Source organism: Luteimonas sp. GW821-FHT14E02 (assembly GCF_058803905.1).
The window spans coordinates 170,347-283,035 of the sequence record NZ_JBXAPK010000006.1 but is presented as its reverse complement, the minus strand read 5'-3'; the positions used below and the strand labels follow the sequence as shown (position 1 = coordinate 283,035).

Annotated in this window: 105 protein-coding genes and 5 tRNA genes (2 of these 110 cut by a window edge); 76 read left to right on the top strand and 34 right to left on the bottom strand. The window is 65.5% G+C overall.

Annotation, left to right across the window (positions count from 1 at the left end; translation table 11 throughout):
* From katG to mutS, 5 genes are all read right to left on the bottom strand, one after another.
* Window positions 1-1,001: the beginning of a catalase/peroxidase HPI gene (katG, locus tag AC1RNP_RS12340; RefSeq protein ID WP_493051555.1), read on the bottom strand. It extends 1,177 nt beyond the left edge of the window; 1,001 of the gene's 2,178 nt are visible here — the first part of the coding sequence; the start codon lies at window positions 999-1,001; its stop codon lies off the left edge, out of view.
* Between the two features lie 156 nt (window positions 1,002-1,157).
* The gene (locus AC1RNP_RS12335; protein WP_493051554.1) at window positions 1,158-1,283 is read right to left on the bottom strand and encodes a hypothetical protein; all 126 of its coding nucleotides are present in this window, start codon (window positions 1,281-1,283) and stop codon (window positions 1,158-1,160) included.
* A gap of 479 nt (window positions 1,284-1,762) precedes the next feature.
* On the bottom strand, window positions 1,763-2,383 hold the full coding sequence (locus tag AC1RNP_RS12330; RefSeq protein WP_493051553.1) for a DUF937 domain-containing protein: 621 nt from the start codon (window positions 2,381-2,383) through the stop codon (window positions 1,763-1,765).
* Between the two features lie 141 nt (window positions 2,384-2,524).
* Entirely contained in the window at window positions 2,525-3,223 is a 699-nt protein-coding gene (locus AC1RNP_RS12325; protein ID WP_493051552.1) for a hypothetical protein, read from the bottom strand.
* Between the two features lie 62 nt (window positions 3,224-3,285).
* Window positions 3,286-5,853, bottom strand: coding sequence for a DNA mismatch repair protein MutS (gene mutS, locus AC1RNP_RS12320; protein ID WP_493051585.1), 2,568 nt, complete (start codon window positions 5,851-5,853; stop codon window positions 3,286-3,288).
* 476 nt (window positions 5,854-6,329) lie between these two features.
* Here mutS and AC1RNP_RS12315 point away from each other — a divergent pair, with 476 nt between their 5' ends.
* Window positions 6,330-8,765 carry a TonB-dependent receptor gene (locus tag AC1RNP_RS12315; protein WP_493051584.1) on the top strand — a complete coding sequence of 812 codons (2,436 nt, stop codon included), beginning with the start codon at window positions 6,330-6,332 and terminating at the stop codon, window positions 8,763-8,765.
* A 135-nt stretch (window positions 8,766-8,900) separates the two neighbouring features.
* Entirely contained in the window at window positions 8,901-9,398 is a 498-nt protein-coding gene (locus tag AC1RNP_RS12310; RefSeq protein ID WP_493051551.1) for a CinA family protein, read from the top strand.
* A 97-nt stretch (window positions 9,399-9,495) separates the two neighbouring features.
* On the opposite strand, the gene AC1RNP_RS12305 is transcribed toward AC1RNP_RS12310, so the two are convergent.
* The gene (locus AC1RNP_RS12305; RefSeq protein ID WP_493051550.1) at window positions 9,496-10,431 is read right to left on the bottom strand and encodes a bifunctional helix-turn-helix transcriptional regulator/GNAT family N-acetyltransferase; all 936 of its coding nucleotides are present in this window, start codon (window positions 10,429-10,431) and stop codon (window positions 9,496-9,498) included.
* Window positions 10,432-10,521: 90 nt separating this feature from the next.
* Between AC1RNP_RS12305 and lexA the strand changes: the two genes are divergently transcribed.
* The 8 genes from lexA (at window position 10,522) to AC1RNP_RS12265 (ending at window position 17,006) form a co-directional block, all read left to right on the top strand.
* Window positions 10,522-11,181 (top strand): transcriptional repressor LexA, encoded by a 660-nt coding sequence (gene lexA / locus AC1RNP_RS12300; protein WP_493051549.1) that lies wholly within the window; start codon window positions 10,522-10,524, stop codon window positions 11,179-11,181.
* A 190-nt stretch (window positions 11,182-11,371) separates the two neighbouring features.
* A complete protein-coding gene (gene recA / locus AC1RNP_RS12295) occupies window positions 11,372-12,406 on the top strand; it encodes a recombinase RecA (RefSeq protein ID WP_493051583.1) in 1,035 nt (344 codons plus the stop codon).
* Between the two features lie 79 nt (window positions 12,407-12,485).
* A complete protein-coding gene (locus AC1RNP_RS12290) occupies window positions 12,486-12,827 on the top strand; it encodes a hypothetical protein (RefSeq protein ID WP_493051548.1) in 342 nt (113 codons plus the stop codon).
* Window positions 12,828-12,885: 58 nt separating this feature from the next.
* Window positions 12,886-13,380, top strand: a complete 495-nt coding sequence (locus AC1RNP_RS12285; RefSeq protein WP_493051582.1) for a regulatory protein RecX — start codon at window positions 12,886-12,888, stop codon at window positions 13,378-13,380.
* A 233-nt stretch (window positions 13,381-13,613) separates the two neighbouring features.
* Entirely contained in the window at window positions 13,614-16,244 is a 2,631-nt protein-coding gene (gene alaS, locus AC1RNP_RS12280; protein ID WP_493051547.1) for an alanine--tRNA ligase, read from the top strand.
* A gap of 147 nt (window positions 16,245-16,391) precedes the next feature.
* Window positions 16,392-16,595: a carbon storage regulator CsrA gene (gene csrA / locus AC1RNP_RS12275; protein WP_242106847.1), complete on the top strand. Its 204-nt coding sequence runs from the start codon at window positions 16,392-16,394 to the stop codon at window positions 16,593-16,595.
* A gap of 60 nt (window positions 16,596-16,655) precedes the next feature.
* Window positions 16,656-16,748 (top strand) — tRNA-Ser (locus AC1RNP_RS12270).
* A 181-nt stretch (window positions 16,749-16,929) separates the two neighbouring features.
* Window positions 16,930-17,006, top strand: a tRNA-Arg gene (locus AC1RNP_RS12265).
* Between the two features lie 103 nt (window positions 17,007-17,109).
* Here AC1RNP_RS12265 and AC1RNP_RS12260 read toward each other — a convergent pair.
* The 5 genes from AC1RNP_RS12260 to AC1RNP_RS12240 all read right to left on the bottom strand — a co-directional run bounded on the left by AC1RNP_RS12260 (window position 17,110) and on the right by AC1RNP_RS12240 (window position 22,296).
* Window positions 17,110-18,117: an NAD-dependent epimerase gene (locus AC1RNP_RS12260; RefSeq protein ID WP_493051546.1), complete on the bottom strand. Its 1,008-nt coding sequence runs from the start codon at window positions 18,115-18,117 to the stop codon at window positions 17,110-17,112.
* Between the two features lie 303 nt (window positions 18,118-18,420).
* Window positions 18,421-19,710, bottom strand: coding sequence for a nucleotide sugar dehydrogenase (locus AC1RNP_RS12255; protein ID WP_493051545.1), 1,290 nt, complete (start codon window positions 19,708-19,710; stop codon window positions 18,421-18,423).
* Between the two features lie 68 nt (window positions 19,711-19,778).
* On the bottom strand, window positions 19,779-20,630 hold the full coding sequence (locus AC1RNP_RS12250) for an alpha/beta hydrolase family protein (protein ID WP_493051544.1): 852 nt from the start codon (window positions 20,628-20,630) through the stop codon (window positions 19,779-19,781).
* Window positions 20,631-20,635: 5 nt separating this feature from the next.
* Window positions 20,636-21,436 carry a bifunctional hydroxymethylpyrimidine kinase/phosphomethylpyrimidine kinase gene (gene thiD / locus AC1RNP_RS12245; protein ID WP_493051543.1) on the bottom strand — a complete coding sequence of 267 codons (801 nt, stop codon included), beginning with the start codon at window positions 21,434-21,436 and terminating at the stop codon, window positions 20,636-20,638.
* Window positions 21,433-22,296 (bottom strand): LysR family transcriptional regulator, encoded by an 864-nt coding sequence (locus tag AC1RNP_RS12240; protein ID WP_493051542.1) that lies wholly within the window; start codon window positions 22,294-22,296, stop codon window positions 21,433-21,435. Before AC1RNP_RS12240 ends, thiD begins: the two co-directional genes overlap by 4 nt.
* A 107-nt stretch (window positions 22,297-22,403) precedes the next feature.
* On the opposite strand from AC1RNP_RS12240, the gene AC1RNP_RS12235 reads away from it, so the two are divergent.
* On the top strand, window positions 22,404-23,990 hold the full coding sequence (locus tag AC1RNP_RS12235) for an MFS transporter (RefSeq protein WP_493051541.1): 1,587 nt from the start codon (window positions 22,404-22,406) through the stop codon (window positions 23,988-23,990).
* Between the two features lie 28 nt (window positions 23,991-24,018).
* Here the strand turns inward: AC1RNP_RS12235 and AC1RNP_RS12230 are convergent, their stop codons facing one another.
* From AC1RNP_RS12230 to AC1RNP_RS12210, 5 genes are all read right to left on the bottom strand, one after another.
* A complete protein-coding gene (locus tag AC1RNP_RS12230) occupies window positions 24,019-25,701 on the bottom strand; it encodes a SulP family inorganic anion transporter (protein ID WP_493051540.1) in 1,683 nt (560 codons plus the stop codon).
* Entirely contained in the window at window positions 25,701-25,952 is a 252-nt protein-coding gene (locus AC1RNP_RS12225; protein WP_493051539.1) for a helix-turn-helix domain-containing protein, read from the bottom strand. Before AC1RNP_RS12225 ends, AC1RNP_RS12230 begins: the two co-directional genes overlap by 1 nt.
* Window positions 25,953-26,152: 200 nt before the next feature.
* The gene (locus AC1RNP_RS12220; protein WP_493051538.1) at window positions 26,153-27,550 is read right to left on the bottom strand and encodes a PhoH family protein; all 1,398 of its coding nucleotides are present in this window, start codon (window positions 27,548-27,550) and stop codon (window positions 26,153-26,155) included.
* 100 nt (window positions 27,551-27,650) lie between these two features.
* On the bottom strand, window positions 27,651-28,121 hold the full coding sequence (locus AC1RNP_RS12215; protein WP_493051537.1) for a peroxiredoxin: 471 nt from the start codon (window positions 28,119-28,121) through the stop codon (window positions 27,651-27,653).
* A gap of 1 nt (window position 28,122) precedes the next feature.
* Entirely contained in the window at window positions 28,123-28,755 is a 633-nt protein-coding gene (locus tag AC1RNP_RS12210; RefSeq protein WP_493051536.1) for a glycine cleavage system transcriptional repressor, read from the bottom strand.
* Between the two features lie 158 nt (window positions 28,756-28,913).
* On the opposite strand from AC1RNP_RS12210, the gene dapA reads away from it, so the two are divergent.
* On the top strand, window positions 28,914-29,810 hold the full coding sequence (gene dapA, locus AC1RNP_RS12205) for a 4-hydroxy-tetrahydrodipicolinate synthase (protein WP_493051535.1): 897 nt from the start codon (window positions 28,914-28,916) through the stop codon (window positions 29,808-29,810).
* Between the two features lie 120 nt (window positions 29,811-29,930).
* Complete coding sequence (locus AC1RNP_RS12200; protein ID WP_493051534.1) at window positions 29,931-30,455, top strand: hypothetical protein; 525 nt, start codon at window positions 29,931-29,933, stop codon at window positions 30,453-30,455.
* A gap of 71 nt (window positions 30,456-30,526) precedes the next feature.
* Here the strand turns inward: AC1RNP_RS12200 and fdxA are convergent, their stop codons facing one another.
* Window positions 30,527-30,850 (bottom strand): ferredoxin FdxA, encoded by a 324-nt coding sequence (fdxA, locus tag AC1RNP_RS12195; protein WP_493051533.1) that lies wholly within the window; start codon window positions 30,848-30,850, stop codon window positions 30,527-30,529.
* A 184-nt stretch (window positions 30,851-31,034) separates the two neighbouring features.
* A tRNA-Glu gene (locus AC1RNP_RS12190) sits at window positions 31,035-31,110 on the bottom strand.
* Window positions 31,111-31,283: 173 nt separating this feature from the next.
* On the opposite strand from AC1RNP_RS12190, the gene pcnB reads away from it, so the two are divergent.
* The 6 genes from pcnB to pgi all read left to right on the top strand — a co-directional run bounded on the left by pcnB (window position 31,284) and on the right by pgi (window position 36,869).
* Window positions 31,284-32,663: a polynucleotide adenylyltransferase PcnB gene (gene pcnB, locus AC1RNP_RS12185; protein ID WP_493051532.1), complete on the top strand. Its 1,380-nt coding sequence runs from the start codon at window positions 31,284-31,286 to the stop codon at window positions 32,661-32,663.
* The gene (folK, locus tag AC1RNP_RS12180; protein ID WP_493051531.1) at window positions 32,660-33,169 is read left to right on the top strand and encodes a 2-amino-4-hydroxy-6-hydroxymethyldihydropteridine diphosphokinase; all 510 of its coding nucleotides are present in this window, start codon (window positions 32,660-32,662) and stop codon (window positions 33,167-33,169) included. Before pcnB ends, folK begins: the two co-directional genes overlap by 4 nt.
* A 28-nt stretch (window positions 33,170-33,197) precedes the next feature.
* Window positions 33,198-34,013 (top strand): 3-methyl-2-oxobutanoate hydroxymethyltransferase, encoded by an 816-nt coding sequence (gene panB, locus AC1RNP_RS12175; protein WP_493051530.1) that lies wholly within the window; start codon window positions 33,198-33,200, stop codon window positions 34,011-34,013.
* Between the two features lie 16 nt (window positions 34,014-34,029).
* Window positions 34,030-34,881 (top strand): pantoate--beta-alanine ligase, encoded by an 852-nt coding sequence (gene panC, locus AC1RNP_RS12170; RefSeq protein ID WP_493051581.1) that lies wholly within the window; start codon window positions 34,030-34,032, stop codon window positions 34,879-34,881.
* Between the two features lie 93 nt (window positions 34,882-34,974).
* Window positions 34,975-35,355 carry an aspartate 1-decarboxylase gene (panD, locus tag AC1RNP_RS12165; RefSeq protein ID WP_242106872.1) on the top strand — a complete coding sequence of 127 codons (381 nt, stop codon included), beginning with the start codon at window positions 34,975-34,977 and terminating at the stop codon, window positions 35,353-35,355.
* A 5-nt stretch (window positions 35,356-35,360) separates the two neighbouring features.
* A complete protein-coding gene (gene pgi / locus AC1RNP_RS12160) occupies window positions 35,361-36,869 on the top strand; it encodes a glucose-6-phosphate isomerase (RefSeq protein ID WP_493051529.1) in 1,509 nt (502 codons plus the stop codon).
* An 18-nt stretch (window positions 36,870-36,887) separates the two neighbouring features.
* Here the strand turns inward: pgi and queG are convergent, their stop codons facing one another.
* Complete coding sequence (gene queG / locus AC1RNP_RS12155) at window positions 36,888-37,961, bottom strand: tRNA epoxyqueuosine(34) reductase QueG (RefSeq protein ID WP_493051528.1); 1,074 nt, start codon at window positions 37,959-37,961, stop codon at window positions 36,888-36,890.
* Between the two features lie 23 nt (window positions 37,962-37,984).
* Here queG and AC1RNP_RS12150 point away from each other — a divergent pair, with 23 nt between their 5' ends.
* The 6 genes from AC1RNP_RS12150 (at window position 37,985) to AC1RNP_RS12125 (ending at window position 45,817) form a co-directional block, all read left to right on the top strand.
* On the top strand, window positions 37,985-39,505 hold the full coding sequence (locus AC1RNP_RS12150; protein WP_493051527.1) for an NAD(P)H-hydrate dehydratase: 1,521 nt from the start codon (window positions 37,985-37,987) through the stop codon (window positions 39,503-39,505).
* Between the two features lie 35 nt (window positions 39,506-39,540).
* Complete coding sequence (gene tsaE, locus AC1RNP_RS12145) at window positions 39,541-40,020, top strand: tRNA (adenosine(37)-N6)-threonylcarbamoyltransferase complex ATPase subunit type 1 TsaE (RefSeq protein ID WP_493051526.1); 480 nt, start codon at window positions 39,541-39,543, stop codon at window positions 40,018-40,020.
* Window positions 40,021-40,108: 88 nt separating this feature from the next.
* On the top strand, window positions 40,109-41,767 hold the full coding sequence (locus AC1RNP_RS12140; RefSeq protein WP_493051525.1) for an N-acetylmuramoyl-L-alanine amidase: 1,659 nt from the start codon (window positions 40,109-40,111) through the stop codon (window positions 41,765-41,767).
* 126 nt (window positions 41,768-41,893) lie between these two features.
* Entirely contained in the window at window positions 41,894-43,747 is a 1,854-nt protein-coding gene (gene mutL, locus AC1RNP_RS12135) for a DNA mismatch repair endonuclease MutL (RefSeq protein WP_493051524.1), read from the top strand.
* A gap of 44 nt (window positions 43,748-43,791) precedes the next feature.
* Window positions 43,792-44,739: a DUF1684 domain-containing protein gene (locus AC1RNP_RS12130; RefSeq protein WP_493051523.1), complete on the top strand. Its 948-nt coding sequence runs from the start codon at window positions 43,792-43,794 to the stop codon at window positions 44,737-44,739.
* Between the two features lie 22 nt (window positions 44,740-44,761).
* Window positions 44,762-45,817, top strand: coding sequence for a TraB/GumN family protein (locus AC1RNP_RS12125; RefSeq protein WP_493051580.1), 1,056 nt, complete (start codon window positions 44,762-44,764; stop codon window positions 45,815-45,817).
* 3 nt (window positions 45,818-45,820) lie between these two features.
* Here the strand turns inward: AC1RNP_RS12125 and rnfB are convergent, their stop codons facing one another.
* Window positions 45,821-46,231, bottom strand: coding sequence for an Rnf electron transport complex subunit RnfB (gene rnfB / locus AC1RNP_RS12120; RefSeq protein WP_493051522.1), 411 nt, complete (start codon window positions 46,229-46,231; stop codon window positions 45,821-45,823).
* Between the two features lie 165 nt (window positions 46,232-46,396).
* On the bottom strand, window positions 46,397-48,463 hold the full coding sequence (metG, locus tag AC1RNP_RS12115) for a methionine--tRNA ligase (RefSeq protein WP_493051521.1): 2,067 nt from the start codon (window positions 48,461-48,463) through the stop codon (window positions 46,397-46,399).
* Between the two features lie 237 nt (window positions 48,464-48,700).
* Between metG and AC1RNP_RS12110 the strand changes: the two genes are divergently transcribed.
* Window positions 48,701-49,282 (top strand): chalcone isomerase family protein, encoded by a 582-nt coding sequence (locus AC1RNP_RS12110; RefSeq protein WP_493051519.1) that lies wholly within the window; start codon window positions 48,701-48,703, stop codon window positions 49,280-49,282.
* A 214-nt stretch (window positions 49,283-49,496) separates the two neighbouring features.
* Here AC1RNP_RS12110 and AC1RNP_RS12105 read toward each other — a convergent pair whose 3' ends face one another.
* Both AC1RNP_RS12105 and AC1RNP_RS12100 read right to left on the bottom strand, forming a co-directional pair.
* A complete protein-coding gene (locus tag AC1RNP_RS12105; RefSeq protein WP_493051579.1) occupies window positions 49,497-49,928 on the bottom strand; it encodes a DUF2147 domain-containing protein in 432 nt (143 codons plus the stop codon).
* A gap of 176 nt (window positions 49,929-50,104) precedes the next feature.
* Window positions 50,105-52,924 carry a TonB-dependent receptor plug domain-containing protein gene (locus AC1RNP_RS12100; RefSeq protein WP_493051518.1) on the bottom strand — a complete coding sequence of 940 codons (2,820 nt, stop codon included), beginning with the start codon at window positions 52,922-52,924 and terminating at the stop codon, window positions 50,105-50,107.
* 219 nt (window positions 52,925-53,143) lie between these two features.
* Between AC1RNP_RS12100 and apbC the strand changes: the two genes are divergently transcribed.
* Together apbC and dcd are read left to right on the top strand one after the other, a co-directional pair.
* Window positions 53,144-53,998, top strand: coding sequence for an iron-sulfur cluster carrier protein ApbC (gene apbC / locus AC1RNP_RS12095; protein WP_493051517.1), 855 nt, complete (start codon window positions 53,144-53,146; stop codon window positions 53,996-53,998).
* A 136-nt stretch (window positions 53,999-54,134) separates the two neighbouring features.
* Window positions 54,135-54,704, top strand: a complete 570-nt coding sequence (gene dcd / locus AC1RNP_RS12090; protein ID WP_226470471.1) for a dCTP deaminase — start codon at window positions 54,135-54,137, stop codon at window positions 54,702-54,704.
* 39 nt (window positions 54,705-54,743) lie between these two features.
* On the opposite strand, the gene AC1RNP_RS12085 is transcribed toward dcd, so the two are convergent.
* Genes AC1RNP_RS12085 through AC1RNP_RS12075 form a run of 3 tightly spaced genes read right to left on the bottom strand, consistent with a single transcriptional unit; the run spans window position 54,744 to window position 56,200 of the window.
* On the bottom strand, window positions 54,744-55,031 hold the full coding sequence (locus AC1RNP_RS12085; protein WP_493051516.1) for a hypothetical protein: 288 nt from the start codon (window positions 55,029-55,031) through the stop codon (window positions 54,744-54,746).
* Between the two features lie 27 nt (window positions 55,032-55,058).
* Window positions 55,059-55,490: an HIT domain-containing protein gene (locus AC1RNP_RS12080; RefSeq protein WP_493051515.1), complete on the bottom strand. Its 432-nt coding sequence runs from the start codon at window positions 55,488-55,490 to the stop codon at window positions 55,059-55,061.
* Window positions 55,491-55,507: 17 nt separating this feature from the next.
* Complete coding sequence (locus tag AC1RNP_RS12075) at window positions 55,508-56,200, bottom strand: dienelactone hydrolase family protein (RefSeq protein WP_493051514.1); 693 nt, start codon at window positions 56,198-56,200, stop codon at window positions 55,508-55,510.
* A gap of 142 nt (window positions 56,201-56,342) precedes the next feature.
* On the opposite strand from AC1RNP_RS12075, the gene rimO reads away from it, so the two are divergent.
* A complete protein-coding gene (rimO, locus tag AC1RNP_RS12070; RefSeq protein WP_493051513.1) occupies window positions 56,343-57,695 on the top strand; it encodes a 30S ribosomal protein S12 methylthiotransferase RimO in 1,353 nt (450 codons plus the stop codon).
* Between the two features lie 6 nt (window positions 57,696-57,701).
* Here rimO and greB read toward each other — a convergent pair whose 3' ends face one another.
* The 4 genes from greB to AC1RNP_RS12050 form a co-directional block, all read right to left on the bottom strand.
* On the bottom strand, window positions 57,702-58,208 hold the full coding sequence (gene greB, locus AC1RNP_RS12065) for a transcription elongation factor GreB (protein WP_493051512.1): 507 nt from the start codon (window positions 58,206-58,208) through the stop codon (window positions 57,702-57,704).
* 5 nt (window positions 58,209-58,213) lie between these two features.
* Window positions 58,214-58,711, bottom strand: coding sequence for a lipocalin family protein (locus AC1RNP_RS12060; RefSeq protein ID WP_493051511.1), 498 nt, complete (start codon window positions 58,709-58,711; stop codon window positions 58,214-58,216).
* A gap of 83 nt (window positions 58,712-58,794) precedes the next feature.
* Complete coding sequence (locus AC1RNP_RS12055; RefSeq protein WP_493051510.1) at window positions 58,795-59,277, bottom strand: hypothetical protein; 483 nt, start codon at window positions 59,275-59,277, stop codon at window positions 58,795-58,797.
* A gap of 22 nt (window positions 59,278-59,299) precedes the next feature.
* A complete protein-coding gene (locus AC1RNP_RS12050; protein ID WP_493051509.1) occupies window positions 59,300-60,832 on the bottom strand; it encodes a helicase HerA-like domain-containing protein in 1,533 nt (510 codons plus the stop codon).
* Window positions 60,833-60,980: 148 nt separating this feature from the next.
* Between AC1RNP_RS12050 and AC1RNP_RS12045 the strand changes: the two genes are divergently transcribed.
* Entirely contained in the window at window positions 60,981-62,618 is a 1,638-nt protein-coding gene (locus tag AC1RNP_RS12045; RefSeq protein WP_493051507.1) for a transglycosylase SLT domain-containing protein, read from the top strand.
* 4 nt (window positions 62,619-62,622) lie between these two features.
* On the top strand, window positions 62,623-63,303 hold the full coding sequence (locus AC1RNP_RS12040; RefSeq protein ID WP_493051506.1) for a lysoplasmalogenase: 681 nt from the start codon (window positions 62,623-62,625) through the stop codon (window positions 63,301-63,303).
* Window positions 63,304-63,327: 24 nt separating this feature from the next.
* On the opposite strand, the gene asd is transcribed toward AC1RNP_RS12040, so the two are convergent.
* Together asd and AC1RNP_RS12030 are read right to left on the bottom strand one after the other, a co-directional pair.
* Window positions 63,328-64,173 (bottom strand): archaetidylserine decarboxylase, encoded by an 846-nt coding sequence (gene asd / locus AC1RNP_RS12035; RefSeq protein WP_493051505.1) that lies wholly within the window; start codon window positions 64,171-64,173, stop codon window positions 63,328-63,330.
* A complete protein-coding gene (locus AC1RNP_RS12030) occupies window positions 64,170-64,814 on the bottom strand; it encodes an SCO family protein (protein WP_493051504.1) in 645 nt (214 codons plus the stop codon). Before AC1RNP_RS12030 ends, asd begins: the two co-directional genes overlap by 4 nt.
* A 180-nt stretch (window positions 64,815-64,994) precedes the next feature.
* Here AC1RNP_RS12030 and prmB point away from each other — a divergent pair, with 180 nt between their 5' ends.
* From prmB to AC1RNP_RS11945, 17 genes are all read left to right on the top strand, one after another.
* Window positions 64,995-65,912, top strand: coding sequence for a 50S ribosomal protein L3 N(5)-glutamine methyltransferase (gene prmB, locus AC1RNP_RS12025; protein WP_493051503.1), 918 nt, complete (start codon window positions 64,995-64,997; stop codon window positions 65,910-65,912).
* Window positions 65,913-65,925: 13 nt separating this feature from the next.
* The gene (aroC, locus tag AC1RNP_RS12020) at window positions 65,926-67,008 is read left to right on the top strand and encodes a chorismate synthase (RefSeq protein ID WP_493051502.1); all 1,083 of its coding nucleotides are present in this window, start codon (window positions 65,926-65,928) and stop codon (window positions 67,006-67,008) included.
* An 8-nt stretch (window positions 67,009-67,016) separates the two neighbouring features.
* Window positions 67,017-68,015 (top strand): 2-hydroxyacid dehydrogenase, encoded by a 999-nt coding sequence (locus tag AC1RNP_RS12015; protein WP_493051501.1) that lies wholly within the window; start codon window positions 67,017-67,019, stop codon window positions 68,013-68,015.
* Between the two features lie 180 nt (window positions 68,016-68,195).
* A complete protein-coding gene (locus AC1RNP_RS12010) occupies window positions 68,196-69,218 on the top strand; it encodes an aspartate-semialdehyde dehydrogenase (RefSeq protein ID WP_493051500.1) in 1,023 nt (340 codons plus the stop codon).
* Between the two features lie 184 nt (window positions 69,219-69,402).
* Window positions 69,403-71,376 (top strand): FimV/HubP family polar landmark protein, encoded by a 1,974-nt coding sequence (locus AC1RNP_RS12005; protein WP_493051499.1) that lies wholly within the window; start codon window positions 69,403-69,405, stop codon window positions 71,374-71,376.
* Window positions 71,377-71,524: 148 nt separating this feature from the next.
* Window positions 71,525-73,438 carry a FimV/HubP family polar landmark protein gene (locus AC1RNP_RS12000; RefSeq protein WP_493051498.1) on the top strand — a complete coding sequence of 638 codons (1,914 nt, stop codon included), beginning with the start codon at window positions 71,525-71,527 and terminating at the stop codon, window positions 73,436-73,438.
* A gap of 47 nt (window positions 73,439-73,485) precedes the next feature.
* Window positions 73,486-74,274 carry a tRNA pseudouridine(38-40) synthase TruA gene (gene truA, locus AC1RNP_RS11995; RefSeq protein WP_493051497.1) on the top strand — a complete coding sequence of 263 codons (789 nt, stop codon included), beginning with the start codon at window positions 73,486-73,488 and terminating at the stop codon, window positions 74,272-74,274.
* A 175-nt stretch (window positions 74,275-74,449) separates the two neighbouring features.
* Window positions 74,450-75,130, top strand: coding sequence for a phosphoribosylanthranilate isomerase (locus AC1RNP_RS11990; RefSeq protein ID WP_493051496.1), 681 nt, complete (start codon window positions 74,450-74,452; stop codon window positions 75,128-75,130).
* Between the two features lie 434 nt (window positions 75,131-75,564).
* Complete coding sequence (trpB, locus tag AC1RNP_RS11985) at window positions 75,565-76,806, top strand: tryptophan synthase subunit beta (RefSeq protein WP_493051495.1); 1,242 nt, start codon at window positions 75,565-75,567, stop codon at window positions 76,804-76,806.
* A gap of 87 nt (window positions 76,807-76,893) precedes the next feature.
* The gene (locus tag AC1RNP_RS11980) at window positions 76,894-77,274 is read left to right on the top strand and encodes a hypothetical protein (RefSeq protein WP_493051494.1); all 381 of its coding nucleotides are present in this window, start codon (window positions 76,894-76,896) and stop codon (window positions 77,272-77,274) included.
* A 65-nt stretch (window positions 77,275-77,339) separates the two neighbouring features.
* A complete protein-coding gene (trpA, locus tag AC1RNP_RS11975; protein ID WP_493051493.1) occupies window positions 77,340-78,149 on the top strand; it encodes a tryptophan synthase subunit alpha in 810 nt (269 codons plus the stop codon).
* A 220-nt stretch (window positions 78,150-78,369) separates the two neighbouring features.
* The gene (accD, locus tag AC1RNP_RS11970) at window positions 78,370-79,263 is read left to right on the top strand and encodes an acetyl-CoA carboxylase, carboxyltransferase subunit beta (RefSeq protein WP_493051492.1); all 894 of its coding nucleotides are present in this window, start codon (window positions 78,370-78,372) and stop codon (window positions 79,261-79,263) included.
* 4 nt (window positions 79,264-79,267) lie between these two features.
* Window positions 79,268-80,641 carry a phosphoglucosamine mutase gene (gene glmM, locus AC1RNP_RS11965; protein WP_493051491.1) on the top strand — a complete coding sequence of 458 codons (1,374 nt, stop codon included), beginning with the start codon at window positions 79,268-79,270 and terminating at the stop codon, window positions 80,639-80,641.
* A gap of 55 nt (window positions 80,642-80,696) precedes the next feature.
* Entirely contained in the window at window positions 80,697-81,653 is a 957-nt protein-coding gene (locus tag AC1RNP_RS11960) for an isopenicillin N synthase family dioxygenase (RefSeq protein ID WP_493051490.1), read from the top strand.
* Window positions 81,654-81,669: 16 nt separating this feature from the next.
* Window positions 81,670-81,951, top strand: coding sequence for a hypothetical protein (locus AC1RNP_RS11955; protein WP_493051489.1), 282 nt, complete (start codon window positions 81,670-81,672; stop codon window positions 81,949-81,951).
* A gap of 13 nt (window positions 81,952-81,964) precedes the next feature.
* A complete protein-coding gene (locus tag AC1RNP_RS11950; protein ID WP_493051488.1) occupies window positions 81,965-82,606 on the top strand; it encodes an RNA polymerase sigma factor in 642 nt (213 codons plus the stop codon).
* Window positions 82,607-82,635: 29 nt separating this feature from the next.
* Window positions 82,636-83,013 (top strand): VOC family protein, encoded by a 378-nt coding sequence (locus AC1RNP_RS11945; protein WP_493051487.1) that lies wholly within the window; start codon window positions 82,636-82,638, stop codon window positions 83,011-83,013.
* A 34-nt stretch (window positions 83,014-83,047) separates the two neighbouring features.
* On the opposite strand, the gene AC1RNP_RS11940 is transcribed toward AC1RNP_RS11945, so the two are convergent.
* Together AC1RNP_RS11940 and AC1RNP_RS11935 are read right to left on the bottom strand one after the other, a co-directional pair.
* Window positions 83,048-83,731 (bottom strand): DUF6445 family protein, encoded by a 684-nt coding sequence (locus AC1RNP_RS11940; protein ID WP_493051486.1) that lies wholly within the window; start codon window positions 83,729-83,731, stop codon window positions 83,048-83,050.
* Window positions 83,732-83,806: 75 nt separating this feature from the next.
* The gene (locus AC1RNP_RS11935) at window positions 83,807-84,610 is read right to left on the bottom strand and encodes an SDR family NAD(P)-dependent oxidoreductase (RefSeq protein WP_493051485.1); all 804 of its coding nucleotides are present in this window, start codon (window positions 84,608-84,610) and stop codon (window positions 83,807-83,809) included.
* A gap of 67 nt (window positions 84,611-84,677) precedes the next feature.
* Between AC1RNP_RS11935 and tpiA the strand changes: the two genes are divergently transcribed.
* The 28 genes from tpiA to AC1RNP_RS11795 all read left to right on the top strand — a co-directional run.
* Window positions 84,678-85,430, top strand: coding sequence for a triose-phosphate isomerase (gene tpiA, locus AC1RNP_RS11930; RefSeq protein WP_493051484.1), 753 nt, complete (start codon window positions 84,678-84,680; stop codon window positions 85,428-85,430).
* A gap of 22 nt (window positions 85,431-85,452) precedes the next feature.
* The gene (secG, locus tag AC1RNP_RS11925; RefSeq protein ID WP_493051483.1) at window positions 85,453-85,920 is read left to right on the top strand and encodes a preprotein translocase subunit SecG; all 468 of its coding nucleotides are present in this window, start codon (window positions 85,453-85,455) and stop codon (window positions 85,918-85,920) included.
* A gap of 83 nt (window positions 85,921-86,003) precedes the next feature.
* A tRNA-Leu gene (locus AC1RNP_RS11920) sits at window positions 86,004-86,088 on the top strand.
* Between the two features lie 205 nt (window positions 86,089-86,293).
* Window positions 86,294-86,650, top strand: a complete 357-nt coding sequence (locus AC1RNP_RS11915) for an NADH-quinone oxidoreductase subunit A (RefSeq protein ID WP_493051482.1) — start codon at window positions 86,294-86,296, stop codon at window positions 86,648-86,650.
* Window positions 86,651-86,755: 105 nt separating this feature from the next.
* Entirely contained in the window at window positions 86,756-87,334 is a 579-nt protein-coding gene (locus AC1RNP_RS11910; protein WP_493051481.1) for a NuoB/complex I 20 kDa subunit family protein, read from the top strand.
* A 4-nt stretch (window positions 87,335-87,338) separates the two neighbouring features.
* Window positions 87,339-88,127 (top strand): NADH-quinone oxidoreductase subunit C, encoded by a 789-nt coding sequence (locus AC1RNP_RS11905; RefSeq protein ID WP_493051480.1) that lies wholly within the window; start codon window positions 87,339-87,341, stop codon window positions 88,125-88,127.
* Window positions 88,124-89,446: an NADH-quinone oxidoreductase subunit D gene (locus tag AC1RNP_RS11900; protein ID WP_493051479.1), complete on the top strand. Its 1,323-nt coding sequence runs from the start codon at window positions 88,124-88,126 to the stop codon at window positions 89,444-89,446. The genes AC1RNP_RS11905 and AC1RNP_RS11900 overlap by 4 nt, the downstream gene beginning before the upstream one ends.
* Window positions 89,443-89,970, top strand: a complete 528-nt coding sequence (nuoE, locus tag AC1RNP_RS11895) for an NADH-quinone oxidoreductase subunit NuoE (protein WP_493051478.1) — start codon at window positions 89,443-89,445, stop codon at window positions 89,968-89,970. Before AC1RNP_RS11900 ends, nuoE begins: the two co-directional genes overlap by 4 nt.
* A 14-nt stretch (window positions 89,971-89,984) precedes the next feature.
* Window positions 89,985-91,328 (top strand): NADH-quinone oxidoreductase subunit NuoF, encoded by a 1,344-nt coding sequence (nuoF, locus tag AC1RNP_RS11890; protein ID WP_493051477.1) that lies wholly within the window; start codon window positions 89,985-89,987, stop codon window positions 91,326-91,328.
* Complete coding sequence (nuoG, locus tag AC1RNP_RS11885; protein ID WP_493051476.1) at window positions 91,325-93,568, top strand: NADH-quinone oxidoreductase subunit NuoG; 2,244 nt, start codon at window positions 91,325-91,327, stop codon at window positions 93,566-93,568. The genes nuoF and nuoG overlap by 4 nt, the downstream gene beginning before the upstream one ends.
* Window positions 93,565-94,641: an NADH-quinone oxidoreductase subunit NuoH gene (gene nuoH / locus AC1RNP_RS11880; protein WP_493051475.1), complete on the top strand. Its 1,077-nt coding sequence runs from the start codon at window positions 93,565-93,567 to the stop codon at window positions 94,639-94,641. Before nuoG ends, nuoH begins: the two co-directional genes overlap by 4 nt.
* Complete coding sequence (gene nuoI, locus AC1RNP_RS11875) at window positions 94,641-95,129, top strand: NADH-quinone oxidoreductase subunit NuoI (RefSeq protein WP_493051474.1); 489 nt, start codon at window positions 94,641-94,643, stop codon at window positions 95,127-95,129. Before nuoH ends, nuoI begins: the two co-directional genes overlap by 1 nt.
* A gap of 7 nt (window positions 95,130-95,136) precedes the next feature.
* Window positions 95,137-95,784 (top strand): NADH-quinone oxidoreductase subunit J, encoded by a 648-nt coding sequence (locus AC1RNP_RS11870; protein WP_493051473.1) that lies wholly within the window; start codon window positions 95,137-95,139, stop codon window positions 95,782-95,784.
* Window positions 95,784-96,107 (top strand): NADH-quinone oxidoreductase subunit NuoK, encoded by a 324-nt coding sequence (gene nuoK, locus AC1RNP_RS11865; protein ID WP_226468700.1) that lies wholly within the window; start codon window positions 95,784-95,786, stop codon window positions 96,105-96,107. The genes AC1RNP_RS11870 and nuoK overlap by 1 nt, the downstream gene beginning before the upstream one ends.
* A gap of 13 nt (window positions 96,108-96,120) precedes the next feature.
* Window positions 96,121-98,199 (top strand): NADH-quinone oxidoreductase subunit L, encoded by a 2,079-nt coding sequence (nuoL, locus tag AC1RNP_RS11860; protein ID WP_493051472.1) that lies wholly within the window; start codon window positions 96,121-96,123, stop codon window positions 98,197-98,199.
* Window positions 98,200-98,224: 25 nt separating this feature from the next.
* Window positions 98,225-99,736, top strand: a complete 1,512-nt coding sequence (locus AC1RNP_RS11855) for an NADH-quinone oxidoreductase subunit M (protein ID WP_493051471.1) — start codon at window positions 98,225-98,227, stop codon at window positions 99,734-99,736.
* A gap of 13 nt (window positions 99,737-99,749) precedes the next feature.
* The gene (gene nuoN, locus AC1RNP_RS11850) at window positions 99,750-101,231 is read left to right on the top strand and encodes an NADH-quinone oxidoreductase subunit NuoN (protein ID WP_493051470.1); all 1,482 of its coding nucleotides are present in this window, start codon (window positions 99,750-99,752) and stop codon (window positions 101,229-101,231) included.
* Window positions 101,232-101,379: 148 nt separating this feature from the next.
* Window positions 101,380-101,456 (top strand) — tRNA-Met (locus tag AC1RNP_RS11845).
* Between the two features lie 182 nt (window positions 101,457-101,638).
* Window positions 101,639-102,241 carry a ribosome maturation factor RimP gene (gene rimP, locus AC1RNP_RS11840; RefSeq protein WP_493051469.1) on the top strand — a complete coding sequence of 201 codons (603 nt, stop codon included), beginning with the start codon at window positions 101,639-101,641 and terminating at the stop codon, window positions 102,239-102,241.
* Window positions 102,242-102,358: 117 nt separating this feature from the next.
* Window positions 102,359-103,870: a transcription termination factor NusA gene (gene nusA, locus AC1RNP_RS11835; protein ID WP_493051468.1), complete on the top strand. Its 1,512-nt coding sequence runs from the start codon at window positions 102,359-102,361 to the stop codon at window positions 103,868-103,870.
* A 109-nt stretch (window positions 103,871-103,979) separates the two neighbouring features.
* Complete coding sequence (infB, locus tag AC1RNP_RS11830) at window positions 103,980-106,592, top strand: translation initiation factor IF-2 (RefSeq protein WP_493051467.1); 2,613 nt, start codon at window positions 103,980-103,982, stop codon at window positions 106,590-106,592.
* A gap of 6 nt (window positions 106,593-106,598) precedes the next feature.
* Window positions 106,599-106,964 (top strand): 30S ribosome-binding factor RbfA, encoded by a 366-nt coding sequence (rbfA, locus tag AC1RNP_RS11825; protein ID WP_493051466.1) that lies wholly within the window; start codon window positions 106,599-106,601, stop codon window positions 106,962-106,964.
* 159 nt (window positions 106,965-107,123) lie between these two features.
* The gene (truB, locus tag AC1RNP_RS11820) at window positions 107,124-108,092 is read left to right on the top strand and encodes a tRNA pseudouridine(55) synthase TruB (protein ID WP_493051465.1); all 969 of its coding nucleotides are present in this window, start codon (window positions 107,124-107,126) and stop codon (window positions 108,090-108,092) included.
* 94 nt (window positions 108,093-108,186) lie between these two features.
* Complete coding sequence (locus AC1RNP_RS11815) at window positions 108,187-108,627, top strand: hypothetical protein (protein WP_493051464.1); 441 nt, start codon at window positions 108,187-108,189, stop codon at window positions 108,625-108,627.
* Between the two features lie 27 nt (window positions 108,628-108,654).
* On the top strand, window positions 108,655-109,344 hold the full coding sequence (locus AC1RNP_RS11810) for a hypothetical protein (RefSeq protein ID WP_493051463.1): 690 nt from the start codon (window positions 108,655-108,657) through the stop codon (window positions 109,342-109,344).
* 253 nt (window positions 109,345-109,597) lie between these two features.
* Window positions 109,598-109,858 (top strand): 30S ribosomal protein S15, encoded by a 261-nt coding sequence (rpsO, locus tag AC1RNP_RS11805; protein ID WP_264179832.1) that lies wholly within the window; start codon window positions 109,598-109,600, stop codon window positions 109,856-109,858.
* Window positions 109,859-109,991: 133 nt separating this feature from the next.
* The gene (gene pnp / locus AC1RNP_RS11800) at window positions 109,992-112,100 is read left to right on the top strand and encodes a polyribonucleotide nucleotidyltransferase (protein WP_493051462.1); all 2,109 of its coding nucleotides are present in this window, start codon (window positions 109,992-109,994) and stop codon (window positions 112,098-112,100) included.
* Window positions 112,101-112,284: 184 nt separating this feature from the next.
* Window positions 112,285-112,689: the 5' portion of a DUF5671 domain-containing protein gene (locus tag AC1RNP_RS11795; protein ID WP_493051461.1), read on the top strand. Its footprint extends 240 nt past the window's final position; the window shows 405 of its 645 coding nt (coding positions 1-405); it begins with the start codon at window positions 112,285-112,287; its stop codon lies off the right edge, out of view.

The following is a 112,689-nucleotide window of genomic DNA, read 5'->3' as shown; positions in this document are numbered from 1 at the left end:
GCCGGGCTCTTGGTCAACTCCCACTCGTACTTGAACAGTGTCTCGAAGAAATAGTTGCTCCACTTGGTGGGCGTTTGACTCCAGGTGACTTCGGGGCCGCCGGTGATCGCGTCGGCGCCCACGCCCGTGCCGTTGCCGTTCTTCCAGCCGAAGCCTTGCAGTTCGATGTCGGCGGCTTCCGGCTCCGGTCCCACGAGGGAGGCATCGCCGGCACCGTGGGTTTTGCCGAAGCTGTGGCCGCCCGCGATCAGCGCGACGGTCTCCTCGTCGTTCATCGCCATGCGGCGGAAGGTTTCGCGGATGTCGCGCGCGGCGGCGACCGGATCCGGGTTGCCGTTCGGCCCTTCCGGATTGACGTAGATCAGACCCATCTGCACGGCCGCGAGCGGATTCTCGAGATCGCGATCGCCGGAGTAGCGCTTGTCTTCCAGCCAGGTGGTCTCGACGCCCCAGTAGACGTCACGATCCGGCTCCCAGGTGTCCTCGCGGCCACCGCCGAAGCCGAGCGTCTTGAAGCCCATCGATTCCAGCGCGACGTTGCCGGCCAGGATCATCAGGTCGGCCCAGGAAATCTTGTTGCCGTATTTCTGCTTGATCGGCCAGAGCAGACGGCGCGCTTTGTCCAGGCTCGCGTTGTCGGGCCAGGAGTTGAGCGGCGCGAAGCGCTGCTGGCCGCGCCCGCCGCCGCCGCGTCCGTCGCCGATGCGATAGGTGCCCGCGCTGTGCCAGGCCATGCGGATCATCAGGCCGCCGTAGTGGCCGAAGTCCGCCGGCCACCATTCCTGCGAATCGGTCATCAGCGCGTGGAGATCCTTCTTCAATGCCGCGTAGTCGAGGCTCTTGAACGCCTCGGCGTAGTTGAAGTCCGCGCCGAGCGGATTGGACTTGGAGGAATGCTGATGCAGGAGATCGATCGGCAACTGTTTCGGCCACCAGTGCTGGTTCGAGGTACCGGCGCCAGGCGTGTGTTTGATGGGGCACTTTGCTACGGCGGATGACATGTGTTTTTTTCCTTATGGTCGTTTGCACGCAACTGCCGGATCCGGTCTGGAGTCCGGGCATCGATGAAATGAATGTTCTTGAGGAACTCGTCCGGGATGCGCCGTTTTCTCGATCAGTCGAGGGTTTCGCAACGACAGGGCCGCGCGGACAAATAATCAGCGCGTCATGTCGCCGCTGATCGGATTGCCGCCGTTGATGCGCAGCGTCTGATCGGGCGTGTGTAGGACTTGTCTTCGTTGGGCTGGCTGGTGGGCTGGCTCCGGCAGGGGCGTGTAGGTCATCAAAACTACGCCACACCAATGACAACGAGAAATTGAATGATGCTAAGGAATTGATAGGGGTCGCCTATTGCCTCGGCAATTCGCATAGGCATCGCGGACGAAGTGCGTCTGCGGAAAGAGGACAAGCTTCAAAATTCGTGAAGAGTCCGCAGCGTAGCGCGGAAATCAGAAAGGGAGTTGCTTGAGCCAGGTATCGCTGGATACAGGCCCAGATCCTCTGACGAAATTCGTCCGTCATCCCGGCGAAAGCCGGGATCCAGCCTTTCGGTCAGTACATCGATTTCTAAACAAAAACTGGACCCCGGCTTTCACCGGGATGACCAGCTTTGGGAGCAGAGTCGAAACCAGGAGCGCGAATGCCTGGCGCTGCGAATTCGATTGCTTCGTGGCCGCCCTGTGCTTTCTCCGAAATCGGGATGAGCATCGCGGCGCACACGGCGGGGCATGCATGCCACCGCCATGCGGTGGCGGGGTGGGAATCAGCGCTTCCCGCCGAGCAGCCCGCCGCCGATCTTGAGCAGATCGCCGATGCCGAGCTGACCATCGCCGTCCTGATCGAGCACCGCGCCGAGTAGCCCGCCGCCGAGGCCGCCTTGCTGCGCGGTCTGCTGGCGTTCCTGGCCGAGCGCTTCGCCCAGGCCGCTGGCGCCGGCACCGTTGCCCTGTCCACCCAGGAAGCGCTGGGCGAGGAAGGAGAGCACGATCGGCGCCAGGATCTTGAGCAGTTGTCCGGCCTGGTCGTTGCCGAGGCCGGTGGCCTGTCCGAGGCTCGCTTCCGCGCGCCCCTGGTTGCCGCCGAAGATGTGGCCGAGGATCGCCGCACCGTCGGTCTGCCGGTTACCACCGGAGGTGCCGCCGAGCACCGCGCCCAGCACGCTGCCGAGGTCGAGACCGGCGTGGTCCTTCTGCAACGCGCCGAACAGGGCTTCGGCACCCGAGGGTTGGGCCGCGTTCTTGCCGAGCGCGCCGAGCAGCAGCGGCAATGCCGCGCCGACGGCGTTGGTCGTCTGCATCTGGCCGGCGCCCAACTGCTGCGACAGTTGCTGCAGCGGCGCGCCTTGCAGTTGCTGGAAAAGTTCTTCGGCGAGGCTGTTGCTCATGGCGGGTTCCACCTGTGGGAAAAATGTGACCGGGTCGGCATGGTAGCGCGGGCCTGTTAGTTTTGTGTCCGGTCCGAAGTCCTGCGTTTGGCGGGGTGCCCGGGCACGAGTGCGTCCTAATCGACTCCGGCTCGCCGACACTCAGACCGGCATCTTGTCCGCAACCGCCGCGCGTTTGAACAGCCAGATGGCCAGCATGCCGTTGATGACGAAGACCAGGATCAGGTACAGGGTGAAACTGTCCAGGAAGTCGAACCAGGCGACGCCGGTGTAGTTGCCCAGCAGACGCCCCAGCGTGCGCAACGCGTTGAGGGTGAAGGCGATCGATGCCAGCCGCAGCCAGCCCGGACCCGCATTCCAGGTGGCGATCGCGAAACAGATCCAGGCGAGCAGGCCCGACAGCATCAGCGGGAAATAGATCGCGCTGGTGAATGTTCCCCAGAACGCGTGCCGCTCGGCCAGAACGCCGCGCAAGGCAGGTTCGTTTGCGTAGGCATTGGCCCATTGCTGGCTGACCATCACGAAGTCCAGGCCGCGATGGAGAAACTCGAACACCACGAAGAACATGGTGAAGGTGAAGGCAAGCAGCGAGGCCAAGGGTGCCTTGGCGAAGCGATCCAGCGCGAACACGGCATACGTCACCGCCAGCGCCGCAATGCTGAGCAGCACTGCCAGTGCCCGCGTCCGGTCCATCCAGCCGGTGCGCACGGCGAAATCCTCGGCGGCTGCCTGGGTTTCGGGAAACCAGACGAGGACACATAAGGCCTGGAAGATCTGTGCGGCCATGAAGACGCACAGGCCTGCGCCGGCGATGCGGAAATGCTTGGCGGTCAACTGCATCGTGTTTTCCCCTCGGATGCGGTGGCGTTGAGATGGTACGGATCAGAACGGAACGGGATAGATCAGGAGCGGGACAGGGCCTTGAGCCGATAGAGCGCTTCCAGGGCCTGCTTGGGCGACAGATCGTCAGGCTCGATCGTGGCCAGCGCATCGAGCGCGGCCGAGGCAGGTGCGAACAGGCCGAACTGCTGCGGTGAGTCGAGCGTGGCCGGTGAGAGCGGCGCGGTGTCGCGGGTATGTTGTTCCAGTTCCGCGAGGCGTCCGCGCGCTTCGCGGATGACGGGTTTCGGCAGGCCCGCCAGCGCGGCGACCTGCAGACCGAAGCTGCGATCGGCTGGTCCATCCTTCACCGCGTGCATGAAGACGAGCGTGTCGCCTCCGTTTTTATCGTGGTGCTCGACGGCGTCGAGATGCACGTTGGCGATGCCGCTGTCTTGCGTGGCGAGCGCGGTCAATTCGAAGTAGTGGGTGGCGAACAACGTGTAGCAACGATTGCTCGATGCCAGATGCCGTGCGCAGGCTTCGGCGAGCGCGAGACCGTCGTAGGTGGAGGTGCCGCGGCCGATCTCGTCCATCAGCACCAGCGATTGCGGTGTGGCGTGATGCAGGATGTAGCTCGTCTCCGCCATTTCCACCATGAAGGTGGATTGGCCGCGCGCGAGGTCGTCGCCGGCGCCGATGCGGGTGAGGATGCGGTCGATCGGCCCGATCGTCGCGCGCGAGGCCGGCACGAAACTGCCGATGTGCGCGAGCAGCACGATCAGCGCGTTCTGGCGCATGTACGTGCTCTTGCCGCCCATGTTGGGGCCGGTGATGATCAGCATGCGGCGGCTGTCTTGAGCGTCGCCGCCGTCGAGCAGCAGATCGTTCGGCTCGAACGGCTCGTCGCGCACCGCTTCCACCACCGGATGGCGGCCGCGCTCGATGCGAAGGCAGGCGTCCTCGACCAGCTGCGGCTGCGACCAGTCCAGCGTTTGCGCGCGTTCGGCGAAGCAGGCCAGCACGTCAAGTTCGCTCAGCGCGGCGGCGCAGCGCTTGAGCGATTCCAGATCTTCGTTCAGGCCATCGAGCAGCTGTTCGTAAAGCAGGCGTTCTCGTGCCAGCGACCGCTCGCGCGCGGACAGCACCTTGTCCTCGAACGTCTTGAGCTCCTCGGTGATGTAGCGCTCGGCGCCGGTGAGCGTCTGCCGCCGCGTGTAGTGCGTGGGCGCACGCGCGGCCTGGCCCTTGCTGATCTCGATGTAGTAGCCATGCACGCGGTTGTAGCCGACCTTCAGCGTCGGGATGCCGCTGGCCTCGCGTTCGCGCTGTTCGAGATCGATCAGGAACTGGTCGGCGTTGCTGGACAGCCGGCGCAGTTCGTCGAGCTCGGCGTCGTAATCCTCGGCGAAGACGCCACCGTCGCGGGCGAGCAGCGGCGGCTGTTCGACCAGCGCCTGCGCGAGCAGCGCGGCCTGTGCGTCGTGTTCGCCCATTTCCGCGGCGAGCGTCTGCAGGCGCGGCGAGTCCAGCGGCTGCAGCAATCCACGCAACTGCGGCAGCATCGCCAGCGCGTCGCGCAGCGTGCTCAGGTCGCGTGGGCGCGCCGAGCGCAGGGCGATGCGCGAGAGGATGCGCTCGACGTCGCCGAGCGCGCGGAAGGTGTCGCGCAGCGTCTCGCCGACGCCGCTCTCGATCAGGCTGGCGACGGCGTGATGGCGCCTGCCGACTTGGTCGCGATCGCGCAGCGGCCGATGCAGCCAGCGCCGCAACTGGCGGCCGCCCATCGGCGTGACCGTGGTGTCGAGCACGCCGAGCAGCGTGTGCTTCTGGTCGCCGTCCACGCGCGTGTCGAGTTCGAGATGGCGGCGCGTGGCGGCGTTCATGGCGATGGCCCCGTCGCTGGACTCCACCGCGATCGCGGTGAGATGCGGCAGGCGCTGCTTCTGCGTCTCCTCGACGTAGCCGAGCAGGGCGCTGGCCGCGGCGATGGAGAGAGGTTTGTCTTCGATGCCGAAGCCGGACAGATCGTGCAGTCCGAAGAACTGCAGCAGTTGCCGGCGTCCGCTGTCGCTGTCGAACAGCCAGGGCGCGCGTCGGCGCAGGCCGGTGCGCGTGTTGAGGAAGGCCGGCCAGCCTTCCTCGTCGGGCAGCAGCAGCTCGGCCGGCTCCAGGCGCGCGAGTTCGGCTTCCAATGCATCGTCGTTGCCGACTTCATTGACCAGGAAGCGACCGCCGGCCAGATCCGCCCAGGCCAGGCCGTAACCGTTCTTGCCGCGTGCGATCGCCAGCAGCAGCGTGTCGCGGCGTTCGCTGAGCAGGGCTTCGTCGGTCACCGTGCCCGGCGTGACGATGCGGACCACCTTGCGTTCGACCAGCCCCTTGCTCGCCGCCGGATCGCCGATCTGTTCGCAGATCGCCACCGACTCGCCCAGCGCCACCAGTCGCGCCAGATAGCCCTCGACGGCATGGAAGGGCACGCCCGCCATCGGGATCGGCTGCCCGGCGGACACGCCGCGCTGGGTGAGGGTGATGTCGAGCAGACGCGCCGCCTTGCGGGCGTCGTCGTAGAACAGCTCGTAGAAATCGCCCATGCGGAAGAACAGCAGCACGTCCGGATGCTCCGCCTTGGCGGCGAAGAACTGGCGCATCAACGGGGTATGGCTGGAGAGGGCCGGGTCGGGACCGGCCGCGCGGGGGCTGGGGTGGCTCACAGGAAGGAAACAGAGGTGAAGACTACGGAGGAGAAGTCTAGCCGGTATGTCGGCAACGTCGCCGATCCGGAGCCGACTGCAGACGCAAATGGCCGTCTCACGACTTGCCGTCTCGCCGCGTACCGCAACGCACAATGCCTTACGGCGAATATGGTGTTAATTTTGCGTGAAGGCGCTCGGGGACGCCTGTAGTCGACCAGAACGGAGTACTGCACGGTAGCAATCGAACGCTATTTCCAATCAACGCAATCTGATGGCCTTAGGGGGACACCATGATCGCTGCAAGACCGCAACACAGGGCGCTGACACTCGCTGTTCTCGCCGTGACGAGTCTGATGTCAGAGGCGGGGGCGCAAGAAAGCAGAAGCGGAAAATCACCCGAGCGCGAAAAAGAAGCCACCACGTTGGACACGATGGTGGTGACCGCACAGAAACGTGAAGAAGTCCTGCAGGACGTCCCGATCATGCTGACGGCACTGCCCGAGCAGATCCTGCGCGACAGCGGCGTCCGTGACGTCAAGGATGTGCAGTTGCTGGTCCCGGGACTGCATGTGAGTTCCACCACCAACGAGTCGCAGACCACCGCGCGCATCCGTGGCGTCGGTACCAACGGCGACAATGCCGGTCTGGAGTCGGCGGTCGGTGTGGTGATCGACGGTGTGTACCGGCCGCGCGTCGGTGTCGGTTTCGGTGATCTGGGCGAAATCGAGCGCATCGAGGTGCTGAAGGGCCCACAAGGCACGGTGTTCGGCAAGAACACATCGGCAGGCGTGATCAACGTGATCACGCGGCGGCCGAGCTACACGCAGAACGCGGAAGGCGAGATCACGGTCGGCAACTACGGCGCGGTCGGCGTGTCCGGTGCCTACAACGACGCGCTGAGCGACACCGCGGCGTTCCGCATCTACGCGGCGAAGCGCAAGCGCGACGGTTTCCTCGATGTGCGCACCGGGCACGGGCCGCGCGAGGAAACCGACGACGTCGATCAGAACTTCCACTCGCTGCGCGGCCAGCTGCTGCTGGAACCGAACGACAACCTCGACATCAACTTCATCGGCGACTACACCAGTCGCGAGGAGCACTGCTGCGCGGGCGTCACCATCATCCGCGGCCCGACCGCGGATACCGTCGATCGCATCGTCGGAGGGCCGGGGCAGGGCGTGATCCTGGAGGCCGATCTGGAACGCCATCTGGCCTACGCCAACCGCAGCACCAAGCAGGACATCAAGGACAAGGGCGTTTCGGCGGAAATCAATTGGACGACGCCATGGTTCCGCGGTGCCACGCTGACTTCGATCACCGCCTTGCGCGACTGGAAGAGCATCAACGGACGCGATCTCGATTTCACCGCGGGTGACGGCCTGTATCAGGCGCCGACCGAGGATGGTGCCTCCAGCGACTTCAAGACCTTCAGCCAGGAACTGCGCCTGACCGGCTCGACCGACAAGATCGACTGGATGGTGGGGTTCTTCTATTCGGACGAGGATCTCGATCGCAGGGAGGGTTATTCGTATGGCGTGAACTACGAGGACTTCCTCTCGGAGGCGACGCTGATCCGTCTCCAGCACGACCTCGCTGCCGCCGGCAGTCCGAGCGTGGTCAACATGACCGATGCGAATCTGTTCCTCTCGCAGGCGACGGGCTTGCCCTACGGAGCTTCCTTCGCGGGCGGCGCCGGTTCGCGCGATCGTCACCAGCAGAAGGCCAAGTCCGCGGCGTTGTTCACCAACAACACCTGGCATGCCACCGACAAGCTGGATTTCACCCTGGGCCTGCGCTACACGCGCGAGAAGAAGGATCTGCATTCCAACTACGTCAACCCCGACAACGGTGCGGCCTGCAAGGCGGTGGAGGATCATCTGCTGAGCAATGCGCTCGGCGCCTTGCTGGCGCGCGGGCTCACGTTGCAGGAAGTGCTGTCGGTCGGGCAGGTGGCGGTCGGCATGATCTGCGTGCCCTGGCAGAACTACGTCTTCAACGGCAAGACGGTCGACCAGAGCCGGGAGGAAAAGGAATGGTCGGGCACGCTGAAGGCGGCCTATCGCTGGAACGACCATCTGATGACGTATGCCTCGGCCGCGCGCGGCTACAAGGCCGGCGGCTACAACCTGGACCGCGAATCGACGCCCAATCCGCTGGGCATCACCGCGCCGCTGCAGGGTCAGCCGCTGATCCTGATGGATGCGGACACCTCGTTCCCGGGCGAGTTCGTGGACAGCTATGAGCTCGGCGGCAAGAGCACCTGGCTGGGCGGCAATCTGCTGTTGAACGCGACGCTGTTCTATCAGGAGTTCACCGACTTCCAGCTCAACAGCTTCCTCGGCACCAGTTATGTGGTGCGTTCGATTCCCAAGGTCACCTCCAAGGGCATCGACACCGAGGTGAACTGGCAATCGACCTCGATCAAGGGCCTGTCGCTGCAGGGCGGCGTGACCTATGCCGATACGCGTTACGGCAAGGACAGGCTGCCGGACGCCGATCTGTGGAGACTGCCGGGCAGCCACATCAGCTTCGCGCCGCTGTGGTCGGCCTCGGCGTCGGCCACCTACCAGTGGGATTTCGGCGGTGATCTGATCGGACGCTTCAACGTCGGTGCGAAATACTTGTCCGAGCACAACACCGGCTCCGACCTGGACCCGGAGAAGATCCAGAGCGGCTACGCCCTGGTCAACGCCCGGCTCGGCATCGGCGCCAAGAACCAGCGCTGGATGGTGGAACTGTGGGGACAGAACCTGGGCGACAAGACCTACAAGCAGGTCGCCTTCGACGCGCCCCTGCAGGTCGGTTCGTGGAACACCTTCCTGGGCGCGCCCAGGACGTATGGCGTGACGTTGCGCGTGCAGTACTGATCGCAATCCGATCAGTCGAACGGAATGACGGCCCGGCACTCGCGTGCCGGGCCGTTTTCCTTCCGTGCAGCTTGAACGCAGACTTTCGCGCCGGGATCGGCTACAACGCGCGCTTCCCCACGTGACGAAACGCCGATGTCCATCCCCACCGATTCCGAACTGCGCGTCATGGCCGAGGCACTCGGCTCGCGCCTGCGCGCCGCGCACGATCGCCTGGTCGCCGCGGAGAGCTGCACCGGCGGCTGGATCGCCAAGACCGCCACCGACATCGCCGGATCGTCTGACTGGTTCGACTGCGGCATGGTCGCCTACAGCTACGAGGCCAAGCAGGCGCTGCTCGGCGTGCGGCCGCAGACGCTGGAAAGCTTCGGCGCCGTCAGCCGCGAGACCGTGGTGGAAATGGTCTCCGGCGCGCTGGTGAATTCCGGCGCCAGCGTCGCGGTGGCGGTCACCGGCATCGCCGGGCCAGGCGGCGGCAGCGCCGACAAGCCGGTCGGCATGGTCTGGATCGGCTGGAAGCGCCGCGGCGGCTATGCGCGCGCGGAGGTGTTCCGCTTCGACGGCGATCGCGAGGAAGTGCGGCGGCAGTCGGTCGCGGCGGCGCTGCGCGGGCTGGAGACGCTGGTCGTCTAGGGCGCGGACCGCTTTCCGTGCTTACTTCCTGATCCCGGGGCTTTTTGCTCGTCATTCCCGCCTTCGCGGCAATGACGCCCCCGAAATGCGACAAGGCTTAGGCAAGCTCCTTCGTCCACACTTGACCCACCAGATCGTGGCCGAAGCTGTGGTGGCGGTTTTCCTCGACGAGCACGAAGCCACAGCTTTCGTAGATCCGCCGGGCCGCAGTCAGTATGTCGTTGGTCCACAGCAGCATCTTCCGATACCCCGCGGCACGGGCGAAGGCGATGCATTCCTCGACCAGGCGCCGCCCGACGCCATGCCCGCGTGCCAGCGGATCGACCAGCAGGCAACGCAGTTGCGCGACCGTGGGATCGTCCTCGTTGCGCACCACGAAGACGCAACCGACGCGCTCGTCGTCCAGTTCTGCGATCCAGCAGCGTTCCACTGCCGGATCCTGCTGGCTGGCGAAACGCGCGAACAGGGTGGCGACCAGCGTTTCGAACTCGGCATTCCATCCGTATTCGTCGGTGTAGAGGCGGGCATGCCGCTCGATCGCCCAGCCGATGTCGCCGATGCCATGCGTGCGGATGACGAGGCGGGGCGCTTCGGGTTGTGGCGACAGCACGCGCTGCGTATCGCGCAGCGCACGCGAGAGACAGCGGCGGGCGGGTTCCGACAACCCCGACAGCATCGATGCGGTCGTCTCGCGGGAATGGCGGTCGAGTTGCGCGAACGCGGCCTCGCCGGCGGGTGTCAGCTTCAGATCGAAACTGCGGGCATCACGCGTCGACTGCGTGCGTTCGATCAGCCTGTCGGCGACGAATCCCTGCACGATGCGGCTGAGATAGCCCGCATCGAGGCCGAGGGTGTCGCCGATGTCGCGCGCGGTCACCGGCTGCCGGTGGGCAAGTTCGAACAGCACGCGCGCATGCGTGAGCGGGTAGGGGCTGTCCAGCAGATGCTCCTGCAGCACGCCGATCCGGCGCGTATAGAAGCGGTTGAAGGCGCGCATCTCGTCGACCTGGGAATCCATCGGTTGCGATGCCATCGTTGAATCGCCAATTAGTTGACTGAGTCAAATATAAAACGCCCAAGTAAGGCTTGCTAGCGCGGGAGGTTAGTAGTATTACTACTAACCATGCAGCTCACCGACACTCAGCAGGCGATCCTCGACCTGATCGCCGAACGCATTGAAGCCGACGGCCTGCCGCCGTCGCAGGCCGAGATCGCCAAGGCCTTCGGATTCAAGGGCGTGCGCGCGGCGCAGTACCACCTCGAGGCGCTCGAGGCGGCCGGTGCGATCGAGCGCATGCCCGGCCGTGCCCGCGGCATCCGTGTCGTGCGCATGCCCGAGGCGCCGCAGCAGAGCCTGCCGCTGGCGCCGGCCGCGAACGAGGATGTGCTGCAGCTGCCGGTGCTCGGGCAGGTCGCGGCGGGCATGCCGATCGGTGCGGACATCGGCTCCGAGCAGATGGTGCTGCTGGACCGCACCTTCTTCTCGCCGGCGCCGGACTACCTGCTCAAGGTCAGGGGCGACTCGATGCGCGACGAAGGCATCTTCGACGGCGATCTGATCGGCGTGCATCGCACCCGCGATGCGCGCTCGGGCCAAGTCGTGATCGCACGCATCGACGACGAAGTCACGGTCAAGCTGCTGAAGATCGGCAAGGACTCCGCCGGTCAACAAAAGATCCGCCTGCTGCCGCGCAATCCCGACTATTCCCCGATCGAAGTCCAGCCCGGACAGGATTTCGCCATCGAAGGCCTGTACTGCGGGCTGGTGAGGCCGAACCGGTGAGTCGGGCACCTCGCGTGCAACTGCCGACGGCTCGGAACGGGATTTTCCGACACTCGCGGGTTCCGGCTTCCGATGTCGCGTTCCCATCGACATCACTAATTTTGGCAAGGAGCGCGACAGTCGCAGCCTTTGCGATACGCGCCCACCACACTGCATCCCACATTCCAAACACATGACGAGGACCGCCACGATGGACGAGAACAAGAAGCGCGCACTTTCCGCCGCACTGACCCAGATCGAGAAGCAGTTCGGCAAGGGTTCGGTGATGCGCATGGGCGACCGTGTCGCCGAAGCCGCCGAGGTCATCGGCACCGGTTCGCTGATGCTCGACATCGCGCTCGGCATCGGCGGTCTGCCCAAGGGGCGCGTCGTCGAAATCTACGGGCCGGAATCCTCTGGCAAGACCACGCTGACGCTGCAGGCCATTGCCCAATGCCAGCGCGCCGGTGGCACCGCCGCCTTCATCGACGCCGAGCACGCGCTCGATCCCACCTACGCGCAGAAGCTCGGCGTCAATGTCGACGACCTGCTGGTCTCGCAGCCCGACACCGGCGAGCAGGCGCTGGAAATCGCCGACATGCTGGTGCGTTCCAACGCGGTCGACATGGTGGTCGTCGACTCGGTCGCCGCGCTCACGCCGAAGGCCGAAATCGAAGGCGAGATGGGCGACCAGCTGCCGGGTCTGCAGGCGCGCCTGATGAGCCAGGCCCTGCGCAAGCTCACCGGCAACATCAAGCGCAGCAACTGTCTGGTGATCTTCATCAACCAGCTGCGCATGAAGATCGGCATCATGATGCCCGGCCAGAGTCCGGAAACCACCACCGGCGGCAACGCCCTGAAGTTCTACGCCTCGGTGCGCCTGGACATCCGCCGCATCGGCTCGATCAAGAAGGGCGAGGAAATCATCGGCAACCAGACCCGCATCAAGGTCGTCAAGAACAAGATGGCGCCTCCGTTCAAGCAGGTCGTCACCGAAATTCTCTACGGCGAAGGCATCAGCCGCGAGGGCGAACTCATCGACATGGGCGTCGACGCCAAGCTCGTCGAGAAGGCGGGCGCCTGGTACAGCTACGGTGACGAGCGCATCGGGCAGGGCAAGGAAAATGCACGTCAGTATCTCAAGGAAAATCCGGCGGTCACCGCCCGGCTGGAAGCCGAGCTGCGCGCGAAGTTCGTGCCGCAGGAAGCTCCGAGGGAAAACGTCGAGGAAGAAGACGAGGCCTGATCCGCTTTCGTCTTCTGGTCGGAGCAGGACTCGCTCCCGACAGTGAACAGGTCAACGGTTGGACGACAAGGAGATGTCAATGAGTATTGAAGGAAAAGCACTCGCCCGGCTTCGCGAAACGGCAAGGAAGGAAGTGGAGGCCTACATTTCCCGCACGAACCAGATTGTCGGTGTCTCGGCATTCGGTCTCGCGCTCAGTTGTATAGGACTGAAGCTGCCCGCGCTGTACGCGATTCTCGGCCTCCTGTTCACGGTCCTGCTCTGGTCGCAGGGCTCGGTGGATTACCGGCCGTACATCGCGGCATTGCGCCGCGCCGGTGATCCCGGGGCCACATGGTGGGCCATCCTTTGGAGATCGCGCATCGCCTTCATCGGCTCGCTTTTCCTCGGATTGGTTGCTCTGGGGTTCATTGGTTCGTGACAAATCAGCAAAGCGGAAATCCGGCGTGATGATGAAGGACGAGGTGGTGAAGAGCGCGATGTCGAAGGACTCGAAATCGGAGTTCGATCGGACTTCACGACGCTCGCCCGAGCGGTCGCCGGCCCAGCGTGCCTTGGGGATGCTGGTCCGCCGCGAACATTCAAGAAAGGAGTTGACCCGCAAGCTGGCTTCGCAAGGCATCGATGCCGGTGAAGCCGCCGCGGCGATCGACAAACTGGCCAAGGATGGCTGGCAGGACGACCTCCGCTTCGCGGAGATGTTGGTCCGCACCCGTGCTTCCGCCGGCTACGGGCCGATACGGATTCGGGCGGAACTGGCCACCCACGGGCTGGACCAGGAAATGATTCGCCACGTCTTGGGAGACCTCGACGGCGGCTGGGCCGAAACAGCGCGCGACCTCGTCCGCCGCCGCTATGGCCCGGCCGCCGTCGATGACCCCGCCGTGCGGCGCAAGGCCGCGGATTTTCTGGCGAGGCGGGGGTTTGCGGCTGAGCAGATTCGAGGGGCGGTGCGAGCGGATCTCGAGGAGTAGGGGGTCTTTGCGGCAGTGTTCCAGCGGCCGTCCCTGGCGAGCCCTTCCTAGCGGCGAATACCCAGCCCGGCCATCCATGGCCGGGCGTTCGGGCGCACAGCAGGCGCCTTGATGGCGTCTGCTAGCATGTGCGCCCTCACCCTATTGAATCCGGGTTGTCCCTCCGCCCCGCGGCCACATCTAGTCGGTATCGCGGGCGGGGCCGCGCCTGCTCCTCCTGAATCCACGCATCAATGAAGACCACCTCCGACATCCGCCGGGATTTCCTCGATTTCTTCAGCACGAAGGGCCACACCATCGTCCCGTCGGCACCGCTCGTGCCGGGCAACGATCCGACCCTGCTGTTCACCAACTCGGGCATGGTCCAGTTCAAGGACGTTTTCCTCGGTGCGGAGAAGCGCAGCTACGTGCGCGCGGCCGACGTGCAGCGCTGCCTGCGCGCGGGCGGCAAGCACAACGACCTCGACGCGGTCGGCTACACCGCGCGCCACCACACGTTCTTCGAGATGCTCGGCAACTGGTCGTTCGGGGATTACTTCAAGAAGGACGCCATCGCCTGGGCCTGGGAGCTGCTGACCGGGATCTGGAAGCTGCCGAAGGAGCGCCTGCTCGTCACCGTCTATCACAACGATGACGAAGCCTACGACCTCTGGCACACCATGATCGGGCTGCCGGCCGACCGCATCGTCCGCATCGGCGACAACAAGGGCGCGCCTTACGCCTCCGACAACTTCTGGCAGATGGCCGACACCGGCCCCTGCGGCCCGTGCACTGAAATCTTCTACGACCACGGCCCGCATATCGCCGGCGGTCCACCCGGTTCGCCGGACGAGGACGGCGACCGCTACATCGAAATCTGGAACCTGGTCTTCATGCAGTTCGACCGCCAGCCCGACGGCACCCTGGTGCCGCTGCCGGCGCCGTGCGTCGACACCGGCATGGGGCTGGAGCGCCTGGCCGCGGTGCTGCAGCACGTGCACAGCAACTACGAGATCGACCTGTTCCAGGCGCTGATCAAGAAGGCCGCCGAACTCACCGGCACGCTGGACCTGGAGAACAAGTCGCTGCGCGTGATCGCCGACCACATCCGTGCCTGCTCGTTCCTCATCGTCGACGGCGTGCTGCCGTCCAACGAAGGCCGCGGCTACGTGCTGCGCCGGATCATTCGCCGCGCATTGCGCCATGGCTGGATGCTCGGCATGCGCGAGCCGTTCTTCCACAAGCTGGTCGCCACGCTCGACGCGTTGATGGGCGAGGCCTATCCGGAACTGCGCACCAAGCGCGAGCTGGTCGAGCGTGCGCTGAAAGCCGAAGAGGAACGCTTCGCCGAAACGCTCGACTCGGGCATGCGCATCTTCGACGAAGTCGCCAAGCGCAGCGGTGACACCATCCCGGGCGCCGATGCGTTCCGTCTCTACGACACCTACGGTTTTCCGCTCGACCTCACCGCCGACATCGCCCGCGAACGCGGTCTGACCGTGGACACGGCCGGCTTCGATGCTGCGATGGCGCAGCAGCGCGAAACCGCGCGTGCGGCCGGCAAGTTCGGCGGCGGCACGCAGTTGTCGGCGGAACTGGTCGCGCAACTCAAGCCAACCGAATTCCTCGGCTACGACCAGCTCACCGTCGGCGGCCTCGAAGTCGTCGCGCTGCTGCGCGACGGCCGTCCGGTCGATGTGATCGAAGCCGGCGAGGACGCCGTGGTCTTCCTCGACCGCACGCCGTTCTACGCCGAATCCGGCGGCCAGGTCGGCGACACCGGCGAGCTGGACGAGCAAGGCGTGCGTTTCCGCGTCACCGATACGCAGAAGTACGCGGGCCAGTACCACGGCCACGTCGGCCGGCTCGAAGCGGGTAGCCTCAAGCGCGGCGATCGTCTGGTCGCCTCGGTCGATGCCGCGCGACGTGGCGCCACCGTGTTGAACCATTCCGGCACGCACCTGCTGCATGCCGCGCTGCGCGGCGTGCTTGGCACGCACGTCCAGCAGAAGGGTTCGCTGGTCGCGCCGGACCGCCTGCGTTTCGACTTCTCGCACTTCCAGCCGGTCACGCATGAGGAACTGGCCGAGATCGAGCGCCTCATCAATATCGAAGTGCGCGCCGACCATCCCGCCGAAATTCGCCAGATGGCCATGCAGGAAGCACTGGACTCCGGCGCGATGGCGTTGTTCGGCGAGAAGTACGGCGAGCGTGTACGCGTGGTGAAGATGGGCGACTCGGTCGAACTTTGCGGCGGCACGCATGTCGCCAGCACCGGCCAGATCGGATTGTTGAAGCTGGTGTCCGAAGGCGGCGTGTCCGCCGGCGTGCGCCGCGTCGAGGCGCTGACCGGACAGGATGCGCTCGAATACGTCGCCACCGTGGAGCGCCAGCTCGGCGAGGCCGCGCGTCTTCTGGGCGGCACGGCGGGCGAGGTCAACGACAAGCTGCGCGCCTTGCTGGACAAGCAGAAAAAGCTTGAACGCGAATTGGAATCACTCAAGGCCAAGGCCGCCAGCGGTGCCGCCGCCGACCTCGCCGCCGAAGCGGTCGATGTCGAGGGCACCAAGGTGTTGGCCGTTCGGCTGGAAGGCTTCGATGCCAAGGCCTTGCGCGATGCCGTCGATCGTTTGAAACAGCAGCTGGGCGATGCCGTGATCGTGCTCGCCGGTGCCGAAGACGGCAAAGCCGCCCTGGTGGCCGGCGTGAGCGGCGCCGCGCTGGGCCGCTTCAAGGCGGGTGATCTGCTGTCGCACATTGCAAAACGCATCGGCGGAAAGGGTGGTGGACGACCTGATCTCGCACAGGGTGGCGGACCGGATGGACAGGACCTGAACAAGGCGCTGGCGGAGGTGCCGGACTGGGTTCGGGCGAACCGCGCCTGAACCTTGGTCGTAATGGCTGGTTTTTGCTTGCTGAGGTCCGTCAGCAACCGGTAACATCTTCTGTTTGTTGCAAGCGTTTTTCGGCTGCCCGTGTCCGAAAGCCGTCTGGCGGGAACGTTTCTCGCCGACCCATGGAGATTCCAAGCAATGTTGATTTTGACTCGCCGCGTCGGTGAGACCCTGATGATCGGCGACACGGTCACCGTGACGGTGCTCGGCGTGAAAGGCAATCAGGTCCGTATCGGCATCACTGCGCCGAAAGACGTGGCTGTGCACCGTGAAGAGATCTACGAGCGCATCCAGCGCGGCGAAGAGCGCGCCCCACACCAGGGTTTGCCGCACTCCGACTGAACCGGTATCCTTCCGCACGCGTTTTTACGGGCGCATGCTTCTGGCATGCGTACCGCACCCGGAGACTTGCCCGAGAGGCCGAAGGGGCTCCCCTGCTAAGGGAGTATGGGGTCAAAAGCTCCATCGAGGGTTCGAATCCCTCAGTCTCCGCCACTTCGGCGAGCTTCCCAGGTTCTGGGTTTCTTGCCGCCGCGAAGCTGGAGTAATCCGGATTTCGCGCAAGGCGTCCCCTGCACTCCAAGGCATCGGATACCTGGATACAAAAACGACAGATTGACGAATGCGCCGTTGGTTCGGCACAATTCCGCTTCTGCTTCACATCGTTTCAAACCGCGCGCCCGTAGCTCAGCTGGATAGAGCACCAGGCTACGAACTTGGGGGTCGGGAGTTCGAATCTCTCCGGGCGCGCCAATACATGGATCGGTCCACGCTCACGCGTGGACTTCCCACGAAAAACCCGGCCTCGGCCGGGTTTTTTGTTTTGCGGCTCTGTTGCGCAGATCAGATTCGCGAATCAGACCTTGTAGAAGTCGCGATACCAGGCAACGAAACGCTCCACGCCCACTTCGATCGGCGTCGACGGCGAATAGCCGGTGTCGCGTCGCAGTGCCTCGACATCGGCATACGTATCCGGCACATCGCCCGGCTGCAGCGGCAGCAGTTGCTTTTCCGCCTTGCGGCCGAGGCAGGCTTCCAGCACTTCGATGTAGCGCAGCAGTTCGACCGGCTGATGGTTGCCGATGTTGTAGACGCGATAGGGTGCGCTGGAGCTGGCCGGCGTCGGTGCCTTCGGGTCGTAGTCCGGGTCGGGGCCCGGCACATGGTCGAGGGTGCGGATCACGCCTTCGACGATGTCATCGATGTAGGTGAAGTCGCGCGTGTGCCGGCCGTGGTTGAAGACGTCGATGGGTTTCCCGGCGAGGATGTTGCGCGTGAACAGGAACAGCGCCATGTCCGGCCGTCCCCAGGGACCGTAGACGGTGAAGAAGCGCAGGCCCGTGGTCGGCAGATTGAACAGATGGCTGTAGGTATGCGCCATCAGCTCGTTGGCCTTCTTGGTGGCCGCGTACATGCTCACAGGATGATCGACGCTGTCCTCCACCGAGAACGGCAGCTTGCGGTTCGCGCCGTACACGGAACTCGACGAGGCGTAGACCAGATGCTCGACACCGCCATAACGACAGGCTTCGAGGATGTTGAGGAAGCCGATGACGTTGCTGTCGACGTAGGCGCGCGGGTTCTCCAGCGAGTAGCGCACGCCGGCTTGCGCGGCGAGATTGACCACGCGCTGCGGGCGGAAGTCGGCGAACGCCTGGTCCAGTGCCGCGCGATCTTCCAGCGCCGCCTGCACGAAACGGAAACCGGCCTGCGGCTGCAGCCTTGCCAGGCGCGCCTGCTTGAGCTGCGGGTCGTAGTAGTTGTTGAGATTGTCGTAACCCAGCACCTCGTCGCCCCGCGCGAGCAGGCATTCGCTGAGCTTGGAACCGATGAATCCGGCGGCGCCGGTAACCAGGATGCGCATGACGATGGGCGAGGGGAGGCTGGTGTGAATTGTAAGCCCGTGGGGTGAGAGACCGTTGTGCCGCGTGAGGCAACTTGTGGCCGGTTAACCCGCCCGCCTGCTTCACGAGGCTTCGAGGGATTCCATCCGAAGGCTTGTGGTCTTGTCATCCCGGCGAAAGCCGGGATCCAGTTTTTCGTGAAGAGATTGGTTATCTGGATGAAAGGCTGGATCCCGGCTTTCGCCGGGATGACGAACTGGTACGTGGCGAGCTGATACGTGACGAACTGATCCGTCTAGACCCAAGACGTTCTGAGGGTGCGCCTACAAACAGGCATCGGCACTGCCATGCGGCAGCGCATGCTTGACGTCGAACAACACCGCGCTGGGTTTGGCGAAGGCGCGGATGCCGTCGGCGCCCAGTGTGACGAATTGGTCGTGCGCCACAGCGAGGATCACGGCGTCGTAGTGGCCGGTTCGCGGCCGATCGACCAGCGCCAGGTCGTACTCGGCCTGCGCCTGTGCCGGCGCGACCCAGGGATCGTGCACATCGACGTCGACGCTGTAGCTCTTCAACTCGTCGACGATGTCGATCACGCGCGTGTTGCGCAGATCGGTACAGTTTTCCTTGAAGGCAAGGCCCAGCACCAGCACTCGCGCGCCGGCGGTCTGGATGCCGCGCTGCTGCATCAGCTTGATCGTGCGCTCGGCCACATGCAGGCCCATGCTGTCGTTGATGCGGCGTCCGGCCAGGATCATCTCCGGCTGGTAGCCGATCTGCTGCGCCTTGTGAGTGAGGTAGTAGGGATCGACGCCGATGCAGTGGCCGCCGACCAGTCCGGGGCGGAACGGCAGGAAATTCCACTTGGTCCCGGCGGCTTCCAGCACCTCGTGCGTGTCGATGCCGAGGCGCTGGAAGATCAGCGACAACTCGTTGATCAGGGCGATGTTGACGTCGCGCTGGGTGTTCTCGATCACCTTCGCCGCTTCTGCGACGCGGATGCTGGAGGTCCTGTGCGTGCCGGCCTCGATGATGCTGGCGTACAGCGCGTCGACGAAGTCGGCCGCTTCCGGCGTCGAGCCTGATGTGACCTTGAGGATGGTTGCGAGCCGATGCCGCTTGTCGCCGGGATTGATGCGCTCGGGGCTGTAGCCGACGAAGAAATCCGAGTCGAGTTTCAGGCCGGATTCGTGCTCCAGGATCGGTACGCAGACTTCCTCGGTGGCGCCCGGGTACACCGTGGATTCGTAGATCACCACGTCGCCGCGCGCGAGCGCGCGGCCGGCGCTGCGGCTGGCGGCTTCCAGCGGGCGCAGGTCGGGGCGTTTGTATTCGTCGATCGGCGAGGGTACGGTGACGATGAAGACGTTGCAGCCGGCGAGCGCGGCCGCGTCGTCGGTGAGCGACAGCCTGCCGGCGGATTTCAATTCCTCCGCGGAGGTTTCCAGCGTGTGGTCGCGGTGTTCGCGCAGTTCGGCGATGCGGGCGGCGTCGATGTCGAACCCGAGCGTGTCGTATTTGCGTCCGAACGCGACGGCGAGCGGAAGCCCGACGTAGCCGAGGCCGATCACGGCGATGCGGATGTCATCTTGTGCGGGCAGTGATGCGGGCATGATCGTTCAAGGTTACGCGAAATCGCATCGAGGCCGGCACGTCCGGGCCGCCATCGGAGCGCGGAGCTTCAGGCGGACAACCACGCGGCGACCGCCTCCGGCGTCTTCATCCAGGCGAAATGATCGGCGCGGCTGCCGAGTTCGGTAGCGCCGAGCTTGCGCAGTTCGAATGGCGCCCGCGGCAGCTTCGACAGCAGGAAACGCACCGGCGGCTCCGGCGCCAGCCAGTCGTCGGCCATCACGATAACGCGGGCGCTGACGTCGTCGCGTGCCGCCATCGCGGCTTCGAGATCGTCGGCGATGTTGGGGAAGGCATAGCGGCCGCTCAATCCCGTGCTCGCCCAGTCGCGGATGAGGCCACGCGCCTCGTTGCCGGCGAAGCGGAACTTGTAGCCGGGCAGATAGCCGTGCCGGTCCGCGTACCAGGGCGCGGCGCGGTAGGCCAGCGGCAGGCCCAGGCGATGCGGCAGCGGATAGGCGCGCCAGTAGGGCGCGGCGCTGGCGGTCAGCCAGAGCGTGTTCGCATAGCGCGGCGCGAGACCCAGGCGCATGCAGGCGAACTGCCCGCCCAGGCTGTGGCCGCCGATGATGCGCGGCGTCGCGCCGAGTGTCTGCACGACCGCCGCCTCGCTGAGCGGAAGGTCGCCGTAGAGCACGTCGCGATAACCCCAGTTGCAATCGCGGCCCGCGCGCAGGCTGCTGGTGCCGAGGCCGCGCCATTCATGCACGAACACGGCCACGCCGCGTCGCGCCAACGCTTCGGCGAAGGGAATGTAGTGCTTCGCCGCGATGCCCAGCGCCGGCAGCCAGAGCAGGCTGCGTTGCGGATTGGCCGGAATGCGCGCGAGCAGCGCAAAGCGGTGGCCGTCTTCCGCCTGCTGCGGCAGTTCTAGGACCTCGGGCGGGGTGATGTCGTTCATGCGGCTCAGAGCTTGTGGAAATGATCGAGGACGACGATGTCGCTGCGCCCCGGCTTGTAGCCGCCGAGCAGTGCGCCGTGCACGTAATCGGTGGCACGCGCGCAGGCTTCGGGGAGGGACAGGCCGAGACCCAGGTTCGCCGCGATCGCGGAGGCTAGCGTACAGCCCGTGCCGTGGCCGTCGATGCGCATGCGCGCATGCGCGAAGGCCGCGCGCGTGATGCCGTCGTCGTAGCGGTCGATGACGGAAGCGCCTTCGCCGAGATGCCCGCCCTTGAGCAGCACTGCCCGCGCGCCGAGCGCGCGCAGGCTGGAAGTGGCGCGTTCGGCCGCCTCGCCGTTCGTGATCGCGTTGCCGAGCAGCAGTTCCGCTTCGGGGATGTTCGGCGTGACGATGCTCGCCAACGGCAGCAGGCGTTGGCGCATCGCTTCGAGCGCATCGTCGGCGAGCAGCTTGGCGCCGGAGGTGGCGACCATCACCGGGTCAAGCACGACATGGGGCGGCCGATAGGCTTGCAGTGCATCGGCGACGGCGTGGATCACTTCCGCCGTCGCCAGCATGCCCAGCTTGACCGCACGGATGTCGAAATCATCGAAGCAGGCGTCGATCTGCGCGCGCAGGAAGGCGATCGGTGGCACATGCACGTCGGTGACGGCGCGCGTGTGCTGGGCGGTCAGTGCGGCGATCGCGGACAGCCCGTGAATGCGATGCGCGGCGAAGGTCTTGAGATCGGCCTGGATGCCGGCACCGCCACCGGAATCGGCGCCGGCGATGGTGAGGACTGAAGGCGGGAGGCGGTCGGTCATGCGTGCATTGTGCGGGCAGCGGCTTCCTGCTGGATCAGCCGTCCGAACTCGCGCACGGCGGGCGTCGGTTCGTCCTCGCCGTAGATCAGGAGCGTGTCGAGGTTAGGCAGCGGCGGCAGGCCGTATGTCCCGTCGAGAATCTTCATCCCGGGCTGCATGTTTTGCGGCGAGAGCGCCGCGATGGCGAGGCCGGTCAGCGCCGCGGCGCGCAGGTCGGCCAGGCTGGGCGAGGTGAACACGGAATGCCAGTGCAGCGCGGTGGCGTTCAAGGCTTCCAGGGTCAGTAGGCGGCAGATGCAGGGCGGTGCGGAGAAGGCGATGGGCAGCGAGGCTTCGCGCGGCAATTCGAAGTTCTCGGTCGCGACCCAATGCAACGGCGCGCGCTGCAGCACGATGCCCTCCAGGGTGCCGGCCACCACCGGCACGACCGCGAGATCGAGTTCTCCGGCAAGCACCATGCGATGCAGGTCGAGATTCACCGCGACGCTTGCTTCCAGCCGCACATCGGGGAAGGCGCGGCGGAACTGGCACAGCACCTGCGGCAGGCGTTCGCCCATGTAGCTTTCCGGCACGCCGAAGCGCACGGAGCCGGAGATCGGCGAGGTGCGGAAGCGCTGGGCGAGGGCGTCGAAGGAATGCAGGATCTGTTCGGCGTGGCGCAGGAATTCCTCACCGTCCTCGGTCAGGGCCAGGCGGCGGGTGGTGCGGTGGAGTAGCGGTCGGCCGACCTGCTCCTCCAGGCGCCGGATCTGATGGCTCACCGCCGATTGCGTGAGATGCAGCCGCGCCGCCGCCTTGGTGAATCCCTTGGATTCCTGGACGGCGACGAAGGTGCGCAGCAGGGTGGGATCGAAGTTCATGGCGGGAGATTAATTAATATTATTGATTAATACAATGAAATTAATTCGTTTGATTCATGTGATGGCGGTGCCGAGAATGGTCCGGATTCCTCACCGGCTACCCACCGATGTCCGCCGCAGCGCATTCCCGTTCCTCCAATACCGTCGCATTGATCGCGATCTGCCTGGCCGGGCTGATGTTCGGCCTGGAGATTTCCAGCGTGCCGATCATCCTGCCGGACCTGGAGAAGGTCCTCGGCGCCGACTTCAAAGCGCTGCAGTGGATCATGAATGCCTACACCATCGCCTGCACCACGGTGCTGATGGCGACCGGCACACTGGCCGACCGCTTCGGCCGCAGGCGTGTATTCGTGGTCAGCACCGTCGCGTTCGGCCTCACCTCGCTGCTGTGCGGGCTGGCGCCGGATACGCACTGGCTGATCATCGGCCGGTTTCTGCAGGGCATGGCGGGCGGCGCGATCCTGATCTGTTCGATCGCGGTGCTGTCGCACCAGTTTCCGGAAGGGAAGACGCGCGGACGTGCGTTCGCGATCTGGGGTGTCGTCTCCGGGATTGGCCTCGGCTTCGGCCCGGCGATCGGTGGCGCGGTGCTCGCCGTGCTCGACTGGCGCTGGATCTTCCTGGCGCACGTGCCGCTGGCGGTGCTCGGCGTCGTGCTGACCTATGCGGCTGTGGAAGAGTCACGTGATCCACACGCCAGGAAGCTGGATCTGCTCGGCATCCTGACGCTGACCGTGGCGGTGCTCGGCCTCACTTACGCCATCACGCAAGGCGCGGACCTCGGTTTCTCCAGCCCGGTCATCCTCGGCGTCGCCGCCGCGACGCTGGTGAGTCTCGTCGCCTTCGTGCTGGTGGAGAAATTCCATCCGCATCCGATGTTCGATTTCTCGGTGTTCAAGATCCGCGATTTCTCCGGTGCGATCCTCGGTTGCGTCGGCATGAATTTCAGCTACTGGCCTTTCATGATCTATCTGCCGCTGTATTTCTCCGCGGCGCTCGGCTACGACAACACCACGACCGGCCTGCTGCTGCTCGCCTACACGCTGCCGTATCTGGTGATGCCGCCGGTCGCGCAATACCTGCTGGTACGCTATCAGGCCCGCGTCGTGATTCCCGCCGGGTTGTTTACGATCGGATTGGGCTTCCTGCTGATGAAGTTGGGCAGCGGCTTCGGGCAGCACAGCGGGCTGGCCGTCCTCCCCGGCGCGCTGGTTGCGGGCATCGGCCTGGGGCTGACCAACACGCCGGCCACCAACATGACCACCGGAGCGGTGCCGTCGAATCGCGCCGGCATGGCTTCGGGCATGGACATCAGCGCCAGGCTGATCACGCTGGCGATCAATATCGCCGTGATGGGAGCGATCCTGGTGGCAGGGATCCATGCCTCATTGCGCAAGATGCTGGGTGCGGAATTCGACGCGACGCAGCTGCGCGCCATCGCCGAACGTCTTGCGGGCGGAGACCTGGCAGCGTTGCGGCAGGAGTTTCCGCGACTGGCGAGGCTGGATGCATCCGCTGACATCGTCCGCAGCGCGCTCACCGATGGTTTCGGCAACCTGATGCTTTACGGCGGCATCGGGGTCTGGGTGCTGGCCGCGCTCAGCGCCATGATTTTTTCGCACAGGCAAGAGATTGTCGAAGCATCGTCCTGCAATTCGCAGGCTGCCGTCTGCGCTTCAGAAAGCGGCGGATGACACCGTGAAAGCGTGATCCGCCGCAGGGCTAGGTCCCGACGATGGATTCCGCCAGTTGCAACGCATGCGGATAGTCCCGCGCGAAATGCAGCTCGCCTTCGCGTTCGTCGAGATGCATGCCGGCGATCACGCGCTTCGGCTGCGCCTGCAGGCCGGAGATGATTAGCACGATGCCGCGGCGATGGCAGCGTTCGGCCAATGTCTTCAACGCATGCACGCCGCTGGCGTCGATGATCGGCACCAGCCGCATGCGCAGGATGAAGACGCGCGGCGGCGACATGAACTGGTCGAGCAGGTTGTCGAGCCGGTTGGCGGCGCCAAAGAACAGCGGGCCGTTGATCTGGAAGACCTCCACCCCCTTGGGCAGCAGCGCGCGCTGGTCGGTTTCGCCATCGCCGCCACCGTTCTCGTCCAGCGGGCGCGTGCCGGCATTCACTTCCACCGCGTCGGCCATGCGGAACATGAAGACGAAGGCGGCGACCACGAGTCCGGCCTCGATCGCCACGGTGAGATCGACCAGCACGGTGAGGAAGAAGGTCAGCAGCAATACCAGACGATCGCCCTTCGGCGCGGACAGGGTGTGGCGGAAGGCTTCGACTTCGCTGATGTTCCAGGCGACCACCAGCAGGATCGCCGCGAGTCCGGCCAGCGGGATGTAGCGCATCAGCGGTGCCAGCAACAGCATGAACACCAGCAGGAAGGCCGCGTGCAGGATGCCCGACACCGGCGAACGGCCGCCGGCGCGCACATTGGTGGCGGTGCGCGCGATGGCGCCGGTCGCGGGCAGTCCGCCGAACAGCGCCGATCCGCAGTTGGCGACGCCTTGCGCGACCAGTTCCGCGTTGGAGCGATGACGACCGCCGGTCATGCCGTCGGCGACCACCGCCGAGAGCAGCGACTCGACGCCGGCGAGAAAGGCGATGGTGAACGAACTCGGCAACAACTCGCGCGTGCGCTCGAACGGAATGTGCGGGAAGTCGAAGACGGGCAGGGTGGACGGCAGTGTTCCGAAACGGCTGCCGATGGTTTCCGCAGGCAGCAGGAACCCGGTGGTGACCAGCGTGCAGGCCAGCAGCGCGATCAGGAAGCCGGGCCAGTTCGGGCGCCAGCGTCGCAACGCGAGGATCAGCACCAATCCGAGCACGGTCAGGGCCACGGCCGCCGGTTGCACGGTGTGCAGGTGCTGGAAGTAGGCGGTCCAGCGTGGTAGGAATTCCGCCGGCACGCTGCCCATGCGCAACCCGAACGCATCCTTGATCTGGCTGGAGAAGATGCTCACCGCGATGCCCGCGGTGAAGCCGGTGATCACCGGCTGCGGCATGTACTTCATCAGCGCGCCCAGGCGCAGCAGGCCGGCGCCGATCAGCATCAGGCCCGCCAGCAGCGTGCACAGGATCAGGCCGCCGAAGCCGAAGTTCTGGATGACGGAAAACACGACCGGAATGAAGGCCGCGGTCGGTCCGCCGATCTGCACGCGCGATCCGCCGAGCGCGGAGATCAGGAAGCCGGCGACGATCGCCGTGTACAGGCCTTTCTCCGGCGTCGTGCCGCTGGCGATCGCCAATGCCATCGCCAGCGGCAGGGCGACGATCGCGACGGTCAATCCGGCGATCGCATCCGTGCGCAATTGCGGCCAGCCGTAGCCTTCGCGGAAAACCGTGAGCAGCTTCGGCTCGTACATCCGCAGGATGCGGCGGTCGATGCGTGCCATCACACCGGCTCCTTCAGGCGCACGCCGCGTCCACGTCCCTGGCTGGGCTGATCGTTGCCGATCAGCTCGATGCCGGCGGCGTCGAGGGCGTCGACGATCTTGGTCAGCGTGCTCACCACGCCGCGCACGTTGCCCTTGCTGGATTCCATGCGCTGGATGGTCGGCAGGGAAACACCGGCCATTTCGGCGAGGGTGCGCTGGTCGATGCCGAGCATTGCGCGCGCCGCGCGCATCTGGACTGCGGAGATCATCGCGGGGGTTGTCCCAGATTGATGTGCCAGATCGCTATTTTTTGATTTAAATCTCGCAATTACAAATATAAAAAATTGATATTGATGTTTTAAACATCAAAAATGAGCGCGCAGCCGACGAACGGTATCGCCGGCAACGGCTTCGCCCACCGCTTCCCCGGGGGAAGCAGTGGGCTCGTCGTGATGTGGAGGGACCGCTCTTAGAGCACTTCGGAAGCGTAATCCGCCAACCGCGACCGCTCGCCGCGCCGCAGCGTGACATGCGCGCTGTGCGCCCAGCTCTTGAAGCGATCCACGGCGTAGGTAAGGCCGGACGTGGTCTCGGTGAGGTAGGGCGTGTCGATCTGCTCGACGTTGCCCAGGCACACGATCTTGGTGCCGGGGCCGGCGCGGGTGATCAGCGTCTTCATCTGCTTGGGCGTGAGGTTCTGCGCCTCGTCCAGGATCAGCCAGCGGTTGAGGAAGGTGCGGCCGCGCATGAAGTTGAGCGAGCGGATCTTGATGCGCGAGGCGAGCAGGTCGTTGGTGGCCGCGCGCCCCCAGCTGCCGCCTTCCTTGTTGCTCGGCATCAGCACTTCGAGGTTGTCGGTGAGTGCGCCCATCCACGGCGTCATCTTTTCTTCCTCGGTGCCGGGCAGGAAGCCGATGTCCTCGCCGACGCTGACGGTGGCGCGGGTCATGATGATCTCGCGATAGCGCTGCGCGTCCATCGTCTGCGCCAGGCCGGCGGCCAGCGCCAGTAGTGTCTTGCCGGTGCCGGCGGTGCCGAGCAGGGTGACGAAGTCGACCTCCGGGTCCATCAGCGCGTTGAGCGCGAAATTCTGCTCGCGGTTGCGCGCGATGATGCCCCACACGGCGTGCTGCTGGTTGCGGTAGTCGTCGACGATCTGCAGCGTCGCGCGCGCGCCGTCCACCTTGACCACGCGCAGTTCGGTCTGGTCATCGCCCGGCAGATAGAGAAACTGGTTGGCGAACCATTCCTCATCGTCCTCGAGCGACACTTCGTAGTAGGTGCGGCCCTTGTCGGTCCAAGACTTGAGGTCCTTGCCGTGGCGCTGCCAGAAATCCTCCGGCAGTGACGTGGCGCCGGTGTAGAGCAGGCTGAAGTCGTCGAGCGCGCGGTCGTTCTCGTAATCCTCGGAGGCGATGCCGGCGATCGCCGCCTTGATGCGCAGGTTGATGTCCTTCGACACGAACACCACCGGCGCGCCCGGCTCGGCCTGCTTGAGCGCGATGATCGCGCCGATGATGTCGTTGTCGGCCTTGTCGTCGCCGCGCTTGCGCTGTTCGAGCGAACCGGTCTGGAACTGCAGGCGGCCGATGCTCTCGGCGCTGCGCAGCTGCAATCCCTGCGGGCGGGTGAGGGTGAGGCCGGAGGCGATCTTGTCGGCGCCCTGCGACTCGATCAGCTCGTTGATGAAGCGGCTGACCTGGCGCGCGTTGCGGCTGGCTTCCGAAGTGCCTTTCTTGCCGTTGTCGAGCTCTTCGATCACCTGCATCGGCAGGAAGACGTCGTGCTCCTCGAACTTGAACAACGCAGTCGGATCGTGCATCAGCACATTGGTGTCGAGCACGTAGATGCGCTTGCCTTTGGTCATCGCGTCGTCCTATGCGTGTTGTGTTGAGCGGTAAATGGATGGCGACGATCCACCGCAACCCGCGTGGCGGGGCGATGGATCGGTCGGATGCAGAGGCGACTCACTTGGCCTGGGCAGCCTTCAAGGCGTCGAGGACGGCATGCGCATGCCCGGCCACCTTGACGCCGCGCCAGGCTTGGGCGATGCGGCCTTTCGGGTCGATGAGGAAAGTGCTGCGCTCGATGCCGATGTACTTGCGGCCATAGAGCTGTTTTTCCTTGATCACGCCGAAGGCGTTGCACAGCGTTTCGTCGACATCGCTGACGAGATCGAACTTGAATCCCTGCTTGTCGCAAAAATTCTGATGCGACTTGATCGAATCGCGCGAGACGCCGAGCACGGTGGCGTCGAGCTTGGTGAATTTAGGCAGCAAGCCATTGAACTCGATACCCTCGGTGGTGCAGCCGGGCGTCGAGTCCTTCGGGTAGAAGTACAGCACCAGCCAATGGCCGATGTGATCGGAAAGTTTCGCGGTGATTCCGCTGGACAAGGCCAGCGATAGCTTCGGAACTTTGTCGCCGGTATCGAGCATGTCAGAACTTCATCGGATCCATGATGGCGTCGAGATTCAGATGGTCGCAGAACTCGAGGAAGTCGTCGCGCAGGGCCGCGATGTGCATGTCGGCGGGCACGCCGATGGTGACTTGCGCCGAGAACATGTCGGCGCCGGTCTGCATGGCGCGGTAGCGCGAGCAGTGCAGGCTTTCGATGGTGATGCCCTGGCGATCGAAGAAATCGGCCAGCTGGAACAGGATGCCGGGCTTGTCCGACGCCACCACTTCGACCACGTAGGGCAGCAGGTTGGACTGCACGGGCTTGGGGCCGGTGCGGTACCAGATCAGCTTCAGCCCTTCCTCGCGTTCCAGACGGGTCAGCATCGCCTCGAGCTTGGCGACCGAATCCCACGAGCCGGTGGCCAGCGCCGTCACCGAGACGTCGCGGCCGACGGTGGACAGGCGCGTGTCGACGAGATTGCAGCCACTGTCGGAAATACGCCGCGTCACCGGGAGCAGTGGTGACTGCGGATGCGTCGAGTAGGCGTTGATCAGCAGGTAATTCTCGTTCGGCGCGGGCCGCACAGCGGTGTCTGAATCGGTCAAGGCGGCGTCCGAAGCGTAAGGGTGTGAACGGCGACCCGGTCGGCGACCGGATGCGGTGATCAGCATACTTGCCCGCGGTTTCGCGCCGCAAGTAAAGTTGCCTCACGCAAGCTGGGGGCCGAAGATCGGTGCGAAGGTCGCGCGACGGAATTTGTCGCGGATTTCAACCGGTTGCCCGAATTCCCGCCCCCAGTTCCAAACTCGCCCCCAATTCGACTCCCCACATGCGACTTTCCGGCAGCATCACCGCGCTGGCGACACCGTTCACGGCCGCCGGCGAACTCGACCTCGACGCCTGGCGCCGCCTCCTGCAGGCGCAACTCGCCGCGGGCACGCAAGGCGTCGTGGTCGCCGGCTCCACCGGCGAAGCCGCCGCGCTGCTCGATGCCGAGTACGACACCTTGCTGCGCACCGCGGTCCAGCTGCTGGGCGGACGCATCCCGGTGCTCGCCGGCACCGGTTTGTCGAACACCGCCAAGACCATCGAACAGACCCGCCGCGCCGCCGCACTGGGCGCCGACGCCGCGCTGGTGGTGACGCCGCCTTACGTGCGCCCGACCCAGGCCGGCCTGATCGCGCACTATCGCGCGATCGCCGACGACGGCGCGCTGCCGATCGTGCTCTACAACGTGCCCGGCCGCACCGGCTGCGATCTGCTGCCCGACACCGTCGCCGAACTCGCCGGGCATGCGCGCATCGTCGGCATCAAGGAGGCGCGCAACGAACCGGAGCGCATGCAGGCGCTGCTGCCGCTGCGCTCGAACGCGTTCGCCGTGCTCAGCGGCGACGATCCCACCGCCGTGCGCGCGATCCTGGCCGGCGCCGACGGCATCATCTCGGTGGCCTCGAACGTGGTGCCGGCGACGTTCCGGCGCCTGAGTGATCTGGCGCGTGGCGGCGAAGCCGACGCGGCGCGGGCGCTGGACGCGCAGCTGCATGAGCTCTACGACTTCCTCGGCATCGAGCCGAACCCGATCCCGGTGAAGGCGATCCTGGCGCGGCTGGGCATCGGCACCGGTCTGCGCCTGCCGCTGACGACGCTGTCGGCGGGGCACGCGGTCCTGGCCGAGCGGATGCTGGGGGCAGTCCAGACCTTCGAGGCGGCGAACGCGCGCTCCTGAGCGTGCCCCTGATTCGATTCGATGGGATTCGCGCCATCGCCGATGCCGAGAGGGCATTGGTTAAGCATGGTCCCGCGCCCACTCGCGATACACTGGCGGCTTGATCCGCAGGAGAACCCGATGCGTCTTTCAGCTTTCCCGCTCCGTACCGTGGTCGTCGCCCTGGTGGCCGCGGCCGTTCTCGGCACCTCCGGCTGCAGTTGGTTCCGCAAGAAGAACGATCTCTATGCCGCGAGCCCGGAGAGCCGCCCGCTGGAAGTGCCGCCCGATCTGAACCTCCCGGACAGTTCCGGCGCGATGAAGCTGCCCGGCGGCGACGCCCAGTCGGTCAGCCGTTCCTCGCTGCCGGCGCCCGCGGCCGCTCCGACCGGCAGTGCCAACGGCTTCACGGTTCCCGGCGAGCGCGACGCGATCTTCGCCAAGGTCGGCGACGCCCTCACCGCGACCACGGGCGTCACCATCGCCAGCAAGGCGCAGATTCTCGGCACCTACGACGTGGACTACGAAGGCAGCAAGTTCCTGGTGCGCGTGACCAAGGTCGATGCCGGCGTGTACGTATCCGCGGTCGATCCGCGCGGCCTGCCGGCCACCACCGAGGCGCCGACCAAGCTGATCGCCGCGTTGAAGGCGGCTCTGGGCGGCTGAGCCAGCTCAGTGGTCGAAAAGAAAACGGGCGCCTCGGCGCCCGTTTTTCGTAATGGAACCTCGTCCCCGGCTTAGCGCTCCAACAATGGCAGCTTGCCGGTCTTGCCTTCCCAATCCTTCGCGTCCGGCAACCCGTCCTTGCGCGCGGTGATCACCGGCCAGGCCTTGGACAGCTCGGCGTTCAGGGCGACGAATTCCTCCTGTCCGGCCGGCACGTCGTCCTCGGGATAGATGGCGTTGATCGGGCATTCCGGCTCGCACAGGGTGCAGTCGATGCACTCGTCCGGATCGATCACCAGGAAGTTCGGGCCTTCGTGGAAACAGTCGACCGGGCACACCTCGACGCAGTCGGTGTACTTGCACTTGATGCAGTTCTCGGTGACAACAAAAGGCATGGGGGATTCGCGATGTGGCTTGGCGGATAGTCTAGCGGCTTGCCCAAAGCAGGGCGAAGCAGCGGGGTGGGGCGGTCTTCCCGTCACCCAAACAAAACCCGGCCGGAGCCGGGTTTTGTCGGAAGATCCGCGCGGTTGGCGTGGACCTCTTGCGAGAACGACGGGAACGGCTCGCAATTGAATATGGCGCTCCCTACGGGATTCGAACCCGTGTTTTAGCCTTGAGAGGGCCACGTCCTAGGCCTCTAGACGAAGGGAGCAGGGGTTTGCCGGTAGGAGCCGGCACCGGCTGGACGGCCGGCGTGCCGTCGGATGCCCGGCGCGAAGTTGTTAGTATATCGTGGAAAGCCCGGCCGCGGATGGTCGGGGCTCGCGGAAGGACCCGCGCCCGTCGCGGTTGCCAAAAGGGCAGCCGATCGAATCTCCTCTCTGAATGCCCAACCCGACCCAATCCACCTCCATCGCTCGGCGCATCATCCCGCGCGAGCAACACACGATCTCGCGCAAGGACATCAGCGCGAACGCCTTGCGCGTGCTTTACCGTCTGCGCGAGGGTGGCTTCGATGCCTACCTGGTCGGCGGCGCCGTGCGCGACCTGCTGGTCGGCGGCCACCCCAAGGATTTCGACGTCGCCACCAGCGCCACGCCGGAAGAGGTCAAGCACCTGTTCCGCAACTGCCGGCTGATCGGTCGCCGTTTCCGTCTGGCGCATGTGGTGTTCGGGCGCGAGATCATCGAGGTCGCCACCTTCCGCGCCAACAGCGACGACGGCAGCGGCGACCGCCAGGTCCACGACGACGGCCGCCTGCTGCGTGACAACGTCTACGGCAGCATTGAGGACGACGCGGTCCGGCGCGACTTCACCGCCAACGCCCTGTACTACACGGTCGAAGATTTTTCCGTGCGCGACTACGTCGGCGGCTTCGAGGACGTGAACAACCGCGTGCTCAAGCTGATCGGCGATCCGGAAACCCGCTATCGCGAGGACCCGGTGCGCATGCTGCGCGCGATCCGCTTCGCCGCCAAGCTTGGCTTCCGCATCGACGAAGGCACCGCCGAGCCGATCGCACGCCTGGCGCCGCTGCTGCGCGAGGCCGCGCCGGCGCGGTTGTTCGAGGATTGCCTGAAACTGTTCCTCTCCGGTCATGCCGAAGCCAGTTTCGAAGGGTTGGAGCGCTACGGACTGCTGCCCGCGCTGTTCCCCGACACGGCCGCCGCGCTCGCCGCCAATCGCAGCGGCGCGCTGCGGCGCATGGTGATCGCCGGCCTGCGCAACACCGATGCACGCGTGCGCGCGGACGAGCCGGTCTCGCCAGCCTTCCTGTTCGCGCTGCTGCTGTGGCCGGCCTATTGCCGCGCGCTGATGGCGCTGCAGTCGCAGGGCGTGCATCTCACCGAGGCACAGCGACGCGCCGCCGATCGCGTTACCGTGCACCAGCTCGATTCGATCGCGCTGCCGCGCCGGTTCTCACTGCCGATGCAGGAAATCTGGCTGATGCAGGCGCGGCTGTCGCAGGCCCGCAATGGCCAGCGCCAGCGCAAGCGGGTGATGCGCACGCTCTCGCATCCGCGCTTCCGCGCCGCCTTCGATTTCCTGATCCTGCGGCAGGCGGCCTCCGACGATCATGCCGATGACGTGGCGTTCTGGCGTGATGCGCAGCAGGACCCGGACAACGCCATCGCGATGCATCCCGCCGAACTCGAAGAAGCGGAAGGCGAGGGGGCGGCGGTTCCCGGGCGCAAGCGCCGGCGCCGTCGCCGCAAGCCCGTCGGTCAGGCCGAGCACGCCGGTTCGAATTCGGCGGTCGAATGAGTGTCCCGGCAGGGACGGCCCAAGTCGCGTACGTCGGTCTCGGCAGCAATATCGGCGACTCGGTCCAGACATTGCGCGCCGCCATCGACGCGCTGGGCGATTTGCCGGAAACGCGATTGCTGCGCGCCTCGAAGCTGTACCGGACGCCAGCCTGGGGCCGGAGCGATCAGCCCGACTTCGTCAACGCCGTCGCCGCGCTCGACACCCGGCTGGATGCGCGCGCGCTGCTCGATGCCTTGCTGACGCTGGAGCGCAGCTTCGGCCGTGACCGCAGCGACGAAAGCGAGCGATGGGGGCCGCGCACGCTCGATCTCGATCTTTTGCTCTACGGCGAAACGACCATCGATCAGCCCGGCCTGCACGTGCCGCACCCGCATCTGCACGAGCGCGCCTTCGTGCTGGTGCCGCTGACCGAGATCGCGCCGGAGGCGGTGATCCCCGGCCGTGGAACGGTACGTGCCGCGCGTGCCGCCGTGGCGGACGAAGGCATTCAAGCGTTACCCTGATGCATCGCATCAAAATGGTTGCCGCGCCATGTACGCCCCAGATGACCGCAAGCCGCTGACCGTCCCGGCACTGGCCGAAGCCAAGCGCGGCGGTCACAAGCTGGCGATGCTCACCGCCTACGACGCCGGCTTCGCGCGCGTCTTCGACGAGAACGGCACCGAACTCCTGCTGGTCGGCGATTCGCTCGGCATGGTGGTGCAAGGGCAGAACTCGACGCTGCCGGTCAGCGTCGACGACATGGTCTATCACACGACCATCGTCGCGCGCGCCGTGAAGCGCGCGCTGCTGATCGCCGATCTGCCGTTCCAGGCCGACGCCACGCCCGAGCGCGCGCTCGATGCCTCCACGCGCCTGCTGCAGGCCGGCGCGCAGATGGTGAAGCTGGAAGGTGCCGGCCACAAACTCGACGTGATCCGATTCCTGACCGAGCGCGAGATTCCCGTCTGCGCACATCTCGGCCTGACCCCGCAATCCGTGCTGCGCTTCGGCGGCTACAAGGTGCAAGGGCGCGAGGATGCCGCAGCGCAGCGCCTGCGCGCGGACGCCGCCGCGGTGGCCGAGGCGGGCGCGACGTTGCTGGTGCTCGAATGCGTGCCGTCCGGGCTCGCCCAGGCGATCACCCAGGCGATTCCGATTCCCACCATCGGCATCGGCGCCGGCCCGCATTGCGACGGACAAGTGCTGGTGCTGCACGATTTCCTCGGCCTGCACACCGGGCACCGGCGTCCGAAATTCGTCAAGGATTTCCTAGGTGAAGGCGGCTCCATCGCCGGTGCCGTGAAGGCCTACATCGCGGCGGTGCGCGATGGCAGCTTCCCCGACGCCGAGCATTCCTACGAATGAGCCTGCTTACGTGAGCCTGGACACGATCGGTGAACTGCCGGCGCTGCGCGCGCGCATCGGCGAGTGGAAGCGTGCCGGCCTGCGCATCGGCTTCGTGCCGACCATGGGCAATCTGCATGCCGGACACCATTCGCTGGTGAAGCTCGCGCGCGAGCGTGCCGATCGCGTCGTCGCCAGCGTTTTCGTGAACCCGACGCAGTTCGGGCCGAACGAGGATTTCGCGCGCTATCCGCGCACCCCCGAAGCGGATGCGGAAGGCTTGGGCGAAGCCGGCTGTGATTTGCTGTGGCTGCCGTCGGTGGAGACGATGTATCCCTACGGCGCCGACGCCGCCGTGCACATGCGCGTGCCCGGCATCACCGACGTGCTCGACGGCGCGCATCGTCCGGGTCATTTCGACGGCGTGGTCACCGTGGTCTCGCGGCTGTTCAATCAAGTGCAGCCGGACGTGGCCGCGTTCGGGCGCAAGGACTATCAGCAGCTGGCGGTGATCCGCTATCTGGTGCGTGATCTCGCGTTCCCGATCGAACTGCTGCCGGCGCCGATCGTGCGCGAGGACGACGGCCTGGCGATGAGTTCGCGCAACCAATACCTGTCGCCGCAGGAGCGTGCGACTGCTCCGGTCATTCACCGCACGTTGTTGGCGATGCGGGACGCGGCCACGGCCGGCGCTGCGCGCGCGGTGATCGAAGCCGAAGCCGGAGCAGCGCTCACAGCGTCCGGCTTGGTGGTCGATTACGCCGTCGTGCGCCGCCCCGATCTCGCCGAGCCATCGGACGGCGAGGGCGGGCAGCAGGTTGCCCTGATCGCCGCCAGGCTGGGCAAGACCCGGCTGATCGACAATCTGGAATTCACAATTCCCGGGTAGAACACTTCCGGCCATGCCAGCGGGCTGGAAATCCGGCCGTTGGCCTATATCTAGTACACTCCGCGGCCTGCGCCTCCCCACGGCCCTGCATCCATGCAACTGACCCTCCTCAAAGCCAAGATCCACCGCGCCACCGTCACCCACGCCGAGCTGCATTACGAAGGCTCGTGCGCCATCGATGGCCGCCTGCTCGACATCTCGGGCATCCGCGAGTACGAGCGCGTGGAGATCTACAACATCAACAACGGTGAACGCTTCGCCACCTACGCCATCCGCGGCGAGGAAGGCAGCGGCATCATCTCGGTGAACGGCGCCGCCGCCCACAAGGCGCAGCCCGGCGACCTGGTGATCATCTGCGCCTACGGCAGTTGCGACGAGGCCGAGGCGGCCAAGTTCAAGCCGACGCTGGTGTATGTGGATCGGCAGAACCGCCTGACCCATACGAATACCTCGATCCCCGCACAGGCGGCGTGATCGGGATGGCGACTGTCGATTTCGAAGTCCTCAGAAACGCCGCAACGCGCCTGCAAAGCGCGCCCATCTCCAAACTGATCGCCGACGATCCCGCGCGCGCGGGCGACTTCGCTCTGCGCGCCGGCGCGCTGTACGCGAATTTCGCACGCCAGCGCTACGACCGCGCCGCGCTCGACGAACTGTTCGCGCTGGCGGAAACCGCCGACTTCCCAGGCGCGATGCGGCGCCTGATCGACGGCGATACCGTCAACGCCACCGAAGGTCGCTCGGCGCTGCACACTGCGCTGCGTGGCGACCTGTCCCCGGCGCCCGTCGCGCACGCCGCGTCCGCGCAGGCGCACGAGGCGCGCGCGAGGATGGCGGCGCTGATCGATGCGCTGTCGGCGTCCAATGTCACCGACATCGTCAGTGTCGGCATCGGCGGCTCCGATCTCGGTCCGCGCTTGGTCGCGGATGCCCTGAGTCTGCCGGGCGCTCGCTTCCGCGTTCACTTCCTGTCCAACGTCGACGGCGCCGCCGCTCAGCGCACGCTGGCTGGACTCGATCCGGCGCGCACTGCCGCGATCCTGATTTCCAAGACCTTCGGCACCCAGGAAACCCTGCTCAACGGCACCATCGTCCGCGACTGGCTCGGCGACGACGGCCGCGTCTACGCCGTCAGCGCGAATGTCGAGCGCGCGGCGAAATTCGGCATCGCGGCCGAGCGCATCCTGCCGATGTGGGACTGGGTGGGCGGCCGCTACTCGCTGTGGTCGGCGGTGGGCTTTCCGATCGCGCTCGCGATCGGCATGGATCGCTTTGAAGCGCTGCTCGCCGGCGCCGCCGGGATGGACGCGCATGCGTTGAACGCGCCGCCGCGCGAGAACCTCGCGTTCTGGCACGCCTTGACCGCGGTCTGGAACCGCAACGCGCTCGGCGCCGCCACGCAGGCCGTGCTGCCCTACGACGAGCGCCTGCGCCTGCTGCCGAACTATCTGCAGCAGCTGGTGATGGAGAGTCTCGGCAAATCGGTGCGCCTGGATGCTGCGCCGCTGCGCGAACAGACCGTGCCGGTGTGGTGGGGTGGTCCGGGCACCGATACCCAGCACAGTTTCTTCCAGGCGCTGCACCAGGGCACGCAGATCGTCCCCGCCGACTTCATTGGCGTGGTGCGCAACGACGATCCATACAGCGAGAACCATCAGGCGTTGCTCGCCAATCTGCTGGCGCAGACCGAGGCGCTGGCGAACGGACAGGCCAACGACGATCCTCATCGCGCCTACGCCGGCAATCGTCCCAGCACGCTGCTGCTGCTCGATGCGCTGACGCCGGAAGCGCTCGGCCAGCTGATCGCGCTGTACGAACACAGCGTCTACCTGCAGTCGGTGGTGTGGGGCATCAATGCCTTCGACCAGTTTGGTGTCGAGCTTGGCAAGCAGGTGGCGAATCGCCTGTTGCCCGCGTTGCGTGGCGATACCGAAGCGGATGATCCGGTGACGGCCGCGCTGCTCGCGGAGCTGAAGCGTCGTCTCTGATTTTCTTTTGTCAGGAAATCAAACGCCGTGCTGGGCCAAGGCCCAGGTGACATGCTCGCGCACGACCGGATCGCTCGTTTCGATTCGCGACCGTAGCGCCGCAACCACTTCCGGCGAAGTCGGCGCATTGCCCAGCGCCACCGCGAGATTGCGCAGCCAGCGTTCGTAGCCGCTGCGGCGGATCGCGGAGCCTTCCGTGCGCTGCATGAATTCGGCTTCGCTCCAGGCGAACAATTCCGCCAGCGTCGCCTTGTCGAGATCGTTGCGCACGCGGAAATCCGGCTCGTCGGTGCGCTTGGCGAACTTGTTCCAGGGGCACACCAACTGGCAGTCATCGCAGCCGAAGATGCGATTGCCGATCAGTGGCCGCAATTCCTCGTCGATCGCGCCTTCGTGCTCGATGGTGAGGTAAGCGATGCAGCGCCGCGCATCGAGCCGGTGCGGTGCGACGATGGCCTGTGTCGGGCAGATCTCGATGCAGCGCGCGCAGGTGCCGCAGTGCGCGCTCGCGGGCGGATCGATCGGCAGCGGCAGATCGACATAGATCTCGCCGAGGAAAAACCAGGAGCCGCCGTCCTTGTCGATCAGGCAGGTGTTCTTGCCGATCCAGCCCAGCCCCGCGTTCCTCGCCAGTGCGCGTTCGAGCACCGGTGCGGAATCGACGAAGACGCGATGGCCGAATGGCCCGATCTCCCCGGCGACGCGATCGGCCAGCTTCTGCAGGCGATTGCGCATCAGCTTGTGGTAGTCGCGGCCGAGCGCGTAGCGGGCGACGTAGGCGCGTTCGCCGTCGCTCAGCGTCTGCCAGGCTTCTTCCTCGTCGCGGCCGTAATCGAGGCCGACGGAGATCACGCGCAGCGTGCCGGGCACCAGTTCCGCCGGACGCGAGCGCTTGTCGCCGTGTCGCGCCATCCAGTCCATCGAGCCGTACAGGCCGTTGGCGAGCCAGTCGCGCAGATAGGTTTCGTCCGCGCCGAGTTCGATCCCGGCGATGCCGCAGCGCTGGAACCCCGCCTCGCGCGCAAGCGCCTTGATCCGCCGTGCGGCGACGGCGGGATCGAGATCGGTAGCGGGGACGGCCTGAGGCACCATGGCGCAAGTATAGAATCGTGACGATGAGCGGATCCCTCCAGCCTGCCAACAGCACGCCCCTCTACGACAGCCGTGCGCTGCGCCGCATCGAGGCGCAGGCGGATGCCCTCGGCGGCGACGAAGTGCTGATGCGCCGCGCGGGGCTGGCCGCCTGGCATGCGTCGCTGACGCATTGGCCGCGTGCCCGCCGCATCCTGGTCGTGTGCGGTCCCGGCAACAATGGCGGCGACGGCTGGGTGCTGGCGCGCCATGCGCGTGAGGCCGGGCGCGTGGTGCGCGTACTGCAGCTGCTGTCGCACGCTTCGCGTGGTGAGCTGGCGCAGCGGATGCGACAAGAATTTCTCGAAGCCGGAGGCCATGTCGACGTGGCGCTGAGTGATGTGCCGCACGCTGATTTCGACCAGTTCGACCTGGTCGTCGACGCCCTGTTCGGCATCGGCTTCTCGCGCGTGCCGGATGCCGAGACCGCCGTGCTGATCGAGACGATCAACGCGGCGCGCGCGCCGGTGCTCGCGCTGGACGTTCCGAGCGGCGTCGATGCCGATACCGGCCGCGTGCCGGGCGTGGCGATCCACGCCAGCCATACCGTGCAATTCATCGGCGCGCATCTCGGATTGGCGACGGGAGCGGCGCTCGATCATGTCGGCGTGCGCAGCGTCGCATCGCTGGACGTGCCGCGAACAATGCTGGACGAACTGCCCGTGGCGGCGTATCAAATCGCGGCGGATGCGCTGCCCGGCTATCTGCCGCGCCGTCGTCGCAATACGCACAAGGGCGAGTCGGGGCGTGTGCTGTGCATTGGCGGCGATCACGGCAAGGGCGGTGCGATCGCGATGTGTGCGGAGGCGGCATTGCGCGCCGGAGCAGGGTTGGTGGATGTCGCCACGCGTGCCGAGCACGTCACGGCACTGTTGTCGCGCAGGCCGGAAGCGATGGTGCATGCCGTCGATGGGACGTCGCCGTTGCAATCGCTGACCGCGGCGCGCTTGTTCGAGCAGGCGGACGTGATCGCGCTCGGTCCAGGACTCGGTCAGGAAGCATGGGGTCATGCATTGCAGAAAGCCGTGCTGGCGGCGGGGAAATCGCTCGTGCTCGATGCGGATGCCTTGAATCTGCTGGCGTCCGCGCCTCGCGTTCTGCCATCCGATACGATCCTCACGCCCCATCCCGGCGAAGCGGCGCGATTGCTCGGCATTTCCACGCAGGACGTGCAGGCTGATCGCTACGCCGCCGCGAAAAGTTTGCGCGAGCGCTACGGCTGCGTGATCGTGCTGAAAGGCGCGGGAACCGTGATCGCGGCACCCGGCGAAACGATGCGCGTGCTCGCCGCGGGCAATCCCGGTATGGCGGTGGGCGGCATGGGTGACATCCTCACCGGCATCATCGCGTCGCTGCGTGCGCAAGGTCTCTCCGCATTCGATGCGGCATGCTGCGGCGCATTGCTGCATGCGGCGGCGGGCGATGCCGCTGCGCAAGAAGGTGGTGAACGTGGATTGCTGCCTTCCGATCTGTTTGCGCACGTGCGACGCTTGGCCAACTCATGAGCGCGACAGCACCCACCGTAATGACAGCGGCCACGATGGCTCCCATCGAAATGTTCCTGAGCGACAGCGACGCCACCGATTCGCTCGCGCGCGCGCTCGCCGCGACGCAACCCGCGCGAGCGAGCGTGCATCTGCGTGGCGATCTCGGCGCCGGGAAATCCACGCTCGCGCGTGCGTGGCTGCGCGCGCTCGGCGTGACGGGCGCGGTGCGCAGTCCGACCTACACCTTGGTGGAACGTTACGACACCACGCGCGGCGAAGCCTTGCATCTGGATCTGTATCGCATCGGCGACGCGGGTGAGCTCGAATTCCTCGGACTCGACGACAGCGACGCCGCGCTGTGGCTGGTCGAATGGCCCGAACGTGGGCAGGGCGGCTTGCCGCCCCCGGACCTGCGGGTGGAGCTGGCGGTGCAGGGAACCGGACGGGCCGCCCGGCTGGTCCCGGCCAGCCCGGCGGGGGTGACCTGGTTAGCCAGGCTATCCGAGTTTTGGTGGGTTGCGGGCCTTTCCTGAATCGAACCCGTAGCAAAGGTCGCCAGGCTACGGATTTGTAAGGGAAAACTGATTGCAAAAATCCCCGCTTGATGCTTGACTACGGCGCATGCGAGTCAAGGGGGCCACCTTCCAACAATTCCTGCTCGGCCTGGCCTTATTGGCCGCGCTGGCGTGGAATCTTGCGCGCGCCTCCGAAAATCAGAACAGTGTCAATCACTTGCGTGTGAATGCCGGTGCCACGGGCACCCGCGCCGAAGTGGTCCTGGACAAGCAGGCCGAATTCCAGGTCCTGACCCTGTCCAACCCCGACCGCCTGGTCGTCGATCTGCCGGGTACCAGCCTGGGCCGTGGCGTGAAGCTGCCGGGGCCGACGGGGCTGGTGAAGTCCGTCCGCAGCGGCCATCCCGTGCCGGGGACGACCCGCATCGTCTTCGACCTCAATGCCCCGGTCGTGGCGCTGAAGCCACGGTTCGAGAACGGGCCGGACGGCAGCCGTCTGGTCCTCGAATGGCCGGGCGACGAAGGCGCCGCTCCGGCATCCGCCATGGCGAGCAGCGCGCCGGGTCCGACGCCGGCTCCGGCCAATCCGGCGCCAACGGCCGCCCAGGCGCCGGCATCTCCCGGCCCGGCGCCATCCGAAGCCGATCAGTCCGTCGCTTCGGCCGCCGCGACTTCGCGATTGATCGCCTCCGCAGTGCAGTCCAGCGGCTCCCAGCCTTCCGCCCAGACTCCGAATCCGGCATCGCCGCCGCAACCGCAGCCAACGAGCGAACCGTCGTTGCCGCGGACGATGCCGTCCACGTCTTCAGCGTCCAGCGGCGCGCCTTCCAACGGCACGACCGCCGGCAGCATGATCGCCAACGGCACGACCCGCATCGCGACGGGCGTCCCGACGCGCATCGCCACCGGCGTGCCGACGCCGGTCACGCCCGCACCGGCGCGACCCTCTCCCGAGGAGGACGCTCCGCGTCCGGTGACGCGTGCCTGGACGCGCGGCATGCGTCCGCTGATCGTCGCCATCGATCCCGGTCACGGTGGCCAGGATCCCGGCGCGATCGGCATGAATGGCAAGCGCGAGAAGGACGTCACGCTGGCGATCGGCCGCGAACTCGCGCGCCAGATCAACGCCACGCCGGGCCTGAAGGCCTACATGACCCGCGACCGCGACGTGTTCATCCCGCTGCCGCGCCGCGCGCAGCTGGCGCGCGCCGCCAAGGCCGACATCTTCGTCTCGATCCATGCCGACGCCGCGGAGAATCGCAGCGCCAATGGCTCTTCCGTCTACGTGCTCTCGCTGAAGGGCGCGTCTTCGCAGCGCGCGCGCTGGCTCGCCGACAAGGAAAACGCCGCCGACCTGATCGGCGGGCGCATGCCGGCCGCCGACAACACGCTGGCCTCGGTGCTGCTCGACCTCACCCAGAGCGGCCACATGAAGGCTTCGGAAGACGCGGCCAACCATGTCCTGAGCGGCCTGTCCCGCGTCGGCAGCAACCACAAGGCGCGCATCGAGCGCGCCAACTTCGCCGTGCTGCGCACCTCCGACATGCCGGCGATGCTGGTGGAGACGGCCTTCATCTCGAACCCCGAGGAAGAGCGCCTGCTGTCCGACCCGTCCTACCAGCGCACGCTGGCACGCGCGGTGCTCGGCGGCATCGACGCCTATTTCCAGCAGCAGCCGCCGCCCGGCACGATGTACGCCGCGCGCGCCGATGCGGGTGGTGCCTCGTCGGGCATCGGCGGAGCGGGCGGGGGCGGTAGCCCCTAAGCGCGCGAGACCACGAGGGCGCGCAAGCCTGGGACACGCAAGTCGTAGAGACAAAAAGACGAGACGGGAACGGAAAGTTGTCCGGCGTCTCCCGTCGGTTTCTTCCGTCTCCCGTATCATTCCCGGGTGAGCATCCGTCAGCTTCCCGAAATTCTCATCAATCAGATCGCCGCCGGCGAAGTCGTCGAGCGTCCCGCCTCCGTCGTCAAGGAGCTGGTCGAGAACGCGCTCGATGCCGGCGCGCGCCGCATCGACATCGACCTGGAAGAAGGCGGCGTCCGCCTGATCCGCGTGCGCGATGACGGTGGCGGCATCGCCGCGGACGAACTCCCGCTGGCGATATCGCGTCACGCCACCAGCAAGATCGCCTCGCTGGACGATCTCGAATCCGTTGCCACCCTGGGCTTCCGTGGCGAAGCCCTGCCTTCGATCGCCTCGGTCAGCCGCTTCGTCCTCAGTTCGCGACGCAACGAGGACGAGCGTGGCACGGCCTTGCATGTCGAAGGCGGCAACGTCGGCGAACTCGCGCCGAAGCCGCATCCGCGCGGCACCACCGTCGAGGTGCGCGATCTGTTCTACAACGTGCCGGCGCGACGCAAGTTCCTGCGCGCGGAGCGCACCGAACTCGGCCACATCGAGGAATGGCTGCGCTCGCTGGCGCTGGCGCGTCCGGATGTGGAACTGCGCGTCTCGCACAACGGCAAACCATCACGCCGCTACAAAGGCGATGGCGAACTGTTCTCCGGCGAGCGCCTGGTCGAAACCCTGGGCGAGGAATTCGCCAAGCACGCGCTGCGCGTCGAGCACGAAGCCGCCGGACTGCGACTGCACGGCTGGATCGCGCAGCCGGTGTATTCGCGTGCCAGCGCCGATCAGCAATACCTCTACGTCAACGGCCGCAGCGTGCGCGACCGCAACATCGCGCACGCGGTGAAGCAGGCCTACGCCGACGTGCTGTTCCATGGCCGCCAGCCGGCCTACGTGCTGTTCCTGGAACTCGATCCGACACGGGTCGACGTCAACGTGCATCCGGCCAAGCACGAGGTGCGATTCCGCGATTCGCGGCTCGTCCACGATTTCGTCTATCGCACGCTGCACGACGCGCTCGCGGAGACGCGCGCGGGCGCTGGTGCCGCGGTCTCGACGGGCGCGTCGCAATCGATGGCGGTCGCGGAGGGCGGGATGCAGGCCGCTCCCGCTTGGTCGTCGAATCCGCCGCCATATGCGTTCGGCGCATCGCAGCAAGGCCTGTCGCTGCGCGTGGACGAGGCGCGCGCGGCTTATGCGGCGCTTTATGGGCCGTCTTCCGCACCGGCCATGCAGCCAACCGGGCAGGCGGGACTGGAAGCCCCCATCGTCGCGAACTACGGCTTGCCGGAAACGCGCGACGACAGCGTGCCGCCGCTCGGCTACGCGATCGCGCAGCTGCACGGTATTTACGTATTGGCCGAAACCGCCGACGGCCTGATCGTCGTCGACATGCACGCCGCGCACGAGCGCATCGGCTACGAAAAACTGAAGAACGCGCACGACGGCGAGGGCCTGCGCACGCAACCGCTGCTCGTACCGCAGAGTGTCGCCGTGAGCGAGCGCGAGGCCGACGTCGCCGAACGCGAGGCCGTAACCCTGGCCGAACTGGGCTTTGAGCTCACGCGCACCGGCCCGCAGACGCTGCTGCTGCGCAGCGTGCCGGCGTTGCTGGCCCAGGGCGATACCGAAGCCCTGCTGCGCGACGTGCTGACCGATCTGCGCGAGCATGGCGAAAGCCTGCGCGTGAAATCGGCGCGCGACGAATTGCTGTCGACGATGGCCTGTCATGGCGCTGTCCGCGCGCATCGTCGTCTGACCGTTCCGGAGATGAACGCGCTGCTGCGCGAGATGGAAGCCACCGAGCGCTCCGGACAATGCAATCACGGGCGCCCCACCTGGGCGCGCTTCACCCTTCCCGAAATCGATCGCTGGTTCCTGCGAGGACGCTGATGACAATGCGAAAAACGATGGTGCGCTTCACGAGGGTATGTCTCATGCTGTTGTGTGGCTGCGTGCTTGCCGCGTGCGGCGAATCCTCGCAATCGACATCTGCGGCGGCGACGGCCAAGCCGGACTCGGCACCGACGTCGGCGCCGGCGAAACCCGCCAGCCCCGCTTTCGTCGCCGAGGAAGACGCCTGGCGCAAGGAACGCCATGACAATCTGCTCAAGCCCGACGGCTGGACCAGCCTGATCGGTCTGCACTGGATCCAGCTCAAGGCGCATTACATCGGCAGCAGCCCAGGCAGCGGCATCCGTCTCGCCAAGGGGCCGGAGAAGATGGGCCTGCTGCAGCAGAAGGACGGCGAGCTGTTCTTCACGCCCGAACGAGGCGTGGTGCTGACCCTCGACGACAAGCCGCTCAAGGGGCGCGTGCAACTGTTCGACGACAAGAGCGAGACGCCGAGCGTGATCGGCTTCGACGACGGCAAGGGCAAGATCACGGTGATCGAGCGTAGCGGTCGCCGTGCCTTGCGCGTCAAGCACGCCGATGCGGAAACCCGCACCGGATTCGCCGGACTCGAATACTGGCCAACCGATCCGTCGTGGAAGGTCGACGCCAAGTTCGTCGCCAACGCGCCGGGCAAGACGATTCCGATTCCCGACATCATCGGCGACACCAACGACGTGCCGAATCCGGGCGCGGTGGAATTCCAGCGCGACGGCAAGACCTATCGCATCGAGGCGCTGGACGAAGGCGACGGCAGCCTGTTCCTGATCTTCGCCGATCGCACCAACGGCCATGGCAGCTACAGCGCGGGACGTTTCCTATATGCCGACAAACCCGACGCCACCGGCAAGGTCGTGCTCGATTTCAATCGCGCCTACAACCCGCCGTGCGCGTTCACGCCGTTCGCGACCTGCCCGTTGCCGCCGCCGGAGAACCGGCTCGATCTGGCGATCACGTCCGGCGAGAAGCAGTACGCCGCGTCCAAGCACTGATCCGAAGAACGTCATGCTCACGATGCCGATCGCAAAACTCCGCACCGCGCTGCTGCCCTTGGCGGCCTGTCTCCTGCTGATCAGCGGCGCCGATGCGCAGTCGCCGGATTCGATGCCCGCCGTGCAGCCGCCTGTTGTGCATTCGAGCCTGCCGGTGGAAACCGTCGTGTTCGTGCCGCCGAAGGATCCGCCGGTGCCGCTGCTGTGGAAGGTGTCCGATGCGGACAACGCGGTCTATCTGCTGGGCTCGTTCCATTTGCTCAAACCCGATGACTATCCTTTGTCGTCGGATGTGAACAAGGCATTCGCCGACTCGAAATCACTGGTGTTCGAACTCGGGCCGGATGAAATGACCTCGCCGCAGCTGGGATTGCGGATGGCGCAGGCGGCCATGCGCCTGGACGGCAAGACGCTCGATAGCGAACTGTCGCCCGAGCTGAGGGCGAAACTGAAAGCGTGGGTCGATGCCAATCAGAGTTCCCTGCAGCAGATCGGCATGCCGCCACAGGCGCTGCAACGTTTCGAGCCGTGGTACGTCGGCCTGCTGATCACGCTGATCGAGATGGGAAAATATGGCCTGGATGCCAAGCTCGGCCTCGATCAGCATTTCATCGCCGCAGCCGCCGCGGCGAAGAAGCCGGCCTCCGGTCTGGAGACGGCGGACGAGCAGATCGCCTTCCTCGACGGGATGAATGGCGATGAGCAGTTGCAGTTCCTCGATGAATCCATCTCGGAAGCGAACGAGGGCAACCAGGAAATCGAGGACATGCACACGGCCTGGCGCGCCGCCGACGAAGCCAAGCTGTGGGACGAGATGGCGGCGGAGATGAAGCAGGAATATCCCAGGCTGTACCAGCGCATCAACGTCGCGCGCAACGATACCTGGGTGCCGAAGATCGAGGCGATGTTGAGCGAACCCGGGACCGACGACACGCTGGTGGTGGTCGGGACGCTGCATCTGCTGGGCAGCGACGGCGTCGTCGAGAAACTGCGTGCGAAGGGTTATACGGTCGAGCGCATCTGCTCGGTCTGCAAGACCCAGGGTGCGGCGCCGAAAAAGAAATCGCGCCGGCGCTGATCGTCAGGCGCTAACAATCATCTCGATGCAATCGACCGGGCAGGCGGGCACGCAAAGCTCGCAGCCGGTGCACAGCGGTTCGAGCACGGTGTGCATCAGTTTCGAACCGCCGATGATGGCGTCAACCGGGCAGGCCTGGATGCACTTGGTGCAGCCGATGCAGTCGGCCTCGATGACGACGGCGACGCTCGGCGGTTTGTGCGTGCCCCGCGTGCGGTCGTAAGGCTTTTCTGGCACGTCCAGTAGCCTCGCGAGCGTACGTGCGCCCGCGTCGCCGCCCGGCGGGCAGCGATCGATGTCCGCCTCGTGACGCGCCATCGCCTCGGCGTAGGGCCGGCAGCCGTCGTAGCCGCATTGCCCGCACTGGGTTTGCGGCAGGAGGCGATCGATGCGGTTGATGAGGTCGGCGGACATCGGACGAATGGTTGGCAAGTCGCGAGCGTACTGCTGTTGCTCGTCATTCCCGCGAAGGCAGGAATCCAGGAGCTTTGTTCTTTAGGAGGCCATCTGGCGGCCAAGCAAAAGACACTGGATTCGCGCCTTCGCGGGAATGACGAGCAGAAGCAGGCCCGGCCGCTTTCATCGCACCGGCATGCCCGGCTGCGCGCCCGCATCAGCATCGAGCAGTTTCAGATCGCCGCCGTCGAAACCGGCGGACAGGATCATGCCTTCGCTCACGCCAAAGCGCATCTTGCGCGGCGCCAGATTGGCGATGAAGACGACGTTGCGTCCAACCAGCTTCTCCGGCTCGCCGTAGCTGGCGCGAATGCCCGAGAAGATCTGGCGCTTACCCAGTTCGCCGGCATCCAGTTCGAAGCGCAGCAGCTTGTCCGAGCCGTCGACGAAGGAACAGGCCAGCACCTTGCCGATGCGCAGGTCGAGCTTGGCGAAATCGTCGATGCCAACCGTCTCGCCGAGGGCCGGAGCCGTGGACGTGGCCGGCGCCGCGGCAACGGGCGCGGCTTTCGCGGCTTCGTTGCCATTGCCGGTGGACGAAAGGGTTTCCTTGCTGGCTTCGGTCATGGCTTCGATCTGTTTCGGGTCGAGTCGGGTGAACAATGGTGTGTAGGGCTGGATCACGTGGTCGAGCAAAGGCGCATCGAGCGCGTGCCAGTTGTCGAGCGGCGTGGCGAGGAAGTGTGCGATCTGGCGCGTCATCGCCGGCAACACCGGTGCGAGCGCCGCGGACAGGACGCGAAACAGGTTCAGTCCTTGCGTACAAACACGCTGCAACTCGTCCTCGGCGCCTTCCTGCTTCGCCAGCCCCCAGGGCTTGTGGTCGTCGATGTAGCGGTTGGCTTCGTCGGCCAGCGCCATGGTCGCGCGCAACGCGGACGCGGCGTCGTTGCGCTCGTAGGCCTCGCGCACGGGCGCGAGCGACTCGACGAAGCGTGCATACATCGCCGCATCGGGCAACGCGGCGGCGAGGCGTCCGCCGAAACGCTTCTCGATGAAGCCGGCGCAGCGGCTGGCGAGGTTGACGAACTTGCCGACCACGTCCGAATTAACGCGCGCGACGAAGTCGCTGAGATTGAGGTCGAGATCGTCGACGCCGCCGGAGGATTTCGCGGCGAAGTAGTAGCGCAAGGCTTCCGGTGGCAGGCCGCTGTCGAGATACGTGCGCGCCATGACGAAGGTGCCGCGCGATTTCGACATCTTGGCGCCGTCCACCATCAGGTAGCCGTTGACGTGCAGCCGCGTCGGCGCGCGGAAGCCGGCGCCATGCAGCACGGCCGGCCAGAACAGGCCGTGGAAGTTGACGATGTCCTTGCCGATGAAGTGGTGCATCTCCGTCGCGCTGTCGCGGGCAAGGTAATCGAAGAAATTCAGGCCGGTGCGCTCGCACAGCGCCTGGAAGCTGCTGAGATAACCGATCGGCGCATCCAGCCAGACGTAGAGGAACTTGCCGGGATGACCGGGGATCTCGAAACCGAAGTAGGGCGCGTCGCGCGAGATGTCCCAGGCGCGCAGTCCGCCTTCGCCATCCAGCCATTCCTGCAGCTTCGCCTTCACGCCGGGCGTGGCGACGTCGCCCGACAGCCATTCGCGCAGGAAGGCATCGAATTGGCCGACCTCGAAGAAGAAATGCTCGGACTCGCGCAGCTCCGGCGTCGCGCCGCTGACCACCGAGTACGGTGATTTCAATTCAGTAGGTGAATACGTCGCGCCGCAGTTCTCGCAGTTGTCTCCGTACTGATCCGGTGTGCCGCAGTTGGGGCAGATGCCCTTCACGTAACGATCGGGTAGGAACATGCCCTTCACCGGATCGTACAGCTGCGCCACCGAGCGCCGCGAGATGTGGCCGTTGGCGTCGAGCTTCGTGTAGAACGCCTCGGTCAGCGCGCGGTTGCGCTCGGAATTGGTCGAGTCGTAGTGATCGAACGCCACTCCGAACGCGGCGAAATCACGCTCGTGGCTGGCCTGGATGCCGGCGATGAACTGCTCCGGCGTGGTCCCGGCCTTTTCCGCCGCCAGCATGATCGGCGTGCCGTGCGTGTCGTCGGCGCAGACGAAATGCGTGGTCGCGCCGGCCATTCGCCGCGCGCGCACCCAGATGTCGGCCTGGATGTAGCCCACCAGATGGCCGAGATGGAGCGGCCCGTTGGCATAGGGCAGGGCGGTCGTGACGAGGGCGGTGCGAGGCATGATGCGTGTGGTGAGGGGTGGCAGACAGGAATGCCTGGATTATCACACGCGGAAGGAGGGGAACGGCTTCCGTTCAGCCCGGCGGGAGGACCATTCCGTCGCGGAACTGCCGTGTTATGTTCCGTCGACTCGATCTCCGGGAGGGGGCGGGTGCTGATGCCGCGCCGACGGTGCGCGCGGCTTTCGACGAGGGTCTTCACCGGTGATTTTTCGACCACAGCCATTGGAGTCAACAGCATGAAACGTGGAGTCAACAGCCGCCTGATCTTGTTTCTCTTGCTCGCTATCGCCACCGCCGCCGCGCCTGCGGCCCAGGTCTCCGGCGTCAAACTCGAGGATTCGGTGACCGTCGGTGGAACCAACCTGGTACTCAATGGCGCCGGTGTGCGCGTCAAGTACGCGATGTTCAAGGTCTACGTGATCGGCCTGTACGTGCCGGCGAAGACCAAGGACGGCAGCGCCATCCAGAACGCCAAGGAGCCGCGCCGCGCCGTGCTGGTGATGAAGCGCGACCTCGAAGCGGCCACGCTGTCCGAAGCGTTCCACGAAGGCCTGGAGAACAGCCTCACGGCCGCCGAGTTCAATGCGCTCAAGCCGCAGATCGCTGAACTCGATGGATTGTTCAAGCAGGTCGGCAACGTGAAAGAGGGTGATCGCCTGACGCTGGACTTCAGCGCCGAGGGCAGCACCCGGATCAGCTACAAGGGCAAGCAGCTCGATGAAATCCGCAGTCCGCAGATGGTGTCGGCGCTGCTGGGTCTGTGGGTCGGCAAGAAGCCGGTGCAGGAAGACCTCAAGACCGCGTTGCTGAAAGGGTGAGGGATTGCGCTTAGCCGATGCCCTATCGGCATCGGCTGCGGTCCCGAACGCCCGGCCATGGATCTAGAGCCGCGCCGTCAGCGCGGCGATAGGCCGGACGTTCCGAAGCCTGTATCGCCGCGTCATGGACGGCATCGCGTGCGACTGAGCGCCAATCCCTTTCCAGCATCGGTCGCAATCGCTTGATTCAGCCATCCGGATCGCGAAAGCGTTCCTACTGTTGGTGCAACCAGACTTGCTGGCGGCAGATGAAAGCAATGCATCCCGACATGCCAAGTTTCCGCCCGCCATCCAGAAGCTCGAGCTTGGACTTGTAGGTCTTTCCGTTGTTCGGGTCGAGCACCCGGCCGCCGCTCCAGATTTTTCCGTCCTTCTTGAGTCCCCACAAGATGGTCATGCCCCTGACCGGCTTGTCCTTGTTGGTGCCTTCGCACTTCTCGCACAACGGATTCGGTCCGTGTTCGGACTGCAGAATCTCCACCACCTTGCCCTGCAGTGTCCCGTTCGACGCCTGGGTGATCTCCACGATCGACTTCGGCTTGCCGGTTTCGTCGTCGATGGTTTTCCAGCGGCCGATCGGTGAATCCTGCGCGGATGCGGCGGCGGGCAGCAATGCGAGCAGGAACAGGCAGGCGACGGATCGAATACGCATCTTTCTCTCCCAGGAAGGCTGATGACGGTTCTAGCGTACCCGATGCGCCTTTGGGTTGCTGATTCCGGCGGCGGCATGTCTGGTCGAGCGCTTGTGCCTCAGGGCTTCGATTTTGGACCGACCAAAAAGCAGAAGCCCGGCTTTCGCCGGGCTTCCGTGTCTTGCATGGATCAGTTGAACTTGTACTTGAAGCTGGCGAAAACCTCGCGGCCGATCGGGCTGTAGGCGCGCCAGAAGAACGGATACGAGTTGTACGTATTGTCCTTCGGGTGCAGCTCGTCGAGCACGTTGTTGACCGCGATGCCAATCGTGGCTTTCTCGGTGATTTCCTTCTGGACTGCCAGGTTCCAGATGACATAGGAACCAATGCGGCCACTTTCCTCCCAGTTTGGCAGCGAACCCCAGCGGTAACCGTTGACGTTGACGGTCCAGTCGTCCAGTTCCCAGTTCACTTCCCAGTTCACGCGGCTGCGGAAGTTGAAGAACTGCTTGTGGTCGCGGATGTTGCGGATTTCGCTTCCCGGGAACTCCTGATCTTCCATCTTCAGCACATGCGTCCAGCCCAGGCCGAAGTTGAACTGACCCAGCCGGTCGGTGTCGAGGCGATAGCGCCAGCGAGCATCGATACCGCTAGTTTCCAGCATGGTTTGGTTGATTGGGAAGGACAAATAGCTGTCGATTTCATCGTCATTGACTTCATCGACGCCCAGGCGTGTAACTAGGTCGGTGAAGTACTGGCAGTCAGTCGAGCTCGGATCGACAGGATTGCCGGCACGATCAGTTCCCAGGCGGCAGGCTGCTTCCTCGCGCAACAAATAGCTGGGGCTAATATCCTCAACTGCCCCCTCAAGTTTGATTCGATAGTAGTCCATGCTCAGCGACATACCATCGATGATGTCCCACACAAAGCCAAATGTGGCCGATTTGCCTTCCTCTTCGTGCAGGTCCTTGCTGCCCTGACGTGTGCCGAACACGCTGTATGTATATTCCGAGGTGGCGCAAGGGCCATTGGGATCCGTCGGGTTAAAGCCATCGCGTCGGCAGCGGTACTCGTCCAGCACTGTAGTGAAGAAGCCGGATTCTTCCGCAAAGATGTAATGCATGTCCGGTGCGCGGAAACTGGTTGCGTAGCTACCGCGCAACAGCAAGCTTTCAACTGGACGGTATTCGAGACCGGCGGACCAGGTAAAGGCACCATCCACATCCGTAATGTCGTCGTATTTGTCGTAACGGCCCGCCAGACTCATCTTTAGCGGTTCGAGGATCGGAATACTAAATTCGACGCCAATCGCATAGCGATCACGTTCGCCACCGCCCCCAGTGCCGGTCAGATTGTAGATGGGCTCGGATCCCGTGTAATCGGGCCTAATACGCGCATCTGGCTCCAAGTCATATTTCTGGCGCGCTCCTTCGATCGTTGCCGCTATTCCGACAGGGCCGGCAGGAAGTTCGAACAGGTCGCCCGATATAACGAACGAAGCCTGCGAAACTTCCGACTCTGCATCAGTCTTCACCTTGGTGATCATTGACTGAAAAACGTCAGGAGCGAGTGGGGAGAAATAACGATCAGTGTTGAGTTCGTAAATAGGGTATCTACCGAGAATCGGGTCCACCCCGGGGAGTTGCGATCCCAAGAAATATTCGCTGACATTGTTCGCGAGGAGGCGAGGCTGGCTGGTCTTCAGGTCATAGCGAGCGTGCGAGAAAGTGGCTTCCCAGTCGAAACGATCGTTGAACAGAGTGCCGCGCAGTCCCGCGGCGATATCAAAGGATCGCTCCTTGATTTCTGTTTGCTGGGCGCTAAGACCGCCAGCGTCCGACGGAGTGAAAATGCGCTGGCCGTCGACGATCGTGCCCAGATTCGGATCGTAGAAAAGAGGTGTTTGCCAAAATTGTGTCGCTGAGGCGAGGTTGGCATCTGCTTTTGATGCGCTGATCTGGGCGAACGCTTGGAGGCCATTGCTAAAGTCGTATGTGCCATACAAGTAGGCGCTCAGATTGCTGTCTGAGTTGCGGACTTCTTGAGTGGCCGGATATCCAAAATATCCGCAGAGCGTGCCAAGCTGCGGTGACGTCGGGGAAACAAATTCTTCGAACTCCGGGAATGTCCCACTGCAGTTTTCGGTGACCCCAGTTGGCCAGATGCGCAGATTGCCTCCGAGTCGGTCACGTAAGCGAAGGCCTTCAGGGGCTGTAGCGTCTTTCGGATCCACCGACGGATCATCACGATACGAGTCCATGAAATCACGCTGCGAAGCGAAGATTTCCTCGCGCGACAGATACTCGAAGGCGTAGGTGAGGTTCCACTTCTCGCCGGTCTTGCCGCCGACCCACTGCAGGCGTGCGCTGTCGCCGCCGCCACGGGTGGTGGTACCACCGCGCAGGGTGAACTCGTCGCCATCGAAGTTGGTCTTCATGACGATGTTGACCACGCCGGCCACCGCGTCGGAGCCGTAGATCGCCGAGGCGCCGCCCGAGAGCACTTCGATGCGCTCGATGGCCGCTGCCGGGATGTTGGCCAGGTTCACCGCGTTGGACTGGCTGTTGTACGGCATCGGGTAGTCGGCCGTGCGACGCCCGTTGATCAGGATCAGCTGATAGCCGGGGCCGAGGCCGCGCAGGTTCAGGAAGCTGGCGTTGGGCGTGAAGCCGTTCTGGTTGAGTTCGTTCTGCACCGAGCCGGTGAACTGGGTCAACGTCGTCAGTGCGTCGTAAACGGTGGAAAAGCCTTGCTTTTCAATGTCATCGGCGGTGATCACGGTCACCGGCGTCGGACCTTCGATCTCCGCTCGCTTGATGCGCGAGCCGACAACCGTCACCTTGTCGAGTTCGGTCGTGGAGGAAGACGATACTTCGCTCGAGGCTTGCGTGTTCGCTTGTGCTTCCTGTCCTTCCTGGGCCAGGGCGACACCACAAGCCGGCATCAACAGTGCCGCCGACAGCGCGGCCGTCAATTGGTGTCGTCGAATTCCCCATTCATGCACTTTCATCATTGAATCCCCTAGTAATTTCAATAAGTTACGTCCCTTAACGACAAACTTCACATGTCGTACACGTGAACTTAACATGATATTAATAGCGCTGCCACATTCATCTGCCAGCCAGAATCGACAGGCGCGGTTGCCGCCGGGATTTTGTGCGTTGCACAATTCCGAGATTGAGTTCCCGATGCAGAGCAAGCGATGCAACCCCAGACCCGGACGGCCCCGATGAGCGCGCGTCCTCCTTCCCATGTTGTGCAACCGAACCTGCAGCCGCTGGCTCGCATCCGAAACATCATTGCGATCGGCTCGGGAAAGGGCGGCGTGGGCAAGTCCACGACGGCGGTGAACCTGGCCCTGGCCCTGGCCGCCGATGGCGCGCGGGTCGGTGTGCTGGATGCCGACGTCTACGGCCCCAGCGTGCCGATGATGCTGGGCCTGTCCGGACGGCCGGACAGCCCCGATGGCAAGTCGATCGAGCCGATGCAGGCCCACGGTGTCGAGGCGATGTCGATTGGACTGCTGGTCGACCAGGACACCCCGATGATCTGGCGCGGCCCGATGGCCACCTCGGCGCTGACGCAACTGCTCAACGAGACCCTCTGGGGTGGCGAGGAGGGATTGGACTACCTGATCGTCGACCTGCCGCCCGGCACCGGCGACATCCAGCTGACGCTGGCGCAGAAGATTCCGGTGGCCGGCGCGGTGATCGTCACCACGCCGCAGGACGTGGCGACGCTGGATGCCAGGAAGGCGCTGAAGATGTTCGAGAAGGTGCAGGTGCCGGTGCTGGGCCTGATCGAGAACATGGCGATCCACGTATGCTCGAACTGCGGTCATGCCGAACACATCTTCGGCAGCGGCGGCGGCGAGAAGATGGCCGCGCAGTACGGCGTCCCGCTACTGGGCTCGCTGCCGCTGGAGATCGGCATCCGAGAGCAGGGCGATGTCGGTGCGCCGATCGTGGCGGCGAAACCGGATTCGCCGGCCGCTGAAGCCTATCGGCAGGCCGCGCGCAGATTGGCGGAAGAATTGGCGAAGCGGCCGCGCGCGGCGACGCCGATCTCGGCCTCGCTGCTGTAGGGCGGGCCTCGGCCCGCCATCGAGCCGCAGCATTGCTTTTCTCCAATCACCGCCTGTTGCGCAGATTGAGGCAGCGGCGGGCCAAGGCCCGCCCTACAATATCCATATCCGGCCGCGAGGCCTTCGGGAAGAACGCATGAGCATCAAGAGCGACCGCTGGATCCAGCGGATGGCGAAAGAGCACGGCATGATCGAGCCGTTCGAGCCAGGACAGGTGAAGACCGCCGCCGACGGCCACCGTATCGTCAGCTACGGCACCTCCAGCTACGGCTACGATGTGCGCTGCTCGCGCGAGTTCAAGGTGTTCACCAACATCAACTCGACCATCGTTGACCCGAAGCATTTCGACAGCGGTAGCTTCGTCGATATCGAAGCAGACGTCTGCATCATCCCACCGAACTCTTTCGCGTTGGCGCGCACCGTCGAGTACTTCCGCATCCCGCGCGACACGCTGGTCGTGTGCCTGGGCAAAAGCACCTACGCGCGTTGCGGCATCATCGTCAACGTGACGCCGCTGGAGCCGGAGTGGGAAGGCCACGTCACGCTCGAATTCAGCAACACCACGCCGCTGCCGGCGCGCATCTACGCCAACGAAGGCGTGGCGCAGATGCTGTTCTTCCAGTCGGATGAAGTGTGCGAGACCTCGTACCGCGATCGTGGCGGCAAGTACCAGGGGCAGACCGGCGTCACCTTGCCGCGCACTTGATCGCGCCATCGCCGAGGAACTCTCGGCGGAAACGAACGGCTAGGGCTTCTGGTAGGTCACAAAGAAGCCCTGCAGATCGCCGTTCTCGATGTAAGGCTGCACACTGACCACTTTGTAGCCGCGGCTCGCGAAGGCCTGATGTGCCTTACTGAGCGAATTCGCCGCGCCTTGATTACGGAAACCCCAACTCGCGTCGACCCAGATCGTCGCCGCGAGCAAGCCGTCGCGCGCGGCGTCGGCAGCAGCTTTCTCAGGTGATTTGTCGAACAGTGCGGCTTGCGCGGGCAGGGCGGAAGCGAGCAGCAACGCCAGGAGCAGAGACTTCATCGATGGACTCTCGTCGGGGACTGGGAATCAGAGCAGCAGGCCTTCACGCAGGGCATTGATGCGATCGACCAGCGCTTCGGGAGTATAGGGTTTGGCGGTGACACGCCCCCACACCGGCGCGGGCCAGGCGGGATCGTGCTCGAAGCGGGCGATGACGTGCACGTGCAGCTGCGGTACGAGATTGCCGAGCGCGGCGACGTTGAGTTTGAAGGGGCGAAACTGGTCGCGCAGCAGGCGCGAGACGAGGTCGATTTCCTCGGTCAGTTCGCGGCGCTGGTCGCTGTCGAGGTCGATCAGTTCACGTGCGTCGGGGACGCGCGGCACCAGCACCAGCCAGGGATAGTTGCTGTCGTCCATCAATCGCAATTCGCACAAGGCGAGCGCGATGACGGGGTGCGTGTCGGCGGCCAGCTGAGGGTGCAGTTCGTAGTGCGAGGGCGGAGCTTGCTTGCGTGACATGACCGCTTTCCCCTTGGTCAGGACAGTGCGGAACGAAAGTGTTCCAGGGTTCGTGCATGCGCAAGCTTCGCGCTGGGTGCGTCGTAGGCGTTGGGGTCGACGTCGCGATTGAAGGCGTGGCCTGCAGGATAGGTGAAGACGGCGGCGTCTGGCTGTTTCTCGCGATGCAGGGCCACGTCCTGCGGCGAAATGGCGCGGTCGTGTTCGCCGAAATGGAACATCATCGGAGCGCGCAGGCTTTCGTCGAGGAATGGCACGTTGCGCGCGCCGTAATAGCTCACCGCGGGAAGGCCGAGCCGGGTATTGGCAAGGTAGGCGATCGTGCCGCCCCAGCAGAAGCCGACCGCGCCGATGCGATGCGTGCTCTGCGATGCGGGATCGGCCACGCCTTTCAGGTAATCGGCTGCCGCCGCGACGATGGCGATTGCCCGATCGAAGCCGAGCGCGCCGACTAGTTCACGACCGTGCCGGAAGCCTTCCTCGTCATAACCCAGTTCGACCTCGCGTTCGACCGGATCGAAGAAGGCGGGCGCGAGCGCGATGTAGCCGTCGTCACGCGCATACGCATCCACGACCGCGCGGATGTGCGGATTGACGCCGAAAATCTCCTGGATCACCACGAGCGCGCCGCGCGGCGTGCCGGAGGGCTTGGCCAGCCAGCCGTCGACCGTGCCGATCCCCGCGACTTCGATTTGAATCTTCTCGCCCATGCGCACCTCGCTGCCGGGTGGATTCTAGCGAAGGCTCCGGAAAATTCCCGTTGGGCACCGCCACGGCCATTTGGGGGCCGAAAATGCAAGGCTCCTTGGCCGTGGGCCGCTATAATTCCGCCTCGCCAGACGACCTAGCCCTATGTCCCTCGCCAACCCCAAAGTCGGTTTCGTCAGCCTCGGCTGCCCCAAGGCCCTGGTCGATTCCGAACGCATCCTCACGCAGCTGCGCGTGGAGGGCTACGACATCGTGCAGAGCTACGACGCGGCCGACGTGGTGGTGGTGAACACCTGCGGTTTCATCGACTCGGCGGTGACCGAATCGCTGGACGCGATCGGCGAGGCCATGGCCGAGAACGGCAAGGTCATCGTCACCGGCTGCCTGGGCAAGCGCCAGGAAGTGATCCGCGAGGCGCATCCGGATGTGCTCTCGATCAGCGGGCCGCAGGATTACGGCAGCGTGATGGAAGCGGTGCATCGCGCGCTGCCGCCGAAGCACGATCCCTTCATCGATCTCGTGCCGCGCCGCGCGTCCGACCTCGACGAGGTCGGGATCAAGCTCACACCGCGGCATTACGCTTATCTCAAGATTTCGGAAGGCTGCAACCATCGCTGCAGCTTCTGCATCATTCCCTCCATGCGCGGCGATCTGGTGTCGCGGCCGGTCGACGATGTGCTGCGCGAGGCCGAACGTCTCGCGCGCGGCGGCGTGCGCGAGCTGCTGGTGATTTCGCAGGACACATCCGCCTACGGCGTCGATGTGAAATACGCCGAGCGCGAGTGGCGCGGGAAGTCCTATCAGACGCGCATGCAGGCCTTGTGCGAGGGGTTGTCGGAGCTTGGCGTGTGGACGCGCCTGCACTACGTCTATCCGTATCCGCATGTGGACGGCATCATTCCGCTGATGGCGGAAGGGAAGCTGCTGCCATACCTCGACATTCCGTTCCAGCACGCCAGCCCGCGCGTGCTCAAGCTGATGAAGCGTCCCGGCGCCGTGGACAAGACGCTGGAACGCATCCATCGTTGGCGCGAGATCTGCCCGGAGATCACCATCCGTTCGACTTTCATCGTTGGCTTTCCGGGCGAGACCGAGGCCGAATTCGAGGAGTTGCTGGATTTCCTCGACGAAGCGCAGCTGGATCGTGTCGGTGCCTTCGCCTATTCGCCGGTCGAGGGCGCGAAGGCCAACGATCTGCCGGATGCGCTGCCGGAAGACGTGAAGCAGGAACGTCTGGCGCGTTTCATGGAGCGCCAGGCCGAGATCAGCACGGCCAAGCTGGAAGACAAGGTGGGCACCGTGCAGCAGTGTATGGTGGATGCGATCGATGGTGAGCTTGCGATCGCGCGCTCGACCGCTGATGCGCCGGAGATCGACGGGTTGGTGCAGATCCAGGACGGTGCAGAGGCGGGACTGAAGCCTGGCGATTTTGTTTCGGTGCGGATCATGGGCAGTGACGAGCACGATCTCTACGGTGAAGTCGAAACCGCGGCCTGAAGCTCCTCAGGCTGACTCGTAGTTCACATCGACGATGTAGAACTTGCGCACGCCCCCCGGAAGCGCGGCTTCCAGTTCGTCGTCGATGCGTTTCTTCAAGAGGGCGCGGGCCAGCGGAGAATCGATGCTGATCCAGCCGCGCTTGGCATCGGTTTCGTCGGGGCCGACGATTCGGTAGCGCGAGAGTTCGCCGGTGACCGCGTCTTCCAGTTCGACGTTGGCGCCGAAGAACACGGCTTCGCGGTCGGAGGGCAGGGTGTCGACGACGCGCAAGGCTTCCAGGCGCTTGCTGAGGTAACGCACGCGGCGGTCGATCTCGCCGAGCTGTTTCTTGCGATAGGTGTATTCGGCGTTCTCGGAACGGTCGCCCTCGGCGGCGGCCGCGGCGAGCGCGCGTACCACTTCCGGACGCTTCACGCGCCAGAGTTCATCGAGTTCGCTCTTCAGCCGCGCATGGCCTTCCGGCGTGATCAGTGCGGTGCTTTTCTCTGCGGGCGGCCGCCAGCGGGTCATGCGGGTCAGTTCACCGGTTTGCGATGGATGCTGTAGAGCGGGTCGTAGGCGGCGTCCTTGCTGCCGAGGATGTTGATTTCGTGCTGGCTCACGAGCGAGGCGTACCACTTGCCTTCGGCCTGCCCGCCGTCGGGATCGAGCGTGATCAGCTGGCGGCCCGTGTCGATGAGCCAGGTGCCTTTCTCGGAAGAGGCTTCGCTCGTTCCGTCGCCGTAGGTGATCTTTTCGCGCTTGGCATACCTGCCGTTGGCATTGAAGTTGATGCTGACGCTGGTCTGGCAATCGCCCTCGCAAGCGATGGTGCCCTCGAAGGTGCCGGCGAGCGTCGGCATTTCGGCATCGGGCGCCGGATGGGGGTTCGTTGCAGGGGGCGTATCAATATTCTGTGCAGCGGCGGAAGGCGAAGCCTGCGATGGCATCGCGGCCGTTTCATTGCCGGGTTGGCAGGCCGTGGCGGCGGAAACGATCAGGCAGGCTGTGGCGACAAAAGATGAAAGTTTCACGGCACCTGTCTCCTTGGTGGATGGCATCGCCGCAGCGTGCGCGACGGCGATGATCGTCCGGTGACTTCAACGCATTCTTCGCGTCACTTGACGCGCTTGAGGCTGCCGGCGGGCGCGTTCTCCGGCACCTTGCCTGCGTCGTCGAGCGCCTGCAGTTCGTCGTTGGAATTGACGGCGAGCAGCCAGTCTTTCTCGGACTTGCTGTTCGGGTCGAGGCGGATGCGCTTGCCGTTGTCCTCGGCGGTCCATGTGCCGTCGATTGGCGCAGCGACGGCGCCGCCGCTCAATGCGAAGCTGCCGTCGGCCTTGAGTTCGAGCGCGATGTCATCGCCGCTGAAATGTCCGGCGAAGGCCTTTACGTCGATGCCCGCGGGTGCCGTGGCGTGGTCGACTTCGGAAATGACGTCCGTGTCATGCGCGGCATCGACGGCGGCTGCCGCATCGGCCGTGGGCGCGGCTGCCGTTTCGGGTGCGGCGGCAGCCGGTGTTTCGGCGGGCTCGCGCTTGCACGCGGCGACTGACAGGAGCAGGGAGCACAGGGCGATTGCGATCAGGGAATGCTTCATCGAAGGGTTCTCCAGAGGGGGATCAGCGCTTGCCGCCGAAAATACCGCCGAGGATGCCGCGCAGGATCTGCCGGCCGACCTGGCTGCCGACGGTGCGCGCGGTTTGCTTGGCCATGGTTTCGATCATGCCCTGGCGGCGCTTGGTGCCGAACACGGCATCCTTCACGGCCTGGCCGATGCCGCCTTCTTCTTCCTGCTGCGCGGCGGGAGCGGAACGGCCTCCCGCAGGCGCTTGCGCAGGAGCGGGCGCGCTGGCGGCTTCGGCACCACCGACGCGCGCGGCGAGTTTTTCCGCGGCTGATTCGCGGTTCACGGTCTGGTCGTACTTGCCGCCGACCGGGCTGCCGGCAATGACCTGCTTGCGTTCGGCCTCGGTGATCGCACCCATGCGGCAGCGCGGCGGTGCGATCAGGGTTTTTTCCACCGGCATCGGCACGCCCTTGTCCTGCAGCGTGGAGACGAGCGCTTCGCCGGTGCCGAGCTGGCCGATGGTCTTGGCCACGTCGAGATTGGGGTTGGCGACGAAGGTTTCGGCGGCGGTCTTCACCGCCTTCTGGTCGCGCGGCGTGAAGGCGCGCAGCGCGTGCTGCACGCGATTGCCGAGCTGGCCGAGGATGTTGTCCGGCACGTCGTCCGGGAACTGCGAGCAGAAGTACACGCCCACGCCCTTGGAGCGGATCAGGCGCACCACCTGTTCGATGCGCTGCTGCAGCGCGGGCGGGGCATCGTCGAAGAGCAGATGCGCTTCGTCGAAGACGAAGACGAGCTTGGGTTTGTCGAGATCACCCACTTCCGGCAGGTTCTCGAACAGTTCCGAGAGCAGCCACAGCAGGAAGCTCGAATACAGGCGCGGCTTCAGGACCAGTTGGTCGGCGGCGAGGATGTTGATCACACCGTGGCCGTCGCTGGTGGTGCGCATGATGTCGGCCAGTTCCAGGGCGGGTTCGCCGAAGAACAGGTCGCCGCCCTGCTGCTCGATCTGCAGCAGCGCACGCTGGATGGCACCGATCGATTGCGTGCTGATCAGGCCGTACTTGGCCGAGATGTCCTTGCGGTTCTCGCTGGCGTAGGCGAGCAGGGCGCGCAGGTCCTCGAGGTCGAGCAGCAGCAGGCCGTTGTCGTCGGCGAGCTTGAAGACGATCTCGAGCACGCCGGACTGGGTGTCGTTCAATTCCAGGATGCGGCCCAGCAGGGTGGGGCCGACCTCGCTGATGGTGCTGCGCACGGGATGGCCGAGCTTGCCGTACAAGTCCCAGAACACGACCGGGCTGGCTTCGTTCTTGTAATCGGCCACGCCGATCTGCTGCACCCGCTCCTGCAGCTTCTCGTTGCTGGCGCCGGCGGCGGCCAGACCGGCCACGTCGCCCTTCACGTCGGCCATGAAGACCGGCACGCCCAGGCGCGAGAAGCCTTCGGCGACCGTCATCAGCGTGACCGTCTTGCCGGTGCCGGTGGCGCCGGCGACCAAACCGTGACGGTTGCCGAACTTCGGCAGCAGGAAGACCTGGCCACTGTCCGCCGTGGTGACGGCCTTGCCAACGAGGATGGGGTCCATACGAGCGCCTAGGGGAAGGAGGGGAGGATTCTATGCCATGCCCATTCCGTGAGATCGAACCGCCCCATACCATCAATGACTTGCTGCGGTTGCCGCACTCCCGGCAACGAGGCTAACCTCCATCCCCCTTTGCTTCGCCTTGCCGTCCATGCCCGTTCTTGCCGCCCTTTCGGCGCGCGCCTCCGCGCCCTTGTTCGTTGCCATTGCCCTGGTCCTGACTTCTCCGGTCGCTGGAGCGCTGTCCAAGCGTGATGCGACCAGTGTCGAGATGATCAACCAGCGCATGGCGGCCGCGGAGAAGCGCTACCGCGACGCGCTGGTGAGGATCCGCAACAACGACCCGACCGGCGTGCCCGAGAGCAATGCCGCGCTGGAGGACATGGAGGACGTGATCGACGCCTGCATCAAGCAGAAGGGCTGTCAGGTCGGCCAGCAACTCACCACTTACAAGCGCCTGCTCAAGCTCAATGTCGACGCCGAGGCGGCGCAGGCCAGCGACGAGGATGGCGATGCCGACGATCCGACGAATCCGGATCCCGACCACGCCGGCGACGTCGGCCTGGCCGCGGACGTGCCCGAAGCGGCGCGCGCCGCCAGCCTGCTCGACGACAGGAGCCATCGCTTCGACAAGATGGTGCAGTACAACCCGGCGGTGCAGGCCGGCATCCGCCGCTGGCTCACCGACATGCGCGGCTCGCTGATCCAGAGCTACGAGAACTACGAATACATGCGGCAGCAGATGTGGCCCTCGTATGAGCGCGCGGGCCTGCCCGAGGCACTGCTGTTCGGCATCATGGCCAAGGAATCCAACGGCAAGGTGCACGTCACCTCGCGCGCCGGCGCGGCCGGGCCGATGCAGTTCATGTACGCCACCGGATTGCGCTTCGGTCTCGGCCCCGACGGCACCGGTTTCGACACCCGCTACGACCCGCACGCCGCCGCCGAGGCCAGCGCCGCCTATCTCAACGAGCGCATGGGCGAGCTCAACCGCAGCATCGAAATGGCGCTGGCCGCCTACAACGGTGGCGAGGGCCGAGCGCTGCGCGTGTACAACAACAGCGGTGGGCGTGGGTTCTGGGATGCCGATGTCTACAACCAGTTCCCGGCCGAGACGCGCGATTACGTGCCGATGGTGATCGCGGCCGCCTGGCTGTTCCTGCATCCGAAGAAATACGGCCTGACCTTCCCGAAGGTGGAGACCAAGCCGGCGCAGTTGCGCCTGCAGCAACCCGCATCGATTTACGAGCTGACGATCTGCCTCGGCAACGGCGGCACGCGCGAAGGTTTCATGCGCGCGTTGCGCAACCTCAATCCGCGCTATCAGTCCGACAGCTGGCTGCCCGCGGGCACGAGCTTGAACGCGACCACGCGCATGGTCAGCCTGTACAACCGCCATTGCGTCAGCGGACCGCGCGCGCAGCTGGCCAAGCAACTGGTGATGAGCGATCCCGCCAGCGCGATCGTGCGCACTGGACCGGTGGAGTCGCTGCCGGTGGCGCCGCCGACCGGCCTGGTGGGCGCGCCCGCCGGAACTACGACTGGTATCGGCGCTGCCGATGCCGGCGCGGGGACGTTGTCGGCCGCGAAGTCGGCAGTCGAGAAGCCGGCCTCGTCATCGCGCAAACGTCCCCGCGAGCATCGCGTGTCCCGTGGCGACACGCTGGTGTCGATCGCGCAGAAGTATTCCTGCGATACCAAGTCGCTGGCGAAGGCCAACGGCATCAAGGCGCCGCGTTATGCGGTGCATGCCGGGCAGAAATTGAAGCTGAGCGGCTGCAGGGAATGACGCGATGACGCCGGCCGCATTGCCGCGACTGCGGATTGTCGTGATCGCGGTCAGTGCGGTGCTGGCGATCGTCGGTGCCTACGTCGGCGATCTGCGCTGGTTGCATCTGATCTTCAAGCCGCTGACGACGCTGCTGATCGTTGCGCTCGCGCTGAGCTTCGCCAGTGCTGAAACGGGATACCGCCGCGCGATCGTCATCGGCCTGCTGCTGTCGACGCTGGGCGATGTCTTCCTGATGTTGTCGCCAGACTTGTTCGTCTGTGGTCTGGCGAGTTTCCTGTTCGCCCATCTCGCCTATCTCGTTGCGTTCACGCGACGTGCGCGGCTGGGGGGCGTGTGGTGGCCATTCGTAGCTTATGCCGTGGTGGCCGGCGCGGTGCTGGCGATCCTGTGGCCATCGTTGCCGGCGCAGTTGCAGGTTCCGGTCGTGATCTACGTGGTGGTGCTCGCCGGCATGGCCGCGCAAGCGGCTGCTGTCTGGCGATATCGATCAGGCCGCGCCACGGCTGCCGCGGCATTGGGCGGCGGCGTTTTCGTATTGTCGGATGCGGTCCTGGCGATCGACCGCTTCGCGGCACCGTTCGCCGCAGCTAGTGCAGTAGTGTTGAGTGCCTATTGGATCGCGCAACTGCTGATCAGCCTCTCCGTCATGCCGGACGAACGGATCACACGCTCGAACACATGAGGAACCGCAACGGTTGTTGCCTGCTCAGGCCGTCATCGTCGCCAGACGTTCGCCCAGCTTGACCGGCGACTCCGCGACCAGATTCGGAGCCAGTTGCGCCACCTGCGGCGGCAGCAGCACGATCACCGTGCTGCCGTAGTTGAAGCGCGCCATCTCCGCGAAGCGGTCGAGCACGATGTTCCCGGCGCGGCGATCCTTCCGGGTCACCGCATTGGCATAACGCGGAATTTCCACGCCGCTCCAGACGGTTTCCACGCCGGAGACGAGCAACGCGCCGACCATCACCACCGCCATCGGGCCGAAGTCGGTTTCGAAATGGCAGACGAGGCGTTCGTTGCGCGCGAACAATCGCGGCACGTGCTTCACCGCGTCGGTGCCGACGCTGAACAGGCGGCCCGGAACATGCACGGTTTCCAGCAGCCGGCCGCGCCAGGGCATGTGCACGCGATGGTAGTCGCGCGGCGACAGGTAGACGGTCGCGAACAGGCCGTCGGCGAATGGCGCGGCGGCGGTCACGTCGCCCAGCAATTCGGTGGCGGTGAACGACTGTCCCTTCGCCTGGAAGATGCGCCCGCCTTCGATTGCGCCGCACTGGCTGATGTGGCCGTCGGCCGGCATCAACAGCGCGCGCGGATCGGTGTCCGGCACGCGTGCGCCAGGTTTGAGCGCGCGCGTGAAGAAGGCATTGAAGGTGGGATAGGCGTTCGGATCGGGCTCGGCCGCTTCGGACAGGTCGACGCCGAAGCGCTTCGTCACCGTATCGATCAGCCACTGCTTGAGCCAGCGACTGCGCGAATACGCCAGCCCGCGGGCCAGCGAGGACAGGAAGCGATGGGGCAGGACGTAGGTGAGGCCGGTGACCAGACTCATCGTCCCGGTGCCTTGGTCAGCGCGATGAGGTCGGCGGCGATCGCCTTGGGTTGCAGCGGCGGCTGGATCACGCCGGCCATCCGCCCCTGCGGATCGAGCAAAGCGATCGTGGCGGAATGGTCGATCGTGTACTGGTCGGCCGGCGCGCCTGCCGGTGCGGGCACCTTGGCGAAGACGAGCGACAGCGAGCGCGCGAAATTCTCCAGCGCCGGGATATCGGCGGTGGCGGCCAGGGTGTCGCGGTGGAAGGCGTGTGCGTATTCGCCGATGCGGTCGGGCGTGTCGCGCTCGGGGTCGGCGGAGACGAACAGGATGCGCGGCCGGGTCGCCTCGGGGATGGATTCCCACTGCTTCTGCGCCTGCGCCAGTTCGGTGAGCGTGGTCGGGCAGACGTCGGGGCAGAAAGTGAAGCCCAGGAAGACCAGCGTCCAGTGGCCCTTGAGTTCGCCCGGGACCAGCTGCGTGCCGTCGGACTGCTGCAGCGAGTACGGCGGCAGCACGCGCGGCTGCGGGAACAGCCGGACCGTCTGCAGTTCCGGCCCCGCGGCTTGCCGCGCACCGAAGAACCTCTGCGAGACCAGCAATCCCAGGCCGGCGGCGAGGGCGACGATCAGGACGACGGCGATGGTGCGGTTGAACATGGGATGCGCGGCGATGTCAGTTTCCGAAGCCGGACATGATACGCGGGCGGGCCTGAGGACGCCCCGGAACGCATCCGCCGCCGAGGACGTGCTTCCCGGCTTACCCCGAGGGTTCCCTTATACTGCCGGGCCCGGCGCAGACGCCGAAACCGCCGCGCGCCGGCCGTGACCGAAGAGCCCATGACCGAAGAGCTGACCACGATCATCGACCTGATCCGCTACGGTGCCAGCCGCTTCAACGCGGCCGGGCTGACGTTCGGCCACAGTTACGACAACGCCCTCGACGAGGCCACCCAGCTCGTCCTGCACACGCTGCATCTGCCGCACGATCTGCCGCCGGTCTACGGGCAGTCGCGCGTGACCGCGGCGGAGAAGGCGGAGATCCTGGCCTTGTTCACCCGCCGCATCGACGAGCGCATCCCGGCTTCGTACCTGACCGGCGAAACCTGGTTCGCCGGCCTGAGTTTCAAGAGCGACAAGCGCGCCCTGGTGCCGCGATCGCCGATCGCCGAACTGATCGAGAGCGGCTTCGAGCCCTGGCTCGGCGGCCGCGAGGTGCGGCGCGCGCTCGACCTGTGCACGGGATCGGGTTGCATCGCCATCGCCATGGCGCACTACAACCCGGACTGGCACGTCGACGGCGTCGACCTCAGCGACGACGCGCTGGCGCTGGCCAAGGACAACAAGGAACGCCTGCACGCCGATAACGTGCAACTGCTGAAGTCGGACCTCTTCTCCGGCCTGTCCGGCCAGCATTACGAGCTGATCGTCAGCAATCCGCCCTACGTCAGCAACGCCGAAACCGATGCGTTGCCGAAGGAATACTCCTACGAACCGGAAATGGGCCTGCGCGCCGGCGACGACGGCCTCGACCTGGTGCTGAAGATCCTGCGCGACGCGCCGCTGCATCTGAGCGAGGACGGCCTGCTGATCTGCGAGGTGGGCGAGTCCGAGCATGCACTGATGAAGCTGTTGCCGGACGTGGAATTCGCCTGGATCGAGTTCAAGGTCGGACAGATGGGCGTGTTCGCGGTGGAATGCTCGGAGCTGATCGTGCATCACTCGCATATCCGCGAGCTGGCGAACGCGCGGCCATGAACGGTTCGCGCTCATGAATAGCTTTGGTCATTTGTTTCGCGTCACCACCTTCGGCGAATCGCACGGGCCGGCGATCGGCTGCGTGGTCGACGGCTGCCCGCCGGGCATCGCCATCGCCGCGGAAGACTTCGCGCACGACCTCGCGCGACGCGCCACCGGGCGCACACGGCATACGTCCGCGCGGCGCGAGGCCGACGAGATCGAAATCCTCAGCGGCGTTTACGAAGGCCGCACCACCGGCACGCCGATCGCGCTGCTGATCCGCAACACCGACGCGCGCAGCAAGGACTACGACCGCATCGTCGAGCAGTTCCGTCCGGGACACGCCGACTACACCTATTGGCAGAAATACGGCATTCGCGATCCGCGCGGCGGCGGGCGTTCGTCGGCGCGCGAGACCACGATGCGCGTGGCCGCGGCGGTGATCGCGAAGAAATGGCTGGCCGAGCGCTTCGGCGTGCGCGTGCGCGGACATCTGGCGCAGATCGGCGACGCGCTGCCGCGCGCGCACGACTGGAGCGTTGTCGAGGAGAATCCGTTCTTCTGGCCGTGCGCGGAGCAGGTGCCGGAGCTGGAGAGTTACATGGATGCGCTGCGCAAGTCCGGCGATTCGGTCGGCGCGCGCGTCACCGTGGTTGCCGACGGCGTGCCGCCCGGCTGGGGCGAGCCGATCTACGGCAAGCTCGACGGCGACCTCGCGGCGGCGATGATGTCGATCAATGCGGTGAAGGGCGTGGAAATCGGCGACGGCTTCGCCAGTGTGGCGCAGAAGGGCAGCGAGCATCGCGACGAGGCCACGCATGCCGGTTTCCTGTCAAACCATGCCGGCGGCATTCTCGGCGGCATCAGCACCGGCCAGCAGGTGGTGGTGTCGGTGGCGTTCAAGCCAACGTCCAGCCTGCGCCTGCCGGCGCGTGGCCTGGACATTCATGGCGAGGAAGTGGAAGTGGTGACCACCGGCCGCCACGATCCCTGCGTCGGCATCCGCGCCACGCCGATCTGCGAGGCGATGCTGGCGCTGGTGCTGATGGACCAGGCGTTGCGGCATCGCGCGCAATGCGGGGACGTCGGTGAAGTGTCGCCCCGGATTCCTTAAGAACCACAATGGCCGATAGACGATTGAAGGTCTGGGTCTCGCAACCATTGTTCGACGACATCGTCGGCAGGCTTGGCGAGTACTTCGAGGTCGACGCCAATCGCGAGGTCGTCGATCACACGCCGGACCGGATCGCGGCCGCCCTGCGCGACGCGGACGGCGCGCTGATCACGCTCAACGAGCCGATCGGCGCCGCCGAGGTGGCGAACGCATCGCGTCTGCGCGTGCTCTCGACCGTCGCGGTCGGCTACAACAATCTCGACCTGCCGGCGGTATCGAAAGCCGGCATCCTCGTCACCAACACGCCGGACGTGCTCACCGAGACTACGGCCGATCTCGGTTTCACCCTGATGATGGCGGCCGCGCGCCGCATCACCGAGGCCGAGCAGTGGCTGCGGGCCGGCAACTGGCAGGGCTGGTCGTTCAGCACCTTGCTGGGCGCGGACATCCACGGCAGCACGCTCGGCATCCTTGGCATGGGGCGGATCGGGCAGGGCATCGCCCGGCGTGCGGGCGGATTCGGCATGCGCGTGCTGTACCACAACCGCAGCCGGTTGCCGGAGGCGGTCGAGAGCGAGTACCGCGCCGAATACGTCGGCTTCGACGAACTGCTGGCGCAATCCGATCATCTGCTGCTGGTGCTGCCGTATTCCCCGCAGAGCCACCACATCATCGACGCGGCGGCGCTGGCGAAGATGAAGCCCACCGCGACGCTGAGCAACGTCGCCCGCGGCGGCCTGATCGACGAGAACGCACTGGCGGAAGCACTGGCCGGCGGCCGCCTCGCCGCCGCCGGGCTCGACGTGTTCGAAGGCGAGCCGGCGATCAATCCGCGCCTGCTGGCGCTGCGCAACGTCGTGCTCACGCCGCATATCGGCAGCGGCAGCCTGGCGACGCGGCGGGCGATGGTGAGCTTGGCCGTGGACAATCTGATCGCAGCCTTGGGGTGCGGCCCCGATGCGGGACATCCACCGACACCGGTGAACGCGGACGCGCTCCGGCGCTGAGATGAGCACGGGCGGAAGTTTCCGCCTCATGCCAAAAATTTCTATCGCGGCGCCCGCGCAGAGGGGTTGCGGTGCCGTATGCTGTCGAAACGTCGATACTTCCGAATCCCGCGCTGATGCAATGGCGTGGCGAGCAAGCCGAAGTTCGACGCCCCCCAACCGCAAACTTCCATTCCCCACATGAGCAACGAAAGTCGTCGCTACACAGTCGCGGTCGTCGGCGCCACGGGCGCCGTCGGCGAAACCATGCTGAACATCCTGGCCGAGCGCAAATTCCCGGTCGGCAAACTCGTCGCCCTGGCCAGCGAGCGCTCGGCCGGCGAGAAAGTGAAATTCGGCAACAGCGACGTGGTGGTGCAGGACCTGGCGACGTTCGATCCCAAGGGCGTGGACATCGCGCTGTTCTCGGCCGGCGGCTCCATCTCCAAGGAGTACGGGCCGAAGTTCGCCGCCGCCGGCGCGGTGGTGATCGACAACAGCTCCGCCTTCCGCTACGACGACGACGTCCCGCTGGTGGTGAGCGAGGTGAATCCGGATGCGGCGCGTCAGCGTCCGCGCGGCATCATCGCCAATCCGAACTGCTCGACCATGCAGATGCTGGTGGCGCTGGCGCCGATCCATCGCGAGTACGGCATCGAGCGCATCAACGTGGCGACCTACCAGTCCGTCTCCGGCGCTGGCCGTTCGGCGCTGGAGGAACTCGGCCGCCAGACCGGCGCGCTGTTGAACTTCCAGGACGCGGATCCGCAGCGCTTCCCGGTGCAGATCGCCTTCAACCTGATCCCGCACATCGACGAATTCCTCGACAACGGCTTCACCAAGGAGGAAATGAAGCTGGTCTGGGAGACGCGCAAGATCCTCGCCGACGACAGCATCCAGGTGAACCCGACGGCGGTGCGCGTGCCGGTGTTCTACGGCCACTCCGAGGCGGTGCACATCGAGACCAGGACCAAGGTGACGCCGGAGCAGGCGCGCAAGCTGCTGAAATCGGCGCCGGGCGTGGAAGTGGTGGACGAGCGCAAGCCGGGCGGCTATCCGACGCCGGTGACGCATGCCTCGGGCAACGATGCCGTCTACGTTGGGCGCATCCGCGAGGACCTCTCGCATCCGCGCGGGCTCAACCTGTGGATCGTCTCCGACAACATCCGCAAGGGCGCCGCGCTGAACGCGGTACAGATCGCCGAGCTGGTCGCTGCCGAATAGCGAATACCCGGCCATGAAGGGCCGGGCCGGAGTCCCGCGAAGCCGATGTCATGCGGCCCTGGAGGGCCGTTGCCGGAAAGACCCCGCCCCAGCCCCTCTCCCGCTCTCGTGGGAGAGGGGCTAAAGTCACGCTCGCATCGAAGGAGGAGGGGCCTGCGTGAGCGGGACAAGATGGAAGCGGGGCATGTTGGCTTCGGCACTGGCGGCGGCGTTCGCCATGGCGCCGGTGCAGGCGCTGGACGTCGACCAGATCACGATCAAGTCACGGATCGGCGAGCCGCTGCTGGCTGAAATCCCCATCGTCGTCACCGATCCGGCCGAGCTGGAGAAGGTGCAGGCGCAACTGGCCTCGGCGGTGACCTTCGCGCGCGTCGGCCTGCAGCGTCCGCACGGCGTGGTGGCCGATCTGCGCTTCGCCGTGGTGAAGGACAAGCGCGGCAAGTCGGTGATCCGCATCACCACGTCGGCCCCGGTGCAGCAGGACTTCTTCACCTTCCTGATCGAAGTGGATTGGGGCAACGGCCGCATGGTCCGCGAGTACTCGGTCTCGCTGGGCACGCCCAACACGCTGATGGCATCGACGCCGCCGGTGATCCAGGCCCCGGTGGCGGGGCCGTCGAACCTCATCGCCCGTCAGCCCGAGCCCGAGCAGGCCCCGGCCCTGGCGGAAGCCATTCCGCTGGCGGGAGACAAGAAAGCAGCCTTGCCGCCGGCTTCGTTGCCGGCGCCCGTTCCGCTGCAGGTCGAGCCGCCATCACGGACCCCGCCGCCAGCCGTCGCCGCCAAGCCGCGCGAGCAGGCCGTCGCCAGGAACGACGTCGCGGTAGCGCCGAAGGAGAAACCGAAGCCCAAGGCGGAACCGAAGCCTGAGTCGAAACCCGATGCCAAGCCGGCGTCCAAACCGGAACCGAAGGCGAAGCCGGACGCGCCGGCCGTCGCCGCGAAAAAACCGGTACCTGCCGCCGCGCCCGCGCCCAAGCCGAAACCGCAGCAGGCCGCCGCGCCCGCCGTCGAGCGCAAGGCCAGCGATTACGGCCCGGTCAAGGCCGGCGACAACCTGAGCAAGATCGCCACGACCATGGTGCCGGACACCTACTCGCGCGATCAGGTCATGCTGGCCTTGCTGCGCACCAATCCCGGCGCCTTCATCGGCGGCAACATCAACCTGATCCGCAAGGGCACGACCTTGCATGCGCCGACCGAGGCCGAACTCTCGCGCTTCAGCGCCGCCCAGGCCGCGATCATGGTGCGCGACCAGATCAACCAGTGGCGCGGCGGACATCCGACCACGCCGCAACCGGCCGCGCTGGCGGGCGAGCCGCCGCGTCCGCCGACGCCACCGGCTGCCGCGCCCGTGAAGCCTGGTGTCATGGCGGCCGCTCCGGCCAAGCCGGACAAACGCGTCGCCAGCGCCCGGCTCGAGATCGTACCGGCCGCCTCGGCCGCCGAACGCGCCGTGGCGGGCACGCGCAGCGGCATCGCCGCCGGCGGCAGCGGCGAACTGCAGCAGGCATTGGTGCAGACCAAGGAAACGCTGGCCTCGCGCGATGCCGAGATCAAGGAACTGAAGAGCCGCCTTGCCGGCCTGGAGAAGATCCAGCAGGACCAGCAGAAGCTGATCGAGCTGCAGGGCACCGAGCTGGCGTCCGCCCAGCGCAACACCGGCGCGGCGCAGAAGCGCGAAGCCGCGAACGCGCCCGCGACGGACCGCGCGCCGATCTGGCCCTGGCTGATGATTTCCCTGCTCGTGATCCTGGCCCTGGTGTGGCTGATCTCGCGGCTGCGTGGTCCGGGAGCGTCGCCCGCGCGCCGCAGTTTCGACACCGAGGCGCTCGCCAACGCGGTGCCGTCCCCTGCCGCCGCGGAACCGGAACCGTCCACAACTGCTGCGTCCATGACAGCGGCGCCTACGACTGCGGTACCTATGACAGCTGCACCTATGACAGCTGCACCGACCTGGCACGGCCGCGGCGGCACGGGGCCACTCTCGGGCGGCGCGGCCGCGTCCGACGGCCTCAAGCGCATTCGTCTGGCGCAGGCCTACCTCGATCTCGGCGATTTCGAGGCGGGGCGCCGCCTGTTGCAGGAAGTCGCCGAGGGCGCCGACGAGACCGCCTGCGAAGCCGCGACGCGATTGCTGCAAGCCCTCGATGAGTGACGGGCGGGAGCACCACTCCCGTCCCGCTCGCGTGCGATGGCATGCGAAGGCGAAAGCGGCACGAAGCCGGCAAAAAAGAGACATGCGCCCGGAACCCGCGCCATGAAAACGTTGCGGATCAATGGCGTGCGCGGCTAGAGTGCGCCGCATGACCCGGGGAAACATGATCACCGCGGCAATGCGCAAAGCATTGATCGCCGCGCTGGCGGCGACGTTCGCGTTGCTGGCCGGCCCTGCCTTCGCGCTCGGACTCGGGCAGATCCAGGTGAAGTCGCAGGCGGGGCAGCCGCTGCTGGCGGAGATCCCGATCGTCTCCAGCGATCCGGCCGAACTCGAGAACCTGCAGGCGCGTCTGGCCTCGCCGGAAACCTTCGCCCGGATCGGCCTGGCGCCACCGCGCGGGCTGGTCTCCGATCTCAAGTTCACCGTCGCGCTGGACGCCCGCGGCCAGCCCGTCATCCGGGTCACCACCGATGCGCCGGTACAGCAGCCGCTGCTGACCTTCCTGGTCGAGGTGGACTGGGGGCAGGGCAGGCTGGTGCGCGAATACTCCGCACTGCTCGACGCGCCGCGCACGGTCTCGGCGCCCTTGCAGCCGGCGATCGAGGCGCCGACGTCGGGGGCATCCAACACGATCGAGCGCGAGGCGGCCCCGGCCGAATCCGCGACCACGCCGGAAGCCCCGCCCGCGGAACCGGAAGCCAAGCCGGAATCGCCAGAGAACGGGGCGGCATCCAAGCCCGTCGCCGCCGCGCCGCTCGAAAAACCGGCCGACAACGCAGTGGCGCCGGCCGTGCCCGCTTCCGGCGCGGTGAAATCCGAAGCCGCGCAGACGCCGAAGCCGGCTCCCGGCGACGAATACGGCCCGACCAAAGCGGGCGACACGCTCTCCGCCATCGCCGGCCGCCTCGGCGTCGAAGGCTATTCGCTCGACCAGACCATGCTGGCGCTGCTGCGCGCCAACCCGGACGCCTTCATCGGCGGCAATATCAACCTGCTGCGCACCGGCGCGACCCTGCGCGTGCCGCAGACCGAGCAACTGTCGGAGCACAGTGCCGCCGAAGCGCGCACGCTGGTGCGCGAGCAGATCAGCAAATGGCGCGAGGGCACGCGCAAGCCGGTGCAGCAGCCGGTGGCCGTGGCCGGTGCGGAAGGCGAGGCCGCCGACACACCGGCGCCGGCCAGCCAAGCGGCGCCGGCGGCGACCAACAAGCCCGTCGCGGCCGAAAACAAACCGGCCAAGGCCGCGGCGCCGACGCGCGCCGCCGACGCGCGGCTGGAAATCGTGCCGCCGTCCGGTGACGGCGGGAAGCAAGCCGGCACCCAGTCCGGGCTCGATGCGAAGGGCGGAGGTGACATGCTGCGACAAGAGAACGTGCAACAGGCGCAGGAAACGCTTGCCGCGCGCGAGGCCGAGGTGCAGGAACTGAAGGCACGCGTCGCCGAGCTGGAGAAGCTGCAGCAGGATCAGCAGAAGCTGATCGCGATGAAGGACAGCGCCCTGACCGCCGCGCAGAGCAAGCTCGCCGCGCAGCAGCAGTCGACGACCGCCACGCCGCCGCCGACTTCAAAGGACACGCCGATCGCGCTGTGGCCATGGCTGACCGGCGCCGTGGTGGTCGCATTGCTGGCGTGGCTGCTGTTCCGTCGCCGCAAGGCGGCGCCGCAGCCGAGGCGCCCGGCTTTCGACAACGCGCCGACGCTCGAAGAGATCACCGCGCGCGGTGCTCCGAATGGTGGCACTGATGATCGTGCCGCGGCCATGGTGGCGGCCGCGGGTGTGGGCGCCCGGACAGCCGTGCGCACGCCCACCTGGCATGCGGGGGATTCCGTCACCGCTGCCGCTACCGCCAACGCAGTCGCCTCGGTCGCGGCGCCGGCGGATGCCGAACCGAGTGCCCAAGCGGGTATCGAACCCGTCGCCGACGACCGTCTCGAACTCGCCCGCGCCTACATCGACCTCGGCGACGTCGACACCGCCCGCACCCTGCTGCTCGAAGTGGCGGCCAGCCAGAACGCGGCGGCCCGCGGCGAAGCCGGGCGCATGCTACGCGACCTGTAGTCATCGCCCGCTCGGCGATTGCGCACGCGCATGGACGGATGCTGACGATGCGGTATGCGTTGGGCGTCGAATACGACGGCGCCGGATTCCTCGGCTGGCAGCGACTCAGCCAGCCAGGTGAAGGCGACGACGGCACTGTCCAGACGCGGCTGGAGCAGGCGCTTTCGTTCGTCGCCAACACGCGCGTCGAGACCATCTGCGCCGGCCGCACCGATGCCGGCGTGCATGCGCAATGCCAGGTGGTGCACTTCGACAGCGATGCGCCGCGCGATCCGCGCGCCTGGGTGCTCGGCACGACGACGCAGCTTCCGGACGCGGTATGCGTGCGCTGGTGCCTGCCGGTGGCCGATGATTTCCACGCGCGTTTCTCCGCGCGGGCCCGGCGCTACCGCTATCGCATCCTCAACCGTCCGATGCGGCCGGCGTTGCAGCGCCACTACCTCACCTGGGAACGGCGCCCGCTCGATACCGAGGCCATGCATCGTGCCGCGCAGGCGTTGCTCGGCGAGAACGATTTTTCCGCGTTCCGCACCGTGCATTGCCAGGCGCCGCATGCGCGCCGCGACCTGCAGGCGATCTCGGTACGCCGGGACGGCGACCTCGTCGAGGTGGAAGTGCAGGCCAACGCCTTCCTCCATCACATGGTGCGCAATATCGTCGGCAGCCTGTTGATGGTCGGGCGCGGCGAAAAACCGGAAGCCTGGATCGCCGAACTGCTCGCCGGGCGGGATCGCACCGTCGCCGGGCCGACCGCGCCGCCGACCGGGCTGGTGTTCCTCGGGCCGCTGTACCCGCCGCAGTGGGGGTTGCCCGAAGAAGTAACCCAGGCAATGTAACTATTTGTCGCCACTGGGGTTTCAAGGGCGCTGTGGAAAAACGGTTACGCTGCGAAGTGCCTTCACAGTTTGAACGCTCGTGCATCGATCGAGTGATGCCATCCTTGGCGCAACGCCGCCGGCTTCGGATCGTCCGGCCCGGCCATCCGCGTCCGGTCGTTCGGGACCGCAGTCGATGTCGAAAGGGCATCAGCTGAGCGCGGCCTCGAATCCCCTGTTCCGCACGCGCATCAAGTTCTGCGGTTTCACCCGCGCCGGTGACGTGCGGCTGGCCTGCGAACTGGGCGTCGATGCGGTCGGCTTCGTGTTCGCGCCGGGCAGCAAGCGCCGGGTTGTGGCCGAGGAGGCGAGGGCGATCCGGCAGGCGTTGGCGCCGCTGGTGGATTCGGTGGCCCTGTTCAAGGACAACCCGTCCGAGGAAGTGCGCAATGTCGTGCGCCAGATGCGGCCGAGCCTGCTGCAGTTCCATGGCGACGAGAACGAGGTGTTCTGCCGCAGCTTCGGTGTGCCGTATCTCAAGGCGATCGCGATGGGTGAGGAGACCAGTGATCACGCGCTCGCGACCCTGCACGCGCGCTATCCGTCAGCGGCCGGATTCCTGTTCGACAGCCATGTCAGCGGCGGGAGTGGCGGCAGCGGCAAGACGTTCGACTGGACGCGCATTCCGGCCGGCATCCAGAAGCCTTATCTGCTCGCCGGCGGTCTCACGCCTGACAACGTCTTCGATGCGATTCGGGCGGTGCACCCCTGGGGTGTCGACGTCGCCAGCGGCATCGAAAGTGCGCCGGGGTTCAAGGACGGCGACAAGATGCGGCGCTTTGTCGAGGCGGTGCGGGCGGCCGATTCTGACAACTGATTCCAGACGAATGACTTCGGGCAAACGACAGCGGCGCTGTGGCAAGGCAACGTCGAACCAATCGTCATTCCAGCGAAGGCTGGAACCCATTTTGCCTTTGGTATGGCCAACTCAAGATCAAAATGGGTCCCCGCCTTCGCTGGGATGACGGCGCTCAACACTTTCGTCGTGGCCTTGAGACGAAAACGCTCCGGATTGTGTAGGCTATGCCCACGCCATGAAATCCTCGAACCGCCCGCCATCGCCCTTCGGTCGCTCCCTGCGACGCTGGCGCCGCGTGCCCGCGGCGGCCGTTCGATAACCGACGCGTCACCTGGACCTACCGCGGTCGGTATCGGCCTTTCGCCGGCCAGCCGATCACCGCAAAACCTCCCGCAGCCTGTCTGGCCCATCCTGTCCATCGTGGCCGCGGCGCACCGGTTCCGGAGCACATCATGTCCCCCAAACCCAATCCTCAAACCGCGCCCGGCGCGGCGATCGATTACCACCAATATCCTGATGCCAACGGCCACTTCGGCCGCTACGGCGGACGCTTCGTCGCCGAAACCCTGATGGGGCCGCTGGAGGAGCTCGCCACCGCGTATGACACCGCGCGCGTCGATCCGGCCTTCATCGAGGCTTTCGAGCGTGATCTTGCCCACTACGTCGGCCGTCCGAGCCCGATCTACGACGCCGCGCGGCTGAGCGACCATGTCGGCGGCGCGCGCATCCTGCTCAAGCGCGAGGACCTGAACCACACCGGCGCGCACAAGATCAACAACACCATCGGCCAGGCACTGCTCGCCAGCCGCATGGGCAAGACCCGCATCATCGCCGAGACCGGCGCCGGCCAGCACGGCGTCGCCAGCGCCACCGTCGCCGCGCGCCTGGGCCTGGAGTGCGTGGTGTACATGGGCGCCACCGACATCGAGCGGCAGAAGATCAACGTCTACCGCATGCGACTGCTCGGCGCGACCGTGGTGCCGGTGCACAGCGGCTCGGCCACACTGAAGGATGCGTTGAACGAAGCGATGCGCGACTGGGTCACCAACGTGCGCGACACTTTCTACATCATTGGCACCGTGGCCGGGCCCGATCCGTATCCGCGCATGGTGCGTGACTTCAACGCCGTGGTCGGACGCGAGGCGCGCGCGCAGATGCTGGCCGAGTACGGCTGCCTGCCGGACGCCATCACCGCCTGCGTCGGTGGCGGCAGCAATGCGATCGGCCTGTTCTACGCCTTCCTCAACGATCGCGACGTGCGCATCGTCGGCGCCGAGGCGGCGGGCGAGGGCATCGCCAGCGGCAAGCATGCCGCTTCGATCGCCGCCGGCCGTCCGGGCGTATTGCACGGCAACCGCACCTACGTGATCTGCGACGACGACGGGCAGATCACCGAGACGCATTCGGTGTCGGCGGGCCTGGACTATCCGGGCGTCGGCCCCGAACACGCCTTCCTCGCCGACACCGGCCGCGCCGAATACGTCGGCGTCACCGACGACGAGGCGCTGGCCGCGTTCCATCTGCTGGCGAAGACCGAAGGCATTCTTGCCGCGCTCGAATCCAGTCACGCCATCGCCCAGGCGATCAAGCTGGCGCGCGAATTGCCGAAGGACAAGCTGGTGCTGTGCAACCTGTCGGGACGTGGCGACAAGGACGTGCACACCATCGCTGCGCGCGAAGGCATGGCCCTTTGAGGGTGAGATCGTATCTCCGCTCTGGAAACATCGCGGGCATGCGATCACGTGTGATTTCGGTATTGGCCGGCTTGGGGGCGTCCATCAATGCTTGAAGCAATCTTGCAGTTCATCGGAGAGTTGCTGTTGCAAGCGGTCGTCGAGATCCTGGTCGAGATGGGATTCCACTCATTGCAGGAGCCCTTCAAGAAACCGCCCAATCCTTGGCTCGCGGCCATGGGCTATGCCATTTTCGGCGCCACTCTGGGCGGGGTGAGCCTGTGGCTTTTCCCGGAACATTTCACACCTCCTGGAATCTGGCGACTCCTCAATCTCGTTTTCACACCCGTCGCCGCGGGACTGCTGATGATGGCGCTGGGGGCATGGCGCGCACGCCGCGGCCAGGCGGTGTTTCGGATCGATCGTTTTTCCTACGGATATTTGTTCGCGCTCTGTCTGGCGCTGGTGCGCTATCAGTTCGCTGCGTGAGCGCGCGACTCCCGGCAGAAATAACTCCACTCAATCAACATTCTTAGAGCAGATCTGATACAAACATGACCCGTATCGATGCCAGCTTCGCCACGCTGAAGGCCGATGGCCGCAAAGCGCTTGTGCCTTTCATCACCGCGGGCGATCCCTCGCTCGAAGCCACCGTTCCGGTCATGCACGCGCTGGTCGAAGCCGGCGCAGACGTGATCGAACTGGGCGTGCCGTTCTCCGACCCGATGGCCGACGGCCCCACCATCCAGCGCAGCTCCGAACGCGCGTTGGCACGCGGGGCGGGGCTCGCGTTCGTGCTCGAGAGCGTGCGCGCGTTCCGCGAGCGCGACGCCGACACGCCGGTGGTGCTGATGGGATACCTGAACCCCGTCGAGATCCGCGGTGCCGAGCGCTTCGCCGCCGATGCCGCGCAGGCTGGTGTCGATGGCGTTCTGCTGGTCGACCTGCCGCCGGAGGAGGCCGCGCCGTTCCGCGATGCCTTCACCGCGCACGGCATCGCGTTGATCCTGCTGGCATCGCCGACCACGAGCGAGGCGCGGCTGTCGTGGCTGTGCGGGCACGCGCAGGGCTATCTGTACTACGTCAGCTTCGCGGGTGTGACCGGTGCCTCGGAACGTCTCGACACCGTCGCCGCCTCCGAACGCCTGCGCGCGATCCGCGCCGCCAGCGGCGCGCCGGTCGTCGCCGGCTTCGGTATCAAGGATGCCGCCAGCGCCGCGGCGATGGCGGTCGATGCCGATGGCGTGGTGGTCGGCAGCGCACTGGTCGCATCGCTCGCGGATGCCACGGGCGTCGACGACGCGGTCGCCAGGGCCGTGGCCTTCCTCGCACCGCTGCGGGAGGCGCTGGATCGCACGTTTTGAACGGCCGTATAGCGGCCGCGAGCGGCATCCCACAATACGGCAGGGGATGGCGCTGCCGGCGAATCAAGTGCGCAAGCATTTGATTCCTCAGGTAACGGGCGGCGCCGGACTTGCGACTTCAGGAATGCACAGGTGTGCGTTCCTCATCAGCCTGATAGCGTGCGTGCGCTAAACTTCTCCCCTGAACGCGGCCCGGCCGCCATGAGGCAACTCCGAACGCATGTCGTCCTGGCTGAAGAAATTGATGCCCGCGCGCATCCGCACCGAGGCGGGTGCGACCAAGAAGCGCAGCGTGCCGGAAGGGCTGTGGGAAAAATGCGAGCGCTGCGGCGCCGTACTGTATCGCCCCGAACTCGAGGAAAACCTCGAGGTCTGCCCGAAGTGCAACTTCCACATGCCGATCCGCGCGCGCGTGCGCCTGGCGGCGCTCTTTGACGCCGGCAGCACGCAGGAAATCGGCGCCGCGCTCGGCCCGACCGACGTGCTCAAGTTCAAGGACCAGAAGAAATACAGCGACCGCATCAAGGCCGCGCAGAAGGCCACGGGCGAACGCGACGCCCTGGTCACGCTGCAGGGCACGCTGAAGCAGCGTCCGCTGGTCGCCAGCGCCTTCGACTTCGCCTACATGGGCGGTTCGATGGGCTCGGTGGTGGGCGAGCGCTTCACGCTCGGCGCCGAACGCGCGCTGGAGATCGGCTCGCCCTTCATCTGCTTCTCCGCCAGCGGCGGCGCGCGCATGCAGGAAAGCCTGTTCTCGCTGATGCAGATGGCCAAGACCTCGGCCGCGCTGGCGCGCCTGCGCGATGCCGGGCTGCCCTACATCTCGGTGCTCACGCACCCCACCACCGGCGGCGTCTCGGCCTCGTTCGCGATGCTGGGCGACATCAACATCGCCGAACCGGAAGCGCTGATCGGCTTCGCCGGTCCGCGCGTGATCGAGCAGACCGTGCGCGAAACGCTGCCGGAAGGCTTCCAGCGTTCCGAATTCCTGCTCGAACACGGCGCGATCGACCAGATCTGCGACCGCCGTGAACTGCGCGAGCGCCTCGCGCACCTGCTTGCGTTACTCACAGGGGCCCCCAAACCCGAAGACGATGTGATCGTCGAAGCATAGGTGTATGAGCAGACAATATTTCGGAACCGACGGCATCCGCGGCCGTGTCGGCGAAGGCCCGATCTCGGCTGATTTCGTGCTGCGCCTGGGCAATGCCTACGGCCACACGCTGCGCGCGGCGATGAAGCAGACCGGCGAGAAGCGCGGCGGCGAGTGGCGCCGCCCGCAGGTGATCATCGGCAAGGACACGCGCATTTCCAATTACATGTTCGAGGCGGCGCTGGAAGCCGGGCTGGTCGCCGCAGGCGTCGACGTGCAGCTGATGGGGCCGATGCCCACGCCCGCCGTGGCGCATCTGACGCGCTCGCTGCGCGCCGACGGCGGCATCGTGATTTCCGCTTCGCACAATCCGCATTACGACAACGGCATCAAGTTCTTCTCCGCCGAAGGCGAGAAGCTCGACGACGCGACCGAACTGGCCATCGAGGCGGCGCTGGAGAATCCGTTCAGCACGGTGACCTCGGAGCAGCTTGGCAAGGCGATCCGTACCCGCGATGCGGTCGGCCGTTATGTTGAGGCCTGCAAGAGTTCGGTCTCGCGCCATTTCGAGCTGGACGGCATGCGCATCGTGCTCGACTGCGCGCACGGTGCGACCTATCAGATCGGGCCCCTGGTGTTGCGCGAGATGGGCGCCCGTGTCGATACGATCGGCGTGGATCCTTCCGGCCTGAACATCAATGACGGCGTCGGTTCGACGCATCCGGAAGGTCTGGCCGCGCGCGTGCGCGAGACCGGCGCCGATCTCGGCATCGCCTTCGACGGTGACGGCGATCGCGTGCTGTTCGTCGACAGCGATGGCGTGTTGCGCGACGGCGACGACCTGCTGTTCGTGCTCGCTTCGGACTGGAAGGAAAGCGGCCGTCTGCATGGGCCGGTGGTCGGCACGCTGATGACCAACTACGGACTCGAACGCGCGCTGGCGGATGCCGGGATCGGCTTCATCCGCGCCAAGGTCGGCGACCGTTACGTGCACCAGGCGCTGCTCGAACACGGCGGCATCCTCGGCGGCGAGGCGTCCGGGCACCTGCTGTGCCTGGATCGCGCCACCACCGGCGACGGCATCATCAGCGCCCTGCAGGTGCTGGAGGTGCTGCATCGCCGTGGCATCAGTTTGCAAGAAGCCCTGCGCGGACTGCGCAAGGTGCCGCAGAAGACGATCAACGTGCGCTATGGCGGCGGTGCCAGGCCGACCGAGGCGGACAGTGTGAAAGCGGCGCTGGCGGATGCGCAGCAGGCGGTGGAGGGCAGGGGGCGTGCCTTCCTGCGGCCTTCCGGTACCGAGCCGGTGGTGCGCGTGACCGTGGAGGCGGACGACGCGGAGTTGGTGCAGACTACGCTCGATCGGTTGGCCGATGCCGTGCGCGCGGCAGCCGTCTGAGTATTTTGCCCCGCCGCACGGGCGCCGGGGTTGCCAAGGACAAAGACATTTTCAAATGAGCACGAGCCAAATCCCCACCCTCGACATCCGCCGCTTCACCCATCCGACCAGCCCCGAGGATCGCCAGGCCTTCGTCGACGAACTCGGCGCCGCCTATCGTGAGTGGGGGTTCGCGGGTATCCGCAATCACGGCATTCCGCAGTCGCTGATCGATGATTCCTACGATGTGTTCAAGCGCTTCTTCGCACTGCCGGAGGAGGCCAAGAAGCACTACCACGTCCCCGGTGGCGGCGGCGCGCGCGGCTACACGCCGTTCGGCGTGGAAACCGCGAAGGGCGCCAAGTACTCCGACCTGAAGGAGTTCTGGCACATCGGCCGCGAGATTCCCGACAACTCCAAGTACCGCGACGTGATGGCGCCGAACCTCTGGCCGCAGGAAGTCGAAGGCTTCCATGAGAAGGGCTACGCGCTCTACAACGCGCTCGACCAGCTCGGCTCGCAGGTATTGGGCGCGCTGGCCCTGCACATCGGCCTGCCGGAGAACTACTTCGCCGACAAGACCGACTTCGGCAACTCGATCCTGCGCCCGATCCACTATCCGCCGATCACCGCCGACGACATCCCCAACGTGCGCGCCGGCGCGCACGAGGACATCAACCTGATCACGCTGCTGGTCGGCGCCAGCGCCGCCGGTCTGGAAGTGCTGTCGAAGAAGGGCGAGTGGGTGCCGTTCACCTCGGACGCCGACACCATCGTCGTCAACATCGGCGACATGCTGCAGCGCCTGACCAACCACGTGTATCCGTCCACCACGCACCGCGTGGTCAATCCGCCGGGCGAGCAGGCGCGCAAGCCGCGCTATTCGGTGCCGTTCTTCCTGCATCCGAATCCCGATTTCCTGATCGACGTGCTGCCGTCCACGATCACGCCGGACAATCCCAAGCGCTATCCCGAGGCGATCACGGCACAGGGATACCTGGAAGAGCGGCTGCGCGAAATCAAGCTGAAATAAGGCGCGGGCAAACCTCATGCGTGACGTGCTGCCGATCGCGGAGCGTGTGCTGGCGGTACTCGAAATTGCCGGCGCGGCGGCGATGGTCTGCTATGCCGTCGTGGTGCTGCGGGATGGCATGCGGATTGGCGATGTCGCCGGGCCGATCGCGCTGTTCTTTTCAGGCCTGATCGCATTGCTCGCATTGACGCTGGCGATCGCCGGCATCGCGATGTTCAGACGCGCCAGGCGCAGATGGTGGTATCAGGGATTGCCCGTCGTGGCGTTGTGCATCGCCGCCGTGCTGGTCATCGGATGACGCGGATCACCCCATGGATCGGGAGACTTGCGACCGGTTGTACGCGCAGGCCCGCCGGCTGACGGCCCGGCCGGCGGACGTCGACGACCTCGTCCAGGAGACTTTGCTCGCCGCGCTGCAAGCCGGCCGTTCCGATCTGCCATGGCTGAGCGGGGTGTTGCGCAACCAGGCGGCCTTGCAGGCGCGCTCGGCGGTGCGCCGGCGTCGCCGTGAAAGCTTTGAGGCCGTTGCGCAGGAGGGGGCGATCGAAGAAGCGGCTTCGGAAGCGGCCGAACGTGGCCTGGCTCCGCGCATGCCCGACTGGCTGCGACGTCTGCCTCCGGCGAGTCGCAAGGTGGCGGTTCTGGCCTTGCACGGCCTGTCGGCGGAAGAAATCCGCTGGCTCCTCGGCATCAGCCCCGTTGCCTTCCGGCAACGGCTGACCGGCATCCGCAAGGCCCTGGCCGGGTTGCGGCCGGCGGAACGCAGTGAAAGCCTCGCGCTCGCCTACGTGCGCGATCCCGCGCGCAGCGCCGACCTGCAGTTCGGGCTGGTGCGCCGTGCGCTGAAGGCGGCGATGTTCGGTAGCGACGGCCTCGGCACTCACGACGGCGACGGCCACCTGCTGGTGATCCGCACGCGTGCTCACACTTCGGGCACCGGCGGCAACGGATAGGCGGGATCACACAATCAGGAGGCATCCCCATGCTGTCGAATTGCAAAGTAGGCGCCATCGTTTTCTTCGTCACCGATCTGTCGCGTTCGGTCACCTTCTATCGCGACACGCTTGGCTTGCCGGTCAATCTCGTCGACGGCCACGATGGCGCGTTCGCGATGGCGCAGGTCGGTGAACTGGTGCTGGTGTTCATCGTGCACGCGGCCAGGGCGGGGGAGTCGCCGGTGGTCGTGTTCAGTCTCGACGGCGGCATCGACGATTACGCCGAGGCGCTGGCGGGGCGCGGGGTCGAGATCGTGGTGCCGGTCGGCGAATCGCCGGATGGCGGCTTGTCGCTGGATTTCGTCGATCCCGACCGCAATCTGCTGAGCTTGCACCAGGGGCCGGATCTGCCGCGCAGGCAATAAACAGCATCGAGGATGCGGCCGGTGTTCGGAAAGATCAGGTCATCCAGAAAAACACCGCCGCCATCCGCTTCTCCTGCAGCGTCTGCCCCCAGTAGCCGGTGGCGCTGTGGATCAGGTTGGCGCGATACAGCAGCAGCCGGTTGTAGCGGTGCGGGATGCGCATGTCCTCGACGAACGAGTCGGGCGCGACGAAGCGCGAGCCCAACGCGTCGGCGAGATTGAGATGCGGCGCCATCACCGTGTTGCCGCCCAGCTGGCCGCCGGGCATGCGCTGCCGGTAGAAGCCGGTGCCGCAGCTGTCCGGCACGTTGGGATTGAGATAGAGCACCGCGGCATAGCGGCACAGGTGGCGTGAATCGGTGTGCGGCCGCGGCTGGCATTCGTCGATGCCGACCACCTGCACGCAGTTGTGGTTGAGATGGGTGCCGTCCGCCGCGGTCGTGACCGTCAGTTTCTTGGCGCGGGTGGCCTGTTTCACCCAGGCCTCGAGGGGCGCCAGTTCATCCGGTTCGAGGCAGGGAATCGAGCGCAGCCCCGGCCAGCTTTCCGGCTTGTAGGGATAGCCCTCGTGCCAGTCGGTCTTGGCCAGGCAGCGGGCGCGGATCGCATCGGCGTTGGGCAGGGCGTCGTCCAGCAGCCAATAGTCGCGGCCCAGTGTGGGCTTCTGATAGGGCAGGATCGGCAGGCGGCGCTGCGGCTGGGGGCGTTGTCCGAACATCTCCGCACTATAGAACGGGCATGCCGCCCCGTGGCGGGTGGCATGTCCAGGTTCGGCCGGTGTGGATGAGATGAATCAGTCGATCGAGCGGATCCTGCGCGAATTGCGCGCCATCAGCTTGAGCAGCAGGCCATCGGGCAGCAGCCAGGCCAGGCCGCGGATCAGCTTGTAGACCAGTCCCGGCACCACCACGACCTGTCCACGTTCGGCCGCGTCGATGCCGGCGCGAGCCACGTCCTCCGACTTCAGCCACATCCACTTCGGCAGCTTCGACATCATCGCGCGCGTGCCGGTCACGTCGTGGAACTCGGACCAGGTAAAGCCGGGGCAGAGCGCCGTGGCATGCACGCCGGCGTCGGCATTCTCCAGCGACAGGGCCTCGCTGAACTTGACCAGGAAACTCTTCACCGGCGCATAGAGCGTCTGTCCGTCCGCCGACGGCACCAGCGCCGCGAACGAGGCGACATTGAGGATGCGGCCGCCCTGTGCGCGGATCGACGGCAGCAGGCGCCAGGTCAGTTCGCACACCGCGCCGATCATCACCTGCAGGAAATGCGTGTGCGTCGCCCAGTCCTTGCTCAGGTAGCGGCCCGGCACGCCATAGCCCGCGTTGTTGACCAGGATGCGCACCGGCAGCTCGCGTTGCTGGATTTCCGCCACCAGCGCGCGTGGCGTATCCGGATCGGCGAGGTTGGCGGCGATCACCACCACCGGCACCTGGGTCCGCAGCTCGTCGGCCAAGGCCTGCAGCCGCTCGAAGCGGCGCGCGGTGAGGATCAGCGGCACGCCCCGGCGCGCGTATTCACGGGCGATGGCTTCACCGATACCGCTGGAGGCGCCAGTGATCAGGGCGTAGCCGGCGGAGGGGGCTGTCGTCATGTGTCGGGTCCCAGGGCCATGAAAGGGGATCGGCTATTCTGTTCCTTTCAATGTTCAGGAGTCGCTGATGCGCCGCAGGATCGTCGCCGGGAACTGGAAGCTGCACGGCAGCCGCGATTTCGCCACCCAGCTGGTGGCCGAACTGGTGGTCGGCCTGCCGGTGGCGGGCGTGGAAACCGTGCTGCTGCCGCCGCTGCCGTATCTCGGCGAGCTGATCCGCGATTTCCAGGGCCATGCCGTGGCCTTCGGCGCCCAGGACGTCAGCCAGAACGAGAAGGGCGCCTACACCGGCGAGGTCTCGGCGGGAATGCTGGTGGACGTCGGCGCCCGCTACGGGCTGGTCGGCCATTCCGAGCGCCGCCAGTATCACCAGGAGAGCAGCGAACTGGTCGCGCGCAAGTTCCTGGCCGCCAAACACGCCGGCCTGACCCCGATCCTGTGCGTGGGCGAGACCCTGGAACAACGCGAGGCGGGCCGGACCGAGGCGGTGATCGCCGCCCAGTTGGCCCCGGTTTTCGAGTTGGCCGGTGCCCAGGCCTTCGATGGCGCCGTGGTGGCCTACGAGCCGGTCTGGGCGATCGGCACCGGCCGCACCGCCAGCCCGGAGCAGGCCCAGGCCGTGCATGCCTTCATCCGTGGCGAGGCCGCTTCGCGCGATGCTACAATCGCGGATTCGCTGCCGCTGCTGTACGGCGGGAGCGTGAAGCCTGAGAACGCCGCCGCGCTGTTCGCCCAGCCGGACGTAGATGGCGGGCTGATCGGCGGGGCATCGCTGGTGGCCGCCGATTTCCTGGCCATCGTCTCGGCCGCCGCGAACTGAATTCTGACGAGAGTCCCACTCGATGTTGTTGCTGATCCTCAACGTGATATTCGTGCTCATCGCCATCGCGATGATCGCGCTGATCCTCATGCAGCGCGGTGCCGGCGCACAGGCCGGCTCCGGCTTCGGCGGCGGCGCGTCCGCGACCGTCTTCGGCGCGCGCGGTTCGTCCAACTTCCTCTCCAAGGCCACCAAGTGGCTGGCGATCGCATTCTTCGCGATCACGCTGTACATGGCGTGGAGCGCTACCCACAACGCCAGGCCGGTCGCTCCGGGCCAGCAGGACCTCGGCGTGATGGGGCAGGTCGTCCCGCCCGCGCCTGCGCCCGACGCCGCTCCCAAGATTCCTTCGGCGCCTGCGCAGAACGCTCCGTCGCAGGTTCCCGCGCAATCCGCTCCGGTGCCGCAAGCGCCCGCGCAGCCGGCCAGTGCGCAGCCGCAGTCCCAGCAGCCGGCGCCGTCGCAGCCCGCTCCGCAGGACAAGAAGTAATCGCGAAGGGCCTGAACAAAGTTCAGCGGTTCCTTTACAATAGACAAGCTCCGCACGAGGCATTGCGCGGAGCGAAAGAAATTGCCCAGGTGGCGGAATTGGTAGACGCACTACCTTGAGGTGGTAGCGGCTTAGGTCGTGGGGGTTCGAGTCCCCCCTTGGGCACCACGTAATGCGGGAGTGAGCCGCAGGAAAAGAGGTCAGGCAAGCAGGTTCGCCCGACTACTTTTCCCGGCTTCATTCCACGCGTAGCCACAGAGCGGAAATGAACTGAAGAGGAGTTTGGATACGAGGGAAGGGCAAGCGGTCACGTCCTGACTCCACTCCGACTCCTCTTCGATTCGTTGACGCTCTCAAGCCGAGAGAACACAGAGTGCTGGCCGAATACCTGCCGACCCTACTGTTCCTGTTCGTTGCCACCGGTATCGGCATTGCACTGCTGATCATTGGCAACATGCTGGGGCCCAAGCGCCCGACGCTCGAAAAACTGTCGCCGTACGAATGCGGCTTCGCCGCGTTCGAGGACGCGCGCATGCAGTTCGACGTGCGCTATTACCTGATCGCGATCCAGTTCATCATCTTCGACCTGGAAATCATCTTCATCGTGCCCTGGGCCACCGTGTTCCGTGACCTGGGCACGCTCGGCCTGATCGAGATGGGCATCTTCGCCGGCATGCTGCTGCTCGGCTTTATCTACGTCTGGAAGAAAGGGGCGCTGGAATGGGAATGATCCTTCAGCGCCGGACCGGGCATCCTGCCGCAACGATCGCTGGCGCGATCGTTGCGTCGGCACATCCTTGTGCCGAAACGGCGACCAACAGGGCGGTGAATTGATATGGGCGTTTCTCAAACCGTCGCGCGCCTGATGAACAACCCGCTGCCGGAAGGGCGGGTCGATGACATCCTGCGTCCCCAGGGCGAAAATCCGCTGCTCGAGCGCGGTTTCGTCACCACCAGTTCCGACGTGCTGCTGAATTGGGCGCGCACCGGTTCGATGTGGCCGATGACTTTCGGTCTGGCGTGCTGCGCGGTTGAGATGATGCACGCGGGCGCCGCACGACTGGATCTCGATCGCTACGGCGTCGTGTTCCGCCCGTCGCCGCGTCAGTCCGACGTGATGATCGTGGCCGGCACCCTGGTCAACAAGATGGCGCCGGCGCTGCGCAAGGTCTACGACCAGATGCCAGATCCGAAGTGGGTGATCTCGATGGGCAGCTGCGCCAATGGCGGCGGCTACTACCACTATTCCTATTCGGTGGTGCGCGGTTGCGATCGCATCGTGCCGGTCGACGTCTACGTGCCCGGCTGCCCGCCCACGGCCGAGGCGCTGGTGTACGGCATCCTGCAATTGCAGAAGAAGATCCGCCGCAGCACCAACTTCGGCGACAACAAGACGGGACTGCAGGAAGGTTGATGGTATGACGGCTGAGTCTGCATCCGCTTTTGCCCAGCGCCTGCGCGCGCGTTTCCCCGAGGCCGAGGTCACGGTGGCGCAGCCGCGCGGAATCGAGCCGCATCGTCAAGGCGGCGAGGTTGGCATCGTGTTCTCCAGCGAAGCCTGGCACGACGGCTGCAAGGCGCTGCGCGACGAGTTCGGTTTCGAGCAGCTGATCGACGTCTGTGGCGTCGACTACCTCGGTTACGGCAGCGACGAGTGGGATACCGATGTCTCCTCGGAAGGATTCAGCCGTGGCGTCGAGGGACGCAACGTCGGCCGCTTCAAGTTCGGCGAGACGCCGAGCCGTCAGGTCGCAGAGCCGCAAGGCGAGGCCTCGATGCCGACGCCGCAGCGCCGCTTCGCCGCGGTGCTGCAATTGCTGTCCGTGCAGAACAATCGCCGCGTGCGCGTGAAGGCCTTCGCGCCGAACGATGATCTGCCGATCGTTGCCTCGGTCACCGATCTCTGGCCGGTTGCGAACTGGTTCGAGCGCGAGGCGTTCGATCTGATCGGCATCATTTTCCAGGGCCATCCCGATCTGCGCCGCATCCTCACCGATTACGGCTTCGTCGGACATCCCTTCCGCAAGGATTTCCCGTTGATCGGCAATGTCGAAGTGCGTTACGACGCCGAGAAGAAGCGCGTCGTGTACGAACCGGTGACCTCGGTGGAGCCGCGCGTCGGCGTCCCGCGCGTGGTGCGCGACGATGCGCGCTACGCCACCGCGGCCGGTGAACAGATGTCACGCAAGGCGGAGGGCGCGAAATGAGTGCGCAGCCCGAAACCCATCCGCATCCCTCGCACCTCGCTTTCGCCAGCAACGAAGGCGAGGCGAAGCAGGAGATCCGCAACTACACGCTGAACTTCGGCCCGCAGCATCCGGCCGCACACGGCGTGCTGCGCCTGATCCTGGAAATGGACGGCGAAGTGGTGCAGCGTGCCGATCCGCACATCGGCCTGCTGCATCGCGGCACCGAGAAGCTCGCCGAATCCAAGCCCTTCAACCAGTCGATCGGCTACATGGATCGCCTGGACTACGTCTCGATGATGTGCAACGAGCACGCCTACGTGCGCGCGATCGAAACGCTGATGGGCATCGAGGCGCCGGAGCGCGCGCAGTGGATCCGTACCTTGTTCGACGAGATCACGCGCATCCTGAATCACCTCATGTGGGTGGGTTCGAACGCGCTCGACCTCGGCGCGATGGCGGTGTTCCTCTACGCCTTCCGCGAGCGCGAAGAACTGATGGACGTGTACGAGGCGGTGAGCGGCGCGCGCATGCACGCCACGTACTACCGCCCCGGCGGCGTCTACCGCGATCTGCCGGAGCGCATGCCGCAGTACCGCGAGTCGCCGTGGAAGAAGGGGGCCAAGCTCAAGCGCTTCAACGCCTGGCGCGAAGGCTCGATGCTGGATTACCTGGAGGCCTTCTCCAAGGATTTCGTGCATCGCATCGACGAATACGAAACGCTGCTCACCGACAACCGCATCTGGAAGCAGCGCACCGTCGGCATCGGCGTGATCCCGCCGGAGCAGGCGCTGGCCTGGGGCATGACCGGTCCGATGCTGCGCGGTTCCGGCGTGGCCTGGGATCTGCGCAAGAAGCAGCCGTACGCGAAGTACGCCGAAGTCGACTTCGACATCCCGGTGGGAGTGAAGGGCGACTGCTACGACCGCTATCTGGTACGCGTCGCCGAGATGCGCCAGTCCACCCGCATCATCGAGCAGTGCGTGAAGTGGCTGAAGGCCAATCCCGGCCCGGTGATGCTCGACAACTACAAGGTGTCGCCTCCCTCCCGCGAGGAGATGAAGGACGACATGGAAGCGCTGATCCATCACTTCAAGCTGTTCTCCGAAGGCTATTGCGTGCCGGCGGGCGAGACGTACAGCGCGGTCGAGGCGCCGAAGGGCGAGTTCGGCTGCTATCTGGTCTCCGATGGCGCCAACAAACCGTTCCGCGTGCATCTGCGCGCGCCGGGCTTCGCGCACTTGTCGTCGATGGATGAGATCGTGAAAGGCCACATGCTGGCCGACGTGGTGGCGATGATCGGTACCTACGACATCGTGTTCGGAGAGATCGACCGATGAGGGCGACAGGCAATTTCGAAAACGCGCGCAACGTCGACCCGATGGTCGTGCTGAGCGATGAGACGCGTGCGCACATCGACCACTGGCTGACCAAGTTTCCGCCGGACCGCAAGCGCTCGGCCGTGCTGCAGGGCCTGCACGCGGCGCAGGAGCAGAATGGCGGCTGGCTGACCGACGAACTGATCGCCGGCGTCGCCAAGTATCTCGACCTCCCACCGGTGTGGGCATACGAAGTGGCCACGTTCTACTCGATGTTCGAGACGCAGAAGGTCGGTCGCCACAACGTCGCCTTCTGCACCAACATCAGCTGCTGGCTCAACGGCGCCGAGGATCTGGTCAAGCACGCCGAGAAGAAGCTCGGCTGCAAGCTCGGCGAATCCACCGCCGACGGCCGCGTCTACCTCAAGCGCGAGGAAGAATGCGTCGCCGGCTGCTGCGGCGCGCCGGTGGTCGTCATCAATGGCCATTACCACGAGAAGCTCGACACCGCGAAGGTGGATGAGCTGCTCGATGGATTGAAGTGAGGCCGGACCCCCACATGGCACATCACGCATCCCCTTCCGAAGGTTATGGTCCCGTCGGCCCCGCGCCGAAGGAGCACCAGGCCGTCTACACCACGCTGCATTTCGACAAGCCGTGGTCGTATGAGAATTATCTGAAGACCGGCGGCTACGCCGCGCTGCGCAAGATCCTCGAAGAGAAGATCCCGCCGGCCGACGTCGTCGAGATGGTCAAGCAGTCCGGCCTGCGCGGCCGCGGCGGCGCAGGCTTCCCGACCGGCCTGAAGTGGAGCTTCATGCCCAAGGGCGACATGCAGAAGTACATCCTCTGCAACTCCGACGAATCCGAGCCCGGCACCGCCAAGGATCGCGACATCCTGCGCTACAACCCGCACGCGGTGATCGAGGGCATGGCGATCGCCTGCTACGCCACCGGTTCCAGCGTCGGCTACAACTATCTGCGTGGCGAGTTCCACCACGAGCCGTTCGAACATCTCGAGGAAGCCACTGCCGAAGCCTACAAGCACGGCTGGCTGGGCAAGAACATCCTCGGCAGCGGCGTCGACATCGATCTCTACAACGCGCTCGGCGCCGGCGCCTACATCTGCGGCGAAGAAACCGCGCTGATGGAATCGCTGGAAGGCAAGAAGGGCCAGCCGCGCTTCAAGCCGCCGTTCCCGGCCAACTTCGGCCTGTTCGGCAAGCCGACCACGATCAACAACACCGAAACCTATGCCTCGGTGCCGGCGATCGTGCGCAACGGCGCGCAATGGTTCCTGGAGCTCGGCAAGCCGAACAACGGTGGCTGCAAGATCTTCTCGGTGTCCGGTCACGTCAACAAGCCGGGCAACTACGAGATTCGCCTCGGTACCTCGTTCGCCGAATTGCTGGAAATGGCCGGCGGCGTGCGCAATGGTCACAAGCTCAAGGGCGTGATTCCCGGCGGTTCGTCGATGCCGGTGCTGCCGGCCGAGACGATGATGAATCTCACCATGGACTACGACGCGATCCAGAAGGCTGGCTCCGGCCTCGGTTCCGGCGCCGTGATCGTGATGGACGAGACCACCTGCATGGTGCGTGCCTGCCAGCGCATCGCGCGTTTCTATTTCAAGGAAAGCTGCGGCCAGTGCACGCCGTGCCGCGAAGGCACCGGCTGGATGTACCGCGTGCTGACCCGCATCGTCGAAGGGCAGGCCACGCTCGACGATCTCAACATGCTCAAGGCCGCCGCTGGCCAGATCGAAGGCCACACCATCTGTGCCTTCGGCGAAGCCGCGGCCTGGCCGGTGCAGGGCTTCCTGCGCCATTACTGGGACGAGTTCGAATACTTCATCCGCAACGGGCGTTCGATCGTGGATGAGAAGCTCGGAGTGGCCGCATGAGCGCGCAGCCGGTGAATCCCAATCTGCCGCCGGATCACGTCACGATCTTCATCGATGGCGTTGAACTGGCTGCGCCCAAGGGCTCGATGATCATCCATGCCGCCGACAAGGCCGGCATTCCGATCCCGCGCTTCTGCTATCACGACAAGCTGGCGATCGCGGCGAACTGCCGCATGTGCCTGGTCGATACCGAAGTCGGCGGGCGTTCCGCGCCGAAGCCGTCGCCCGCCTGCGCCACGCCGGTGATGGATGGCCTGAAGGTCTTCACGCGCAACGAGAAGGCGCTGAAGGCGCAGCGCAACGTGATGGAGTTCCTGCTGATCAACCATCCGCTCGACTGCCCGATCTGCGATCAGGGCGGCGAGTGCGAACTGCAGGATCTTTCGCTCGGCTACGGCCGCTCGGTGAGTCGCTTCCAGGAACGCAAGCGCGTGATCGCCGACGAGGACCTCGGTCCGCTGGTCGCCACCGAGATGACACGCTGCATCCAGTGCACGCGCTGCGTGCGCTTCACCGCCGAAGTCGCCGGCACCTACGAGCTCGGCGGCATGCAGCGCGGCGAGAACCTGCAGATCGGCACCTACGACGGCAAGCCGCTGACGACCGAGCTGTCCGGCAACGTCATCGATGTGTGCCCGGTCGGTGCGCTGACCAACAAGGTGTTCCGTTTCCGCGCGCGTCCCTGGGAGCTGATCGCCAAGGAATCGCTTGGTTATCACGACGCGCTGGGCAGCAACCTGTTCCTGCACGCGCGCCGTGGCGATGTGTTGCGTGCGGTGCCGCGCGACAACGAAGCCGTCAACGAATGCTGGCTGTCGGACCGCGACCGTTATTCGCATCAAGGGTTGTACGCGCAAGACCGCGCGATCAAGCCCTTGATGAAGGACGGCGGCGAGTGGCGCGAAGCCTCGTGGGAAGAGGCTCTGGCGAAGGCCGCGAAGATCCTGCGCGACAACGCTGCCGACGATCTCGGCATCCTGGTCCATCCGGCCACCTCGAACGAGGAGGGCGCCTTGCTGGCGCGCTTCGCCGAGGGGTTGGGCACCGGCAATCTCGATCACCGCATCGCGCAGCGCGATCTTTCCGATGGCGCGGTCGCCGAAGCATTCGCGGCGCCGGTCGCCGAGATCGAGAAGGCCGATGCGATCGTGATCGTCGGCAGCCATCTGCGTCATGAAGTGCCGCTGCTGCATCAACGCGTGCGCAAGGCGTGGAAGCGTGGCGCCAAGGTGCACGTCGTCAATCCGGTCGACTTCGAATTCGCTTTCGACGTAGCGTCCAAGACGATCGTGACGCCATCACAGATCGCCGGCGCGCTGGCGTCTGGCGAACTCGTCAAGGCGCTGCAGGGGGCGACGCACGCCGTCGTCATCGTCGGTGCAGTCGCCGAGAACGGCGCGCATGCCGCCGCGATCCGCAAGGCAGCGACCGATTTCGCCAAGGCGAACAACGCCGCGTTGTGCCGCATCCCGCAGGGCGCCAACGCGCTCGGTCTGGCGCGCTTGGGCGTGCTGCCCGCTTCGCGCGACGCGCAGGCGATGCTCGCACAGCCGCGCAGTGGCTATGTGATCTACGGCATCGAGCCGGGCCTGGATTTCGCGGATCAGGCGACGGCGCTGAAGGCGCTGGGAGGCGCGCAGGTGGTGGCGTTCAGTCACTTCGCCTGCCAGTCCACGCGCGCGGTCGCCGACGTGATCCTGCCGATTGGTGCGTTGCCCGAGATCGATGCCACGCTCACCAATCTTGACGGCCGCGACCAGATCGCGGTGCCTGCCGGCAAGTTGCCCGGCGAGGCGCGCGCCGGCTGGCGCGTGTTGCGTGCGCTGGGCGGTGAACTTGGTCTGCCTGGTTTCGAGTTCACCGATCTCGCTAGTTTGCGCAGCGGTATCGCACCGCGCACGGTCGTGCCGGCGAAGTCGGGAGCCGCGGCGGTGGATGGCGAAGGCTTCGAACTGGCCGTCTCGCAGGCAATCTATCGCGGTGATGCGGTGACGCGCCGCGCGGAAGCGCTGCAGGCGCATCCGTTGACCGTCGGTCCGCGCATCACACTGCATCCTGACGACGCCAAGGCCGCCGGTCTTGCCGTTGATGCCATGGCGAAGGTGTCGAACACCATCGGCACGGCGACCTTGCAGGTCGCGATCGACGATCGCGTCGCCAAGGGCGCGGCCTGGATCGAATCCGGTTACGGCGCCACCGCCGCGCTCGGCGCCGGTCGCGTGAAGGTGGTGGCCGCATGAACACTGCAAGTCTGCTTTCCGACCTGACCGCGCCGCTGCACGACTGGCTGCTGTCGCTGGGCGCGATCGGCCTCGTGCTCTGGATCGTATTGAAGGTCCTCGTGATCGCCGTGCCGGTGATCCTGGCGGTGGCCTTCTACGTGGTGTGGGAACGCAAGCTGATCGGCTGGATGCACGTGCGTCATGGGCCGATGTATGTCGGCATGGGCATCTTCCAGGCCTTCGCTGACGTCTTCAAGCTGCTGTTCAAGGAAGTGATCCAGCCCAGCAGCGCGCAGCGTGCGCTGTACATCCTGGCGCCGTTGCTGACATTGGCGCCGGCGTTCGCGGCCTGGGCGGTGATTCCATTCGACGCGCAATTGGTGCTGTCGAATGCGAACGCCGGCTTGTTGTATCTGCTGGCGATGACCTCGCTCGGCGTGTACGGCATCATCCTCGCCGGCTGGGCATCGAACTCGAAGTACGCCTTCCTCGGCGCGATGCGTTCGGCCGCGCAGGTGGTGAGCTATGAAATCGCGATGGGCTTCGCCCTGGTCGGCGTGATGGTCGGCGCGGGCAGCCTGAATCTCAGCGACATCGTGATGGCGCAGGCGGGCGATACCGGCCCGTTCGAATGGTTCTGGCTGCCGATGCTGCCGTTGTTTGTCGTGTACTTCGTGTCCGGCGTGGCTGAAACGAACCGCGCGCCGTTCGACGTGGTGGAAGGCGAGTCGGAAATCGTCGCCGGCCACATGGTGGAATATTCGGGCTCGGCGTTCGCGCTGTTCTTTCTGGCCGAATACGCCAACATGATTCTGGTCAGCTTCCTGACCGCGATCTTCTTCATGGGCGGCTGGCTGTCGCCGCTGCATGGCATGGGCGTCCCGCTGCTGTCGGTCGACGGCTGGTGGTGGCTGTTCGCCAAGGTGTTCTTCTTCGCCAGCTGTTTCATCTGGTTCCGCGCGTCGTTCCCGCGCTATCGCTACGACCAGATCATGCGATTGGGCTGGAAGGTGTTCATTCCGCTCAGCATCGCCTGGATCGTCGTGACCGCGCTGATGGCGTACTACGGCGTATTCGAGAAGGGCGCGTGATGGGTAAGTTAGTTTCCTGGTTCAAGAGTCTGCTGCTGCTCGAATTGCTGGGCGGCCTGTGGCTGACTTTCAAATATCTGTGGCGTCCGAAGTACACGCTGATGTATCCGATGGAAAAGACGCCGCAGTCGCCGCGCTTCCGTGGTTTGCACGCACTGCGCCGCTATCCGAACGGCGAAGAGCGCTGCATCGCCTGCAAGCTGTGTGAGGCGGTGTGTCCGGCATTGGCCATTACCATCGATTCGGAGCAGCGCGCCGACGGCACCCGTCGCACCACGCGTTACGACATCGATCTGTTCAAGTGCATCTACTGCGGGTTCTGTGAGGAATCCTGCCCGGTGGACTCGATCGTGGAGACGCACGTCCACGAATACCACTTCGAGCACCGCGGCGAGAACATCGTCAACAAGCAGCAGCTGCTGGCAATCGGCGACCGTCTCGAGGCCGAGATCGCCGAACGCCGCGCCGCCGACTCCGCGTATCGCTGAGGACTGCATGGATTATTCGTTGCTAGCGTTCCTCGTCTTCGCCGCCGTCACCGTGATTGCCGGTGTCGCGGTGATCAGCGTCAAGAACCCGGTGCACGCCGCGCTGTTCCTGGTGCTGACCTTCTTCACGGTCGCCTGCACCTGGCTGCTGGCCGGCGCCGAGTTCCTCGGCATCGCGCTGATCCTGGTGTACGTCGGCGCGGTGATGGTGCTGTTCCTGTTCGTGGTGATGATGCTCGACATCGACGTGGCGCCGCTGCGCGAAGGCTACGTGCGCTATCTGCCGGTCGGCCTGCTGGTTGCGGTGGTGATGCTGGTCGAGATGCTCACTCTGATCGGCATCAAGTCGCGCGTCACGCCGTTCGGCGCCGATCCGGCGGCGGAGGCGGGCATCGCCAATTCCACGTGGCTGGCGCGTCGCCTGTTCACCGAATTCCTGCTGCCGTTCGAAGTCGCGGCTCTGATCCTGACCGTGGCCGTGATCGCGGCGGTGATGCTGACCCTGCGCAAGCGCGAAAACACCAAGCACCAGAATCCGAGCGAACAGGCGCGGGTGAAGGCCTCGCAGCGGTTCCGCATGGTGCAGATGGCCGCGGAGAAGCCTGTTGTAGACGAAGCGCCGGCCGAAGCCGAGGCGAAGGCGGAGGTGAAGTGATGGAAGTCTTCGGACAGGGCCTCGCCCTCGGTCACTATCTTGCGCTCGGCGCCGTGCTGTTCTGCATCAGCGTCGCCGGCATCTTCCTCAATCGCAAGAACGTGATCATCCTGCTGATGTCGATCGAGTTGATGCTGCTCGCCGTCAACATCAACTTCGTCGCGTTCTCGCGCGAGTTCGGCGACGCCGCCGGACAGATCTTCGTGTTCTTCATTCTCACCGTGGCTGCGGCCGAGGCCGCGATCGGTCTCGCGATCCTGGTCACGCTGTTCCGCAACCGGCGCACGATCAACGTGGCCGAAATCGATACTTTGAAGGGCTGACGCGATGCCGGGTATGGAACACGCCATCTCCAAGTCCGTGCTGCTGGCCGTCGTGCTGGCGCCATTGATCGGTGCCATCGTCGCCGGCCTGTTCCGCAAGCAGGTCGGACGGGTCGGTGCGCACAGCGTCACCATCCTGGGCGTGGCGATCAGCTGCGCGCTGTCGATCTACGTGCTGTGGCAGCTGGCTGGGCAGGGCGCCGCGCCGTTCAACGAGAACGTCTACACCTTCTTCCAGGTTGGCGGCTTCGAGGCGCACGTCGGTTTCATGATCGACAAGCTCACCGCCATGATGATGGTGGTGGTGACCTTCGTGTCGCTGCTGGTGCACATCTACACGATCGGCTACATGGCCGATGACGACGGCTACCAGCGCTTCTTCAGCTACATCAGCCTGTTCACGTTCTCGATGCTGATGCTGGTGATGTCCAACAATTTCCTGCAGCTGTTCTTCGGCTGGGAAGCGGTGGGCCTGGTCTCGTATCTGCTGATCGGCTTCTGGTTCAAGCGGCCGACGGCGATCTTCGCCAACCTGAAGGCCTTCCTGGTCAACCGCGTCGGCGACTTCGGCTTCCTGCTAGGTATCGCCGCGGTGCTGACCTGGTTCGGCACGCTCGACTACGCCACCGTGTTCGCCAACGCCGCCGACAAGATCGGGGGCGGGCAGACGGTGGAGATCCTGGCCGGTCACTCCTGGTCGATCGCGACCGTGATCTGCATCTGCCTGTTCATCGGTGCGATGGGCAAGTCGGCGCAGGTGCCGCTGCATGTCTGGCTGCCGGACTCGATGGAAGGCCCGACCCCGATCTCGGCGCTGATCCACGCCGCGACGATGGTGACCGCCGGCATCTTCATGGTGGCGCGCATGTCGCCGCTGTTTGAGCTGTCGGAGACGGCGCTGAGCTTCGTCCTCTTCATCGGTGCGACCACGGCCTTCTTCACTGGCCTGATCGGCATGGTGCAGAACGACATCAAGCGCGTGGTGGCGTATTCCACGCTGTCGCAGCTGGGTTACATGACGGTGGCGTTGGGCGTTTCCGCTTACTCGGCCGCCGTCTACCACCTGATGACGCATGCCTTCTTCAAGGCGCTGCTGTTCCTGGCGGCCGGCAGCGTGATCATCGGCATGCACCACGAGCAGGACATGCGCAAGATGGGTGGCCTGCGCAAGTACATGCCGATCACCTTCTGGACCAGCGTGATCGGCACGCTGGCGCTGATCGGCACGCCGTTCTTCAGCGGGTTCTATTCCAAGGACACGATCATCGAGGCCGCGGCCGAGCACGCGCATGAAGCGCACAGCTGGATCGCGACCTACGGGTACTGGGCGGTGCTGCTCGGCGCCTTCGTCACTTCGTTCTACAGCTTCCGCCTGCTGTATCTGACGTACTTCGGCGAGGAGCGCTTCCGTCATGCCCATGACGATCACGGGCACGGTCATGACGAGCATACGCATGACGATCACGGTCATCACGGCCCGGTCGAGCCGCACGAGTCGCCGTGGGTGGTGACCCTGCCGTTGATCCTGCTGGCGATCCCCTCAGTCATCATCGGCTACTTCACCGCCGGCCCGATGCTGTTCGGCACCGACTGGACCGGTCATCACGAACTGATGCCGTACTTCCTGGGCTCGATCGACGTTCTGCCGGCCCACGACACCGTGGCCAAGGTGAAGGAAGAGGCCTGGCACGGGCCATTGGCGATGGCGCTGCACGGCTTCACCGCGCCGCCGTTCCTGCTGGTGCTGGCCGGCTTCGCGCTGGCAACGATCATGTACTGGTGGAAGCCGGAGCTGCCGGCCAAGGTCGCCAAGATCCTGGCACTGCCGATCCGCGTCCTCAACAACAAGTACGGCATGGACGACTTGTGGATCAAGGGCTTCGCCGGCGGCGGCGTCCTGCTCGGCAAGCTGTCGCGCAAGGGCGACGAGAAGGTGATCGACGGCGCCTTCGTCAACGGCAGCGCGCGCGCCACCGACCTTTTCGCCGGAGTGCTGCGCCGCATCCAGTCCGGATACCTCTACCACTATGCGTTCGCGATGATTCTCGGCCTGATCGTGCTGTTGGCCGTGCTCATCCGGTATTGGCGCTGATCAGAACGGATAAGAACACGACCCTATGCAGAGCTGGCCTCTTCTCAGTCTCCTGATCTGGCTGCCGATCATCGGCGGCGCGCTCGTGCTCGCGCTCGGCAACACGCGCCCGGGTGCCGCGCGCTGGCTGTCGCTGCTGATCGCCCTGGTCGTGTTCGTGTTGAGCATTCCGCTCTTCACCGGCTTCGATTACGCGAACGCGGGCCTGCAGTTCCTCGAACGCCGCGAGTGGATTCCGACCTACGACATCCAGTACCACCTTGGTGCCGACGGCATCTCGGTGGCGCTGATCGTGCTGACCACGCTGACCACGGTACTGGTGCTGATCGGTGCCTGGGCGTCGGTGGAGAAGCGCGTCAGCCAGTACTACGCCGCGTTCCTGTTCCTCGAAGGCCTGATGATCGGCGTGTTCTCGGCCGTCGATGCGATGCTGTTCTATGTCTTCTTCGAAGGCATGCTGATCCCGATGTTCATCATCATCGGTGTCTGGGGCGGACCGCGCCGCGTGTACGCATCGGTGAAGTTCTTCCTGTACACCTTCCTCGGCTCGGTGTTCATGTTGGTCGGGTTGATCTACCTGTACCTGAAGGGCGGTAGCTGGCAGCTGCCGGACCTGTACCAGCTGCCGCTGACCGCCACCGAACAGATGTGGTTGTTCTTCGCCTTCTTGGTCGCCTTCGCGGTCAAGGTGCCGATGTTCCCGGTGCACACCTGGTTGCCGGATGCGCACGTGGAGGCGCCGACCGGCGGTTCGGTGATCCTGGCGGCGATCATGCTGAAGATCGGCGGGTACGGTTTCCTGCGCTTCAGCCTGCCGATCCTGCCGGACGCGGGCCACGAATGGGCCTGGCTGGTGATCGCGCTGAGCCTGATCGCGGTGATCTACGTTGGCCTGGTGGCGCTGGTGCAGGACGACATGAAGAAGCTGATCGCCTATTCGTCGGTCTCGCACATGGGCTTCGTCACGCTCGGCACCTTCATCGCCTTCGCTCTGGTGCGCGATGCGGGCAACACCGATGCGGCGCGACTGGGCCTGCAGGGCGCGATGGTGCAGATGGTCTCGCACGGCTTTATCTCCGGCGCGATGTTCTCCTGCGTCGGCGTGCTCTACGACCGCATGCACACGCGCATGATCAAGGACTACGGCGGCGTGGCCAACGTGATGCCGTGGTTCGCCTTCTTCATGGTGTTGTTCGCGATGGCGAATTCCGGCCTGCCGGGCACGTCGGGCTTTGTCGGCGAATTCATGGTGATCCTGGCCAGCTTCCAGCAGAACCCGCTGATCGCATTCGCCGCCGCCTTCACCCTGATCATCGGCGCGGCCTACACGCTGTGGCTGGTCAAGCGCGTGATGTTCGGCGAGGTCGGCAACGCGCATGTGGCCGAGCTGCAGGACATCAACGGGCGCGAGGCGCTGGTGCTCGGTGTGTTCGCGGCCGGCGTGCTGCTGATCGGTGTCTGGCCGAAGCCGCTGACCGATCTGATGGAGCCGGCCATCGCGCAACTGGCGAGCCAGCTCGCCGCAAGCAAGCTTTGAAGGACGCGTCGCGATGACCGTGGAAGCCATGACCCCGCAAGTCCGAACCCTCGCCGACGTGGCGCCGCTGGCGCCCGAGTTGATGGTGATCCTGGGCGCGTTCGCGCTGCTGATGCTCGACCTGTTCCTCGACGAACGTCGCCGCATCATCACCCAGACCCTCGCCATCGGCGTGCTGCTGGCCGCCGCGGCGCTGATCGTCACCGGCACGGGCGGGCAGGGCACAGCGGCTTCTATCAGCGTGATGGACGGCATGTTCGTCCGCGACACCGCCGCCGACGTGCTCAAGATCGTCATCCTGCTGACCAGCGCGCTGTCGCTCGGCTACGGCTGGACCTTCCTGCGCGAGCGCGGACTGTACAAGGGCGAGGTGCCGATCCTGACCCTGTTCGCCGCCTCCGGCATGATGCTGCTGGTGTCGGCCGGCAACCTCACCACGGTCTATCTCGGACTCGAACTGCTGGCGCTGAGTTCGTATGCGCTGGTCGCGATCGATCGCGACAGTCCGCTGTCGTCGGAAGCGGCGATGAAGTACTTCGTGCTCGGCGCATTGGCCTCGGGCATGCTGCTCTACGGCATGTCGCTGGTGTACGGCGCGAGCCACACGCTCGACCTGGGCGGCATCAACGTGGCCGCCGGCACCGTCGAAGGTGCGGATCGCCTGCTGCTGCTCACGGGCACCGTGTTCCTGGTCGTCGGCATCGCGTTCAAGTTTGGCGCCGCGCCCTTCCACATGTGGCTGCCGGATACCTATCACGGCGCGCCGACGCCGATCACGCTGTTCATCGGTTCCGCGCCGAAGCTGGCGGCATTCGGCATGACCTATCGTCTGCTGGAATCCGGCGTCGGTCCGCTGGGCGAACAATGGCATCTGCTGCTGGCCGGTCTCGCGGCGCTGTCGCTGGGCATTGGCAATCTGCTGGCGATCGCGCAGACCAATCTGAAGCGCATGCTGGCGTACTCGACGGTGTCGCATGTCGGCTTCCTGTTCCTCGGCCTTGCCAGCGGCACCGCGCAGGGCTACGCGTCGGCGATGTTCTATGCGATCAGCTACGCGATCATGTCGGCGGCCGGATTCGGTGCGATCGTGCTGCTGTCGCGGCGCGGTTTTGAAGCCGACCGCATCGACGACTTCAAGGGCCTGAACGCGCGCAACCCGTGGATGGCGGGGCTGGTGCTGTGCATCATGGCCTCGCTGGCCGGCGTGCCGCCGTTCCTCGGTTTCTGGGCCAAGCTGGCAGTGCTGCGTGCCGCGCTGCAGGGCGATCTGCTCTGGCTGGCCATCGTCGCGATCGTGTTCGCGGTGATCGGCGCGTACTACTACCTGCGCGTGATCAAGGTCATGTATTTCGACGAGCCGGCCGGCGAGCCGCTGCAGGTGCGTTCGAACCGGCCGCTGCGCGCGATGTTCGCGGTCAACGCGCTGGCGCTGCTGGTGCTGGGACTGGCCTGGAACCCGGTCATGGACTGGTGTCAGAAGGCGTTCACCGCCTGACGAAAGGGCGGCGGTTTGCAGGGAACGTTCCGTCGAACGCCTGCTCGGATACGCCCGCGGCGATCGACGCGCACACCCGCACGCACTGGCCGCGATTCAGACATGGGCTTGCAATCATTGGCCCCAGTCACCATAATTCCGCTTCTGCTGCGGGGTGGAGCAGTCTGGCAGCTCGTCGGGCTCATAACCCGAAGGTCGTAGGTTCAAATCCTACCCCCGCTACCAGCTTTTCGCGGTCGACGAAAAGCCTCTGCAAGAGGCTTTTTTGATAGTGAAAAGTCGGGCTTTGCCGAAGCAGGCTTCATGCTTCGGCGCCGAAATCCAGTGGTATCGGACAAGGGGCCCGAAGGGCCCCTTGTTGTTTTCGGGCGTTACGCAGCCCGAGTGCGGATTTTCCACGGTAAGAGATGACGGACAAAGCAACCCAAATCTCGACTTTGCTGGCGCCGACGGTGCAATCGTTGGGCCTCGAACTGTTGGGCGCCGAATACCTGCCGGCGCCGGGCAGCGCGGTGCTGCGTCTGTACATCGACGTTCCCGCGGATGCCGAGGAAGGTCGCGTGGTCGGCATCGAGGATTGCGAAGCGGTCAGCCGCGAGGTCTCGGCCCAGCTCGACGTCGAGGATCCGATCAGCGGGCATTACACGCTGGAAGTCTCCTCGCCGGGCGTCGATCGTCCGCTGTTCACGCCGGAGCAGTTCGCGCGCTTCCTGGGCGAGCAAGCCAAGGTCGGCTTGAAGCTGCCGCAGGATGGGCGCCGCAGGCTGCAGGGCGTCATCGCGAGCGTCGAGGGCAGCACCATCACATTCGAAGTCGACGGCGCACCGGTTGCGGTCGTCTTCGACAACATCGACAAGGCGAAGCTGGTGCCCGATTGGGTGGCGCTCGGTTACGCGCCGGCGAAAGACAAGTCGGGACGCGACGCGCGCCCCGGCAAACAAGCAAAGAAACACCCCACGAACAAGCAAACCAATAAACCGGTGAACGAACAGAAATCCCAACCGAAGTAACAGCCCCCTTAAGTTAAGGAGGCAGCCATTGGCGGCGAAGCTGCGAATGGCGGGGTTGTGGAAGTATCACCCTCGTCACCGAAGTACAGGCACAGAAAGTTTCAGAGGTCTTAAAGAATGAGCAAGGAACTGTTGCTGGTCGTCGACGCGGTCGCCAACGAAAAGGGCGTGCCGGAGACCGTCATCCTGGAAGCGATCGAGGCGGCGCTCGCCACTGCGGCGAAGAAGCGCTACCACGACCAGGACGTGCTGACGCGCGTGCAGATCGATCCGAAAGACGGCAGCTACCAGACCTTCCGCCGCTGGGAAGTCGTGGCTGACGACGTGGTGATGGAATCGCCGGATCGCCAGATCCGCCTGATGGACGCGGTCGACGAGAGCGAAGGCGCCGAAGTCGGCGACTACATCGAAGAGCAGATCGAGAACGCCGAATTCGGCCGTATCGCCGCGCAGGCCGCCAAGCAGGTGATCGTGCAGCGCGTGCGCGAGGCCGAGCGTGCGCAGGTAGTCGACGGATGGAAGCATCGCGTCGGCGAGCTGGTGACGGGCGTGGTCAAGCGCGTGGAGCGCGGCAACGTCTACGTCGATCTCGGCGGCAATGCCGAAGCCTTCATTCCGAAGGACAAGGCGATCCCGCGCGACGTCGTGCGCGCCGGCGACCGCATTCGCGGCTACCTGTACGACGTGCGCAGCGAGCCCCGTGGCCCGCAGCTGTTCATCAGCCGCGCCGCGCCCGAATTCATGATGGAGCTGTTCAAGCTGGAAGTGCCGGAAGTCGGCCAGGGCCTCGTCGAGATCAAGGCTTGCGCACGCGATCCGGGCGACCGCGCCAAGATCGCCGTGGTGGCCTACGACAACCGCACCGATCCGATCGGCGCCTGCATCGGCATGCGCGGTTCGCGCGTGCAGGCGGTGTCGAACGAACTCAACGGCGAGCGCGTCGACATCGTGCTGTGGTCGGACAATCCGGCCCAGTTCGTCATCAACGCGATGGCGCCGGCGGAAGTGCAGTCGATCATCGTCGATGAGGAAAAGCACTCGATGGATCTGGCCGTCGCCGAGGAGCGCCTGGCGCAGGCGATCGGCAAGGGTGGCCAGAACGTGCGCCTCGCCAGCCGCCTGTCGGGCTGGCAGCTCAACGTGATGACGCAGGATCAGGTCACCGAGAAGTCGGAAGCCGAACAGGCTGCCGCGCGTCAGCTGTTCCAGGAGAAGCTCGAGGTCGACGAGGAAATCGCCGGCATCCTGGTCTCGGAAGGCTTCACCACGGTCGAGGAAATCGCCTACGTGCCGGTCGGCGAGCTGCTGGCGGTGGAAGGCTTCGACGAGGACATCGTCGAGGAACTCCGCGCCCGTGCCCGCGACGCGCTGCTCAACGATGCGCTGGCGGTCGAGGAGGAGCTGGACGAGAACGCGCCGGCCGAAGACCTGCTGCAGCTGTCGGGCATGGACGACGAGACCGCCTACGCACTGGCCGCGCACGGCGTGCGCACCAGCGAGGAGCTGTCGGATCTCGGTGCCGACGAAGTCGTCGAATTCGGCATCGAAGGCCTCGACGAGGCACGCGCCGCCGCGCTGATCCTGGCCGCGCGCGCCGAGGAGATCGCACGGTTGGAGCGGGAAGGCTGAGCAATGCCCGGAACCGAAGCCATTCGCATGAACTACGGTCCCCGGCCATGAATTAAAATCGCCATATCACGCGCAGGCCACGGCCCGCGCATCAGAACACGGAAACCGAATGTCGCAGCAAACCACCATCCGCAAGCTGGCCGCACTGGTGAACACGCCGGTCGAGAAGTTGCTGGAGCAATTGTCCGAAGCGGGCATGCCCTTCAACGATCCCGATCAGGTCGTGACCAGTACCGAGAAGGTCAAGCTGCTCGGCTTCCTCCGCCGTACCCATGGCAAGGCCGAAAAGCCGGCCGAGGAAGCGGCCGCGCCGAAGAAGATCACGCTCAACCGCAGCCGCAAGCAGGAACTCACCGTCGGCGGCGGCAAGAACAAGACCACGGTCGATGTGGTCGTGCGCAAGAAGGTCACGCTGGTCAAGCCGAGCGAAGCCGCTGGCGCCGCGGGGCAGCAGCGCGCGCCGCAGAACGACGAACAGGCCGAGATCCTGCGCAAGCTGGAGGAATCCAGGCAGCGCAACCTGTCCGAGCAGCAGCGACTGGCCGAGGAAGACAAGCGCCGCGCCGAAGAGGCCGCCGAACGCAAGCGCAAGGAAGAAGAAGAGGCCGCGCGACTGCGCGCCGAGGCCGCGCTCGCGGCTGCCGCCGCCGCAGAGAAGCGCGACGATGAAACTACCGTGCGCAAGCCCAGCGGGCATGGTCATCCGAAGCCGGCGCCCGCGCCGCGCAACGGCGACGATCGCGGCGCCGCGCACAAGCACAAGACCCGCGGATCGCACGTGATGGTGTCGGGCGTCGAGGACGACGACAGCGCCGCACGCTTCGCGGGCCAACTCCATCTCACCGCTTCCGAACGCGCACGCCGCACCACCGCGCGTGGCAAGCCGAAGTCGTCGCGCCGCAATATCGAGCAATCGCGCAGCGGCGGCGGCGAACACGGCTTCTCGCGTCCGACCGCGCCGATCGTGCGCGAGGTCGCCATCGGTGACGCGATCACCGTGGCCGATCTGGCGCAGAAGCTCGCGCTCAAAGGCGGCGACGTGGTCAAGGCGCTGTTCAAGATGGGCGTGATGGCCACCATCACCCAGAGCATCGATCACGACACCGCGGTGCTGGTGACCGAAGAGCTCGGCCACAAGGCCCTGCGTGCCGATGAAGGGGACGTCGAAAGCGAACTGATCGCCCACACCGAAGAGGTGCAGGGTGACAAGGTGCCGCGTCCGCCCGTGGTCACGATCATGGGCCACGTCGACCACGGCAAGACCTCGCTGCTCGACTACATCCGCCGCACCAAGGTTGCTTCCGGCGAGGCTGGCGGCATCACGCAGCACATCGGCGCGTATCACGTGGAAACCGACAAGGGCGTGATCAGCTTCCTCGACACGCCGGGCCACGCCGCGTTCAGTTCGATGCGCGCGCGCGGCGCCAAGCTCACCGACGTTGTCGTGCTGGTGGTTGCGGCCGACGACGGCGTGATGCCGCAGACGATCGAGGCGATCCGGCATGCCAAGGCGGCCAGCGTGCCGCTGATCGTGGCGATCAACAAGATCGACAAGTCCGACGCCGATCCCAGCCGCATCAAGAATGAGCTGCTGAGCCAGGAAATCGTTGCCGAAGAGTTCGGTGGTGAGACGCAGATGGTCGAACTCTCGGCCAAGACGGGGCAGGGTGTAGACAGCCTGCTCGACGCGATTTCGCTGCAAGCTGAAGTGCTGGAACTCAAGGCCACGCCGACGGGCCGTGCCACGGGCGTGGTGATCGAGTCCTCGCTCGACAAGGGCCGTGGTCCGGTCGCCACCGTGCTGGTGCAGCAGGGCTTGCTGCAGAAGGCCGATTATCTGGTCTGCGGCGTGCAGTACGGCCGCGTGCGCGCGCTGTTCGACGAAAACGGCCAGCAGGTGCAAAGCGCCGGCCCGTCGATCCCGGTGCAGGTGCTGGGTCTGTCGGGTGTGCCGGACGCCGGTGACGATTTCGTGGTCGTGGCCGACGAGCGCCTGGCCAAGGACGTGGCGCAGCAGCGCGACGCCAAGCGCCGCGAATCGCGTCTGGTCGCCGTGCCGGGCAACCGCATGGAAGACATCATGGCGCAGATGGGTCAGGCCGAAGGCCAGCTCAGCCTGCCGCTGATCATCAAGGCCGACGTGCAGGGTTCGGTGCAGGCTTTGCGCGAAGCGCTGACGGCACTGTCCACGGATGCGATCCGGATCAACGTGATCAGCTCCGGCGTGGGCGGCATCACCGAGTCGGACGCGCATTCGGCGGCGACCTCCAAGGCCACGATCATCGGCTTCAACGTTCGCGCCGATGCGTCGGCGCGCCGCGTGATCGAATCCAACGGCGTGGACCTGCGTTACTTCTCGATCATTTATGACGTGATCGACCAGGTGAAGCAGGTGGCGTCGGGTATCCTCGGTGTCGAAATCCGCGAGGAGATCATCGGTACCGCGGAAGTCCGCGACGTGTTCCGCAGCTCCAAATTCGGCGCCGTGGCGGGCTGCATGGTGGTCGAGGGCGTGGTCAAGCGCAGCAAGCCGATCCGCGTGCTGCGCGATAACACCGTCATCTTCGAGGGCGAGCTGGAATCGCTGCGTCGCTTCAAGGAAAACGTCGACGAAGTCCGCGTCAATACCGAGTGCGGCATTGGCGTGAAGGCGTACAACGATGTGCAGCCTGGCGACCAGATCGAGTGCTTCGAGCGTATCGAAGTGCAGCGCACGCTGTAATCCTCCATGGCACAGAAGTCGTTCCATCGCACCGACCGCGTTTCCGCCCAGCTCCGCCGCGAGCTGGGCACGCTGGTGCGCGAGGCCGTGCAGGAGCACGGCCTGCCTTCGGTGAGCGTGTCGGACGTGGAAGTCACGCGCGACATGGCGCACGCCAAGGTCTTCGTCACCGCCCTGCAGCCGGAACGCGCCGATGAAGCGATGAAGGGGTTGCGCGCGGTGGCGCCGGAAGTGCGCTTCCGTCTTGCGCGCGCGGTGAAGCTGCGCCACGTGCCGGAGCTGCATTTCCACTACGACGATTCGGTCGACCGCGGCGAGCGCATCGACAACCTGCTGCGCGATCTGCCGGATGGTTCCGGCACGACGACCTGACGGCCGCGGCGCCGATTTCCTCCCGTCCCGCATGACGAAATCCGATGGGCCGACGGACCGGCTGGCTTCTTGCCTGTGGACGGCCTGCTTGTGGACGGGCGCACGAACGTCGTGCCGAGGTCTTGATCGGCGTCCGTCGAAGCAGCATTCTCAAGCCCGATGAGCCAGAAGCCGCGCACGCGCAAGGGCACGTTCCGTAAGCTGGACGGCATCCTGCTGCTCGACAAGCCGCAGGGCATCAGCTCGAACCAGGCGCTGCAGCGCGTGCGTCACTTGTTCCGCGCGGAGAAGGGCGGACATACCGGCAGCCTGGACCCGCTCGCCACCGGCCTGCTGCCAGTGTGCTTCGGTGAGGCCACCAAGATCGCCGGCGGCCTGCTGGGCGCGCGCAAGGCCTACGACGTGGTGGCGCGCCTGGGCATCGTCACCGACAGCGACGACGCCGACGGCCAACCGCTGCGCGAGCGCCCCGTGCCGGCACTGACGATCGATGTCATCGATCACGCCCTGCGCGCCTTCATCGGCAGGATCCGCCAGCGGCCGCCGATCTATTCGGCGCTCAAGCGCGGCGGCGAGCCGCTCTACGCCAAGGCGCGACGCGGCGAGATCGTCGAGGTGGAAGAGCGCGAGATCGACGTGCATGCCTTTGAACTGCAGTCGGCCGCCGATCTGCTCGACAATCTGCAACACCCGGGGGCGCCACAGCTGCGGCTGCATGTCGAATGCGGTTCCGGCACCTACGTGCGCAGTCTGGTGCGCGATCTCGGTGAAGCGCTCGGCTGTGGCGCACACGTCGCCGAACTGCGGCGGTTGTGGGTGGATCCGTTCCGCGATCCGCGGCTATGGACGTTCGAAGCCCTGGAGGCGCTGGCCGGGCGCAGCGAGCAGGGGCTCGATGCCTGCCTGCTGCCGATCGAGACCGGCATGGCCTCGTGGCCGACCGTCGACGTGAATCCGGCGCAGGCGGCGCGGCTGGCGTATGGGCAGGGAGTGGAGGGCGGATTCCGGCCCGCTGGATCCGTGGCCATTTTCGATCCGCATGGCCGTGCGCTCGGGTTGGGCGAAGTGGATGCTGCGGGCCGCCTGCGTCCACAACGCATGTTCAGTTGGGCGGTGAGTAGTAGCTAGTTTGATAGTAATCTGCTCACTCACCAGATCGGTCATCTCTCTGCTTATGCTTCCCGCTGTCTCTTCGGAACTAATAGAGCAAGCGATAACCATCATGGGGACTGATGGCATTACAGATGAAGAAGTGGAAGAAAAAATTGTTGCGTTAAGTAGAGACCCTATGCTCGCCAGTCGACTGATCGACTGGCTTCCCGAGGTATTTGGGATCGTGCTTGTTTCTCATATGGGTGGGGTGAATCTGCCAGCGACGTTCAGTGCGAAAACGAGTCGCGGTCAATGGCTTGAATTCGAGTTCAATGTGGAACCCATCGTTCAAAACGCCTTCTGTTTTGCGATGGAGATGTACCATTCCGGCCCTCGGAATTTCTTTAGCAACATTGCGCTTCGTAGCTCCGCGATATCTTCGGTGAATCAGGCTTTGAACCAAGGCGGGTCGCTACATGGCGCGACACTCTCGGGGCCAGCGTTGATTGGAATCCCGGCTGAAATCTATGCGCCGCAGCCAAAGTCACTATGGGCTCGAATTTTTCAATGATCACGCTGGAGCCGGTTGCGTATATAAGTGCAGAGTCTCGTGATTAAAGTTCATTCAATTCATGGTGGAATGGATATCCGTATGAAACTTAAAATGCAGGCGTTGGTCATAGTCCTCTTGTTTGCACTTTGGTTCGTGCCGACGGCATGGGCGCAGAGCGCAGTCGACACCACCAAACCCGAAGCCGTCGCCGCCGAGCTGTACACGCGGCTCAAGGCCTCGGACTGGAAGGGCGCGGCCGCGCTGTTCGACGACGGGGCGCTGAAGAGCTTCCGCGGCATGTTGCAGCCGATCGCCGATGCGGCTTCGGCCTCGGATCAGGGCGCTGGTGCCGCGCTGTTCGGCGAGATCAAGCCGGAAGCCCTGAAGCAGGCCAGCGACGCCGAATTCTTCGCCATGTTCATGGGCAACATGATGTCGCGCCTGTCCTCCCTCGGCGGCGGGCTGGGGCCGTCCGAGGTCATCGGCAGCGTGGCCGAGGGCGAGGACCTGCGTCATGTGGTGACCCGGACCAACGCCAAGGCGATGGGCATCAGCATCACCAAGATGGAGGTGGTGAGCATGCGCCGGCACGGCGATGCCTGGAAGGTGCTGCTGAACGGGGAAATGGAGGGCATGGCCAAGGCGATGCAGGCAATGGCGGCGGCCAAGGCCGGCGCCGGCACACCGGCCGAGGACGGCGAACAGGCCCCCGAGGCGGACGAAAAGAAGCCTTGATGCGAGCCGGTTGATCGGTCCCGAAGCGCCGGCCCGCCTCTGATAGCGGGTCGGAGGCCCGACAGGCACGGTTCCGCCCCCCTGGGCTTGGCCGGCCGTTGTGTTAACACCTTGTTTCACAAGGCCTCCACCGGTACAATTTCGGCGCCGATTTTCCGGCCAAATCCACCCCGTTCACGGCGAACCCTACGGTGCGTTTCCGGCACATCCCGGAGCGTTCCTGTCGGTCTCGCGTCTACCAGAGGCAATTCAGATGTCCATCGATACCAGTCAAGTCATCGCCGACAACAAGCGCGGCGACAACGATACCGGCTCGCCGGAAGTGCAGGTCGCCCTGCTCACCGCGCGCATCAGCCACCTCACCGAACACTTCAAGACGCACAAGCACGATCACCACAGCCGTCGCGGCCTGCTGAAGATGGTCAACCGCCGTCGCAGCCTGCTCGACTACCTGCATCGCAAAGACGCGACGCGGTACAAGGCCCTGATCGAGAAGCTCGGTCTGCGTCGATAATCGAAATATCCCGATCGCGGCGCAGCAATGCGCCGCGGTTCTTTTATGGATCGCGCGGACCGTCGCGTGATCCGCCCGCCAGGGGCAAGGGTCCCTCGCGGTTCATCGCAAGCCCCTTTTAGGAATTCCCAACGTGGCAAAAGTTACCAAGAGCTTCCAGTACGGCAATCAGACGGTCACGCTCGAGACCGGTGAAATCGCCCGCCAGGCCGGCGGCGCGGTCATGGTCTCGGTCGACGGCACCGTGGTGTTGGTCACCGCGGTGGCGGCGAAGACGCAGCGTGAAGGACAGGACTTCTTCCCGCTCACCGTCGATTACGTGGAGAAGTTCTATGCCGGCGGCCGCATTCCCGGCGGTTTCTTCAAGCGCGAAGGCCGCCCGACCGAGAAAGAGACGCTGATCTCGCGCCTGATCGACCGCCCGATCCGCCCGCTGTTCCCGGAGGAGTTCAGGAATGAAGTGCAGATCATCGCCCAGGTCGTGTCGCTGAATCCCGAAGTGGACGGCGACATTCTGGCCATGATCGGCGCCTCCGCCGCGCTGGCGCTGACCGGCGCCCCGTTCCAGGGCCCGATCGGTGCCGCCAAGGTCGGTTACAAGAACGGCCAGTACCTGCTCAATCCCACCGCCACCGAACTGCTCGACAGCGATCTGGAACTGGTCGTCGCCGGTACCTCGCAGGCGGTGCTGATGGTGGAATCGGAAGCGAAGGAACTGTCCGAGGACGTGATGCTGGGCGCAGTGGTGTTCGGCCACAAGGCGCAGCAGGTGGTGATCAACGCCATCAACGAACTGGCCGTGGAAGCCGGCACCAAGTCCTGGGACTGGCAGGCGCCCGCCAAGAACGACGCCCTGATCGCCGCACTGAAGGAAGCCGTGGGCACCCAGCTGGCCGATGCCTTCCAGGTGCGCGACAAGCTGCAGCGCCGCGACGCCATCGCCGCGATCAAGAAAGACGTGCTGGGCGCGCTGGCGCCACGCGCCGAATCCGAAGGCTGGAATTCAGCCGACCTCGGCAAGGAGTTCGGTGAACTGGAATACCGCACCATGCGTGATTCGGTGCTCGACACCAAGATCCGCATCGACGGCCGTGCGCTCGATACCGTGCGCCCGATCGCCTCGAAGGTCAGCGTGCTGCCGCGCACCCACGGCTCGGCGCTGTTCACCCGCGGCGAGACGCAGGCGCTGGTGATCGCCACGCTCGGCACCGCGCGCGATGGCCAGATCATCGACGCCATCGCCGGCGAGTACAAGGAACACTTCCTGTTCCATTACAACTTCCCGCCCTTCTCGGTGGGCGAGGCCGGCCGTTTTGGCGCGCCGAAGCGTCGCGAGATCGGCCACGGCCGCCTCGCCAAGCGCGGCGTGCTGGCCGTGATGCCGACGATGGAAGAATTCCCGTACACGATCCGCGTGGTCTCGGAAATCACCGAGTCGAACGGTTCCTCGTCGATGGCTTCCGTCTGCGGCAGCTCGCTGGCGCTGATGGATGCCGGCGTGCCGATCAAGGCGCCGGTGGCCGGCATCGCGATGGGCCTGGTGAAGGAAGGCGATGCCTTCGTCGTGCTGTCCGACATCCTCGGTGACGAAGACCATCTGGGCGACATGGACTTCAAGGTGGCCGGTACCGCCAACGGCGTGTCCGCGCTGCAGATGGACATCAAGATCCAGGGCATCACCGAAGAGATCATGAAGGTGGCGTTGGCGCAGGCCAAGCAGGGCCGCCTGCACATCCTCGGCGAGATGAGCAGTTCGCTCACCACGCCGCGCGGCGAATTGAGCGAATACGCGCCGCGCCTGCTGACGCTGAAGATCCACCCCGACAAGATCCGCGAAGTGATCGGCAAGGGTGGTTCCACCATCCAGGCGATCACCAAGGAAACCGGCACGCAGATCGACATTCAGGACGACGGCACGATCGTCATCGCCTCGGTGAATGCCGCCGCCGCGCAGGCCGCCAAGGCGCGCATCGAGCAGATCACCAGCGACGTCGAGCCGGGCCGCATCTACGAGGGCAAGGTCGTCAAGCTGATGGACTTCGGTGCGTTCGTCACCATCCTGCCGGGCAAGGATGGTCTGGTGCACGTCTCGCAGATTTCCAACGAGCGCGTCGAGAAGGTGTCCGACAAGCTCAAGGAAGGCGACGTGGTCAAGGTCAAGGTGCTGGAAGTCGACAAGCAGGGCCGTATCCGCCTGTCGATGAAGGCCGTCGAGGAAGGCGAGGGCGTGGCCGCCGAATAAGCGGGCACTGTCGCAGCGATTCGGGAAAGCGGGCTTCGGCCCGCTTTTCTTTTGCGCGTGCCTCAGAGGATTCGTGGTAGCGGCTTCTGCTTCCGTTGGTATCGTTCGACGACACTTCGCCTGCCGGCCTCGCAAACTTCCTCGGAACTGCTAGATTCGCCCCGTCCCGTCAGGAGAGGTGGCCATGGCCGCAGCAACACAGGAATTGGAGCTGTTCGTCCGTGAGGCGCTGTTGCGCGGGCAGTCCAAGGAAGCGATCGCACAGGCGCTGGCGGAGGCCGGCTGGGCGCCTGATCAGACCCGTGGCGTGCTCGACGCCTATGCCGATGTCGGTTTCCCGGTCCCCGTGCCCAAGCCGCGCGCCTCGTTGTCCGCGCGCGAAGCCTTTCTGTATCTGGTGCTGTTCGCCACGCTGTATTTCGCGGCCTGGAACCTGGGCAGCCTTCTGTTCGATCTGATCAACCATTTCTGGCCGGACCCGGCAGTCCCGGAATACGCGATCGTGCGGCTTGGCAGCGAGATACGCTGGTCGACTGCGGCGTTGATCATCGCGTTCCCGGTGTTCGTCTTCATGTCGCATCTGATTACC

Excerpts from the sequence above, each read along its gene's own strand:
- AC1RNP_RS12335 (WP_493051554.1), bottom strand. The coding sequence starts at position 1,283 with ATGACCTACACGCCCCTGCCGGAGCCAGCCCACCAGCCAGCCCAACGA.
- AC1RNP_RS12330 (WP_493051553.1), bottom strand. The coding sequence starts at position 2,383 with ATGAGCAACAGCCTCGCCGAAGAACTTTTCCAGCAACTGCAAGGCGCG.
- AC1RNP_RS12325 (WP_493051552.1), bottom strand. The coding sequence starts at position 3,223 with ATGCAGTTGACCGCCAAGCATTTCCGCATCGCCGGCGCAGGCCTGTGC.
- mutS (WP_493051585.1), bottom strand. The coding sequence starts at position 5,853 with ATGCGCCAGTTCTTCGCCGCCAAGGCGGAGCATCCGGACGTGCTGCTG.
- AC1RNP_RS12315 (WP_493051584.1), top strand. The coding sequence starts at position 6,330 with ATGGTGGTGACCGCACAGAAACGTGAAGAAGTCCTGCAGGACGTCCCG.
- AC1RNP_RS12310 (WP_493051551.1), top strand. The coding sequence starts at position 8,901 with ATGTCCATCCCCACCGATTCCGAACTGCGCGTCATGGCCGAGGCACTC.
- AC1RNP_RS12305 (WP_493051550.1), bottom strand. The coding sequence starts at position 10,431 with ATGGCATCGCAACCGATGGATTCCCAGGTCGACGAGATGCGCGCCTTC.
- lexA (WP_493051549.1), top strand. The coding sequence starts at position 10,522 with ATGCAGCTCACCGACACTCAGCAGGCGATCCTCGACCTGATCGCCGAA.
- recA (WP_493051583.1), top strand. The coding sequence starts at position 11,372 with ATGGACGAGAACAAGAAGCGCGCACTTTCCGCCGCACTGACCCAGATC.
- AC1RNP_RS12290 (WP_493051548.1), top strand. The coding sequence starts at position 12,486 with ATGAGTATTGAAGGAAAAGCACTCGCCCGGCTTCGCGAAACGGCAAGG.
- AC1RNP_RS12285 (WP_493051582.1), top strand. The coding sequence starts at position 12,886 with ATGTCGAAGGACTCGAAATCGGAGTTCGATCGGACTTCACGACGCTCG.
- alaS (WP_493051547.1), top strand. The coding sequence starts at position 13,614 with ATGAAGACCACCTCCGACATCCGCCGGGATTTCCTCGATTTCTTCAGC.
- csrA (WP_242106847.1), top strand. The coding sequence starts at position 16,392 with ATGTTGATTTTGACTCGCCGCGTCGGTGAGACCCTGATGATCGGCGAC.
- AC1RNP_RS12260 (WP_493051546.1), bottom strand. The coding sequence starts at position 18,117 with ATGCGCATCCTGGTTACCGGCGCCGCCGGATTCATCGGTTCCAAGCTC.
- AC1RNP_RS12255 (WP_493051545.1), bottom strand. The coding sequence starts at position 19,710 with ATGCCCGCATCACTGCCCGCACAAGATGACATCCGCATCGCCGTGATC.
- AC1RNP_RS12250 (WP_493051544.1), bottom strand. The coding sequence starts at position 20,630 with ATGAACGACATCACCCCGCCCGAGGTCCTAGAACTGCCGCAGCAGGCG.
- thiD (WP_493051543.1), bottom strand. The coding sequence starts at position 21,436 with ATGACCGACCGCCTCCCGCCTTCAGTCCTCACCATCGCCGGCGCCGAT.
- AC1RNP_RS12240 (WP_493051542.1), bottom strand. The coding sequence starts at position 22,296 with ATGAACTTCGATCCCACCCTGCTGCGCACCTTCGTCGCCGTCCAGGAA.
- AC1RNP_RS12235 (WP_493051541.1), top strand. The coding sequence starts at position 22,404 with ATGTCCGCCGCAGCGCATTCCCGTTCCTCCAATACCGTCGCATTGATC.
- AC1RNP_RS12230 (WP_493051540.1), bottom strand. The coding sequence starts at position 25,701 with ATGGCACGCATCGACCGCCGCATCCTGCGGATGTACGAGCCGAAGCTG.
- AC1RNP_RS12225 (WP_493051539.1), bottom strand. The coding sequence starts at position 25,952 with ATGATCTCCGCAGTCCAGATGCGCGCGGCGCGCGCAATGCTCGGCATC.
- AC1RNP_RS12220 (WP_493051538.1), bottom strand. The coding sequence starts at position 27,550 with ATGACCAAAGGCAAGCGCATCTACGTGCTCGACACCAATGTGCTGATG.
- AC1RNP_RS12215 (WP_493051537.1), bottom strand. The coding sequence starts at position 28,121 with ATGCTCGATACCGGCGACAAAGTTCCGAAGCTATCGCTGGCCTTGTCC.
- AC1RNP_RS12210 (WP_493051536.1), bottom strand. The coding sequence starts at position 28,755 with ATGCTGATCACCGCATCCGGTCGCCGACCGGGTCGCCGTTCACACCCT.
- dapA (WP_493051535.1), top strand. The coding sequence starts at position 28,914 with ATGCGACTTTCCGGCAGCATCACCGCGCTGGCGACACCGTTCACGGCC.
- AC1RNP_RS12200 (WP_493051534.1), top strand. The coding sequence starts at position 29,931 with ATGCGTCTTTCAGCTTTCCCGCTCCGTACCGTGGTCGTCGCCCTGGTG.
- fdxA (WP_493051533.1), bottom strand. The coding sequence starts at position 30,850 with ATGCCTTTTGTTGTCACCGAGAACTGCATCAAGTGCAAGTACACCGAC.
- pcnB (WP_493051532.1), top strand. The coding sequence starts at position 31,284 with ATGCCCAACCCGACCCAATCCACCTCCATCGCTCGGCGCATCATCCCG.
- folK (WP_493051531.1), top strand. The coding sequence starts at position 32,660 with ATGAGTGTCCCGGCAGGGACGGCCCAAGTCGCGTACGTCGGTCTCGGC.
- panB (WP_493051530.1), top strand. The coding sequence starts at position 33,198 with ATGTACGCCCCAGATGACCGCAAGCCGCTGACCGTCCCGGCACTGGCC.
- panD (WP_242106872.1), top strand. The coding sequence starts at position 34,975 with ATGCAACTGACCCTCCTCAAAGCCAAGATCCACCGCGCCACCGTCACC.
- pgi (WP_493051529.1), top strand. The coding sequence starts at position 35,361 with ATGGCGACTGTCGATTTCGAAGTCCTCAGAAACGCCGCAACGCGCCTG.
- queG (WP_493051528.1), bottom strand. The coding sequence starts at position 37,961 with ATGGTGCCTCAGGCCGTCCCCGCTACCGATCTCGATCCCGCCGTCGCC.
- AC1RNP_RS12150 (WP_493051527.1), top strand. The coding sequence starts at position 37,985 with ATGAGCGGATCCCTCCAGCCTGCCAACAGCACGCCCCTCTACGACAGC.
- tsaE (WP_493051526.1), top strand. The coding sequence starts at position 39,541 with ATGGCTCCCATCGAAATGTTCCTGAGCGACAGCGACGCCACCGATTCG.
- AC1RNP_RS12140 (WP_493051525.1), top strand. The coding sequence starts at position 40,109 with ATGCGAGTCAAGGGGGCCACCTTCCAACAATTCCTGCTCGGCCTGGCC.
- AC1RNP_RS12130 (WP_493051523.1), top strand. The coding sequence starts at position 43,792 with ATGCTGTTGTGTGGCTGCGTGCTTGCCGCGTGCGGCGAATCCTCGCAA.
- AC1RNP_RS12125 (WP_493051580.1), top strand. The coding sequence starts at position 44,762 with ATGCCGATCGCAAAACTCCGCACCGCGCTGCTGCCCTTGGCGGCCTGT.
- rnfB (WP_493051522.1), bottom strand. The coding sequence starts at position 46,231 with ATGTCCGCCGACCTCATCAACCGCATCGATCGCCTCCTGCCGCAAACC.
- metG (WP_493051521.1), bottom strand. The coding sequence starts at position 48,463 with ATGCCTCGCACCGCCCTCGTCACGACCGCCCTGCCCTATGCCAACGGG.
- AC1RNP_RS12110 (WP_493051519.1), top strand. The coding sequence starts at position 48,701 with ATGAAACGTGGAGTCAACAGCCGCCTGATCTTGTTTCTCTTGCTCGCT.
- AC1RNP_RS12100 (WP_493051518.1), bottom strand. The coding sequence starts at position 52,924 with ATGAAAGTGCATGAATGGGGAATTCGACGACACCAATTGACGGCCGCG.
- apbC (WP_493051517.1), top strand. The coding sequence starts at position 53,144 with ATGAGCGCGCGTCCTCCTTCCCATGTTGTGCAACCGAACCTGCAGCCG.
- dcd (WP_226470471.1), top strand. The coding sequence starts at position 54,135 with ATGAGCATCAAGAGCGACCGCTGGATCCAGCGGATGGCGAAAGAGCAC.
- AC1RNP_RS12085 (WP_493051516.1), bottom strand. The coding sequence starts at position 55,031 with ATGAAGTCTCTGCTCCTGGCGTTGCTGCTCGCTTCCGCCCTGCCCGCG.
- AC1RNP_RS12080 (WP_493051515.1), bottom strand. The coding sequence starts at position 55,490 with ATGTCACGCAAGCAAGCTCCGCCCTCGCACTACGAACTGCACCCTCAG.
- AC1RNP_RS12075 (WP_493051514.1), bottom strand. The coding sequence starts at position 56,200 with ATGGGCGAGAAGATTCAAATCGAAGTCGCGGGGATCGGCACGGTCGAC.
- rimO (WP_493051513.1), top strand. The coding sequence starts at position 56,343 with ATGTCCCTCGCCAACCCCAAAGTCGGTTTCGTCAGCCTCGGCTGCCCC.
- greB (WP_493051512.1), bottom strand. The coding sequence starts at position 58,208 with ATGACCCGCTGGCGGCCGCCCGCAGAGAAAAGCACCGCACTGATCACG.
- AC1RNP_RS12055 (WP_493051510.1), bottom strand. The coding sequence starts at position 59,277 with ATGAAGCATTCCCTGATCGCAATCGCCCTGTGCTCCCTGCTCCTGTCA.
- AC1RNP_RS12050 (WP_493051509.1), bottom strand. The coding sequence starts at position 60,832 with ATGGACCCCATCCTCGTTGGCAAGGCCGTCACCACGGCGGACAGTGGC.
- AC1RNP_RS12045 (WP_493051507.1), top strand. The coding sequence starts at position 60,981 with ATGCCCGTTCTTGCCGCCCTTTCGGCGCGCGCCTCCGCGCCCTTGTTC.
- AC1RNP_RS12040 (WP_493051506.1), top strand. The coding sequence starts at position 62,623 with ATGACGCCGGCCGCATTGCCGCGACTGCGGATTGTCGTGATCGCGGTC.
- asd (WP_493051505.1), bottom strand. The coding sequence starts at position 64,173 with ATGAGTCTGGTCACCGGCCTCACCTACGTCCTGCCCCATCGCTTCCTG.
- AC1RNP_RS12030 (WP_493051504.1), bottom strand. The coding sequence starts at position 64,814 with ATGTTCAACCGCACCATCGCCGTCGTCCTGATCGTCGCCCTCGCCGCC.
- prmB (WP_493051503.1), top strand. The coding sequence starts at position 64,995 with ATGACCGAAGAGCTGACCACGATCATCGACCTGATCCGCTACGGTGCC.
- aroC (WP_493051502.1), top strand. The coding sequence starts at position 65,926 with ATGAATAGCTTTGGTCATTTGTTTCGCGTCACCACCTTCGGCGAATCG.
- AC1RNP_RS12015 (WP_493051501.1), top strand. The coding sequence starts at position 67,017 with ATGGCCGATAGACGATTGAAGGTCTGGGTCTCGCAACCATTGTTCGAC.
- AC1RNP_RS12010 (WP_493051500.1), top strand. The coding sequence starts at position 68,196 with ATGAGCAACGAAAGTCGTCGCTACACAGTCGCGGTCGTCGGCGCCACG.
- AC1RNP_RS12005 (WP_493051499.1), top strand. The coding sequence starts at position 69,403 with ATGTTGGCTTCGGCACTGGCGGCGGCGTTCGCCATGGCGCCGGTGCAG.
- AC1RNP_RS12000 (WP_493051498.1), top strand. The coding sequence starts at position 71,525 with ATGACCCGGGGAAACATGATCACCGCGGCAATGCGCAAAGCATTGATC.
- truA (WP_493051497.1), top strand. The coding sequence starts at position 73,486 with ATGCGGTATGCGTTGGGCGTCGAATACGACGGCGCCGGATTCCTCGGC.
- AC1RNP_RS11990 (WP_493051496.1), top strand. The coding sequence starts at position 74,450 with ATGTCGAAAGGGCATCAGCTGAGCGCGGCCTCGAATCCCCTGTTCCGC.
- trpB (WP_493051495.1), top strand. The coding sequence starts at position 75,565 with ATGTCCCCCAAACCCAATCCTCAAACCGCGCCCGGCGCGGCGATCGAT.
- AC1RNP_RS11980 (WP_493051494.1), top strand. The coding sequence starts at position 76,894 with ATGCTTGAAGCAATCTTGCAGTTCATCGGAGAGTTGCTGTTGCAAGCG.
- trpA (WP_493051493.1), top strand. The coding sequence starts at position 77,340 with ATGACCCGTATCGATGCCAGCTTCGCCACGCTGAAGGCCGATGGCCGC.
- accD (WP_493051492.1), top strand. The coding sequence starts at position 78,370 with ATGTCGTCCTGGCTGAAGAAATTGATGCCCGCGCGCATCCGCACCGAG.
- glmM (WP_493051491.1), top strand. The coding sequence starts at position 79,268 with ATGAGCAGACAATATTTCGGAACCGACGGCATCCGCGGCCGTGTCGGC.
- AC1RNP_RS11960 (WP_493051490.1), top strand. The coding sequence starts at position 80,697 with ATGAGCACGAGCCAAATCCCCACCCTCGACATCCGCCGCTTCACCCAT.
- AC1RNP_RS11955 (WP_493051489.1), top strand. The coding sequence starts at position 81,670 with ATGCGTGACGTGCTGCCGATCGCGGAGCGTGTGCTGGCGGTACTCGAA.
- AC1RNP_RS11950 (WP_493051488.1), top strand. The coding sequence starts at position 81,965 with ATGGATCGGGAGACTTGCGACCGGTTGTACGCGCAGGCCCGCCGGCTG.
- AC1RNP_RS11945 (WP_493051487.1), top strand. The coding sequence starts at position 82,636 with ATGCTGTCGAATTGCAAAGTAGGCGCCATCGTTTTCTTCGTCACCGAT.
- AC1RNP_RS11940 (WP_493051486.1), bottom strand. The coding sequence starts at position 83,731 with ATGTTCGGACAACGCCCCCAGCCGCAGCGCCGCCTGCCGATCCTGCCC.
- AC1RNP_RS11935 (WP_493051485.1), bottom strand. The coding sequence starts at position 84,610 with ATGACGACAGCCCCCTCCGCCGGCTACGCCCTGATCACTGGCGCCTCC.
- tpiA (WP_493051484.1), top strand. The coding sequence starts at position 84,678 with ATGCGCCGCAGGATCGTCGCCGGGAACTGGAAGCTGCACGGCAGCCGC.
- secG (WP_493051483.1), top strand. The coding sequence starts at position 85,453 with ATGTTGTTGCTGATCCTCAACGTGATATTCGTGCTCATCGCCATCGCG.
- AC1RNP_RS11910 (WP_493051481.1), top strand. The coding sequence starts at position 86,756 with ATGGGCGTTTCTCAAACCGTCGCGCGCCTGATGAACAACCCGCTGCCG.
- AC1RNP_RS11905 (WP_493051480.1), top strand. The coding sequence starts at position 87,339 with ATGACGGCTGAGTCTGCATCCGCTTTTGCCCAGCGCCTGCGCGCGCGT.
- AC1RNP_RS11900 (WP_493051479.1), top strand. The coding sequence starts at position 88,124 with ATGAGTGCGCAGCCCGAAACCCATCCGCATCCCTCGCACCTCGCTTTC.
- nuoE (WP_493051478.1), top strand. The coding sequence starts at position 89,443 with ATGAGGGCGACAGGCAATTTCGAAAACGCGCGCAACGTCGACCCGATG.
- nuoF (WP_493051477.1), top strand. The coding sequence starts at position 89,985 with ATGGCACATCACGCATCCCCTTCCGAAGGTTATGGTCCCGTCGGCCCC.
- nuoG (WP_493051476.1), top strand. The coding sequence starts at position 91,325 with ATGAGCGCGCAGCCGGTGAATCCCAATCTGCCGCCGGATCACGTCACG.
- nuoH (WP_493051475.1), top strand. The coding sequence starts at position 93,565 with ATGAACACTGCAAGTCTGCTTTCCGACCTGACCGCGCCGCTGCACGAC.
- nuoI (WP_493051474.1), top strand. The coding sequence starts at position 94,641 with ATGGGTAAGTTAGTTTCCTGGTTCAAGAGTCTGCTGCTGCTCGAATTG.
- AC1RNP_RS11870 (WP_493051473.1), top strand. The coding sequence starts at position 95,137 with ATGGATTATTCGTTGCTAGCGTTCCTCGTCTTCGCCGCCGTCACCGTG.
- nuoK (WP_226468700.1), top strand. The coding sequence starts at position 95,784 with ATGGAAGTCTTCGGACAGGGCCTCGCCCTCGGTCACTATCTTGCGCTC.
- nuoL (WP_493051472.1), top strand. The coding sequence starts at position 96,121 with ATGGAACACGCCATCTCCAAGTCCGTGCTGCTGGCCGTCGTGCTGGCG.
- AC1RNP_RS11855 (WP_493051471.1), top strand. The coding sequence starts at position 98,225 with ATGCAGAGCTGGCCTCTTCTCAGTCTCCTGATCTGGCTGCCGATCATC.
- nuoN (WP_493051470.1), top strand. The coding sequence starts at position 99,750 with ATGACCGTGGAAGCCATGACCCCGCAAGTCCGAACCCTCGCCGACGTG.
- rimP (WP_493051469.1), top strand. The coding sequence starts at position 101,639 with ATGACGGACAAAGCAACCCAAATCTCGACTTTGCTGGCGCCGACGGTG.
- nusA (WP_493051468.1), top strand. The coding sequence starts at position 102,359 with ATGAGCAAGGAACTGTTGCTGGTCGTCGACGCGGTCGCCAACGAAAAG.
- infB (WP_493051467.1), top strand. The coding sequence starts at position 103,980 with ATGTCGCAGCAAACCACCATCCGCAAGCTGGCCGCACTGGTGAACACG.
- rbfA (WP_493051466.1), top strand. The coding sequence starts at position 106,599 with ATGGCACAGAAGTCGTTCCATCGCACCGACCGCGTTTCCGCCCAGCTC.
- truB (WP_493051465.1), top strand. The coding sequence starts at position 107,124 with ATGAGCCAGAAGCCGCGCACGCGCAAGGGCACGTTCCGTAAGCTGGAC.
- AC1RNP_RS11815 (WP_493051464.1), top strand. The coding sequence starts at position 108,187 with ATGGGGACTGATGGCATTACAGATGAAGAAGTGGAAGAAAAAATTGTT.
- rpsO (WP_264179832.1), top strand. The coding sequence starts at position 109,598 with ATGTCCATCGATACCAGTCAAGTCATCGCCGACAACAAGCGCGGCGAC.